Genomic DNA, 113,208 nt, shown 5'->3' with positions numbered 1-113,208 from the left:
CGCGCGCCTCTGGCGAGCCGGGGCGCACGCGTGAGCTGAACTTCTTCGACTTGGCCGGACGCATCCGCATTGTCGATCTGCCGGGCTATGGCTTTGCCAAGGCACCGAAAGACGTGGCCGCGCGCTGGATGGCGCTGACGCGCGACTATTTGCGCGGGCGGGTCAATCTGAAACGCGTCATCCTGCTGATCGATGGCCGCCACGGCATCAAGCCGGCTGACGAAGCCATTATGAAAGTGCTCACCGAGGCAGCCGTCAGCTACCAGATCACGCTGACCAAGCTGGACAAGCTCAAACCCGCCGAGCGCGAGGCGATGATTGCCGCCACGCAAGGCCAGATTGCCAAGAAGGTCGCGGCCTATCCGGTCATCGCTGCAACATCCTCATCCAAACGCCTTGGCCTTGACGCATTGCGCGCCGATATTGCGGACCTCGCAATACCGGAGCAGGAGACATGATGCGGGCTGAGATGGTGCTGGCGATGCTGTTCCTGGCGGGGATGTTTGCCCCGCAGGCGCGCGCTGGCGAGGTGTGTAACGAGACCAGTTATTACGTGGATGCGGCCAAAGCCTGGGGTGGAGAGAACGGTCTCTCGGCACAAGGCTGGCAGCGCATTGCGCCGGGCTCTTGCGTGCGTTTTTCCGGCATACCCGCAGGCGTGCCGCAATTTCTCTATGCGCGCACCAGCGAGGCATATCTCGGCGGCGCGCGTGAATGGCTGGGCCGCACACCGGTCTGCGTGGACCGTGAGGATTTCCAGATCGAGGGTGCGCAGGATTGCGAGGCGATGGGGCTGGAGCAGCGCGAGTTCCGCCAGCTTGCCCCGTCCGAGCGGGCCCGCGCCGTACTGGTGGAGCCCGATAATTTTGGCAGCCGGGCGCTGGAAGCGGGCGTGCAACGCCTGTTGCAGACGCTGGGCTATGAGGTGCGTGTCGTTGACGGCTTTGCCGGCCGGCGCTCGCGCGCCCAGATCGCCGCGTTCGAGCGCGATATCGGCGCGTCGTTTGGCGGCAATTACGAGCGTCTGGCCGAGCGCCTGCATGAAACCGCGCTGGAGCGTAACGGCGAGGTCGGCCTGAATGTATGCAATCAGACATCCGGCCCGACAGGCATAGCCATTGCCCGCCAGCGCAATGAGCGCTGGCAGAGCCGGGGCTGGTGGCGCATCGAGGCAGGTTCCTGCATGCGCGTCGTCGCAGACCGGCTGCAGCCCGGCGAGCTGTTTGTTTACGCCCAGACCGCCGATGGTGAACGCTCCGAGCCCTTGCGGCGCGGGGTGGAAGCATTCTGCGTGGCGCCGGGCCGGTTTACCTCCGAAGGCCGGTCAAACTGCGCCGAGCGCGGCTATACCCAGGTCCTGTTCCGCGCCAGCCCGGTGCCGGTGGACGGCGTCGCCCGCCTGACGCTGGAAAACGCTGACTTCGAGGATCTCGTCCAGTGAAACGCCTCCTCCAGCGCGATGTCTGGGTATTTGATCTCGACAATACGCTCTACCCCGCCCACACCGCTGTGATGAGCCAGGTGGAGACGCGCATGACCGAGTTCGTCATGCAGCTTCTGGATCTGGAGCGCGAAGAGGCGTTCAAGGTCCAGCATGGCTACTGGCATGACTATGGCACGACGCTGAACGGGCTGATGGTCAATCACAAGATTGCCGCCAGCGACTTTCTCGATTTCGTCCACGATATCGACCATTCCGTGCTGACGCCCAATCCGGTGCTGGCCGAACACATCGCGGCGCTGGACGGTGCGCGCATCATCTACACCAATGGCTCGGTACGCCATGCGGAGAACGTGCTGGCGCGCCTCGGACTGGATCATCTGTTCGAGGGCATATTCGATATTGCCGCAGCCGATTTCACGCCCAAGCCCCAGCGCGAGAGCTTTGACCGCTTCCTCAAGCGCCACGCCGTAAACCCGGCGCGCGCGGTGATGTTTGAAGACAGTGCGCGTAACCTCGAAACCGCTGCCGGGATCGGCTTTGCGACCGTGCTGGTGCGCGCGAGAGAGAATGTTGGCAACGGCCACACCGCCGGGCCGGGCGAGCACCCCGAATTTGTGGACTATGCTGTAGACTGCCTCGATACCTTCCTTGGCGAAGTGGTCGAGACCCTCAAGGAGAGACCTGCATGAGCGACACCGCTGCCCTGAAATCCGTGATCGAGGCCGGCTGGGAGGCACGCGATGGCGTCTCCACCGCGACACAAGGTGCGCTGCGCGATGCAGTGAATACCGCGCTGGCTGAGCTGGATGCGGGCCGTCTGCGTGTCGCCTCGAAGGACGGTAATGGCGACTGGCAGGTCCATGAATGGCTGAAAAAAGCCGTGCTGCTCTCTTTCCGCCTTGAACCCAATCGCCGTCTGGGCCTGCCCGGCGCGCCGGTGCCGGGGCCGTGGTGGGACAAGGTGGCGGTCAAATGGGAGGGTTGGTCAGCCGGCCAGTTCGAGGCTGCGGGCTTTCGCGCCGTGCCGGGGTCGGTCGTGCGCCGGGGCAGCTTTGTCGCCAAAGGCGCGGTGCTGATGCCGTCCTTTGTGAATATCGGCGCTTATGTGGGCGAAGGCACGATGATCGATACATGGGCCACGGTGGGCTCCTGCGCGCAGATCGGCGCGAATGTGCACATCTCCGGCGGGGTGGGCATTGGCGGCGTTCTGGAGCCGCTGCAGGCCGCACCCGTCATCATCGAGGACAATGTGTTTATCGGCGCGCGCTCTGAAGTCGCGGAAGGCGTGATCGTGCGCGAGGGCGCGGTCATCTCCATGGGCGTGTTCCTGGGCGCATCGACCAAGATCGTGGACCGGGCGACCGGCGAGGTGACGCGCGGGGAAATTCCCTCCTATGCGGTCGTTGTGCCGGGTACGCTGCCCGATCCCAAGGGCGGGCCGTCGCTTGCCTGCGCCGTGATCGTCAAGCGTGTGGACGCGCAGACCCGCTCCAAGACAGGCATCAACGCGCTTTTGCGGGATTAGGCGCGCGCTTTTCCCCTCATGCTGAGGGTGAGCGAAGCGAACGTCTCGAAGGACGAGGGAAAAGCCCTAGCGCGCCAGAATCGCCTGTATCTCCGCTACCGAGCTGGAGACCAGGTTTTCACCAAAGCTTTCGGACGCGCGTTCAATGTCGCCGATGAAGCGCGGCTGGACGGACAGCCAGTTACGGGCCGCCTGGCTACTGCCGAAACGCGCTACCTCGGCCTGCGCTTCGGGCGGGAGCGCCAAGATCAGCGCGGCCATGTCCGCGTCGGTCATTTCGCTGCCGCGGGCAATGGCGCGGGCCTGAACCTGTCCGGCCTCAGAGCGGTAATAGGCGGCCAGCTCGCGCAGGTCGGCGGTGGAAAGGTGGTTGGCAAGCACGCCTGACACCGTATCAAGAAAGGCCGGTTGCTCTGTCTCATAGCGGGCATTGAGCAGCGAGGCGATATCGCGGGCCTGATCGTCGCGAAGTTCTGGCCGCATCTCGCGTATGCTCTCCACCACAGCCGCGCCAACATCTGGCATATTGTAGAGGATCGACTGCCACATGCCGCTGGCATGGGCGAAGTCGCGCGCCGCATCAATCCGTTCGGAGCGGTCGTCGGCGAGGCCTGCAAACGGCAGGGCGATAACGATGATAAGCGAGGTAAGCAGCGCGCGCATGGGCAGGGCCTTTCCGGCAATCATTGAACCGGACATAGCCTAGTAGAGCGTTCGCGCGGGCGATAGACCCGCGAGGCTTACAATCGGTGTCAGCAGGTGGGCCCTAAAGCTCCATCACCTTCACATCGTCATCCTCGCCGACGATTACGACGCGGGCCTGATCGATGAAGAGGCCGTGATCGACCACGCCGGGAATGGCCAGCAGCTCGGCGTCCACGCTGTAGGCGTCTTCAATGGCCCCGCAGGCGCAATCGAGAATGTAGTTGCCGCCGTCGGTGATGAAGGGCTCGCTGCGGTCGCCCTGACGGCGGATATCGACCAGAGGGCGCTCCACGCCCGCGCGGCGCAGCGCGTCGAACACTTTCTTGGCGGTGATCGTCCAGCCGAACGGATCGATCTCGACCGGCAGGGGGAAGGCGCCCAGCGTCTCCACCAGCTTGGTCTCATCAATCAGCACGATCATGTAATCGGCCGCATCGGCGATGATCTTCTCGCGCAGGAGGCAGCCGCCCCCGCCCTTGATGAGGCGGAAGCCGCCATCAACCTCGTCTGCGCCGTCAACCGCCACATCGATGCGGTCGGCCTGCTCGATCGGGATGAGGGGGACACCCGCCTCACGCGCGATCTGTTCGGTCTCGCGCGAGGTGGGGATGCCCTTGATGGTGAGATCGCCCGCCACGCAGCGCCGTCCCAGCGCCTTGACGAAAAGGGCGGCGGTGGAGCCCGAACCAAGGCCGACAATCATGCCGTCCTCGATATACTCCAGCGCCGCTTCAGCGGCTCTGGCCTTCTGGCTCTGCGCGCTCACTGATCGACCCCGCCCAGGAGGACGAATTTCAGCTCGGTGAACTCTTCAGCCGCCCATTTGCCGCCCTCACGGCCAATGCCGGACTGCTTCATGCCGCCAAAGGGTGTGGCGGGCGAGCCGACCATGGGCGCGTTGACGCCGACCATGCCAAAATCAATGCCCTCGGTGATGCGGTGAATGCGCCCGGCATCGCGCGTATAGAGATAGGCGGCGAGGCCATAGGGCGTGTCATTGGCCAGCCTGATCACCTCTGCCTCGTCCTTGAACGGGTAGAGCGCGGCGACGGGGCCAAAAATCTCGTTACAGGCAAGGCTGGTGGAGTGGTCCGCGCCGGTGATGAGGGTCGGCTCGAAATACGCCCCGCCCATATCATCCACGCGCGATTTGCCGCCCGCGAGCACTTTGGCGCCCTTGGAAACGGCATTGTCGACCAGCTCGGCCACGCGGCTGACGGCCTCCTCATGGATGAGCGGGCCGACATCGGTGCCGTCAGCGAACGGATCGCCCAGTTTCAGCTTGGATACGCGCGTCTTTAGAAGCTCGGTCAGCTTATCCATTACGCCTTCCTGCACGAAAACGCGGTTGGGCGATACACAGGTCTGGCCAGCCGCGCGGAACTTGCCCTGAACGAGCCCGTCAGCGGCTTTTTCAAGATCGGCATCATCCATGATGATGAAGGGCGCATTGCCGCCCAGCTCCAGCGCGACGCGCTTGATGGTTTTCGCTGCCTGCTCCATCAGCAGCGCGCCCACCGGTGTGGAGCCGGTAAAGGCGATCATTGCCACGTCTTCCGATCCGGTCAGGACCGGGCCGATTTCGCGCGCTTCGCCGGTGACGATGTTGAACACGCCCTTGGGGAAGCCTGCACGGTCTGCCAGCTCGGCCAGCGCCAGCGCGGAAAGCGGCGTTTCAGACGCAGGCTTGATGACGATGGGGCAGCCCACCGCCAGCGCGGGACCGCACTTGCGGGTAATCATGGCAGAGGGGAAGTTCCACGGCGTGATGCAGGAGACCACGCCCACCGGTTGGCGGATGGTCCAGCCGCGCGCGCCGGGCGTCGGCACGGGCAGGGTCTCGCCATGCACGCGCCGCGCTTCCTCTGCGGCCCACTGGACGAAGCCTGCGCCATAGGCAACCTCGCCCTTGGCCTCTTTGAGCGGCTTGCCCATCTCGGCGGCCAGAATGATCCCCAGATCATCCTGATGCTCCATGATGAGCTCATACCAGCGATTGACGATGCGCGAGCGCTCGAACGCCGAGGTGCGCCGCCAGGCGAGGTTTGCCGCCGCAGCGGCCTTCACCGCGCGCTTGGCACCCTCTGCCCCGACGCTTGCCACATCAGCGACTTTTTCCCGGTTGGCCGGATTGTTGACGTCAAACCGGCTATCGCCCTTCACCCACTCGCCATTGATGAAGGAATCGGTGCGCCACAGGCCGGAATCTTTCAGGCGGGACTTGTAATCACTCATGGGGGAGGTCCTTTCGCGTGTGGGGGCCGGTTTCCCGGTCTAATGGGCTTTTTTCTTGTCTTTGCGGGCCTGCATCATCTGGCGGAAGCGCGCCGCCCAGCCGGGCTTGTTCTCCTGCCTGGCACGCGACACGGCCAGCGCATCATCGGGTACGTCTGATGTGATGACGCTGCCTGAGCCTGTAAAGGCCCCCTTGCCGATGGTGACAGGTGCAACCAGCGAGGAGTTGGAGCCGATGAACGCGCCATCGCCCACAATCGTGCGGTGCTTGAAGAAGCCGTCATAATTGCAGGTGATGGTGCCAGCGCCGATATTGGCCTTCGCGCCTATATCCGCATCTCCAATATAGGACAAATGATTGGCCTTCGCCCCGGTGTGCAGGACCGCGTTTTTCACCTCGACGAAATTGCCGATTTTCGCGCCCGTTTCCAGCACCGCGCCGGGGCGCAGGCGGGCATAGGGGCCAACCGACGTGTTTTCGCCAACGCTCGCGCCTTCCAGATGGCTGAACGCATGGATCACCGCGCCGGTTTCGATACGCACGCCGGGGCCGAAGACCACGTTCGGCTCCACGATCACATCATTCGCGATGTGCGTGTCATGGCTGAAAAAGACGGTCTCTGGCGCGATCAGCGTGACACCCGCTTCCATCGCGGCAGCACGCGCGCGCGCCTGAAAAGCCGCTTCGGCTTCGGCCAGGCCTGCGCGCGAATTGACGCCCAGCACCTCGTCTGCCTCCGCCCGCACGGCGCGGGCGGTGTGCCCGGCAGCGACGCCCAGCGCCACTATGTCGGTCAGATAGTATTCGCCCTTGGCATTCTCGTTGGTGACGTTCGAGAGCAGATCAAACAGGAGCGGGGCGGGCGCAGCCATCACGCCGGAATTGCACAGGCGCACACGCTTTTGCTCGGCGCTGGCTTCCTTCTCCTCGACAATGGCGGTGAGCGCGCCGGACGCGTTTTCGATCAGGCGGCCATAGCCGGTGGGATTTTCCGGCTCAAAGCCCAGAACGGCGATTTGTGCGCCGGAATCAAGCGCAGCAAAGACCGCCTGAAGTGTTTCTGCGCGGATGAGGGGCGTGTCAGCGAACAGCACGGCTACATCACCGTCAAAACCGGCCAGCGCATCTCTGCCGCACAGCACGGCATGGCCGGTACCCATGGGCGGGTCCTGTAGGGCGGTGAGGGCGCCAGCGGCCTCTGCGCGCGCCTTCACCTGCGGCCCGTGCGCGCCCCAGATCACCACCTGCTGCTCCGCGCCGCACTCGTTTGCCAGCGCCAGGCTCCAGTCCAGCATGGAGCGCCCGCCGACGGCATGGAGCGGCTTGGGCAGGTCTGATTTCATGCGCGTGCCATGGCCAGCTGCCAGAATGATGACTGCGCGCGCCTTCGCCATGGAACGGTCCTTTATCCTGCCTGCCGCCGGGCGCTGTTATCACAGGCCCGCCCGCGCTATAGAGCGTATTTCGTTCAAATGGAATCGTTTGAGCGCCGGTATTTCATGGTCCGGCAAGGCGCGTGAAGCGATGCGGTGTGAATACCGAGAGCCTTGCGCAACGCCGTCCGGGGCAAGAAATACCCAGCTGAAACGGTTGCGGTTTGCTTTTCTCAAACAAGGGACAGCCTTTCTCCGGCTTGGTGGTCTTTTTTGTTCCGGCTTTGTCGAAATCCTCGCATGATGGTCACATCATGCTGCGGTCTTCTCCTCGCCAGCACAAAAAATACTCACCATCAAACCGCTCCCAGTTGAACAAAATACGCTCTATCCCATCCGGCGCATACTTGCGAAGGGGAAGACTGGCCATGACGCATTTCGAGGCTCTGCGTGGCGCGTCCATTGCGTTCGATCTCGATGGCACGCTGGTGGATACCGCGCCTGATCTGGTGCGGGCGCTGAATGAATCGATTGCGCCCTTCGGTCTTGATCCGGTGCCTGTCAGTGATGTGCGCGCCATGGTCGGGCGCGGCGCGCGCGCGCTGATCGTCCGGGCGTTCGAGCGGGCCGGGGCCGTGCTGGAGCCGGACATGGCCGAATCGGCCCTGTCGCACTTCCTGATGACCTACGGGGCAGACATCGCCGCGCACAGCCGCCCCTTCGAAGGCGTGGAGACGGCACTCGACGTGCTCAGCGCATCCGGCGCGCGGCTTAGCGTATGCACCAACAAGCCGTCCGCGCTGGCGCGCCAGCTGATGGACGCGTTGAACCTGACTGAGCGGTTTGAGCGCATTACCGGGCCGGAGGACGCGCCGGCAAAGAAGCCGGACCCGTCCCACCTTCTGGCCGCCGCCGGTGAGGGTGATGTCCGGCGCTTCATCGCGCTGGTGGGCGATTCCGAGCCTGATGCGCTGGCGGCGCGCGGTGCTGGCACGGCCTGTGTGCTGTTTTCAGGGGGATATAGCGAAAAGCCGGTCAGCACGCTGGGTGCTGACCGGCTTTTCGATTCCTACGGCGATCTGCCGGCTATCCTCGCAGAACTGGCTGCGGGCCGGTAGCGCGCGAGAGGGCTTAGGCGCTGCGGCGATTCTCGCTGCGGTCATTGGCCGGGCGCGGCATGCCGTTCACGAGGTTGGAGCGCACATCGGTGCGGGCAGACCGCATGGCGGGCATGAAGCCGGCATCCACGAGGTCAACGGTCACGTCGTAACCGCGCTCTTTCCAGTAGGCTTCGATACGTTCTTTCAGGCGGCGTGCGCCTTCAGGCGTGCAAAGGTCATTGCTGGCCATGTCTCTATTCTCCTTCGGACGCGCTCAGGGCCTTGAAGCGCACCGGCTTAGGTGACTGTCGGGTGTCATACCGGGGCCGCGTCGTGCGCCCGGCGGTATGAGCCATATAGATGCTTTGCCTTCTTGACGGAAGTATGACGAGAGGGGTTCTCGCGAATTTGTTATCCAACCAGTGAATGCGTGCAGCGAATTCCGGTTCATTGAGCGATCCAGTGCTTGACCACATGCGTGTTTTACCTCTATACGCCGCTCCCTCCGGGCGATTAGCTCAGCGGTAGAGCACTTCGTTCACACCGAAGGGGTCACTAGTTCGATCCTAGTATCGCCCACCAGATTTCCTCATTAAATCTGTGTAATACCGGATTTTCGACTGCCCGCAGGCCAGTGCCTGCAAGGGCAGTCGATGCCGGTTTGCGCGTGCGCCAAGGCCAAGGCTGCGCCATCAAATACGGATCACTTTAAAGTGACCATTGGCGCGCCGATTTTCGATATCGCCGTCATGGAAATGTTGTCTTTCCCCTTGGGAAACGCTCACGCTTCGCTGGCGGCTGCATCGGGTACCAGTTAATTCAGACTTGCTCTTGCGAAGCGTTCGCAAAACTGGCATGACGCATCGATACCGCTGGCCCGGCATCGTGTGATGTCCGGGTCCGGCGGCCCCAGATGGAAGAGGAATGTCATGTCAGAACGCCTCCGCTACGGCCTTGTCGGTGCCGTCATTGCAACGCTTGGCCTTGCCGCCTGCGGCCAGCCCGAACAGGACAGCGTCGTCAACGTGTTCTCCGCGCGCCATTACGCGTCCGATCAGGAGGTGTTCCGTGCCTTCACCGAGGAGACCGGCATCCGCATCAATCTGGTCGAGGCAAGCGGTGATCTGCTGATCGAGCGTGTGCGCGCTGATGGCGAGCGTTCGCAGGCCGATGTCATCATCACGGTGGATGCCGGGCGTCTGCACCGGGCCGAGCAGGCGGGTCTGTTCCAGCCCGCAGACGATCTGGGCGGCATGCTGGACCGGGTACCCGATGCTCTGGTGCATCCCGGTAATCTCTGGTTCGGCTTCGCAACCCGCGCCCGCGTCATCGTCTATGCACAGGACCGCGTGGACCCGTCCGAGGTGCAAAATTATGCAGACCTCGCAAGCCCGGAGTTTGAAGGCCGGGTGTGCGTGCGCTCTTCCTCCAATGTCTATAACCAGTCACTGGTCGCAGGCATGATCGCCGAAGATGGCGCAGAGGCCGCCGAAGCCTTCGCGCGCGGCATCGCGCAGAATCTCGCCCGCGCCCCGCAAGGCGGTGACACCGACCAGATCCGCGCCGTGGCTGCTGGCGAATGCGATGTTGCCATCGTCAATCATTACTATCTTGGCCGTTTGCTGAACGCCTCTGACAGTGCAGACCGCGCGGTGGGCGAGGCTGTCGGCATCGTCTTCCCCGATCAGGGCCGTGGCGGCACCTACGTAAATATCTCCGGCGCGGGCCTTGCCGCCAATGCGCCCAATCCGCAAGCGGCGCGCGCGCTTCTGGCCTTCCTTCTGTCAGAGCGGGCCCAGCGCGCCTTTGCCGAGCTTACCAACGAGTTTCCCGCCGACCCGTCTGTCAGCTATGACAACACCGTTCTTGAGGGGTTTGCCGGTTTCGAGGCGCGTGATCTGAACGTCAACGCGCTGGGCGAAAACGGCGCGGAAGCCCAGCGCATTTTTGACCGGGTGGGATGGCCATAACCGATACTGCCACACTCCGCCGCACGCTGACGGGCCGGACAGGATTGCATCCTGTCTGGCTCGCTGCTTTTGCGGGCCTTTTGTGCGCTGCGCCTTTGCTGGCCGTGGTGTGGCTGGGCGTGTCCGGTCCGTGGAGCGATTATCTGATCCACATCGCCAATACGCGTCTGGCAGAATTTCTCATCAATACCGCGATTGTCGGTCTGACGGCGGCCACGCTCGCCGGTGTTATCGGCACAGGCACGGCCTGGCTGGTCACGCGCTATGTGTTTCCGGGCCGCAATCTCTTCCAGTGGATGCTGGCCCTGCCGCTGGCCATGCCGGCCTATGCGGCGGCCTATGGCTGGTATGATCTGACGCAAGGCGCAGGCCCGCTGGGCGGGCTGGTGCCGGCCGTGCACGGGCCGCTGGGCGCGGGCGCGATCTTTGGCCTCGTCTTCTACCCTTATGTCTATCTGCTGGCGCGCGAGAGCTTCTCGGCCCAGTCCGCCGATGCCTATGACGCGGCCCGCACGCTCGGCTGTTCGCCCTTTGCCGCCTTTGCCCGCACCGCCCTGCCCATGGTGCGCCCGGCCATCGCCGCGGGTCTGGCGCTGGTCGTGATGGAGGCGCTGGCAGACTATGGCACGGTCAGTCATTTGGGCGCGCCGACCCTCACCGTGGCGCTGATGCGCGCCTGGGCGGGCGAAGGCTCCATCCCCGATGCGGCGCGTCTTGCCATGCTGCTGGTCTCGATCACCTTCCTCATCTTCATGGCCGAGCGGGCCTTGCGCCGCCGCGCCCGGCAGACAGCCGCGTCGGGCCATGTGCGCGCGTTTCGCCGTCAGAGCCTCTCCCCGCTCGCCGGAATGCTGGCGGCCTTTGCCTGCCTGCTGCCCGTGCTGATGGGTCTCGTCATCCCGGCGGCAAGGCTGGGCTGGCGGGCGGCCTATACGCCGGCCGCCGCCGGGCTGATGGATGCGGCGGTAAACTCGCTGGTGCTGGCGGGCGTATCGGGGCTTCTGGCGGCCGGTATCGGGCTGGGCCTTGCCTATGCCATCCGTACCCGAAAGCTTGCCGGAAGGGCCTCTGCGCGCATCGCCGCAATGGGATACGGCGTACCCGGCGCGGTGGCGGCGCTGGGCGTGCTCATCATCTTCGGCACGCTGCAGGGCTGGCTGGATACCAGCTGGCGTATCCTCACCGGCTCGCCCTTCCCGCTGGTGCTGACGGGCAGCGCGCTGGCGCTGATCTTTGCCTATCAGGCGCGTTTCATCGCGGCTGCCATCGGCCCCAGCGAAAGCGCGCTGTCACGCGTCACGCCGTCGCTGGATGCAGCGGCGCGCTCGCTGGGGGCAAGACCGCTGGAGCTCGCCCGGCGCGTCCATTGGCCGCTGGTCTCATCGGGTGTCGCGCTGGCGGGCCTGCTTGTATTTGTGGAGGTTCTCAAAGAGCTTCCCGCGACGATGATCTTAAGGCCCTTCAACATGAACACGCTGGCCGTGACCGCGCACAATTATGCAGCCGATGAAAGGCTGGGCGAAGCGGCCCTGCCAGCCGTGCTGCTGGTCGTGGCGGCGTTGCCGGCGATGATCTGGATTGCCCGGCGCATCACGGCAACCGAGCGCGCGCGCGATGCCGTGCCACCCTCCGAAGCGATACCGGGGCTGGCCGAATGAACATGATGGCGGACCATACACCGCGCGTGACCATCACCCGCGCCGAGGTGCGCCTTGGCGGCGCGGACGGTGTTGCCGTGCGCGGGGCCGATCTGTCTCTGCGTGCCGGTCAGGTAACAGCGCTGCTGGGACCGTCGGGCGCGGGCAAGTCCACGCTTCTCAGGGCGATTGCCGGGCTGGAGCGCCTGCATGCGGGCGAGATACGCTCTGACGGCAATGTGTGGAGCGGGCCGGGCGTGCATCTGGCACCGGAGCGGCGGCGCTGCGGCGTGGTGTTTCAGGATTACGCCCTGTTTCCGCATCTCACCGCCATTCAGAATGTGGCTTTCGGCCTGCGCCATCTGACCGGCGATGAACGCCGCCAGCGCGTTATCGACAGCCTGGCCGCAGTGGAGCTGACCCACCGCGCGCGCGCCTATCCGCACGAGCTTTCAGGCGGTGAGCAGCAACGCGTCGCGCTGGCACGCGCGCTCGCGCCCGAACCGTCTGTCATGTTGCTGGACGAGCCGTTCAGCGGGCTGGACCGGCGGCTGCGCGCGGACCTTTCAGCGATGACGCTGGACGTGCTGCGCCGCTCCGGCACGGCCTCGCTCATCATCACGCACGACGCCGAAGATGCGCTGGCCAGTGCCGACGAGATCGCGCTGATGGAGCGGGGCATCATTATCCAGTCCGGCACGCCCGATGCGCTCTATCTGGCTCCGGCCAGCGAAAGCGCGGCGCGCATGCTGGGCGATGCGGAAGCCTTTGCCAGCAGGGTTGAGGGCGGCAAGGCGGCAACCCCGCTGGGCGCGGCCGCCGCGCCTCAACCTGAGGGCAGTGCGGTCACCGTGCTGGTGCGCCCGGAAGGCATTCTGGTCGGTGCGGGCAGTGGGCGCGGGCCTCAGGGCCATATCCTCGCGCGCCGCCCCGCCGGCCCTGTGGTCGTGCTCCTGATCGCGCTGGCAACTGGCGAACGCGTGACCGCCCGCGCGCCGGTCAGCCACCCGGCACATGCCGGTGATGCGGTGTCTCTCTCCCTGGATCCGGCTTTTGTAAGCGTGGTGGCGGGGTAGGGAGCTTCTTCTTGGTTCCGCAACGCATCCCCCGGTCGTAGCCGGGGGCAGGCCGCGTTGCGATGTTCCGCGGAAAGTCGCGGCCTGCAAGGCCGACCGGCCGCCGGGCACTGCCTGTCCCCGGCTTGATCGGGGATTGCCCGCAGCGACGCGCGGATGCGCGGAGCATCAAAAAGAGACTGGACCCCGACGTGCGTCGGGGAAACGCGGGTAGGTTGCTGGCCGGGAGTTCAAGATGGGGCTTCCCCCTAAGGCCGTCCGGCCACGCCGTCCCGGCGCGGATCTGCCCCGCCTTCCAGCGTGCCGTCGTCGCCCCTGCGGATGATGTGGATGCCGGAGTTTTCGCCCTGCTCGCCGCGTATCTGGTGGCCGAGCGCGCGCAAGCCCTCCAGCAGCTGCGCATCAAAGCCGCTCTCAATGCTGACCACATCGCCGCGCGCCACAACATTGGGAAGGGCTGCCGCCTCCTGCGGTGTCATCCCCCAGTCCAGCATCGCAACCAGCGTCTTGGCCGTGTAGGCGACGATGGAATTGCCGCCCGGTGAGCCGGTGGCGATCAGGAAATCGCCCTCCGCATCCAGCACGATTGTAGGCGACATGGACGAGCGTGGACGCTTGCCGCCCGTGGGCGCGTTCGGGTGGGTGCGCCCGTCTGCATCGCGCGGCACGAAGGCAAAATCGGTCAGCTGATTGTTGAGCAGGAATCCGCCTTGCGTCATCCGGTTATTGCCGAAAATGGACTCCACCGTGGTGGTCATCGAGACGACATTGCCGAACGTGTCGCGGATGGAATAGTGCGTGGTGCCGGGGCTGTCCGGCGTCGTATCGGCTATGACCTCCGGCGCGCCGGGCGGCGTACCGTGACTAATTGCCGGGATCGCTGCATCGATGGAGATCAGGCGGCGGCGCTCGGTGAGGTATGTATGGTCCAGCAGGCCCTCTACCGGCACATCGGCAAAGGCCGGATCGCCGACATACTGGTCCCGATCGGCATAGGCCAGGCGGCTGGCCTCGATGAAGAGATGCCAGCCCTCGACCGTGTCCGGGCCGAACGCGCTCATCTCGAACCCTTCCAGCAGGGTCAGGATGGCACCGACCGCCACCGCGCCCGATGAGGGCGGCGGGGCCGAGCACACTTGGTAGATGCGGTAGGGCACACACAGGGCCTCGCGCCGGATCGGCTCATATCCTTCAAGGTCCTCCAGCGTCAGCAGCCCGCCGCGCGGATCACGCGATGCGGTGGCGATGATGTCTTGCGCGATCTCGCCGGTGTAGAAATTGCGCCAGTCAGCCGCGACGGCCCGCAGGGTTTCCGCATAGGCCGGATTGGTACGGATGAAGCCCTCAGGGTGGGCGTTTCCATCCTCATCGTAGAAATAGGAGCGGGCCGGTTCCTGCCGCGACAACTGGGAAATCTGCGCCACGCGCGCCGCCATGGAAGAGGTGCGCCCTGACAGCGGAAAACCTTCTTCGGCGAGTTCAATGCCAGCTTCGAAACCGGCTGACCAGTCCAGACGGCCATGCTCCTCATGGGCCATGGCCAGCATGGCCACCGCGCCGGGCGCGCCGGTGGACTGGCCGCTCTGCCAGGCATCAAGATAGGCCAGAGGCTCGCCGTTTTCGTCCAGCCAGTAGTCTTCGCTCACCGCTGCCGGAGCGGTCTCGCGCCCGTCATAGACCGTCACAGCGCCTGTCTGCGCGTCATAGCGCACCATGAAGGCCCCGCCCGCAATGCCGGAGCTTTGCGGCTCGACCAGACCCAGCACCATCTGCACGGCAATGGCGGCATCGACCGCATCGCCGCCCTGGCGCAGGACGTCCAGACCGGCTTCCACCGCCAGCGGATGGGCGGCGGACACCATCGCTTCCTCGCTGCCTGCCACCGGGCCGGAGGCACCTCGCGGCGCGCTGTCCTCGCCTGTGCAGGCAATCAGGGCAACGGGCAGGGCGGCGGTAAGGAGGAGGCGGGTCAGATGCATGGAGGGTCTCTCTTGTCGAAGGGTATGGATATCAAATTGTGGTGCCGGAGGCGGTCTGGCTAGACCCCCGCTGTTTCAAAGGGCCTTGCCTCTTCGGTCAGGAAGCTGGCGAGCGAGCGCGCCCCACGGCTTAAGGGGCGTCCCTCCGGAGACAATAGATGATAGCGCCAGGAGAGCGGCGTCACCCCGTCGGCAATGAGGGTGATGAGGCGTCCCTCTGCCACGGCGTTTTCGGCCAGCGAGGCGCGCACCAGTGCCACGCCGCGCCCCGATACCGCTGCCCGCACCGCGTGGTCGGGCGCGCTGACATGATCGCCTTGTGCGATGTCCGCCCGGTTCAGCCCGCGGCGCGCCAGCCAGACCTGCCAGTCAGGCTGGGCGGGGTCACGCGCCGGGGTGGTATCGTGGATAAGGGGCAGGGACAGCACGGCCTTGCGCCAGTCGCCATCGCATTGCTCCAGCAGGTCGGGCGCGACGGCCGGCATCAGGCTGTCGGACAGCAGAGGCCGCACCGCATAGCCCGGCCATTGCCCGTCCCCGAAGCGAATCTCGATATCCAGCCGGAAACGGTCCAGATCGTCCGTGCCGGGATCGCTGATCAGGCTGACATCATTGCGTCCAGCCTGAGCAAGGCGCGGGGCCAGCCAGGCGGCGGCAAAGGCACCGGGAACCCCAAGGCGCACCCGCGCAGGCGCAGCACCCGCAGAGCGAAGCCGCGCGCTGGCCTCGGCGAGGCTGGCAAACGCCTCGTGCAGATACGGCGCGGCGTCGGCGGCCTCCACGGTCAGCAGCACACCCTGGCCGGTGCGCTCCAGCAGGCGGGTCTTCAGCACGTCTTCCAGAAGCCGGATCTGCTGGGATACCGCGCCCGGCGTTACGCCCAGCTCTCTCGCAGCCGCAGCAAGACTGCCGCGCCGCGCCGCCGCCTCGAACGCGCGCAAGGCATTGAGCGGCAACAGCCCCGGACCGGGCAGAATCGCGGTTTCGCGCTCGGTGAGATTTTCTAAAGGCATCATTAGGCCTGCTCGATTGCCCGAAGCATTGATATTCCGCTTCGTCTCTACAACTTCAAGCGCTGCTTGTCGATTGAAAGCCGCCCTTTGCCTGGGGCGGGCGAAAGGCCCGAAACCATGACGATAGATATTCTTTCGGCGTCGCTCCCGATCAGTTCGGTGCGCCGCCGGTGTTGCGCAAAGGGCACTATCGTCACCGGACTGTCATAAATCTCTGCCGCCAACACTGGAAATCGACGGCTCGCGACACAATGTCCGGACAAACCAGACGGATTTACTACCCGAATGCTGCATCGCAGCGCCGCCTTCACACCGCAATTTTGCACCTTCACCACTCAGGGGATTGGATACATGAGAACGCTCCTTACCAGCACCGCCATCGCACTGGTTGCCACCAGTGCCGGCATCGCCCAGCAACCCGCCGCCACGACCGATGACATCATCGTCGTTACCGGCACGCGCTCAGAAGGGCGCACCGCCCTGCAGACCCTTGCGCCCGTCGACGTCATTTCCAACGCACAGCTGGAAGCCAATGGCTCGACCGAGCTCAATGTCGCGCTGAATTATGCCGTGCCGTCCTTCTCCTTCCCCCAGCCCTCGCTGACCGACGGTACCGACAGTGTCCGTCCGGCGACCCTGCGCGGGCTTGGTCCGGACCAGACGCTGACCCTCGTCAATGGCAAGCGCCGCCATGTCAGCGCGCTGATCAATCTGAACGGGTCGGTGGGCCGGGGTTCGGCTGCGGTTGACCTCAACACCATCCCGACCAGCGCCATTGGCGCGGTGGAAGTGCTGCGCGACGGCGCGGCCGCCCAGTACGGGTCCGATGCCATTGCCGGCGTCATCAATGTGCGCCTGCGCGAGGCGCGTGAAGGCGGAGGTGCCACCTTCACCTATGGCCAGAACGTGACGACCGTGCCCCTGCTCAGCGGCGACCGTGACGAGCGTGACGGCGAAACCTTCACCGCCGCCGCCTGGGCGGGTCTGCCGCTCGGCGCGGATGGCTTCCTGACGATTTCAGGTGAGTTCCGTGACCGCAGCTCCACCAATCGCTCCGGCCCGGATCCGCGTCAGCAATACGAGCCGGCGGGCGATCCGCGCGAAGCGGGCTTTGACCGCCTCAATCACCGCTTTGGCAACCCGAATGCGCGTGACATCACCCTTCTGGCCAATGCCGGTATTCCCTTTGCCAATGGCAACGAGCTTTACGGCTTTGCCAGCTATCAGAACCGCGAGGCGGACTCGGCCGGCTTCTACCGCCGTGCGCTGGATCCCCGCAACGTACTGGCCATCTATCCGGACGGCTTCCTGCCGCTGATCGCGCCGGAAGTGGAGGACTACTCGGTCGGCGGCGGCCTACGCGCCGAGCTGGGCGAATGGTCGGCTGATGCCAGCCTGGTCTATGGCCGCAACCAGATCGACTACACGATCAGAAACACGCTGAACACGACGCTGGGCGCTGCCAGCCCGACCGAATTCTATGCCGGTCAGCTGGCCTACAGCCAGGCCGTCGCCAATTTCGACCTTGTGCGCCAGTATGCGGTGGATGCCTTCGCCAGCCCGCTCAATGTCGGTCTCGGCCTCGAAGCACGCTTTGAGAACTTCGAGATTGGCGCAGGCGAGCCGGGCTCCTACATCCAGGGCGCTTTCCCCGGGGCGCCGGGCAGCCAGGTCTTCCCCGGCTTCCAGCCCAGCAATGAGGTGGATGCCAGCCGCCAGTCCTTCAGTGCCTATATCGATCTGGAAGCGGATCTCACCGACCGTCTGACCGTCTCGGTCGCGGGCCGTTACGAGAACTATTCCGATTTCGGTGACACGCTGAATGGCCGTCTCGCCGCCCGTTTCGAACTCACCGATGCGCTGGCGCTTCGCGGTTCGGTCAGCACCGGCTTCCGCGCACCGTCTCTGCACCAGTCCTTCTTCACCTCGACCGCGACGGTGTTCACCGGCGGCGTGCCGTTTGAAACCGGCACCTTCCCGGTCTCCAGCCCCGTTGCCATTGCTCTGGGCGCGACGCCGCTGGAGGCGGAGACCAGTGTGAACTACTCGCTGGGCGCTGTGTTCGCCACCGGCGGGTTTGCGCTCACCATCGATGCCTACCGTATCGAAATTGATGACCGCATCCTCCTGTCGGAGAACCTGAACTCGCCAGAGGTGCAGGCCATTCTGCCGGCCGGCGTCACCTCTGCCCGCTTCTTCCTGAACGCGGCGGACAGCACGACCGAGGGTGTCGACATCGTGGCCAGCTATGGCTGGTCGGTCGATAATATCGGCGAGTTCAATGCGACGTTCGGCTATAACTACAACACGGTCGAGCTGAGCAATATCCAGTCTACCGGCGTCCTGTCCTCGCTGACCCCGCCGCCGACAATCTTTGGCCGTCAGGCAACCTTGCGTCTGGAAGAAGGCACGCCGCGCGACAAGTTCATCCTCGGCCTCGACTGGTCGCGTGACCGTCTGGGCGGCTTTGTCCGCGCCACGCGCTTTGGTGAAACGCTGTCGCCCGGTACGGCACCGGCCAGCGATGTGAAACTGTCCGAACAATGGGTCATCGACCTGGAGGGCAATATCGACATCACCGAGCGGGTAAACTTCGCGCTTGGTGCCAACAATGTCTTTGACAGCTATCCGGACAATGTTCCGGCGGGCCTGGACTTCAACGGCATCCTGCCCTTCTCCAGCTTCTCGCCGGCGGGCTTTAACGGCCGCTATGTCTATGGCCGCCTCCGCGTGAACTGGTAAGCCTTCCTCCCCTCTGTTGAGGGTTCTGCCCCCGCAAGGTCCGCCTTGCGGGGGTTTTTCTTTGCCAGGATTGTAAATTGTGGAATTCTCGTATAATTTGAAAAATACGTAATTTCGGGATTTAAGACATGGCTGACCCGCTGACAATGAGTGCTACCGAGTTCTCCCGCCAGTTTGGCCGGGTGAAAGAGGATGTGCGCGAGCACGGCGTAGTGCGTGTCATCAGCCATAACCGGCTGGTGGGCGGCTTCCTGTCGCCGCGTGAGCTTCAGCTTTACGAAAGGCTCAAGCGCGAGCAGCGTGAAGTCATCCGGGCAGGCGAGGTGCCTGATGATCTGGTGGACGCACTGCACGAGCAACTGGCCAGAACAGACAGGTAATCGGGCGTGCTCATTCCCGAACCTGAAGCGGGTCTTGTCATCCGCTACAGCTTTCTCTGGAGTCACGAGGCACAGCAGGGCGCTATTGAAGGCAGCAAGGACAGGCCGTGTGCCATCATTCTGGTGGTTCAGACACCCGGCGCGGAGACAAGACGGGTATCGGCTCTGCCGATTACGCACACCCCACCTTTGGCGGCCGATGCCATCACCCATCTCAAGCTAACGCCTGCCGAGTGCAAACTCGCGGGCCTGGATGACGCAGAACACTGGGTAGTTCTGGCTGAACTGAACCGCTTCAGCTGGCCCGGCCATGATCTCAGACCGGTGCCGGGTAGCCAGAGCTGTGTGCATGGATGCTTGCCACACGCTAGCTATCGCCGGATCGTTTCAGCATTCCTTGCGTTCGATGATGCGGTGAAGCAAGGGCGAAGCGAGGACCGGCACACCACACAGCGAGACGAGTAATGCACAACGACCTTACCGATATTGCCGGCCTCAGCGTCGGACAGGCCGAGGACAAGGCCGTGCGCACCGGCGTCACGCTGGTCCTGTTCGACGCGCCTGCCATAGCGGCGGTGGATGTGCGCGGCGGCGGGCCGGGTACGCGTGAGAGCGATGTGCTGCGCCCCGGCGGGCTGGTCGAGGGCGTGGACGCCATCGTGCTGTCGGGCGGCTCGGTATACGGGCTGGGCGCGGCGGACGCGGTGTGCGCGAGCCTTGGCGCGCAGGGGCGCGGCTATGCGCTGATGCCCCAGCCGGGCGTACCTGCCTCGCCCATCGTTCCGGCCGCGATTCTCTATGATCTGGCCAATGGCGGCGCCAAGGACTGGGGCGACAGCCCGCCCTATGCCCGCCTTGGCCGCGCCGCGCTGGACAATGCCGCGCTTCGCGCCCCGGTCCGGCTTGGCCGGGCAGGGGCCGGGTTTGGCGCACGGGCGGGGGCACTTCCTGGCGGCACCGGGTCTGCCAGCGCAAGATCGCGCGACGGTCACACCGTGGCGGCGCTTGTCTGCGTGAACAGTTTCGGCTCGGTGCGCGTACCCGGCACACAGCAATACTGGGCCGCACCGTTCGAGCGTGATGGCGAGTTTGGCGGGCTTGGCTGCGCGTCCGGCCCGGTCGCTGATCTGGAAGACTGGGGCGAAGCGAAGTTCAATCCTGGCCTGCGCACCAACACCACGCTGGCGATCATTGCGACCGACGCGGCGCTGACACCCGATCAGGCGCGGCGCATGGCCATCATGGCGCAGGACGGCATGGCGCGCGCCATCCGCCCGGTCCACACGCCGTTTGACGGTGATGTGGTGTTCGTAGCCTCGACAGGGCGTATCGCGCTGTCCGGTCCGGAGCCCTTGTGCATCGCTGGCCTGGGCAGTCTGGCCGCCGATTGTCTGGCACGGGCCATCGCGCGCGCCGTCCACCATGCCTGCATGACAGGCGTGTAAGGTTTGTGAATGCTGTTTACGGCAAATGGGCTGCAACGAAATGGGGCAGCCGTGCGTTTATTGTCAGCGGTTCGAACGGCAATTTTGGTGCCTTGAGGTCTGTTATTGCTTGACGGGAAGCCAATTAGCTGTTGGCTTTCCTTCGCGGTTATTCCGTGGGGGCTGCTGATAACCGGGGCACGAAACGCGCCGCCGGCCTCTCTGATGGACAGGTCATTGATGGAGATTATGACGATGAAAAAGTTGGTTCTGGCTGCTTTCGCCGCAAGCGCGATTCTGGCCGCCTGTGAGGAGCAGGGTCCGGCAGAAGAAGCGGGTGAGGCGATTGACGAGGCATTGGGCACCGAGGAGCAAAACCCGGTAGAAGAGGCGTGGGACGATACGACCGACGCCGCTGGCGAAGCCTGGGACGATACGACCGATCAGGTCGAAGAATGGGCTGAGGACGCCGAAGAGGCCTGGGAAGAGGCCACTGAGGAAAGCCCGGAAGACGGCGCGCCTGAATAAGGCTGGTTATGCCGTCTTAAGTGACAGGCAGAACCCCGGATCATCCGATCCGGGGTTTTGTTTTGGCGATTATCCACGTTCTCAACGCGCTTGCGCCTTGTTAATCTCATGCCGGTGGGGAGGTGGCAGAATGAGCGCACGCGCGCTTTTCATAACAATGCCGGTCTTGATGCTGGCGCTGGTTGTAGCTGGTGCTGCACACGCGCGTCAGGCGTGGAGCGATGAGCATGCCGCCGATCTGGCCGACGCGCTGGCCGAGGTGTGGACGCACGGGCTGACCCCTGCCCACTATCCCGCACCCGGCGCGGTCGTGTCGCTTCCGGCAGGAGCGGAACGCGACGCCCTTGCCAGCGACGCCTTTCTGGCGCTGGCGCGTGATCTGGCGGCAGGGCGCATTGATCCGCGCCAGCTGGAGCCTGACTGGACGGCCCCCGCGCGCGTCCCCGATCTGGATCTGGTGCTGGCAACGGCCCTGCGTGAGAACACGGTGTTTGACACGCTGGAGGGGCTTGGCCCGTCACATCCCGACTATATGGCGCTGCGCCGCGAGCTGATCCGCCGTCATGCCCTGCTGCGCGCCCACACACCGATTGCGCACGGGCCGTGGCTGGCGCAGGGCGATAGCGGCGAGCGTGTGGATGCCTTGCGTGCGCGCCTCTTCCAGGAGGGTCTGCTGGCTGTCAGGGGCGAGGCCGGAGCGCCCTTTGACGAGACATTGCGCACGGCCCTGATCCGCTTTCAGGCACGCCATAACCTCGCCACGGACGGGGTGGCCGGACCGTCCACCATGCGCGAGCTGAACACGCCGCCGCGCCACCGGCTCGATCAGGTGCGCGCCAATCTGGAGCGCTGGCGCTGGGTGCCGCGCGATCTGGGCGAGCGCCATATCCGGGTCAATCTGGCCGACTACCGGCTGGAGGCGTGGTCGGGCGGGCAGGTGGAGCGCACCCACCGCTCCATGATCGGGCGGGGCTATAACCGCACGCCGGTCTTTTCCGAGGACATGACCTTCATCGAGATCAATCCGGTCTGGTACACGCCCACCAGCCTTGGTGCGCCGTGGCTGCGGCGGTTTCAGACCAATCCGGGCTATGCGCTGGCCTCCGGCTACCGGCTGGTGGACCAGTCAACGGGCGGCGTGATCAGCCCGTCGCAGGCCGACTGGGTCAATGGGCGCTACCGCGTCATTCAGGTGCCCGGGCGCGGCAATTCGATGGGGGAGGTGAAGTTCATGTTCCCCAACATCCACAATATCTACATTCACGATACGCCCCAGCGCGCCCTGTTCGATCAGGTGCAGCGCAATGAATCGGCCGGCTGTGTGCGCGTGGACGAGCCACGCGAGCTGGCCTGGTGGGTGCTGCAGGGCGAGGAGAGCTGGACCCGCGAGGCGATGGAGGAGGCGTTCGACAGCGGACGCACGCGCCGCGTCTGGCTGCGCAATCACATCCCTGTCCATATCCTCTATTTCACCGTCGTCTCCGACCGGTTCGGCAATGCCCGCTTCATCCACGATATCTATAATCGTGACCCAGCCCTGATCGCGGCGCTGGACGCCGATGCGCGCGGGGACAGCGCGGTGGAGGAAATGGCTGTCACACATCCCTCGTCCTTCGAGACGCTTTCTGCCGAAAGCTCCTCAGGATGAGGGATTCTGGTCTTTCCCGCCCCTCATCCTGAGGGTGAGCGATAGCGAACGTCTCGAAGGACGAGGGGCGGCGGCTCATTCCCGCTCACACACGCGTTTGCGCATTGCAGCAAGGAGCGCTAAACGCGTGAGCTTTCCAACGCCCAAGGGAGGCGCGTGAAACGATGCGGCATTTCCTGTCTACCGCTGACTGGTCGAGACAAGAACTTCAGGCCCTGATCGACCGTGCGCGCCGATACCGGGAAAGCCCGCAAGGTGATGCGCTCAAAGGCAAGTCCATCGCGCTCGTCTTCTTCAATCCGTCCCTGCGCACGCGCACCTCGTTTGATCTGGGCGCCCACCAGCTGGGCGGCCATGCCATCGTGCTTGATGCGCGCGGCGGCACCTGGCCGGTCGAGTTCGAGGACGGGGCCATCATGGACGGCACGGCCGAAGAGCACGTGAAGGAGGCGGCGCGCGTGCTCTCCTCCTACGTTGATCTCATCGCGATCCGCTGCTTCCCGAAGTTTGAGAACTGGACCGCCGAGCGCGAAGATCCGCTGATCACGGCCTATGCGAAATACGCCACGGTTCCCGTCATCAACATGGAAACCATTGTCCATCCCTGTCAGGAGCTGGCCCATATGATGGCCCTGCAGGACACGATCGGCGATGTGCGCGGCAAGGAGTTTCTCCTCACCTGGGTGCCGCATCCCAAACCGCTCAATACGGCGGTGGCCAATTCCGCCCTGCTGATCGCGTCCAAGTTCGGCATGAATGTGCGCCTTCTGATCCCGGACGAGGTCTACCGCCTCGACCAGCGCTATATGGATGCAGCAGAGAAATTCTGCGGCGATGCCGGCACCTCGCTGACCGTCACCACGGACGTGAAGGCCGCCTATAGCGGCGCACACGCGGTCTACGCCAAGAGCTGGGGCGCGCTGCCCTTCTTCGGCCAGTGGGACGGTGAAGCGCCTTATCGCGCCAAGGGCGCAGGCTTCATGATTGACGACGCCAAGATGGCGCTGACCGATAATGCGGTCGTCAGCCACTGCCTGCCCATGCGGCGCAATGTGAAGATTGCCGACTCGGTTGTGGATTCGCCCGCCTTTATTGGTCTGGCCGAAGCGGAAAACCGCCTGCACGTGCAAAAGGCGATCATGGAAACCCTCGCCAATGGAGCGGTGCCGTGATCGGAAAACCTGCAGACCATCACGCATCAGAACGCGGCGGCGCGGCTGTGCCGGTACGCTCGGCCATCGTCCAGCTTCTCTCCCAGATGCGCGACGGCAAGGAGATACGCGAGTATCTGACCCGCTTCTCGCGCCTCGATCAGGAGCGCTTTGCCGTCATCAAGGTCGGCGGCGCGGTGATGGAAGAGGAGATGGAGGCGCTGTCAGCCTCGCTCGCCTTCCTGCAGACGGTGGGGCTTGCGCCCATCGTGGTGCATGGCGGCGGGCCTCAGCTGGACAAGGCGCTTGGCGATGCGGGCATCGAGACGGTGAGGAAGCAGGGGCTTCGTGTCACCCCGCCAGACGCCATCCCCGTCATTCGCGATACGCTGACGCGCGTGAACCTGGAACTGGTGCAGGCGATCCGCGATTGCGGCGGGCGCGCCGCCGCGATTCCTTCAGGCGTGTTTGAAGCCGAGCTGATGGACGAGGGTGAGCTGGGCCGGGTGGGCGATCCCACCGGCGTGCGCCTTGAACTGGTCGCGGCTGCCGCACGCGCCGGGCAGGCCCCGATACTGGCCTGTCTTGGCGATACGGCGGACGGGCGGCTGGTCAATATCAATGCCGATGCGGCGGTGCGCGCGCTGGTCCACGCGCTGCAGCCCTACAAGATCGTCTTCCTGACCGGCACCGGCGCGCTGCTGGATGAAGCGGGCAAGCCCTTGTCCGCCATCAACCTCGCCACCGATTTTGACGAGCTGATGGGCGCGGACTGGGTATCGGGCGGGATGCGCCTGAAAATGGAAGAGATCAAGCGCCTGCTTGATGACCTGCCGCTATCGAGTTCCGTCTCCATCACCGCGCCCGGAGAGCTGGCCAAGGAGCTCTTCACCCATGCCGGGTCCGGCACGCTGGTGCGCAAGGGCGAACGCATGCTGGAAGTGACGCGTAAAGCCGATCTTGATACCGCGCGCGCCGCCACGCTGATCGAGACCGCTTTTGAACGCAGACTGGTGGACGGGTATTTTGACGCGCTGGCGTTCGACCGCGCATTCGTGACCGAGAGCTACCGCGCGGCGGCCATCACCTCCCGGCTCGATGATGTGATCTATCTCGACAAGTTTGCCGTGCTCGACGATGCGCGCGGGGAGGGCCTTGGCGGGGCGGTCTGGCGCAGGCTGATCGCCTATGCACCGCGCCTTTACTGGCGCTCGCGTACCGATAATCCGGTCAACGAGTTCTACTTCGCCACCTGCCATGGCGCAGTGAAGACCGGCCACTGGACGGTGTTCTGGCGCGGCGAGGATGATCTGTCGCGTATTCCCGCCATGGTGGAGCGCATCGCGGCCCTGCCGCCGACGCTGAGGAGCTAGGGCCATGCTGAAAGTTGGCCTTGTGGGCGCGCGCGGACATACCGGCAAGGAGCTGGTGGCCATCCTGTCGCGCCGCAGCGATATGGAGCTGGTCTTTGCCTCCTCGCGCGCCATGGCGGGTGAGCCGGTGTCAAACCTCGCCCCTGAAGCGCGCGCTGGCCTGATCTTTGAAGCCATGGGACCGCAGGACGTCGCGGCGCGCGGCGCGGACGCCGTCATACTGGCTCTGCCCAATGGCGAGACCGCGCCTTATGTTGCCGCGGTTGAAGCGGCTGCGCCAGGTACGATTCTGGTCGATCTCTCGGCGGATTACCGCTTTGACGACAGCTGGACTTACGGCCTGCCCGAGCTCTACGGGCGGGAGCATCTGAAAGGTGCCACGCGCATCTCCAATCCGGGCTGCTACGCGACCGCAGGCCAGCTTTGCGTGCATCCGGTGCGTGACCTACTGACCGGCCCTGCCCATCTGTTCGGCGTGTCGGGCTATTCCGGCGCGGGCACATCGCCCAGCCGCAAGAATGATCTGGAAGCACTCAAAGACAATCTCATGCCTTACAGCCTGACCGGGCATCTGCATGAGCGCGAGATGAGCCGTCATTTGGGCCATGAGGTGCGCTTTTCTCCCCATGTTGCCGCCTTCTTCCGGGGCATCACCCTGACCGCGCAGCTGAACTTTGCCGCGCCGGTGACGCTGGAAGCGCTCAAAAGCCGCTATGCGGACGCCTATGGCGGCGAAAAACTGATCCGCCTCTCCGACGCCATCCCGGAAATCCGCGACGGGCAGGATATTCCCGGCGCGGTCGTCGGCGGCTGGTCTGTGGGGGAGGGCGGACGCAATGCGACGCTGGTCTGCGCGCTCGATAACCTCCTGAAGGGCGCCGCCGTACAGGCTGTGCAGAACCTTGCGCTGGCGGCCGGGCTGGAGGAGCTGGGCGGGATCGCCTGAGGCTTGTCCGAGGCTGGCCGGTCACAATCTCGCGCTCGGGGGCTGTTCCTGCGCGCGTATTGCGCCATTTTCTGTGTCAGTAGTCCGGCAAAGGATGATCCCTCATGCGCCTTCTCGCCCTTCTTGCCGCCGCCTTACTGATGGCCTGCTCGGACAGTTCTGCTGGCACCGCGCAAGAGGCTGGCGAACCCGCCACCCTGCCGGAGGGTCAGGCCCGCGCGATCCTCGCCTCTGGCTGCTTCTGGTGCACCGAGGCCGATTTTGAACGCGTCGATGGGGTAATCGATGTGGTCTCCGGCTTTACGGGCGGCCATGTGGAGAACCCGGAATACCGCCAGGTGGTCAATGGCAATACCGGCCATGTCGAGGCGGTCGAGATCATCTACGACCCGCAAATCGTGAGCTATGAGGCGCTGCTTCATCATTACTGGCGCAATGTCGATCCGTTCGACGGGGGCGGGCAGTTCTGCGACCGGGGGCCGGCCTATGCGCCTGCCATCTTCACCCTCGATGAGGCGCAGCGCGCCGCTGCCGAGGCCAGCGCCGCCCAAATCGAGGCCCGCTTTGGCCAGCCTCTGGCGGTGCGTATCCGCGAGGCTGAAGCCTTCTGGCCAGCGGAGGATTATCACCAGAACTATGCGGCGAATAATCCGATCCGCTATCAGCGCTACCGCTTTGGCTGCCGGCGCGACCAGCGCCTGCGCGAAATCTGGGGCAATGAGGCGGGCGGTTACTGAAGGGCCTCGTCGCGCGCCTCGCGTGACAGGCGGACTGCATCTTCGAACTCATCGGTCCGGACCACGGGCCGGTAGCCTTCTGCGATGAAGAGCTGGTAGTGGCGCTCCCGCCCGCCGCCGAGATCAATGCGGATATCGCCGGCGCGTTCCATCTGGGCAAAATCGAACGCCATCACCGGCACTTCCATAGGCCGTTCTGACGCGATCAGGACAGGGCCGTCATAGCCGGCCGGCAGCGCCCAGCCCTGTTCGGCATGATTGGTAATGCCCGCATAGCGCATCCACATGAAGAAGCCGGCATTGATGGCCCCGCCATAGCGCTGCATCTGGTGGAAATCATTGCGGTTATCGAAGACGAGCGTTTCCATGCCCATGCGCTCCACGGCCTCTGCCAGGGCAGTTGCGGTTTCCGGCCAGCCGCGCACCCGCTTGAAGGCGTTGGCAAGGCCCACCTGCTCGGTCAGGGCCGGGCTCATGGCCAGCGTGGCAAAGCTGATCCCGACAAGTGTATGCAGCGCGATCGAGCCGATCAGCACCCAGCGCCGCCAGCGCGGACCCTGCAGCAATACGGCCACGACGATGATGGTGGCGGCGGCATAGGCGCTGGCTGCCCAGTTGGCATGGGCGCGGCTCAAGAATGCCTGGCCCGTGACAACCAGAATGGCAGGCACGCAGAAGCAGGCCAGCACGATGAGGCGCGCGTCGGCGCTGCCCTTGCGCCACTGGTGCACCAGCACGACGAGGATCGCCACCAGCGCGATGAAGAAGGCCGGGCCGAACACGCCCATCTGGTCAACCAGGAAGGAGAGGGACTCGCCGGGATTGAACATGTCCGCGCCCCAGTTGGCATTGGCCGCCGTGTGGGAGACGGTCGCAAAGTCATTGCGCCAGTTCCAGATAAGGTTCGGCGCCAGGATCAGCCCGGCCAGCGCCAGCGATACCAGAAGGCGCGGGCGAATGAGCGCGCGGCGCGATACCGGATCAAGGATCGCCGCCAGCGCGAGCCCGGCCGCGAAATAGCCCATGGCATACTTGGCCAGCATGCCAAAACCGAACCCGGCACCCAGCAGGACAATAGCGCTCCAGCCCGCCCCTTCACGCAGGCGGACAAATCCGTAAAGCGCCAGCGCCCAGCAGGTCAGCAATACCGCATCGGTGGAGATGACGGCTGCCGACAGCCAGACCGAGGGCAGGGTGATCCAGGCGATGAAGGTCCAGGCAGCGGCCACCCGGCCAAACAGCCTGTCTGCGCTGAGCGCCAGCAGCAGCGCAGTTGCGGTATGAAGCAGCGGCGCGGCGAGCCGGATCGCCCAGTCCGAATCGCCGAACACGGCCGTGGTGGCGGCGATGATCCAGGCGATGAGCGGCGGCTTGGAGAAATAGCCCCAGTCCAGATCACGCGACCACACCCAGTATTGTGTCTCGTCGGCATAGAGGCTGGACGGGTTGACGATCAGCCCGGTGATCCGCGCCGCTAGCAGCAGCAGGCCAAACAGGCCCGCCGCCAGGACAAGCCTTTGCGCGGTCAGGATAGCCTTGAAATCGGATAGCGAGGTCATGGGATGCGTCGGGCCGGGCAGCGTCGAAGAATAATGGTCTTCACCCTTCATATAACGTCCACGCGGACAGCGCATCCGGCTTGCGCCTCTCATTGCAGGCACGGCCCGCATAAGGCGTTGCCGAGAAGACACGGTATCACAGATGAAGCCGCAGCCCCGGTACAGGCCCGAAAGGATGAAAGGAGGGCTTAAACGCGCAAACGGACGCCGGAAATTGACGCATTGCTTTGAATTTGCATCGGTGCTGGCGCGACAGGTGCTCCGTGTGCGTCCTTACAGCCTGTTAATAAGTCGGTAGCGTTGAAATAAAACCTTCACACTTGTGTCACCGAACCGACTCCCAGCGCTCGTAAGCGGTCTCCCGAACGCCCGTATTCCGGCGGGCTTCGCTTCATTTTGGTCGATCCAGGGGGACCTTACCTATGAAACTCTTCAAGAAGTTTGCCTATGGCGCTTCTGTGGCCGCGCTCGCCGCGATGGCCCCGGTTGCTGCCGTACACGCCCAGCAGACCTCGTCGGAGCTGCGCGGCTCTGTCGTTGACGTCAACGGTGCGCCGGTTGCTGGTGCACGTATCACCATCATCCACACGCCGACCTCCACCGCCAGCGTCGCCACCACCGGTGGTTCGGGCGCTTTCCTGCAAACCGGCCTGCGCGTCGGTGGCCCCTACACGCTCGTAATCAGCGCAGAGGGCTTTGAAGGTGAAGCTCTTGAGGGCATTTCGCTGGCCCCTGGCAGCCAGGCTCCGCTGCGCATCACGCTGGCGCCGGCCACGGCCGAGGTCATCACCGTAACCGGTCAGGCGGTCAGCCGTCAGGATCTCAATTCCGGCGTCGGCTCAAACTTCACTGCACGCGATCTTGCCAATCAGCCCTCGATTTCGCGCGACGTGATCTCCACCCTGAACCGCGATCCGCTGGCCAGCTCACGCGGCCCGAACAACCTGTCGGTGGCCGGTGTCAACCCGCGCTTCAACGGCGTGACGATTGATGGCGCGCGTCAGCAGGACGCGTTTGGTCTCGGCTCCAACACCTTCGCCACCGACCGTTCGCCGATCAATATCGACATCGTCGAATCGGTTGCGCTCGTGGCCTCGGACTACTCTGTGACCTCGTCGGGTTTCACCGGCGGCCTGGTGAACGTGACGACCCGCGGCGGTACCAACGAGTTCGACGGGTCTGCCTTCTACTACTATCGCGACCAGGACTGGGTCGGCAGCTCCGCTTTCGGCGGCGAGGAAAACTTCAACCCGGGCGAGTTTGACGAAAAGGAATACGGCATCTCGGTCCGTGGTCCGATCATCCGCGACCGCCTGTTCTTCTCCTTCTCCTATGACCGTTTCGAGACCGCCCGCCTGCAGGACTTCACGGCGGACAACGCGGCACGCGGCATCAATCCGCAGCTCTTCCCGGTGCTGAACCAGATGGTCCTGGACACCTACGGCATCGACATGCTGGGCCGGCCCGAACAGACCGCCATCCCGGAAGAGACCGAGCGCTGGTTCCTGCGTGTTGACTGGAACATTGATGACAATCACCGCCTTCAGCTGAACTATCAGCAGACGGAAGACGGTGGCGTCAGCAATGTTCGCAGCAACTTTGACAGCAACTTCATCTCCGCCTGGTACGACACGCCCACACGGCTGGAAGCTTACACCGCCCAGCTCTTCTCTGACTGGACCCCGGAACTGTCGACCGAGCTGCGCGCCAGCTATATCGATTTCGCTCGCGGTCAGAACTGCCGCGCTGCGGACAATGTCGGCCAGCTCGAGTTCCGCCTGAGCCCGGCCAACGTTGTTGGTACGCCGCTGGAAGGTCTGCTGACCTCCAACAACACCATTATCGGTGGTTGTGACCGTTTCCGTCACGCCAATATCTATGAAGATCAGCGCCTGCAGCTCTTTGCCCGCGCCGACTACACGTGGAACGACTTCATCTTCACGGTTGGCGGCGAATACGAAAACCTTGATGTTTTCAATGCCTTCGTCGAGCGCTCACGCGGTTCGTTCATCTTCAGCGGCGCCAATGCCGGTCAGGACATTCTCGATCGCAACGCACTGGTCGAGTACCGCAACGTGCCGTCCAACAACGCGAACGATGCAGCGGCTGCTTGGGGTTACGCTCGCTGGACCGGTTTCAGCCAGGTGCGCTGGCAGGCTCTGCCCAACCTGGAGCTGAGCGGTGGTCTGCGCTATGAGCGCATTTCGACCGATGACCGTCCGACCTTCGATCCGACCTTCGAGCCGGCAGTTGGTATCACCAACACCAACACCACGGACGGCCTCGATCTGTGGATGCCGCGTTTCAGCTTCCGCTGGGACGCTCTTGACCGCACCACCGTGACTGGCGGTTTCGGTCTGTTCGCAGGTGGTGACCCGGCTGTGTGGACCTCGAACTCCTTCCAGGTCCCGGCCGTGTTCGCTTCTGGCAACTTCGCCGGTGTGACGGGCAACTCCGTCCCGCAGGCTCTGCTTGACGCGGTTTCTGGTGGTACGCCGCTGGCCATCGACGCCACGGACCCGAACTTCTCGATCCCGTCGGACTGGAAGTACTCGCTGCGCGTCGAGCACGCGTTCGACCTTGCCTTTGGCGATTTCGACCTCGGCCGCAACTATGTGCTGACCGCCCAGGTCATCCACACGCGTGGCAAGGACGGTTTCCTCTGGCGTGAGGCGGCCCAGACCAGCCAGCAGCCCTTCGCCCAGACGGGTATCGCTCCTGACGGCCGTCCGATCTACGCCAACCTGCAGGCGCTGGGCGTGTCCAACCGCACCATCCTGACCAATCAGGCTGGTGACGAGAGCACGACCTTCACCGTCTCGCTGGCCAATGAGTTCGATAACGGCTTCGGCTTCTTCGTCTCCTACGCCAACCAGGACATCCAGATGATTACCGAGGGTTCATCCTCGCGCGGCATCTCGTCCTTCCGTGGCCAGGTGTCGCCGGACATGAACTTCCTGAGCCCGCGCACCTCGATCTATCAGGTGGAGCACGCTTTCAAGCTTGGCTTCTCCTATGAGCGCGAGTTCGTCCGGGACTTGGCCACTCGGTTTGACCTGTTCGGTTCAATCAACTCCGGTTCGCCGTTCACCTACACTTACACGAACGACGACCGTAGCTTCCAGGGCTTTGCCATGTTCGGCAGCCCGGGCAATGGCGAACGTCCGTTCAACAACAGCCCGCTTTACGTCCCGACAGTGAACGATGCCCGGGTGGTTTACGGGGCCGGGTTTGATCTGGCAGGCTTCAACAACCTCGTCGAAGCACAGGGCCTTGCCCGCGGCCAGATCAACGAGGTGAACTCCAACACCGGTCCGTGGCAGCAGCGCTGGGATCTGCGCATCCAGCAGGAACTGCCGGGCATTCCGGGTGCGAGCCGGTTTGTCGGTGACAACCGGTTCCGGGTTGTGTTCGACGTTGAGAACGTCCTGAACCTGCTGAACTCCAGCTGGGGTACGCGCGTGAACTCGCCGGGCAACGGTCAGCAGCCCATCGTGCGGTCGGATCTGGTCAGTGCCGCTGACGTGGCCGTGAACGGTGTTGACGGTGCTACGGCCCTGACCGGTGATGCGCCGCGCACCACCTGCCAGGCGGCGTCGGACTGTCTCTACCGTTACACGCGGTTCGCTGAGCCTAGCCTGACCGGCGACCGGAGCCTTTCGGGTTCGGTCTGGCGTGCCCGCATCGGCCTGCGCTACGAGTTCTAGTAGCCAGCCTTTACGGCTTTGAGACCAAGGGGAAGGGCGGCTCATCCGAGCCGCCCTTTTCTGTTGGCGGGTTGCGGGATTTCCTATCCGCTTAACCTCATCGCTACGCCTTGGCGGGCATGGTATGGCAAAGCCATCTGTCCTTGCTGCTGAAAGCTGCGTCCAACACGATGACCGCCCATCTTCACATCCCCCACGAGACCGCGCCGCAGAGCGTGATCCATACCTGCTGGCCCGCGGACGGCGATCTGTGGGAGGAAAACCTCGCTCCCGCCCGCGCCGAATTTGCCAGCTTTGTCAGCCATTTGGTGCGCGGCGGCCAGGCCGTCACCGTGCATGCGGCCAATGAGGAAACGGCCCGCGATGTCCGCGCGCGCCTGGGCGATACGGTCGAGGTGGTGCGCAATCCTTATGGCGATGTCTGGGTGCGTGATACCGGCCCGGTCTTTGGCGTCTCGAACGGCCAGCTCAAGGCGGTGCGTTTCCGCTTCAATGGCTGGGGCGGCAAATATGCGCTGGATGGTGACCAGCAGATCGGCCTGGCCGTCGCTGCCCGCGCCGGCGCCGCGCTCAAGGAGGCCGATCTGGTCTGCGAGGGCGGCGCGCTGGAATTTGATGGCGAGGGCACGCTTCTCACCACGCGTCAGTGCCTTCTCAACGCCAATCGCAATCCGGGTCTTACCGAAGCGCAGGTGGAAGGCCGGCTGAAAGAGGCGCTGGGGATCGACGCCGTGATCTGGCTGGATGAGGGCCTGATCGGCGATCATACCGACGGCCATGTCGACAATATCGCCCGCTTTATCGCGCCCGGCATCGTGGCTTGCCAGAGCGCCAGCGGCAGCGATGACCCCAATGCGAAAATCTTCGATGCCATCGCCCGGCAGCTGGAAAATGCGCGTGATGCAAAGGGCCGCAAGCTGGAAATCGTACGCATTCCCTCGCCGGGACGGGTTGTGGATGAGGATGGCGAGCCGAAGGCCGCCTCTCACATGAACTGGGTGGTTTCGCCAAAAACGGTGGTAATTCCGTCGTTTAACGCGCACGCCGATGCGGCGTTAGCAATCCTGAAACCTTACTTTGCGTCGCACACTCTTGCAGCCAGCCCGTCTTCGCATATCCTGTCTGGCGGAGGGTCCTTTCACTGTGTGACTTGTAACCAGCCGCGGGTCTGATCCCATGCGCTATACAGCCTATGCCTTTGCTGCGCTTGCCATGGCGGCCGCATCCAGTGCGGCCCCGCCAGTGCCGTATTTGCGTGCGCTGACGGCCAGCGCGCTGGCTTCGGCTGAGGATGCGCCATCCCCGGTAGCCAGCCTGACCATGGAGCAGGCCGATGCGCTGATTGCCGCTGCCGAGGCGCGCCGGGATGCTGACGGGGTGTCTGAAATGCGCGATGGCGGCGAGGCGGTTTACGCCATCGCTGACGCGGGTGCAGCCATGGCGGGTACGAATGCAGACGCCGCGCCTGTCCTGCCCGAGCGCCATCTGCCAGAGCGCCGCCCCGGCGCGGCGGAGACTGGCGATGCAGAGACCGGCACGTCAGAGACCGACAGCGAGACCATCTATCGTATTGCGCCAGTAGCTGGCGTGGAGGCGGAGGCGCCGTTCATTGCCAGCGCGCCGGAAATGGACCCGGAGGCGGCGCTGGCTGAAGCCGCGGCCATCGCGGAATCGCTCGACATGGCCTATGTCAGCGAGGGCAGCGTGGTGCCGGTGGCGGTGCCTGCCGATGGCGGCGAGTTTGTCTGGGAGATTGCGCCGGAGCGCTTGCTGCCAACCCTGATCGACCAGGCCGAGACGCTGGCCCAGATAAGCGATCCGCGCGCGCCGCGTGTCTCGCTCTATTCCAATCTTGCCTATCTCGACGATGTGATCGTGCGTCTGAACCAGGCGGCAAATTCGCGGCGCGTGGTCGGGCTGGCCGTTGCCATAATCGAGCAGGGCCGCCCGGCCCTGATCTACACCTCTGGCGAGACCGCAGCCGGGTCTGGTGAGGCGATTACGCCGCGCACCGTGTTCCGCGCCGCCTCGCTGACCAAGACGATGACGGGCGTGCTGCTGGCGCATCTGGAGCATGAGGGGCGCATCCGCCTTGATGATCCGGCACCGGAGATCATCCGCGTCAATAATTCGCGCCAGCCGACCGTGCTTGATCTGGTCTCCCACCGCACCGGCCTGCCGCGCAATGCCTATGACAACCGGCTGGAGGAGGGGCGTACGATCGACTCCATCCTCACCGACACCGCCCTGCTGGACCCGGTCTGCGCGGTAGGCGAGTGCTATACCTATCAGAACATTGTGTTTTCCGGCGCGGCTGAAGTCGTGCGCCGCTCCACTGGTTCCAGCTATGAGCGCAATGTGCGCCGCCGGCTGTTTGAACGCTACGGCATGACGACGGCCGGATTTACCGAGCGCGACCTGACGCGCGCGGCGAGCTGGGCGCGGCCCCATAGGGGCTGGCAGCGCCGCGCCGATACACCCGGCAGCCCGGCCAGCAATTACGATGCGGTGGCGCCTGCGGCAGCGGCCGTGGTGTCGCTGGAAGATCTGATGGCATGGGCGCAGGCCCATATATCTGAAACCGGCGGCATTCCGGCAGAGATCCGCGAGCGCATCTTCACCCCTTACGTGGCTACCCCGCGTGAAACGCAAGGGCTGAACCGGCGTTTTCCGGGGCGCGTGCAGGAAACCCATTACGGGCTGGGCTGGCGCATTTACCGCTGGGGCGAGCGTACCCTTGTTGCCCATTCGGGTTATCTGTCTGGCTATGGCGCACAGATAGTCATGGAACCGGCGACGGGATTTGCCTACATAGCGCTGTGGAATGCCGATGCCAGCGCCCCGTGGCGGCTCTGGCCGACGGTAATGGATCTGCGCACGGGCGACGGGCCGGGTGACTGGCTCGACGAGCTGAACGAGGACTGATCTTGACAGAAGCGACGATTACGCTGGGCGTGCTGCAAGGCGCGTTCGGCGCGGACATGCACGCCAATATCGAAACGGTGAAGGGCCTCGTGCGCGAAGCGGCGGGCAAGGGCGCGCAGGTAATCCTGCCGCCCGAACTCTTTCAGGGGCCGTATTTCTGCACCAGCCAGGAAGAGCACTGGTTTGCCACCGCCTACCCGGCGCTGGAGCATCCGTGCGTGACCGCGCTGCAGCCGCTGGCGGCGGAACTCGGCGTCGTAATCCCTGTCTCCATCTTCGAGCGCGATGGCCCGCGCTACTATAATTCGCTTGTCATGCTGGATGCGGATGGCAAGGCGCTTGGCATCTATCGCAAGAGCCATATCCCGGACGGCCCCGGCTATCAGGAGAAGTATTATTTCCGCCCCGGCGATACCGGCTTCAAGGTGTGGAACACCAAACATGGCCGCATCGGCGTTGGCATTTGCTGGGACCAGTGGTTCCCCGAGACCGCGCGCGCCATGGCGCTGCTCGGCGCGGAGGTTCTGCTCTACCCCACGGCCATTGGCTCTGAACCTCATGATGACAGCCTGGATACGGCGGCGCGCTGGCGCCGGGCCATGCAGGGCCATGCCGTCTCCAACGTGATGCCCATTGCTGCGGCCAATCGCGTCGGCAACGAAAACGGCCAGCTCTTCTACGGGACCAGCTTCATCTGCGATCATACTGGCGAAGTGGTGTCCGAACTGGACCGGACGGAACAAGGCGTGGCGGTTGCGCGTTTCGACCGTTCCTTCCTTGACCGCCACCGCGCCGCCTGGGGCTTTTTCCGGGATCGGCGTACCGATCTATACGGACCCCATTTTTCATGACCGAACAGCGCCAGAAAGCGACCCTTACCGTACGCAATGCCACGCTGGCCGATGTGCCGGAGATTCTGGCGCTGCAGGACCGGGCCTATCCCAACCTGCCGCCAGACCTGCCCGGCATGATACGCGGCCAGATACAGGCCTTCCCTGAAGGCCAGTTTCTCGTGGAATATGAAGGTGATGTGGTCGGCTGGTGTGCGACCTTCCTGACCACAGAAGCTTTGGCGATGAGCCCGCACACATGGGCGGAAATCACCGGCAATGGCTATGCGGCGCGCCATGACGAGGACGGCGAATGGCTCTACGGCATGGAGGTGGCGGTCGACCCGTCCCGCCGCCGCCTGCGCATCGGCCAGCGGCTCTACAATGCCAGAAAGCAGCTCTGCCAGGCCTGGGGGCTGAAGGGCGTTGTCTTTGGCGGCCGGCTGCCCGGCTATAAGCGCCGCCGCAAGGCCTACCCGACGCCGGAAGAGTATCTGGCCGCCATCGAGGCGCGCGAGGTGAAGGATTCGGTCTCCAACTTCCAGATGCGCATGGGCTTTGAGCCGGTGGGCGTTCTGAAGAACTACTACCCCGAAGATACTGATTCTCTTGGCCATGCCTCGCTGATGGTGTGGCGTAACCCCAAATTCGTTGAAGCGCCGTCCGGCGGCAAACGCCCAGACCCGCAGACCGTGCGCGTCGCCGCGATCCAGTTCATGGCCCGCGCGGTGGAAAGCACGCGCGAGTTCGAGCGCAATGTGGAATATTTCGTCGATGTCTGTTCGGACTACCGGGCCGATTTCTGCGTCTTCCCCGAAATGTTCACCGTGGCGCTGCTATCGCTCGAAAAGCGGCGCCTCTCGCCGCAGGAATCCATCGCCGCTCTGTCGCGCCACACGCCGCGCTTCCTGGAGTTCATGAGCCAGCTGGCCGTACGCTACAACATTAATATCGTTGGCGGTTCTCACCCGACCGAGACCGATGACGGCGAGATCCAGAACGTGGCTTACGTCTTCCTGCGCGATGGCTCGGTCCACGCCCAGGAGAAAATCCACCCGACGCCGAACGAGCGCTTCTGGTGGAATATCAAGGGCGGCGATTTCGTCCACGCCATACCCACAGACTGCGGCCCGATTGGCGTACTCATCTGTTATGACAGCGAATTTCCAGAGCTGGCACGCCGCCTCGCCGATGAAGGCGCGCGCATATTGTTCGTCCCCTACGCCACCGATGACCGTACCGGCCATTTGCGGGTGCGTTATTGCTCGCAGGCGCGCGCCATCGAGAACCAGTTTTACGTAGTCACAGCAGGCAATGTCGGCAATCTGCCCGACGTTGAAAACATGGACGTCAACTACGCTCAGAGCGCCATTCTGACGCCATGCGACTTCCCGTTTGCGCGCGATGGCATCGCAGCGGAAACATCTGAAAATGTTGAGACAATCGCGGTTGCCGATCTGCGCCTCGATGATCTGGCCGAAGCGCGCCGCTCCGGCACGGTGCGCAATTTGCGCGACCGGCGCTTTGATCTATACCGCATTGTCTGGAATGACGGGCCGGGTGCAGGGCGCAACTAAGCCGCTGCAAATAAAGGCCGTTTTCTACTCGTGCCGCGCTGCCGGGATCAAAAGGGCGATGGCCAGTGCCGCGCCCGCGCTCGGCCAGGTAAAGGCGATGGCCTGATCCACCATACCGCTGGCGAGGCTGAAACCTCCGGCCGTCAGGCCCAGAGCCAGCACGCCGGCAAAGGCAATCCACAAGCTGATGCGAAACCGTGTCATGGCGCTATTTCTCCTGCACCCTGAAGGCAGGATAATGGCAGAAACTGGCTAAATTTCAGTGTGCGCAGCGTTTACGGACGCTTGACCATAAACGCTAGCCCAGCAAGGCACCTGCGATCCCGTCAAAGATGAACTGGGCGGCCAGTGCGGCCAGGATCACCCCGAGGATACGCGTGATCATCGCGGCGACTGTATCCCCCATCACGCGCATCAGCGGACCGGCCGCCAGAAACAGCACCAGACACACGATCAGATTGGCCGCCATCGCCGCCAGTACGACGCCTTGCGTCGCCAGATCCCCGCCCGAGCCGGACATGTAGAGCATGATGGAGGCAATCGCGCCCGGCCCCGCCAGCATGGGGATAGCCATGGGGAAAACGGAGATATCCTCCGGCGCGCTCTCGCCCTCGCCGTGCAGTTTTCCGGCCCGGTCCTCGCGCCGTTCGGTGCGCTTTTCAAAGATCATGTCGAGCGCCACCAGGAAGAGCAGCACGCCGCCCGCCGCGCGGAACGCATCAAGGCTCACCCCCAGCGCCGAGAGCAGCCATTCCCCGCCATAGGCAAAGCCCAGCAGGACGATGGTGGCGACAAGAACCGACTTGATGGCCATGTTGCGCCGGTGCGCCGCGCTGGTGCCTTGGGTCAGCCCCGCAAAGATCGGCATCACGCCGATCGGATCGATCACCACGAAAAACGTGACGAAGGCGGCAGAGAGAAGGGCAAGATCGAAAGCGGGCATGACACACCTGTCCATGGGGGATAGGGGGGCGGATAACACCCCTTTTGGCGCTTGGCGAGGGCGGGCAGGGCCTCTATCCCCGTTTTAAGGGGTTTTCAGGCCCGAAATGAGGGGTGCGCACACCCCGATTCCACGGTTCGAAGGCCCGGATTCCACCGTGTTGCCTGAATGCCACAAGGAGGACAGATGCCCGCCGGCGGCATCTATCCCCCTATTCGTGGCGATTGGGGGGATAGGGGGGCGCCAAGTGGCAAGTTATTCGAGAAGGCAGCAATACCGGGGTCTCCCGCCTCGACGGGAGACCCAGAAAAAGGTTGAACGGCGCGCGAAGGCCAATCAGCATCGGTGCATGTCGGCCCACATCTACATCCTCGCCTCAAAGCGCAACGGCACGCTTTACGTTGGCTCCTGTGCAAACCCGGCAGAGCGCATCGCGCAGCACCGTATGGGCAAGGGGTCGGAATTTGTCTGGAAGTACAAGGTGTTCGACCTTGTCTATCTGTAGCATTGCGGCACCACGCATGATGCCATTGCCCGCGAGCGGCAGGTCAAGCACTGGAACCGGGCGTGGAAGATCGCGCTGATCGAACAGCACAATGCTGAATGGCGCGACCTCTACCCGGAACTGAACAATCTGATGGTGTTCTGAAATCCGGGTCCCCGGCTTGATCGGGCACCCAAATGAACCTTGACCGGCCTGAAAACATGGGTCTCCCGTCGGGGCGGGAGACCCCGGTCGGGAAGCTCATCGGCTAACCTGGCAGATTATTCGAGAAGGCAGCAATACCGGGGTCTCCCGCCCCGACGGGAGATCCAGAAAAAAAAGGTTGCCACCCACGCCGGTTTCCGGCGTTTGACCGACCCGCTTCGGAGAAACAAAAGATGGGTCCCCCGTCGGGGCGGGGGACCCCGGTTTTCCAATGTTCGCCGGTATCTCTGTCTCCGCAAGCGAGGCGAAAACCTTCCCACCGGGGTCTCCCGCCCCGACGGGAGACCTATATGAATATTCACTGGCTCGAAAAGATGGATCCCCCGTTCCCCGTTTTCACGGGGACAGGCAAGCCGGGGACCTAAGGTGGCGAGGACCCCGGAAATAACCCCCTACCCCTCCCGTTCTGCGATCCAGGCTTCCATCTTGGTTTCAAGATAGGAGAGGGGCAGCGGGCCTTCTTCCAGGATGGTGTCGTGGAAATCGGCGAGGTCAAAATCCTCGCCCAGCCTCGCCTCGCCATCGGCGCGCAGGCGGCGGATGAGAATCTCGCCGGTCTTGTAGGCCAGCGCCTGACCCGGCCATGAGATATAGCGCGACACCTCATTGGTGACGTTCAGCGGCGCGAGCGCGGAATTGTCGAGGAAGCAGCTTTCGGCCTCTTCGCGCGTCCAGCCGAAATAATGCATGCCGGTATCGACCACCAGGCGGCAGGCGCGCCACATCTCGTAGGAGAGGCGGCCAAAATCCTCATACGCGTCTTCGTAAAAGCCCATATCGAGGCCGAGGAATTCCGAATACAGCCCCCAGCCTTCAGTGAAGGCGGTGATGGAGGCGCGCCGGCGGAAGTCCGGCATGTCCTCGATCTCCTGGGCGAGCGCGATCTGGTGGTGGTGGCCGGGCACCGCCTCGTGCAAAGTGAGGGCAGGCAGCTCGTAGAGCGGGCGCTGGTCGAGCGCATAGGTGTTGACCATATAGCCGCCGGCCCGGCCGGTTTCGGCGTCGCCCGGCCAGTAGCGGCCGGTGGTGTAGTTAGGCGCGAGCGCGGGCGGCACAGGGCGCACGCCATAGGGCAGGCGCGGCAGGCGGTTGAACACGGCCGGCATCGCATCGTCGGCCAGCTTGGAGAGGTAGGAGGCGCGCATCATCAGCTCCATCTCGCTCTGGGCGTAGAAGCGCGGATCGGTGCGCAGATAGTGGGTAAATGCGTCAAAACTGCCCTCAAACCCGGTGCGCGCGATGACATCATCCATCTCCGCGCGGATGCGGGCAACTTCGGCAAGGCCGGTCTGGTGAACCTCCTCCGGGGTCAGATCCAGCGAGGTGTGATAGCGCACCAGAGCGCGGTAATAGGCGCGCCCGCCAGGTACTTCGGACACGCCAATGCTCTCGCGCGCGGCCGGCATATAGGTGTTCTCGAAATAGTCTCTCAGGCCTGCAATGGCGGGCATGACCGTATCAGCGATAACCGCCGCGCCGCGCGCCTGCAGCGCCTCGCGCGCCTCTGCCGGAATGCTGGCGGGCAGATTGGCCAGTGGCATGTAGAGCGCGCTTTCGCGTGGATCATCGACAATCTGCGCGGCGATCTGGTCGATCACGCCGGGGACGATCTCGCGCGGCTGGGTCCAGCCCGCCTCAATCGCCTCGTCCAGCCAGCCCATCCACGCGTCCAGATGTGCCGGATAGGCCGCCAGCCGGTCAATCCAGGCTTGCGCCTCGTCCTCATTGCGGATGCGCACGCTCATCGCGGCAAAGTCCGCCCAGGTGTGGAAACCGGAATCGTTGGTGAAGGGGAAATACATGCCTTGCACACGCGGCAGGGCGACGCCGTGGCGCAATATGTGTTCCAGCACCGCGTAGGAGGCGGTATCGCTGCCCTCCAGCGTGGCCGGGTCAATCGCCCGCATCCGGTCATAAAACCCGGCAATTTCCGCGTCTTGCTGCTGCAGCGTTTCAGCCGAGATATCGCGCCATTCGCGCATCGCATCGAGATCACCGGCCCGGACGCGCGCCTGCACATTCTGCGCCTCGCTCCAGGCTTCATAGTCGGCGACCAGGCTGGCGAACTCGTCTGCCTGAGCGGCATGGGCGGCGGCCGCGATCAGTACGCTGGCGGCTATACCGCAGATCAGATGGCGCATGGTGTTCTCCCCGTTCGTATATTGTCCAAGGGCTTTACTGCCCGCGTGTGTTGAGCGCTTGCGGCGTCAGGCCGAGACGCCTGGTGATGATCCTGTCTGCCATCCGGCGCGGCAGAATGCCCAGTAACCACTGCGTGAACGGTTCGGGCGTGACGACGGTATTCAGCTTCGGCTTGGGCGATGTCACCGCCGCCCAGACCGCATCGGCCACCGCCGAGGGCGGCAGGCCGTCCCGCCCGCGCTCCAGCATGTAATTGACCAGCCGCCTTATGGGCTTGATGTAATCGGTATGGGCGTATTGCTCCGGATCGACGCTTTCGGCCTTGTCCCAGATCGGCGTGGCGATGGGCCCCGGATTGATGGCAACGACATCAATGCCATAAGGCGTCAGTTCGCGGCGCAGGCCTTGAGTAAACGCCTCCAGCGCGAATTTCGAGCATGCATAGGGCACAACAAAGGGCGCGGCGGAGAAGCCCGCCACAGACGAGATATTCACGATCCGCCCCGGCGCGCCGGAGAGGCTGCGGTCCGTGCCGAGCAGCGGGCCAAAGGCCTGCACCACGCGCAGCTGGCCGGTCACGTTCACATCCAACTGCTTTTCCATCTCCTCGATAGGCAGATGAAGCAGCGGCCCGGCCACGGCGATACCGGCATTGTTGATGAGAGCGCCCAGCGTCGCGCCCATCAGCGCTTCGCGCATCTGGTCCGCGGCGCGGGCAATGGCCGGGCCGTCTGTAACATCAAAGAGGAGCGGGATGACCGCTTCGCCGATTTCGCTTTTGAGGCGCTCGCCGTCTTCGGCCTTGCGTACGCTGGCAAAGACCTGCCAGCCCTTGGCCACGAATTTCTCCACGCACGCCCGGCCAATGCCGGTTGATGCCCCCGTTACCAGCGCGCTGCGCACCAGATCATTCATCTACTTGGCCTCCCGCCCATATCAGCACTTACGGTGGCAAGCGGGGCGGGCGCGGTCAATCGCCCACCCCCGTAGCACACACCTCGCATTGACCTTGCGCCTTGCCGGATTATTGTCTGGCCGCGAACAGGCAAGGGGCGGCCTGAGCTGGCATGACTGATACCGGGATACCCGGTTAAGGCGCTGTCAAGGAAAGCACCGTCCTTTCCCGTTTTACGGATTTTTTCGAAACGGTATTCGAAGGCGGAAAGCAACGCCCATGGCGACCAGACCTGACCAGCCCCTCTCCCCTCACGTCCAGATTTGGCGCTGGCACGCCACCATGGCCTCCTCCATCCTGCACCGCGCGACCGGCGTCGCGAACTATATCGGCGCGGTGCTGGTATCGCTCTGGCTGGTGCTTCTGGCCGCCGGGCCGGACGCCTACGCGATCTGGGAAGATCTGAATGCCGGACCCTTTGGCATTCTCATCACGCTCGCCTTTATCGGCTTCACCTTCTCGGTGGTTTTCCACCTCCTCAATGGCTTGCGACACCTCGCCTGGGATGCGGGGCTGGGCTTTGACGCCAAGGGCTCGAACCTGCGCTCCATCCTCATCATTGCCGGCGCGGTCATCATCACCGCCGCCATCTGGATTGTGGGAGGGCTGGTGTAATGGGTGATTTTCGTACCCCTCTGGCGCGTGTGCGCGGCCTCGGTTCGGCCAAGTCCGGCACCGGCCATTTCATTGCCCAGCGTGTCAGCGCCATCGCGCTCGTCGTGCTGGTGCCGCTGTTTCTGGTGAAGCTCGCCAAGAATGCGGGCGCGGGCTATGTGGAGGCTGCCGCCTGGGTCGGCTCGCCGCTCGGCGCCATCCTCACTTTGCTGGCGATGACTGCGGCGCTCTACCACATGCGCCTGGGTCTTCAGGTCGTCATCGAGGACTATATCTACCGTCCGGCGACCAAGGCGATCCTGCTGATCCTCAACACCTTCGTGGCGGCGGGCCTGTGGATCGCAGTTCTCTATTCCGTACTCGCGCTCGCGCGCTAGGAGCAGGTTTCGATGTCTGACTATAAATGGATCGACCACTCATTTGATGTTGTCGTGGTGGGCGCGGGCGGTTCGGGCCTGCGCGCAGCGCTCGGCGCGGCGCAAGCCGGGCTGAAAACGGCCTGCATCACCAAGGTCTTCCCCACGCGCTCCCACACGGTGGCAGCCCAGGGCGGCATCTCGGCCAGCCTCGGCAATATGGGCGAGGATGACTGGCGCTGGCACATGTATGACACCGTCAAGGGGTCCGACTGGCTGGGCGATCAGGACGCGATTGAATATCTCTGCCGCGAAGCACCGGCCGCCGTGTACGAGCTTGAACACTGGGGCGTGCCGTTTTCCCGCACCGAAGAGGGCAAGATCTACCAGCGCGCCTTCGGTGGCATGACCCGCAATTACGGCGAAGGCCCGGTCCAGCGCACCTGCGCGGCGGCTGACCGTACCGGCCACGCCATATTGCACACGCTCTACGGCCAGTCGCTGCGTCACTCGACGGAGTTCTTCATCGAGTATTTCGCGCTCGACCTCATCATGGATGCGGACGGCGCCTGCCGGGGCGTCACCGCCTGGAAGCTCGATGACGGCACGCTGCACCGCTTCCGCGCGCAGAAAGTCATTCTGGCGACCGGCGGCTATGGCCGCGCCTATTTCTCCGCCACCTCCGCCCACACCTGCACTGGCGATGGCAATGCCATGGTCCTGCGCGCTGGCCTGCCGCTGCAGGACATGGAGTTTGTCCAGTTTCACCCGACCGGGATTTATGGCGCGGGCTGCCTCATCACCGAGGGCGCGCGCGGCGAGGGCGGGTATCTGACCAATTCCGAAGGCGAGCGCTTCATGGAGCGCTATGCGCCCTCGGCCAAAGACCTTGCCAGCCGCGATGTTGTTTCACGCTCGATGACGATCGAGATCCGTGAGGGGCGCGGCGTCGGTCCGAACAAGGACCATATCTTCCTGCACCTCGATCACCTTGATCCCAAAGTGCTGCACGAGCGCCTGCCGGGCATTTCGGAAAGCGCGAAAATCTTTGCCGGTGTGGACGTGACGCGCGAGCCGATCCCGGTCCTGCCGACCGTCCACTATAATATGGGCGGCATCCCGACCAATTATCACGGTGAAGTGCTCACCAAGGTCGGCGGCGATCCGGACCATGTGGTGCCCGGCCTGATGGCCGTCGGCGAAGCGGCGTGCGTATCGGTCCACGGCGCGAACCGTCTCGGCTCGAACTCTCTCATTGACCTTGTCGTGTTTGGCCGCGCGGCCGGATTGCGCTGCGCGGAGACGACGCAAAGCGGCGCGACGCAGGCCGAACTGCCCAAGGACGCAGGCGATGCGACGCTCGCGCGCCTTGACCGCTTCCGCCACGCCAATGGCGGCACGCCGACGGCAAAACTGCGTCTCGACATGCAGCGGGCCATGCAGGAAAACTGCGCCGTCTTCCGTACCCAGGACGTGCTGGACGAGGGCGTGGAGCGCATCGCGAAAGTGGTCTCAGGCGCGAGCGACATTGCGATCAAGGACCGCTCCATGGTCTGGAATACCGATCTGGTTGAGGCGCTGGAGTTTGACAATCTCATCGCCCAGGCCGCCGTCACCGTGAACTCGGCCGCGGCGCGCACCGAGAGCCGCGGCGCGCATGCGCGCGAGGACTTCCCGGACCGCGATGACAAGCAGTGGATGAAGCACACGCTGAGCTGGTATGACGAAAAGACCGGCAAGGTCACGCTGGGCGAGCGCCCGGTGCATGAATACACGCTCTCCAACGACATCGCCTATATCGAGCCCAAGGCGAGGGTGTATTAGGATAAAATGTGGTAGACTGAACGCATGAGCAGCGAACCGGAAAATCTTGTCCTTGAATACCTGCGCCGGATTGACCAGCGCATGGCCAAGGTGGAAGAGCGCCTCGGCAATGTTGTCGAGCGCCTCTCTTCGCTTGAGGATCAGACTGCCGGTTTGCGTCGTGACTTCATGCGTCTGGAACACCGTATTGATGGATTCGAGGGCCGTCTGGACCGGATCGACCGCCGTCTCGATCTGGCCAACGCCTGACTTTTGAACGTTCCGACTGCAAACAGGACACGAAACGCATGGTCCAGCTGACGCTGCCGAAAAACTCGCAAGTCAAAAAAGGCAAGGCCTGGCCGAAGCCGGAGGGCGCGAAGAATACCCGCACCTTCAAGGTCTACCGCTATGACCCCGATACGGGCGAGAACCCGCGCTGGGACACCTATCAGGTGGACATGGACAAGTGTGGCCCGATGGTGCTGGACGCGCTCTTCTTCATCAAGAACGAGATCGATTCCACGCTCGCCTTCCGCCGCTCCTGCCGCGAGGGGATTTGCGGCTCCTGCTCGATGAATATTGGCGGGCGCAACACCATCGCCTGCACCGCCGCCATCGACGACTATAAGGGCAGCGTCACCATCTCGCCTCTGCCCCACCAGCCGGTCATCAAGGACCTGGTGCCGGATCTCACCAATTTCTACGCCCAGCTGACCAGCATCAAACCCTATCTGCAGACCGTGACGCCGACCCCGCAGGGCGAATGGCGCCAGTCCATCGAGGACCGCGAAAAGCTGGACGGGCTCTATGAGTGCATCCTTTGCGCTTCGTGCTCGACGGCCTGCCCGTCCTACTGGTGGAATTCCGACAAGTATCTGGGCCCGGCCGCGCTCCTGCAGGCGTATCGCTGGATCGCCGACAGCCGCGATGAAGCCACCGGCGAGCGCCTCGATGACCTTGAAGACCCGTTCAAGCTCTATCGCTGCCACACCATTATGAACTGCACCAATGTGTGCCCGAAGGGGCTGAACCCCGCCAAAGCCATCGGCCATATCAAGGAATTGCTGGTCGAACGGCAGGGTTAGTTTTTGCCCCTGCGGTTCCACCGTCCCACCTTGCGTTTTCCCGACGAAAGTCGGGATCCAGCTCTTTTCGGTTCCATCGGACTATTCCTCCCCGCGTTTCACCGGCGAAAGCCGGTGCCTAGGTAGAAGCTTCCGCTGGACCCCGACTTGCGTCGGGGAAACGCAGTAAAGACGAACTCGCAACCCCTTCCCCGAATCCTCCCCTGCCGCTACACACCCTCCATGAAATCGGTTTGTGTATATTGCGGGGCGAGCCCCGGCGGTGATCCCGCCTATGCCGCGACGGCGAGGCAGGTGGGCCTCCATCTGGCCAGCGAGGGCCTGCGTCTGGTCTATGGCGGCGGGCAGGTGGGCCTGATGGGCGTGCTGGCCGATGCAGCCGTGGAGGCGGGCGGCGCGGTCACCGGCGTGATCCCGGACTTTCTCCATCACCGCGAGATCGCCCATCCGCGCGTGTCTGATATGCGCGTCGTCACCTCCATGCATGAGCGCAAGCACGTGATGGCCGAAGAGTCAGATGCCTTCATCGCGCTGCCCGGCGGCATTGGCACGATGGAAGAGCTGTTCGAGATCTGGACCTGGAGCGCGCTCGGCCGTCACACAAAGCCGGTCGGGCTTATCAATGTGAACGGCTATTACGATGGCCTGCTGGCGTTTCTGGACCGGATGCAGGCGGACGGTTTTGTACAAGCCCGCCATCGCGACATGCTGTTTTCAGGCGCGGATGTGGCCGATCTGCTCACCCGCATGGGCGATTATCACCATCCCGGCATGATTCCCTCGCTTGAACGCGCGCGCATGTAGGGTGTATCGCCAGTCCCATGCGCTTGCCCGACCAGAAACTTGAACAGATTCTCGACCGCTTCGACCAGATCGAGGCGCGCCTTGGCGCGGCCAGTGATGGCGAGGAGATCGTCAAGCTCTCGCGCGAGCACTCCGAGCTTAAAGAGGTCACTGAAAAGGCGCGTGAGCTCAAAGCCGCGCGCGCCGGGCTTGCCGAGGCCGAGGCCATCATCGCCGAGGGCGGCGACAAGGACATGGCCGAGCTGGCCCAGGAAGAGCGCGCGGAACTGAAAGAGCGCATCCCGCAAATCGAGCGCGAGCTGCAGCTTCTCCTCCTGCCGAAAGACAAGGACGACGAGGCCAATGTGATCCTCGAAATCCGCGCCGGCACGGGCGGGGATGAGGCGGCGCTGTTTGCCGGTGATCTCTTCAACATGTACCAGCGCCACGCCTCCAAGCAGGGCTGGAAGGTGGAGGTGCTGTCGGCCAGCGAGAGCGAGGTCGGCGGCTACAAGGAAATCATCGCCTCGCTCAACGGCAAGGGCGTGTTCGGCCAGCTGAAATTTGAATCCGGTGTGCACCGCGTGCAGCGCGTGCCGGCGACTGAAGCCGGCGGGCGCATCCACACCTCGGCTGCCACCGTCGCCGTGCTGCCAGAGCCGGAGGACGTGGACATCGTCATCCGTGATGAGGATATCCGTATCGACACGATGCGGGCCTCCGGCGCGGGCGGCCAGCACGTCAACAAGACGGACTCCGCCGTGCGCATGACCCACCTGCCCACCGGCATTGTCGTCATCAGCCAGGAAAAATCCCAGCACCAGAACCGCGCCATCGCCATGCAGGTGATGAAGACGCGGCTCTATGAAAAAGAGCGTAGCGAGAAAGACGCGGCGCGCGCGGCCGAGCGCAAGGGCCAGGTCGGCTCGGGCGACCGGTCAGAGCGCATCCGCACCTATAACTATCCGCAAGGGCGCCTCACCGATCACCGCATCAATCTGACGCTCTACAAGCTGCCCGAGATCGTGTCTGGCGAGGCGCTGGGCGAGGTGATCGACGCCCTCCTGGCCGAGGATCAGGCCGCCCGCCTCGCCGCCATGGATGAGGGGTAGGGGGGCTCCAACCATTGTCATGGCCCGGTTTATCCGGGCCACCCATGCCTGAGAGTTTGGAGTTAGCGGGGGCCGATACAGGCCGCAAAGCGGCCCGCAGGCGCGAACGCGCGCCCGCGACTGCCTGTGCCCGCGCAGGCGGGTATTCGCGGAACATCGCAACGCGGATGCGTTGCGGAACTAAAAGAGGCATGGATCCCCCGCATGAAGCGGGGGATGACAGGTTCTAGAGGCTATTGAAAACCGGCCATGACCCCCACCCCCCTCAAAACCGCCACACAGCGCCTCGCCGCCGCCGGCATTGAGGATGCGCGCGAGGAGGCGCGCGCTTTGCTGCGTCATGCGCTGGGGCTGGATGCGGCCGGTATGATCGCGCGGGGGACCGCGCCTTTAAGCGATGAGGAAACCGCCCGCTTCGAGGCGCTGGTGGCGCGGCGGGAGGCCCGCGAGCCGCTCTCCCACATCATCGGCTCGGTGGGCTTCTGGACGCTGGACCTGCTCGTTACCCGCGATGTCCTCACCCCGCGCAGCGATACCGAGACGCTGGTGCGCGCCGCGTTGGAGCAAATCCCCGACCGCGCCGCGCCCTTGCGCATCCTTGATATCGCCACCGGCTCTGGCGCCATTGCGCTGGCGCTCCTGTCCGAGCTGCCGAACGCCACCGCCATCGCGACGGACATCTCGCCCGCCGCGCTGGAGATCGCAAAGGCCAATGCCGCGCGCAATCAGCTCTCCGGCCGCATCGTCTTTCTTGAGACCAGCTGGACCGACGGCGTGGACGGCCCGTTTGATCTTCTCGTCTCCAACCCGCCCTATATCGCGCCGGAAATCATCGAGACCTTGGACCCTGAAGTGCGTGATTTTGAACCGCGCCTGGCGCTTGATGGCGGGCAGGGCGGGCTGGAGCCCTACCCGCACCTGCTGGCCGAAACGCGCCGCCTGCTCAGCCCCGGTGGTCATGCCTTCTTCGAGATCGGCCACGATCAGGGCGCAGCGGCGCGGGCGCTGGCCAGCGCGGCGGACTTTGCCGAGCTTGCGATCCTTCCCGATCTGGCCGGGCGCGACCGGGTGCTGGCCCTGCGCAACTGAAAAAAACTTGGAAATGGCTGGCAGATGAGTCTAGACTCATTGCGATACAGCGGTTGTTGCGCGCCGGAACGGGGCAGTTACAACTGAAAAGTGGCAAGCGCACCCTGCTGTAATACCGGCTCTCATCTTGCAGAGACTCGCAGCACCACCGGCACGGTGCTTCGTGACTTGGCGCAACGCGATTTGGCGCATCCGCCCGCAGGGTCAGACCGAAACAGACAGACATTTCGCCGGCAAGGTCACAGCATGAGGACCAGAATACGATATGAAGCGTCAACGCGGCCGCGGGCGTAAGCCCAGTCATAATCAGGGCAATCGCAATTTCGAGAGCAATGGGCCGGATGTGAAAATCCGGGGCAATGCTGCCCACATCTATGAAAAATACCTCCAGCTGGCGCGCGATGCCTCCTCCTCCGGTGACCGCGTGATGGCGGAGAATTACTATCAGCACGCCGAGCACTATTTCCGCATCGTGCAACTGACCCAGCCGCGCCGCGAAGAGCGCGACAATAATAGCGATGACGACAGCGATGACGGTGATGATGGCGATAGCCGCAACACCCATCAGCAATCGCGCCATGGCGGCGATGGCGATAATGCTGAGCGCAGCGACAATCAGGGCAATGGCGAGCGCCAGCCGCGTGCCCGCCGTGAACGCCGCCCCAGCCGCCGCGCCGAGGGTGAAAACCGCCAGGATGCAGGCTCTGATAACGCCCAGCCCGATCCGCTGCGCATGGTCGATCCCGGTGCCGCTGGCGGTGACAGCCCGCCCGCATCGCAAGGCAGTGAGCAGCCGGGTGACGATGCGCCCCGCCCGGCCCGCACACGCCGTCCGCGCCGCACCCGCGCCGATGCCGAGGCCGAAGCGGCCCTCAAATCCGCCTCCGGCGGAGATGCCGACGCAGCGGCTTAGGGTTTTATGCTGGCCCGTCCGGGTTTCATGCCTTCGCGTTTCACCGGCTTGAAGCCGGTGCCCAGCGTAGCTCCATGATCTCTGGGTCCCCCGTCGGGGCGGGGGACCCCGGTGGAGGGGTCATCGGTAAAACCGGCAGAACTATGGAAAAGTCCACACACCCGGGGTCCCCGCCCCCGAGCGGGGACCCATGGCAACACCCCGCGCAATCCCCCCCACCAAATTTATTTCCCTCCTGCTTGTGTGGTCTCGTTGCCACACCTACATGCATGTCATCAGGGTTGGCGGACCGTGCCTCCAAGAGGGCGGTCTAACTCCAACTCCTTGTCTCGCTGCCCTTTTTCAGGAGACCTGAAGGCATGAATTTCGACACCTATACCGACCGTGCGCGCACTGTGATCCAGACCGCACAGGGCCTCGCCATGAAGGCGAAGAACCAGCAATTCTCCCCCGAGCACGTGTTCCGCGCGCTGATGGAGGAGGAAGAGGGCTTGGCCCTCAACCTCATCAACGCCGCGGGCGGGCGGGCCGACCTCGCCGCCGATCTCGCCAGGCGCGCGGTGGATGCCCTGCCGAAAGTGGAGGGCGGGTCCGGCCAGCTTTATCTCGCGCCCAAGACGGCCGAAATCCTGTCGGCTGCCGAGGAAGCCGCGAAGAAGGCCGGTGACCAGTATGTGACGGCCGAGCGCCTGCTGCTGGCCTTTGCGATCACGCCCGGCACCGCGCCCTACGACATCCTGAAGCAGGCGGGCGTCACCCCGCAGACGCTGAACACCGCGATCAACGCGCTGCGTCAGGGCCGCACCGCCGACAGCGCCTCGTCTGAAGACAGCTATGAGGCGCTGAAGAAATACGCGCGTGATCTCACCGAAGTCGCCCGCAAGGGCAAGCTCGATCCGGTGATTGGCCGCGATGAGGAAATCCGGCGCACCATTCAGGTGCTCTCCCGGCGCACCAAGAATAACCCAGTCCTTATCGGCGAACCGGGCGTCGGCAAGACCGCGATTGCCGAGGGCCTCGCCCTGCGCATCGTCAATGGCGATGTGCCGGAGAGCCTGAAAGACAAGCGCCTGCTCGCGCTCGATATGGGCGCGCTGATCGCGGGCGCGAAGTATCGCGGCGAGTTTGAAGAGCGCCTCAAAGCCGTGCTCTCCGAAGTGACCAGCGCGGATGGGAAAATTATCCTCTTCATCGACGAGATGCACACGCTTGTCGGTGCCGGCAAGACCGATGGCGCGATGGATGCGTCCAACCTCCTCAAACCCGCTCTTGCGCGCGGGGAGCTGCATTGCGTCGGCGCAACCACGCTCGATGAATACCGCAAGCATGTGGAGAAGGACGCCGCGCTCGCCCGCCGCTTCCAGCCCGTCTTCATCGACGAGCCGAGCGTGGAGGACACCATCTCCATCCTGCGCGGCCTGAAAGAGAAGTATGAGGTCCATCACGGCGTGCGTATTGCCGATGGGGCCATCGTGGCCGCGGCCACCCTCTCCAACCGCTATATCACCGACCGCTTCCTGCCCGACAAGGCCATCGATCTGATGGACGAGGCGTCGGCGCGCCTGCGCATGCAGGTGGATTCCAAACCCGAAGAGCTCGACGAGCTCGACCGGCGCATCATCCAGCTGAAGATCGAGGCGGAAGCGCTGAAAAAAGAGTCCGATGCGGCGTCCAAGGCGCGCCTTGAAGCGCTGACCAAGGAGCTATCCGATCTCGAGCAGCGCTCTGCGGAAATGACGGCCGCCTGGCGCGCCGAGAAGGACAAGCTCGCCTCCTCCACGCATCTGAAAGAACAGCTCGACCAGCTACGCGCAGAGCTCGCCAATGCGGAGCGGCGGGGCGATCTCGGGCGTGCCTCCGAGATCAAATATGGCCGCATCCCCGACCTTGAGCGCCAGCTTGGCGAGGCTGAAAAGGCCGGTGAAGCCAATGGCAAGGGCGCTCTGGTGCAGGAAGTGGTCGATGAGGAGCAGATTGCCGGCATCGTCTCGCGCTGGACCGGCGTGCCGGTCGACAAAATGCTCGAGGGCGAGCGGGCCAAACTCCTGAAAATGGAGGAGGGGCTGCATGCCCGTGTGGTCGGTCAGGATGAGGCGGTCGCCGCCGTCTCCGACGCCGTGCGCCGCGCGCGCGCGGGCCTGAAAGACCCCAGCCGCCCCATTGGCTCCTTCCTCTTCCTCGGCCCCACCGGGGTGGGCAAAACCGAGCTGACCAAAGCCTTGGCCGAATTCCTCTTCGATGACGAGACGGCGATCACCCGGCTCGACATGAGCGAATACATGGAGAAGCACTCGGTCGCGCGCATGATCGGCGCGCCGCCGGGCTATGTCGGCTATGACGAGGGCGGGGCGCTGACCGAAGCCGTCCGGCGCCGCCCCTATCAGGTCATCCTCTTTGACGAGGTGGAAAAAGCCCATCCGGACGTGTTCAACGTGCTCCTGCAGGTGCTCGATGATGGCCGCCTGACCGATGGTCAGGGCCGCACGGTCGATTTCCGCAATACGCTGATCATCATGACGTCGAACCTTGGTTCAGAGTATCTCCTCTCCGGTTCGGTGGAGGCGGCGAGGCCGCAGGTGATGGAGGCGGTGCGGGCGAGCTTCCGGCCTGAATTCATCAACCGGATCGACGAGACGATATTGTTCCAGCGTCTTGAGCCGCAGCACATGGGCGCCATCGTGGAGATCCAGCTGAAACGCCTTGAAGCGCTCCTCAAAGACCGCCGCATGACGGTCTCTCTCGATGACGTGGCAAAGCAATGGCTGGCCGACAAGGGCTATGATCCCGCCTATGGCGCGCGCCCCTTGAAACGCGTGATCCAGAAGGAGCTGCAGGATCCGCTCGCCCGCCTGATCCTGGAAGGTGCCATCAATGATGGCGACGAGGTGAAGGTCTCTGCCGAGGCCGGATCGCTGACCATCAATGGACAGGCCGTCTCCCGCTCTGCCCTGCCACCGGCAGAGGCCGTGATCCAGTAGGGGGGTCTTTTAGCGCCGCAGCCCATCCGGGCTGCGGTGTTCCGCGAAAAGTCGCGGGCGGCCGGTCGGCCTTGCGGCCCCTGACGGGGCCGGGCTGGCACCCCGGCGCGCAGCGCCGCAAGCGCGAACGCGCGCCCGAGCTCGTGCGAGGCGCGACGCGCGGATGCGCGGAGCACCACTAAAAAGACGCCCCTTCCCGTCCGGGCAGAGTCGCGCTTATCTCTCCTGACCATGGGGTGGAAACCGCCCCGGACGGGAGGAGATCAAGCCATGTATGAATCCATGATGGTGCCGCTGCTGGTGCTGGTATGCTGGACGCTGGTCATGTGGGTGTGGATGTATGCCACGCGCATTCCGGCCATGCAGAAAGCCAAAATCAACCCGGCACGCATGAAGGAAAAGTCCGAGATGGACGTGCTGCCGCGCAGCGTGCGTCAGATTGCGGACAATTATAACCATCTGCACGAACAGCCGGTCATTTTCTACGCGCTCGTCACCTACAGCCATCTCGTTGGCGTCGGCGATGCCATCAATATCGGCTTTGCCTGGACCTATGTGATCCTTCGCATCGTCCACTCGCTGGTGCAGTCCACGACCAACTTCATTCCCTTGCGCTTTGGCCTGTTCACGCTGGCCACGCTCTGCCTGTTTGTCATCGCCATCCGCAATGTGATAGCCCTTCTCGCATGAGCATTACCGTATACGGACTGAAAAATTGCGAGACCTGCCGCAAGGCAATGACCGCGTTGAACGAAGGCGGGAGAAATCCCGCCTTCGTTGACATTCGCGCCGAACCCTCCGTAGGCGGACTGATCCCTGGCTGGATCAAGGCTGTGGGCGAGGCGAAGATCATCAATCGCGCCTCCATGACCTGGCGCAAGCTCTCTGACGCCGACAAGGCGAGGGCTGATGATGCGGGCAAACTCGCCAGCCTGCTCGATGAACACCGCACACTGATAAAGCGCCCGGTGATCGTTACCGGCGGCGGCGTGCATGTCGGCTGGACGAAGGCTGTGCAGGCCGAATTGGGGATTTAGGGGCCTTCGCTTCCAAACGTCAGAATACCCTCAAACGTCGAAGAACCGGCGTCCCCCGCACCGCCTGTCCCCGTGAAAACGGGGAACGGGGATCCATTTTCTGAGTTTAAGCTCAGAACTCGCGTTTTCCCGGCAAAAGCCGGGATCCAGAAAGGACTGGGCACCGGCTTACGCCGGTGAAACGCCGGGTTGGCAATTTTCTAGATAGTTGTTCTGGGTCTCCGGTCGGGGCCGGAGACCCCGGTGAGATGGGCCAGCCTGGAAGAAACCCTACTCCGCCGCGACCGCTTCGCGCATCGCGCGCATTTTCGCCGCCTTGTCTTCGACCGCCGCGACGATGCGCTCGATCATCGTTTCGTTGGAGACTTTCTCGGTCTGCTTACCCGCAAAATAGAGCATCCCTGCGCCCTTGCCGCCGCCGGTGAAGCCGAGATCAGTATAGGCCGCCTCGCCGGGGCCGTTGACCACGCAGCCAATGATGGAGAGCGAGATCGGCTCGGAGATGTGGGCAAGGCGCGCTTCGAGCGCCTCCACCGTGCGGATCACGTCAAAGCCCTGGCGCGCGCAGGACGGGCAGGCGATGATGTTCACCCCGCGCGTGCGCAGGCCCAAGGCTTTGAGCATGTCAAAGCCAGCGCGGATTTCCTCCACCGGCTCGGCCGAGAGCGACACCCGGATCGTATCGCCAATCCCCGCCCAGAGCAGCGAGCCCATGCCGATGGCCGACTTGATCGTGCCGGAGCGCAAGCCCCCAGCCTCGGTCACGCCCAGATGCAGGGGCGCGTCGGTCGCTTCGGCCAGCATCTGATAGGCGGCGACGGTGAGGAAGAGATCAGACGCCTTCACCGAAATCTTGTATTCGTGGAAGCCCAGATCATCGAGAATGCGGGCGTGATTGAGCGCGCTTTCCACCATCGCGTCGGGGCAGGGCTCGCCATATTTCTCCAGCAGCTCGCGCTCCAGCGACCCGGCATTCACCCCGATGCGGATGGAACAGCCATTATTGCGCGCAGCGGAAACAACCTCCTTCACGCGCGCCATGGAGCCGATATTGCCCGGATTGATGCGCAGGCACGCCGCGCCCGCCTCTGCCGCCTCGATGCCGCGCTTGTAGTGGAAATGGATATCAGCGACGAGCGGCACTTTCGCCTCGCGCGCAATAGTTTTGAACGCTGCCGTTGAGTCTTCATCCGGGCAGGAGACGCGCACGATATCTGCGCCCGCCTCTTCAAGCCCGCGTATCTGGTCAATCGTCGCGCGCGCGTCGCTGGTGGGCGTGTTGGTCATGGACTGGACGGAGATGGGCGCATCGCCGCCCACCTCTACCGAGCCGACACGGATCTTGCGCGAGACGCGCCGGTCAATCGCCCGCCAGGGCCTGACCTTGGTGTGATCCTCGACCGCCATGAAACCTGCTCCTTCGCGCCTGCCTCTACATATAGGAGCGATGTGACGAGGTGAAGGCGGCTAAACGTCTCTGCTTTGCGCAACGCTCTTCCGATGTCCTTTCCGCCGGGGTCCCCCGCCCAGACGGGGGACCCATGTTTCTCATTCCGCCGGCCTTACGTGATGAAGCGCTGAGTAAGGGGGGCGCGTTTCAGCTTTTTCTGGGTCTCCCGTCGGGGCGGGAGACCCCGATGAGTTGAACTCATGCCTCGCCCTCGTCATTCCAGAAAGCGCGCCAGCGCTTATCTGGAACCCAGTTCTTCATAAAAAGCTGGGTTCCGGGTGTCGCTGCGCTCCCCCGGAATGACGAAGTGGAGGGGCGAGGGAAAAGACAAGCCCCGCTTCCTCCCGGCACCAATCCTGCTAGAGAGGAGCCATGACACGGCTGGTCCTGAAATTTGGCGGCACCTCCATGGGCAGTCCTCAGCGGATTGCCCATTCGGCCTCCATCGTCGCGGCAGAGGCGGCCAAGGGTAATCAGCTCGCCGTGGTGGTCTCGGCCATGTCCGGCGAGACCGACCGCTATCTGGGCCACGCCGCCAGCCTCGGCGGGGGCCTGGGCGAGATCGAGACCGACACGGTGCTGGCCGCGGGCGAACAGGCCGCCGCCGCCCTGATGGCGCTGGCGCTGAAACAACTGGGCCTCAAGGCGCGCTCAATCCTCGCCTGGCAATTACCGATAGAGGTGGACGGCGTACCGGGTTCGGCGCGCATTACCGGCCTAGATGGCGAGGTGCTGGAAAGCCTTCTGGCAGAGGGGGTGATCCCGGTCGTGGCGGGCTATCAGGGCGTGGATGCGCAGGGACGCCTCGTCACGCTGGGCCGGGGCGGGACGGATCTGTCAGCGGCGGCGATTGCGGCGGCCATAGGGGGCGAGTGCGATATCTACACCGATGTGGATGGCGTCTTCACCACCGATCCGCGCATCGAGCCCAAAGCGACGCGCCTGGCGCGCATTTCCCATGACGAGATGCTGGAGCTGGCCGCGATGGGCGCGAAAGTGCTGCAGACCCGCTCTGTCGAATATGCCAAGGCCAAGGGCGTGGCGATGCGGGTAAAATCCAGCTTTGCCGCGCCGGGGGCGAGCGCCGGTACGCAGGTGTTGAGCGAGAGCGCGCTGGCCGAACGCCGCGTGGTGTCCGGCATTGCCTATGCCAGAGCGCAGGCGCGCATCGCCGTGCCGGGCATTGAGGACAGCGCCAGCGGGCCGGGCGGCGTGTTTGCCGCGCTGGCGGGGGCGGGCGTGCATGTCGACATGATCGTGCAGGGCAGGGCGCGCTCCGGCGGGTCCAATCTGGAATTTTCCGTGGAGGGGCGTGATCTGCGCGCCGCCCTGCAGGCGCTGGCCGGGCATGAGGGTCTTAGCTCTGAGGTCGGCCTTGCCAAGGTGTCGGTTGTGGGGACCGGCCTTCGCGGACGCGCGGACGTGGCGCGCACGCTCTATGGTGTGCTGGAAGCTGAAGCCATCGAGGTGCGCATGCTGGCCACTTCCGAGATCAAGATTTCAGCACTCGTGAACGAAGATGCGCTGGAACGCGCCGTTCGCGCCCTTCATGCAGCCTACCGGCTGGACACGGCCGTGTACTCATGAAGGTTTCGTGCGTGGCGCGAGCCGGATTTGGCATCTGAACAGGAGAGGCGGCAGCCGTGGAGCAGATCTCCACAAGGACGGCTCGACGCCTTCAGGGGCCAAATCCGCCGCGTCTTCAAAGGATATGGGCAAAACCGTCCATTTCCACGTCGCGAAACCTCGATGGAGGACGGCTCCACCTTCGGCTTCGCTCCTCGAACTGGATAATTTTGCCTCATACCACGCATGCAAACCCTTTATGAGTACACGGCCAAGCTTGACGTCAGGGGCGAAAGGGGCCACTGCCCCGCGCAATACCTGACATTGCCCGCCCGCAGCCACGGGATGGATTGCTAGTAAAATGACGCCGGAGAAGCCCATGCTGGACAGGACGGGCCTGCGCGGACCGCGCCGGCTCTTGCAGCGTATCCGCGATCTGATGGCCCAGCAGGATCAGGCGCAGGCGCGTCTTGACCGGCTGACCCGCATCATCGCCGAGGAAACCGGCTCGGATGTGTGCTCGATCTATCTGGTCCTGCCCAGCGGCGCGCTGGAGCTGTCGGCGACGCACGGCCTGAAGGCCGAGGCGGTTCACGCCTTGCGTCTGGCGCGCGATGAGGGGCTGGTGGGCCTCGTTGCCCAGCGCGCGCGGCCCATATCGGTGGAGGATGCGCCGGCCCACCCGCGCTTTGCCTATAAGCCCGAAACCGGCGAGGAACCGTTCAAGAGCTTTGTCGGCGTGCCGGTCCTGCGCGGGGGCCGTCTGGTAGGGGTGCTGACCGCCCAGTCCAAATCGGCGCGCCCCAGCACCGAAGAGGAAATCGAGACGCTGCAGACGGTCGCCATGCTGCTGGCCGAGATCGTGGCGTCTGGCGAGCTTGTCCGCGCCGAAGCCTTCTCCGATCTCGAACTGCGCGCATCCGGGCCGGAACGCTATGCCGGTGTTGCCCTGTCGCCGGGCATCACCATGGGCGTGGCCGTGGTCCACGAGCCGCACGTCAATTCCGCGCGCATGATCGCAGAAGATGCTGAAGCCGAGGAGGCACGTCTCGACGCGGCGGTGGCCGATCTGCGCCGGGGGCTCGATGAATTGCTGGAATCGGGGCGCGCGCCCATCGGCACGCCCTCGCGCGATGTGCTGGAAGCCTACCGCATGTTCGCCCATGACCGGGGCTGGACCGGCCAGCTGCGCGAGGCCGTACGCTCCGGCCTGACTGCCGAGGCCGCCGTGGAGCGGGTGCGCAACGCCCACCGCGCCCGGCTGATGAAGGCGCGAGAGGCCCATTTCCGCGAGCGCCTGCATGATCTGGAAGACCTCGCCAACCGGCTCCTGCGCCATCTGGCCGGACCCGAAGCGGTGCGCGCCATGGCCGATCTGCCGGCCAATGCGGTGCTTGTGGCCCGCTCGATAGGACCGGCCGAGCTGATGGAGCTGGACCGCTCGCGTCTGGCGGGTCTCGCCATTGAGGAAGGCTCTGCCACCGGCCACGCTGCCATCGTCGCCAAGGCGCTGGGCATCCCCATGGTGGGCCAGGTGGAAGGCGCGCTCGACCGGGTGGAAGACGGTGACACGCTGATCGTTGATGGCGAGTTCGGCGTCCTGCATGTGCGCCCCGGCGAGGAGGTGCTGACCGCCTATGCCGAGCGGATGGAGGGCCTCTCTCGGGCGAACCAGGCGTATGCGGCGCGGCGCGATGAACCGGCCGTGACCGCCGATGGCGCGGGCCTGGAATTGTCGATGAATGCCGGCCTGCTGATCGAGATGCCGCGGCTTGGCGAGACCGGCGCGGCCGGTGTCGGGCTGTTCCGTACCGAGTTCCAGTTCATGATCTCGCACACCCTGCCGCGCGTCTCGGCCCAGATCGAGATGTACAGGGCGGTGCTCAAGGCGGCGGAGGGCAAGCCGGTCGTGTTCCGCACGCTGGACCTTGGCGGGGACAAGGTGACGCGCTTTATCCCTGAACTGCGCGAGCCGAACCCGGCGCTGGGCTGGCGGGCGCTGCGCATGGGGCTCGACCGGCCTGCGCTCACCCGATACCAGCTGCGCGCGCTGGTGCGTGCCAGTGCGGGGCAGACACTCAAAGTCCTCTTCCCCATGGTGGCCGATATTGGCGAGCTGGCCCGCGCGCGCGACCTTCTCCATACCGAGCTGGAACTGGCGCGCCGCCATGGCCATGAAACGCCGCAAAGCGTCGAGACCGGACTGATGATCGAGACACCGGCGGTAGCGTTCGCGCCCGAACCCTATCTGGCCTTGTGCGATTTTGCCGCCGTCGGCGCGAACGATCTCATGCAGTATTTCTTCGCGGCTGATCGCCAGAACCCGCAGGTTGCCAATCGCTATGACGTGCTGAGCCCCGCCCCGCTGGCTCTGCTCAAATCTGTCCGCGAAGCGTGTGATGCGGCAGGCAAGCCGGTGTCTGTGTGCGGAGAGATGGCCGGAAAGCCGCTTGAGGCTTGTGTTCTGGCCGGCCTTGGTTACCGGCGGCTCTCCATGTCGGCGGGCAGTATTGGCCCGGTCAAGGCTGCTCTGGCCGAATGCGATGCGGGCCGTCTTGGCACCTGGCTGGCACACCAGATGGCTCCCGGTGCTCCGGACGCGGATAAATCCTTGAGAGAAAAGCTGATCGCGTCTGCGAAAGAAGCCGGAATTTCTTCACGACTTGTTGATAACCGTGCTGCATTTTGATTTAATCCACTTGCGCTGCGATCAAAAAGTCACACAGAAGTGGTTGAGTCGGCGCGGGTGGTGAGGGGAAACCGCGGTTAAGCGGTTCATAACGCGATGCAAAAGCTGGCCGGTCAGGTAGCGGGAAGTCAATACGTGCCCATGGATGCAGTCTTCGCCAACGCGCCAGTGGCCCCATGTGGCCCGGCCAGTATCGGCGATGTTTTACGTCAGGCGCGCCTCAAACATGGCTGGACGCTTGATTCCGCCGCCGCACGCACCCGCATCAAACGTGATTATCTTGAAGCGCTCGAAGCGATGGATCCGCGCGGGCTTCCCTCACGCGCCTACACGATCGGTTATCTGCGCGCCTATGCCGGATTTCTCGAGCTGAACGTCACCGATGTGGTGGAACAGTTCAAGCTGGAGGTCGAATGCGATACCGGCCGCGCCCAGCCGACCGCCCCGAAGAAGAAACGCGAATTCAAACTGCCCAAGGGCGTTATCGGTGCCGTGGTCATTCTGGGCAGCGTGCTCGCCGCCACCAGCTGGTATGGCGTGCACATCACCCGCACAGGCGCGTTTGCCGATGCGCCAGACCCGGCCAGCCTGCTGGCCACGCCGCGCCCTGTGGTGGAATCCAGCCGCGCGCCTGATCCGGCCCAGATCTGGTCCGGTCTGCCGACTGCCACGGCCCCTGAGGCGCTGGTCTTCACCGCCATATCGCCGGTGACGCTGGAAGTGCGCGACGGGTCTGGACGTGTCCTGTTTGCCCGCGAGATGGAGGCTGGTGCCTCCTGGCGGGCACCGGACGAGGCCGGGCTTGAAGTCTCCGCCACCGATGCGGGCGCGCTGCGTGTGCGCTCCGGCGCGCAGGATATCGGCGTGCTGGGCAATTCCGGGCAGATACTGGAATCCCTGCCCATGGACAATTTCGTGCGCAACTGGCGCGCGGCGCGTGCGGATGGCGCACCAGCAAACGGCGCCAGCGCGGGCCGGTAGGCTTTTCCCTGATCCTTCGAGCACCACGTGGCCGAGGGATGAGGGAAAGCAGACCCAAAGCCCCCATCCTGAGGAGCCACGCAGTGGCGTCTCGAAGGGCGAGGGCTATACACGGCCCGGTCCACCCCCCATTTCAGGCGGCGGCATTTTACCTCACTCACGGCCCTTAACGCGCGCGCGAGCCGCCGTATATTGACGGTGTGATTGTCCCCGCCCGCAGGAACCCCTCCCATGGCCCACACAAGCTCACCTGAAACGCTTTCCAGCCCGTCCATCGACCCGGCGGAGGTGGAAAAGTTCTCGGCGATGGCTGCCGAGTGGTGGGATCCCAAGTCGAAATTTGCGCCCCTGCACAAGTTCAACCCGGCGCGCCTCACCTGGATACGCGAGCGCCTGTGCGCGCATTTTGGCCGAGAGGGGCGCGAGCCACTGGCGGGTCTTGAACTGCTCGATATTGGCTGCGGGGGCGGGCTGGTCGCCGAGCCCATGGCGCGCCTTGGCGCGCGCGTGACAGGCGTTGATGCCGCCGAGCCCAATATCAAGACCGCGCTCGTCCATGCGCGCGAAGCGGGGCTGGAGATTGATTACCGTCACGGCACGGCCGAGCAATTGCTGGAGGCGGAAGGCGCGGGCCGGTTTGATGTCGTGCTCAATCTGGAAGTGGTCGAGCATGTCGCCGACCCGGAGCAGTTCCTTGCCGATTGCGCGAGCCTGGTAAAACCGGGCGGGATAATGATTGTCGGCTCGATCAACCGCACCAGCCGCGCCTTCGTGACGGCGATTTTCGGCGCGGAATACGTGCTGGGATGGCTGCCGCGCGGCACGCACCGCTTTGCCAAGCTGGTAAAGCCGGAGGAGGTGGAGGCGGCGCTGAAGGCTGCCGGTCTCGCCCCTGAAACGCCCGTCGGCGTCAGCTATAATCCGCTTAAAGACAGCTTTTTCGTCAGCGCCGATGCGGGCGTGAACTATCTGATGGCGGCCACCCGATAGTTCACACCAGATAGCTTAAGGGCGCGCGCTCGCCCCTGAACCGGCACTGGCGCGGCGCTCCTCGCCACGCTCGGCCACCAGAACGGGCTGGGGCTCTTCCTCACGGGCGGGACGGGACTGATCGCGCAGGGCGATGATCCGGTCACGCTCGGCGCGGAACAGGTTCAGCTCATTGCTCTCCAGACGGCGGCCCGTTGGCAGGTCCAGGCTCATCGGATTGAGCGGACGGCCATTGAGATGCACCTCATAGTGCAGGTGCGGGCCGGTCGATGCGCCCGTCGTGCCGACATAGCCGATGGTCTGGCCTTGCGTGACGCGGGTGCCGGCGCGGATGCCGCGGGCAAACCCGTTCAGATGGGCGTAGACGGTCTGATAGCCATTGGCGTGGCGGATGCGGATATAATTGCCGAACGAGCCAAACCAGTCTGCGCGCTCGATCGTGCCATTGCCGGCCGCATAGATGGGCGTGCCGGTCGGCGCGGCGAAATCTGTGCCGTTATGGGGCCGGTTGGTGCGGCGGATCGGATGGAAGCGCATGCCGAAACCGCTGGAGATACGCGCGCCATTGATCGGCATTTTCATCAGCAGGCGCGCCGCGCTTTCGCCTTCGCCGGTGTAATAGCCGATATCGCCATCGGGGGCTTCATAGCGGAAATACTCCAACGGACGGCCACGGCCATTGAACGTCATGTAGAGGATGCGCCCGGTACGGATCACATCGCCTGCGCGGTTGGTATAGCGCTCGAACACGATGTCGAACGTGTCGCCATAGCGGATGGTGCGAAAGTCCACCGAGTGGCCCAGCACCAGCGCCATATCGTTGACGATCCGGTCGGTCGCGCCCGCATTGAGGGCAGCGGAGTAGAAATTGGAGCTGATCTCGCCGCGTGCGCGCACGATTTCGCGCTCCACCGTCATCACCGCCTCGCGGGTGCGGTACTGGCCTTCTGCGGTGCGCGCCACGGTCAGTGTACGCTCGCTATCGGGACGGAAGGAAATGCCGGTCAGCGTGAGGCCGTCATCCTCGTCAGCGGAAATATTCTGTAGCGGGTTGCGCTCGAAGAAGAGATTGAGCGTCTGGCCGGCGCGCAGCGAGCGGGCCGGATAAACCGGGTCCAGCGCGGCAATCGCGCGCGCGGCATCAATACGGCTGGCACCGGCCTCGGCCAGCACGCTGGCAAAGGTCTGGCCCGAACGCACGGTCACTTCCGCCGCTGTCAGGACCGGGCAGTCACTGCATTGGGTAAAGACGGCGTGCTCGGCCATTACCATATCGCCGAGCGTGGGCGCAGTTTCCGCAGCTTCGGCCATGAGGGCCGCACCTGCCGGATCAAGCTGGTCCAGATCAGGGGCAGCCGCCGAGGCGGACGTGCCTGTCATGGTCCGGCTGATCAGTATGGCCGCCACCAGCAGCAGGGCCATGGTCAGCGTGGCAAAGAAAACCAGCGCACGAGAGCGGTGGGCGTCAGCGAGGCGGACGTCAAAACCGGACATGCGTAATATTTCCCTCTTCCCGCGCGGTTGTTTTCAGCCGCCAGTCCAGCAAGGCAAGATGCAGGCCAACATCACCCCCCGTGACACCCTGTCATCTTTCCCGGACCGTGCCGGAGCGGCACATACACTGACAAGGACGAATCGTCTTGCCAAGGGGGGATGTGTGCCCCAGGCAGGGTTAATGTCTCCCTTAACCACAATGCATGTTATGCATCCCGGTGGGGCGCACAGGAAGGATATTTATGAAAACCTGGCTTCTGATCGGCGTTCTGGGCGCGATGCTCATCGGCGCAATAGCGCTGTCTGCCCGCCTGTGGATGAGCATGGACAATACGGTCGGCGGGCATGGCTGGGCCGCGCTGGTGATCGGCGCGGTGCTGACCTTCGTGGTCGGGGCAGGGCTGATGGCGCTGGTCTTTTTCTCGTCCCGGCGCGGCTATGACGAGGACGACCGCGAGCCTTAGGGTGTCAGCACCTGTCCCGCATCCGCGTTAACCCTTTCGCGATCGAGAATCGGATAATGCTGCGTCCATGAGCACGCAAAACACACCCTCCGCCACCGAGCTTGCCGCGCTTTTGTGCGCCCGGCTCTGCCATGATCTTGTCAGCCCTGTGTCCGCGCTTGGTGCGGCCCTGTCGGTGCTGGATGATGAAAATGCCGCCGACATGCGCGATGACGCCATCGAGCTGATCCGCACCGGTGCCAATCAGGCGCATGCCAAGCTGGAATATGTGCGCCTGGCCTTCGGGGCAGGAGGCTCACGCCCCGGCAGTATCGATACCGGTGAGCTCAAACGCCTGGCCGAGGCGATGTTTGCCAGCGCCAAGCCGGAGCTGGTGTGGAAGGTGCAGGCGGCGGGCCTGGACAAGCCGGCCGCGCGCGTGCTGCTCAATCTGGTCTGGCTGGCGGTGGATAATGTCCCGCGCGGCGGCACGGTGACGGTCGAGGCATCGGCCAGCGAGGGCGGTGATAGCCGCCTGCGCATCGTCGCCGCCGGGCCGCGCGCACGCATTGACCCCAGCTATATCGAGGCGCTGGCAGGCCGGGCCGGCGAGGAGGGTTATGATGGCCGCTCCATCCAGCCCTATTATGCCGGGCTGGTCGCGCGCGAAAATGGCGGCCGGGTGGAGGCCCGCGTGGAAGAAGAGCGCATTGAATATGTCGCTCTGCTCGCCCCGCAGGCCAAGGCCGAAGCGGCGTAAGCTACCAGCCCCAGCTGACCCCGGCCCGGCCAGCGACCGCGCCTGTGCGCGTGCCCGCGCCGACACCGATATTGACGAACATGTTCTCGCGCGCGCGTCCGATGGCACCAAAGCCGACCGCGTTGGAGCCGTCGAAATGGCCCAGATTGGCCGAGACCGCAAAGGTCTGACCCGGCTGGATCACTTGCGCCCCGCCCAGCGCCAGCGCCACGGCGATGCCATCAGCCTGGGTACGGAAGCGGTCATCGGTGCGTGCCTCCAGACCCTCGACCCGTGCAAACCAGGGCTCGATATCCATCGTGGCCAGATTACCCGCCGCGTCAGAGGTGACCATGTAGGTGGCTCCGCTCTGGGCCGCGCGGCTGGCGGCGGAATTGATGCCCGCCAGCGTGTAGGTGTTGGACGCCGAGCCGATGGCCACTTGCCCGTCCCGCGTCGTGGCCACGCCCTGACCGATGGCGATGGAATTGTCGAACGCCGCCGAAGCGCCCTGACCCAGCGCCATGCTGTTAGCGCCCGATGCCACCGATGCCTGACCGAGCGCCACGGAGAGATTGCCGGTCGCCTCCGCATTACCGCCAATGGCAGTGGAGTGCTGGCCGGACGCCTGTGCCTGAAATCCTACGGCAGTTGAGGGATCACCGGTCGCTGATGCGCCCACACCATACGCCGTATCCCCGTGGCCGGTCGCTTCCGAGCCGGGGCCAGTGGCGAGATTGGTGTTGTCAGTGGTGGTGCCACCGGTGACATTGCCCTGGCTGAGGGCGGCCAGCTCGCCCACCGCGTCCTGCAGCGCGCCCTGCAGGGCGGCCAGCTGTGCTTCCAGCGCGGCAATGCGCGCCTCCTGCGCCGGGTCGCCCGTACCACCACCCGGACCGCCTCCGCCTGAAGATTTCAGATCGGCGATATCGGTCGTGTTCTCCTCGACCTGTGTATTCAGCGCGCCAATGGCCCCACCGACATTGTTGAAGCTGTTGCCCAGCACGATGTATTCCGGCGCGCCGAACACCCCGCCTACAAAGCTCGCCCCGCCGCCCAGAGCAGCCGCTACGGGAGCCAGATCCGTGCCGCCGCCCGCTCCGGCCAGGGCCGCATTGAGCTGGCGCAGATTGACCGCATCGGTATCGTCCGTGCCATCAGCGACATGGACCAGCAGGCGTTCATTACCAGACGAGCCGAAGGAGACACTGTCCTCCCGGCTGGCGACTGAACCCGCACCGATGGCTACCGCATTGTCCGCCGTCGCCTCGGACAGATAGCCGAGCGCTGTCGATTCCGGCCCCGTCGCCATCGCATAGGTGCCTATCGACAGGGCGCTGAACCCCGGCGACCATGCATAGCTCCCCAGGGCCATGGCACCGTCTCCAGAGGCGTCTGATCCGTTGCCAAGCGCAATTGTGTTCCAGTCGGTGGCGCTGGAGAAGAATCCGATGGCAATGGAGCCATAATTCTCCGTGCGGGCCAGCGTGCCTAGCGCCACACTTGCCGGACCGTCAGCATCAGCGCCCCAGCCAACGGCCAGCGCATCGACCGCGCCGGCGTTCGGTGCCGCGCGCGGGAAATCCGGATCGTTGAAATGCGCCAGCGGGACCGACCCGCCTGCCGAGCTCAGGGCCAGATTGAGCTGGCGCAGATTGACCGCGTCAGTGTCTTCGGTGCCGTCCGCGACATGGATGAGATTGCGCTCATTGCCCGATGAGCCGATCGCCACCGTATAGGCGCGGTCTGCCACCGCTTCAAAGCCGATGGCCGTCGCCCCTTCGGCGCTCGCGACCGAGCCGTAACCAAACGCGCTGCTATAGTCGCCGCTGGCCTGTGTGAACGCGCCAAAGGCGCTGCCCTGAAGGCCGGATGCAATGTTGAAATACCCCACCGCGCTGCTCTGGAAGCCCTGCGCCTCATTGAAGCCGCCAAGGGCATGGCTTTCTTCGCCGCTCGCCGTGTTCGTATAGCCAATGGCGCTGCTGAAATTCGCGCTTGTCGTGTTCTCGTAACCAAGAGCAACGCTGTTATCGCCGCCCGCCAGATTGAGGAATCCAAAGGCACTGGCGAAATCGCCTCCTGCGGTCGTGCCTACCCCGAAGGCGGACGAAGCCTCGCCTTCCGCGCGCACGCCAGATCCGACGGCGGCTGAATAGCGGCCGAAAGCGCGGGTGGTCTCAGTGGCCGCATCCACGTTGCCATCCCCGTTGCGGTCATACCAGCCGCCAACCGCCAGCGCGCCATCTGCGCCCGGCCCAGTAAGGCTGCGGAATCCGAAAGCGCTGCTGTTCAAACTGTTTGTTCTGGTGCTGTAGCCAAATGCGCTGCTGAAAGCGCCGACGGCTGTGTTGCTCACACCGAAAGCGCTGCTTGATGCACCGTCGGCATCATTACCCCGTCCAATAGAGAGACTAGACTCACCAGCGGCGGTGTTACTGCGGCCTACCGCGACACTGAGAGTACCGCTCGCGGTGTTGAATGCTCCGAACGCATTTGCGAAATCGCCGTTCGCAGTGTTGTTGCTGCCAAAGGCCTGCGCGTTGGTGCCGCTGGCCAGGTTGAAACGCCCGAAGGCGACAGCACCGCTATCGCAGGCGGCATTGCCGCTGCCAGCCTTTACGCCCGGCCCGGTTGTGCCGTCAGGACACTCTCGCGCTGACTGCGCAGCGGCTTCGGCTGCCAGCGCCAGCGGCAGAAGGGCTGTTGTGGTCAGGATGGCCCATTTGCTGCGTGGCGCGCCAGCAGCGCGCGGCTTGATGATATCCGGCATGGTTTCTTGCTCCCGCTTGAGGCGCGGCGGACTGGCCCGGTGACCCCCCACCTGGGACACGCGCAAAGCGCGTCTGTCCGCAAAAGGTGACGCCCCACCTTTGCGCTCTATAATCAGTCCCTTGAGGCTAGCGGTTCACGAGCCTCGCTGCTGTGCTGGAAGCGACAAACCTGCTTGACGCAAACGACAATCTGCCCGGCGGCTGGTTCTGGTCGACAAAGGGTCTGGACGGGCCTGCAGCGCTGGAGGCCTGGCGCCGCCATGTCGCAGACATGGCCCTGCCCATGCGGGTGGAGGCCGAGGCAAAACCCTTCCATGCCAGCATGCGTGTGCGCCCGTTCGGCCCGGTCATGCTGATCGAGGTATCGGGATCACCCCAGCGCCTCATCCGCGATGCAGACCTCATCAGCGCCGAGGCGCGAGGCGTGTGTTTCGTATCCACCATGACAAGCGCCCATGGCTGGCTGGTGGCCAATGGCACGCGGATGGGCGTGGATCGCGGGCGGGTCACCTATGTGTCTGGTGATACGCCCTACACGCTTGATTTCGATGAGACCTTCACCTTTGTCAGCGCCATGGTCCCGGCTGAGGATTTCGAGGCACTCACGCCGCGTCATGTACTGGCCCATGGCGGTGAGATCGCGCCGCCCGCAGGCCCGGCGATTGCCGCGCTCTTGACCGCCCTGCTGGCCGAAACCGGCCCCGCCCCGCACGAAAACCGGCTCTACACCCACTTCCTTGGCATGACAGCGGCCAGCATCGATGCCGGGCTGGAACCTCTGGCCGCCAGCCGCGTGGAGCGCGACCGGCTCTTGCTGGGCCGGATAAAGGCCGATCTTGCCACCCGGCTTGCTGATCCGGTACGCGCTGATGGCGAGGCGCTGGCCGCAAGGTTCAACATCACGCCGCGCAAGCTGCAACGCCTGTTCCAGAGCGATGGTACCACCCTCACGGGATGGATCAGGAACCAGAGACTGATGCGCTGCGCGCGCGATTTGCGTGACCCGCGCTACGCCAGCCAGTCTGTCACCGATATCGCCAGCGCATGGGGCTTTACCGAGCTGGGCTATTTCTCGCGGGCCTTCAAGGCAAGCTTTGGCGCTGCGCCTAGCGACTGGCGCGCCGGCGGTGATGGTTGAACGTATTTTCTTCCAGCCAGGGCGGCCCTTAACGAACGGTCTGCCAGCCAAACGATACGTTAACCCTGCCCATGTGATTTTTGTCCCTGATGACACTTGCGTGCGTTGCGCACGGCGCCTGCGTCCAGCGGGCAATCAGGGGACGGGTTCACCATGGATGAGCTGATTGGCGAGTTTCTGGCCGAAACGGCGGAAAGCCTGGATACGATTGACGTCGAACTGGTGAAGTTCGAATCCGATCCGACAGACCGGGCCACGCTCGACAATATTTTCCGCCTTCTTCACACCATCAAGGGCACGTGCGGGTTCCTCGGCCTGTCGCGCCTTGAGGCGATTGCCCATGCCGGCGAGACGCTGCTGGGCAAGTTCCGCGACGGTACGCTGGTGGCCGACAGCGCGGCCGTAACGCTGGTCCTGCAATCGCTCGACCGGATCAAGCTGGTACTCAATGGTCTGGAAGAGACGGGCAGCGAGCCGCAAGGCGACGATTCAGAGCTGATAGCCAAGCTGGAAGCGCTGGCGACCGGCGAGGCCGTAGCCGCAGCGCCCGTCCCGGCGACCGAAGCTGAGCCCGAACCTGAGCCTGAGCCCGAGCCGGAACCCGTAATCGAGGCCGCTGCCGAGGGCGGCGAGGCGTATGACGCTGATCTGGGCCGGCCCTTGCGTCCGGGCGAGGTGTCGCTGGCTGATCTTGAGGCCGCTTTCATGTCCGCTGAAGGGCCAGAGCTGGCCAATGCTACGGCTGACGACGAGGAGGCTGATATCGAGGACGAGGCCGAGCCTGTTGCCGCCGCGCCTCTTGCCTCTGCGCCTGCAGCATCGGCCAAGGTGCCGGCTGCGGCGGACGCTGATGCGCCGAAATCTGAAGGCGTGCGCGCGCAGTCGACCATCCGGGTCAATGTGGACGTGCTCGAAACCCTGATGACGACGGTGTCCGAGCTGGTGCTGGCGCGTAACCAGCTGCACCAGATCGTCCGCGAGAACGAAGACTCGGCCCTGAAAGGCCCGCTGCAACGCCTGTCATCGGTAACCGGCGAGTTGCAGGACGGGGTGATGAAGACGCGCATGCAGCCCGTCGGCGATGCCTGGCGCAAGCTGCCGCGCATCGTGCGCGACACCCAGCAGGATCTGGGCAAGAAAATCCGCCTCATCATGGAGGGCGAGGAGACCGAGCTCGACCGCCAGGTGCTTGAGCTGATCAAGGATCCGCTCACCCATATGGTGCGCAACTCCGCCGATCACGGCGTTGAAATGCCTGATGTCCGCGCCGCAGCGGGCAAGCCTGAGCAGGGTACGATCCGCCTGTCCGCCTACCATGAAGGCGGCGCGATCATCATCAAGATCACCGATGACGGTGCCGGTCTCGACCCGGAGAAAATCCGCGCCAAGGCGCTCGAAAAGGGTCTGGCCACGCCTGAAGAGCTCAGCTCCATGAGCGAGCAGCAGATCCAGCGCTTCATCTTCGCAGCTGGCTTCTCTACCGCTGCCAAGGTGACGAACCTGTCTGGCCGCGGCGTCGGCATGGACGTGGTGCGCACCAATATCGAACAGATTGGCGGCTCCATCGATCTCACCTCTGAGGTCGGCAAGGGCACCAGCTTTGCCATCAAGATTCCGCTCACCCTCGCCATCGTTTCGGCGTTGATCGTCAAGGCGGGCGATGCGCGCTTCGCCCTGCCGCAACTGGCCGTGCGCGAGCTGGTGCGGGCAGGCGAGGGCTCGGCCCACTCCATAGAGTCGATGAATGGCGCGCGCATGATCCGGCTGAGGAACCGGCTCCTGCCGGTGGTCAGCCTCAATAGCGTTCTGGGGCTGCCCGAAATGTCCAGCGATGCCAGCCACGGCTATGTCGTGGTCATCGAGGCGGCAGGGCGCAAGCTCGGCGTGGTGGTCGATGATGTGCTCGACACCGAGGAGATCGTGGTCAAGCCGCTTTCAGCCCAGCTGCGCGGCATCCAGGTCTATTCCGGCGCGACATTGCTCGGCGATGGCTCGGTCATCATCATTCTCGATCCCAATGGTCTCTCCCAGCAACTGGCGCACTCCACCGAGGAGACGCAGCTTGCCGAGGATGCCGCCGCCAGCAGCATCGATCCCTCGCGCCAGCGCCTGCTTCTGGTGCGCGCAGGCGAGGACGATGTGAAGGCCGTTCCGGTCAGTCTTATTACCCGCCTTGAAGAGTTTGACGGCTCCACCATCGAGATCGTCGATGCGCGCCATGTGGTGCAGTACCGGGGCCGCCTGCTGCCGCTGGCCCACGCATCGGGCGTGGACGAGTTCAAGCGCGAAGGCCGCCAGGCCGTGCTGGTCTTCTCCGAGGAAGACCGCTCTGCCGGTGTGGCTGTCGATGAAATTCTCGACGTGGTGGAAGAAACGCTCGACCTGCAGATGGGCTCTGAGCGTCCTGGCGTTATCGGTTCGGCCATCATCAAGGGTCGCGCGACCGAAGTGCTCGACATTGCCTGGCACATGGAGCGGGCCTGGTCCGGCTCGCCGCAGCGCCCCGCGCGTTCGGGCCGCCATCCGATCCTGCTGGTCGAACCTGATGCCTTTGCCCGGCGCATGATGGCGCCCCTGCTGGCCGCTGCTGGTTATGACGTGACGGTCGTGGGCGGTCTGCACGAGGCGCGCGACGCCGCCCAGATGGGCGCGCAATACGCTGCTCTGGTGGGTGATCCGGCGGCGCTCGACACGCTGGCTAGCGAAGGCCACTGGGCCGATGTGCCGCGCCTTGGGGTCAGCGACCGCGCGAGCGGCGGACATGGCGAAGGCATGGTGGCGGTGATGCGCCCCGCCGACAGGGGCGGGCTGATTGCCGCGCTCGACCGGGCGGCACGCTCTGGCGAAACACGCGCGGCTTAGGAGGCAATAATGGCACTCGATTATCAGACCAGCCGTGAATTTGTGACGGTGCGCATCGCAGGCCAGCTGTGCGGCGCGCCGGTCAGCGAAATCCGCGAAGTGTTCGCGCCGCAGGCCATCACCTCGGTACCGCTGGCACGCCCGGAAATTGCCGGCCTGCTCAATCTGCGCGGCCGCATCGTGACGGTGATTGATGCGCGCATGCGCCTTGGCCTGCCTGCGCGTGAGGCCGATGCGCCGTGCATGTCGCTGGGGCTGGAGCGGGGCGCTGAGCTGTTCGGCGTGCTCGTCGACGAGGTCGGCGAGGTGCTGCGTCTTGGCCAGGATACGTTCGAGCCGGTACCTGCTCATCTCGACCCGCGCTGGCGGGCCTTGCTGTCGGGCGTTCACCGTCTGGAAACCGAACTGCTGGCCATACTGGATATGGACAGGCTGATCGCCGCCGATATGGCGATGGCAGCCTGACGCGCGAAAGGCAAATAGGGCAATGAAAACCTGTCTGGTAGTCGATGATAGCCGGGTGATCCGCAAGGTGGCCCGCAAAATCGTGGAAGATCTCGGCTTTGCCTGCGAAGAGGCCCAGGACGGGAAGATGGCGCTGGACCAGTGCCGCAAATCCATGCCTGACGCGATCCTGCTGGACTGGAACATGCCGGTGATGAACGGCATTGATTTCCTCGTCACGCTGCGCGCCGAGCAGAACGGCAAGCGCCCCGTCGTGGTGTTCTGCACCACCGAAAATGACATGTCCCATATCACCCAGGCTTTGCGCGCCGGGGCCGACGAATATGTGATGAAGCCGTTCGACGGCGACATTATCGGCTCCAAATTCGCCGAAGCCGGGCTGGTGTGAGCTTGGCTCTCGCAATGAACGCCGCCGCCAATCTTCCTCCCGGAGCCACCCCAGGGGCTCTTCCACGCGTGCTGGTCGTGGACGATTCCGCCGTGGTGCGCGGGCTGGTGGCGCGCTGGATCGAGGCTGATCCGCGTCTGGCGCTGGCGGCCACCTGTTCTGATGGCGAGCAGGGCGTAAAGCGCGCCGGCGAGCTGCAGCCTGATCTGGTTGTCCTCGACATTGAAATGCCGCGCATGGACGGGCTGACCGCCCTGCCGCAAATCCTCAAGGCGGCCCCCAAGGCGCGCGTCATCATGGCCTCCACCCTGACCCAGAAGGGTGCGCAGGTGACGCTGCAGGCGCTTTCGCTTGGCGCAGCCGACTTTGCGCCCAAGCCTGATACCAGCCGCATGGGCGGCGCTGAAAGCTACCGCGTCGAACTGCTCGACAAGCTGGCCGTACTGGCCCCGCGCTATGCCCCCCATCGCCCTGTTGGCACTGCCCAGTCCCCGGCTGCAGCAAGGCCGGTGGAAAATGGTGCCGTTCCGGTGGCTTCGGGGCGCGAGCTGCCATCGCGCATCGATCTTCTGGCCATCGGCGCGTCCACCGGCGGGCCGCAGGCCCTGCGTCAGGTGATAAACAACATTCCCGCCTCGATCCGCATGCCGGTCGTGATCGCCCAGCACATGCCCAAAGTGTTCACCGCCATTCTGGCCGAGCATCTTTCGCGTGAGGGATTGCCGGCGCGTGAAGCCAGTGATGGTGAAACCCTCAAGGCCGGCCATGTCTATGTGGCGCCGGGCGATTTCCACATGACGGTGGAAGGCACGCCGGGTCAGTTCCGCGCAAGGCTGGACCAGAACCCGCCCATCAATTTCTGCCGTCCGTCTGTTGATCCGCTGTTTGAAAGCTGCGCGCGCGCCGCGGGCAAGCACCTGCTGGCCCTCGTCCTTACCGGCATGGGCTCTGATGGCCGTAACGGCGCAGGCCATATCCGCAAGGCCGGTGGCGGCGTGATCGTGCAGGACCAGGCATCCAGCGTGGTCTGGGGCATGCCCGGCGCCGTAGCCGAAGCGGGCCTTGCAGACCTTGTACTGCCACTCAACCAGATCGGACCGGAACTCGCCCGCCGCCTGACAGGAGCGCGATAATGCTGAGCGAACCCAAGTACAAATTCCTCGCGGCCGAGGTGAAGAAGCGCTCCGGTCTCGTGCTGGGCCCGGAGAAGGGCTATCTGATCGAGAGCCGTCTCGCCCCGCTGGCGCGCGCCGAGGGCCTGTCCGGCCCTGAAGCGGTTGTTGATGCGATGATGCGCGGCGATCAGCGCCTGTGCGCTGCCGCGTCCGAAGCGCTGGCCACGCACGAAACCTTCTTCTTCCGCGACAAGACGCCGTTTGAGTTGTTCAGCGAGATAATGGCGCCGGCCCTGCGTCAGGCGCGTGGCGGACGCGCCTTCAAGATCTGGTGCGCAGCCGCTTCCACGGGTCAGGAACCCTATTCGCTGGCCATGCTGATCCGCGAAACGAGCGGGCTTAGCGCCTCAATCCTCGCCACAGACATGTGCGCCCACGTCCTGGAAAAGGCCAAAGCCGGACTTTACAGCCAGTTCGAGGTGCAGCGCGGCCTGCCTATCCAGCGTCTCGTCGAGCATTTTGAACAGAGCGGGGATAGCTGGCGGGTAAAACCGGAACTGCGCCAGATGATCCGGTTTGAACCGGGCAATCTGCTGGACGACTTTTCCCGCTATGGCCCGCAGGACATCATCTTCTGCCGCAATGTGCTGATCTATTTCGATGTCGAGGCGAAGGCGAAAATTCTCGATCGCCTCGCCGCCCTGCTGGCACCCGATGGCTATCTCGTGCTGGGCGCAGCCGAAACGGTTGTCGGGCTGACCGACAGCCTTAAGCCCGTCGCCGGTCAGCGCGGGCTCTATGTGCGCAACCAGCCCTCCACGCAGACCACTCCGGCGGCTGCGCGGGCAGTGGCTTAGCGCGCTCTATCCGTTCACCGGCGCTCTGACCACCTCATAGCGTTCCAGTTCGCGCAAAGGCAGGTTCCATCCCGGTTCCAGCTCCAGCGCCTGCTGGAAGTCGGCATAGGCTTCCGGGTAGAGCTCGCGGGCGTCCAGCGCCAGAGCCCGGTGATAATACGCCTTGTGCGCCTCACGCACATTCAGCTCCAGCGAACGGGTGAAGTCCGCCTCTGCAGCCGCATAATCGCGCTCCTGCATGCGCGCAATGCCGCGATTGAGCCAAGCCTCTCCCAGCCCCGGAAACAGGTTGATCGCGCGGTCATAGGCGGCCAGCGCCTCGTGCGTGCGTCCGTCGCGCATGAGCAGAATACCCATGTTGACTTCCGTGGCTGTACGGTCACGCCGCGATAGCGCGTCCTGGGCCAGAGCGGCCTCGCATAGGGCCAGGCCCGTGCTGGCGCGGCTGGTCCCGCTCATGGCTGCCTCGTAGCAGCCGCGTGCCTGGCTGGTACCGATAGTGACGACCGATTGTGCGGCTGCGCTGGCCGGAGCGATGATGGCGAGAGCGGCAAGGCTGATCAGAAAACGCATGTCTCTACCTCCTGTTACAAGGGGTGAGCGCTTTGTTCTGTGAGCCGTCCGGGGGCAGGTGAGGGGATGCAAAGCCCCCGTCCGGGGCTGCCCTGTAACCTATCCAATATAGCACGGGCGCCGGGTCTGGTTAATCGCAAATCGGCCCTTGCGGGCGGTATGCCGCCCAAAGAAAAACCCCGGCGCGAGGGCCGGGGCTTTTACGTGTCAGTTCAGGCAGCTGGCCTTTTACGCCGCGCCTTTTTCCTCGACCGGGTCGCGCAGCACATAGCCACGGCCCCACACGGTCTCGATCGGGGCTTTGGATCCGGTGGCCGCTTCCAGCTTCTTGCGAAGCTTGCAGATGAAGACGTCGATGATCTTCAGCTCCGGCTCGTCCATGCCGCCATAGAGATGGTTGAGGAACATTTCCTTGGTGAGCGTCGTCCCCTTGCGCAGGGAGAGCAGCTCGAGCATCTGGTATTCCTTGCCGGTCAGGTGAACGCGCTGCTGGTTCACTTCGACCGTTTTGGCGTCGAGATTGACCGCAATGTCGCCGGTGCGGATGATCGACTGGCTGTGACCCTTGGAGCGGCGCACAATGGCGTGGATGCGCGCGATCAGCTCTTCCTTGTGGAAGGGCTTGGTCATGTAGTCGTCCGCGCCCGAGCCAAGCCCGCGCACCTTGTTATCAATGTCGGCATTGCCCGACAGGATGAGGATGGGCGTATCAACCTTGGCAAGGCGCAAGGTCTTGAGGACGTCAAAACCCGGCATGTCCGGCAGGTTCAGGTCCAGAAGGATGATATCGTAGTCGTAGAGCTTGCCGAGATCGACACCCTCTTCGCCCAGATCGGCCGTGTACATGTTGAAGCCGTCGGACTTCAGCATCAGTTCGATGCCCTGCGCTGTCGCGCGATCATCCTCGATGAGCAGTACCCGCATCGGTCCCTCTCCGCAGCCGCTCGCGCGAATCACCTGATCCAGCGCGTCGTCCCCATGGTTAACGTGCTTCGCAGAATGGCGCGACAATTCCTTCGAGAAAGTTAACAGCGATTTGACTCGACCGGTGGAATCGAGTCCCTCCAGCACTGCGCCTGGTTAACGTATTGATAAAACACGCTGCGGCGTGTGCCGCTACCGCAGAGTTTTTGCTGCAATGGCCTGTGGAGAAAGTATGAGCGAGGCGTTGCACAGTCGTTTACGCCGTTGAAACCGCACGCGCGTTAAAAGCTTGCAAGACCGGTATCAGAACGATGCCGGACAACAGCGAAGCGGGAACTGCCGTGCAAGGTCTGATCGAGCGTATCGAGGAGATCGAGACGCGCACCTTCAAGGGGCGCGTGAAGGCGGTTAACGGCCTTCTGATCGAGGCCGAAGGCCCGCGGGCCGGGCTCACCCTCGGTGCCAGCGCCTATGTCGGCGCAGGCGAAAACCCCCAGCGCTGCGAGGTTGTGGGCTTCCGGGGCGATACCGCCCTGATGATGGCCCATGGCGATCTGTCCGGCATTCGCGCCGGTGCGCCCGCCCGCATCGATCCTGAAGGCATGGTGATCCGTCCTCATGCTGCGTGGCTCGGCCGGGTCATCAATGCGTTTGGTGAACCGCGTGACGGCAAGGGCAAGCTGGCCGAAGGGACACGCCCCTATCCGGTCAAGGGCGCGCCGCCCTGCGCCCACCAGCGCGATGCGCTGGGTGAGCGTCTGGATCTGGGTGTACGTGCACTGAACACTTTTGCGCCGATGCGCACTGGCCAGCGCCTTGGCGTGTTTGCCGGGTCGGGCGTCGGCAAGTCTGTCCTGATGAGCATGATCACGCGCGGCACCAGCGCGGACGTGATCGTGATCGGCCTGATTGGCGAGCGGGGCCGTGAGGCACGCGAGTTTGTCGACGAGGTGCTGGGCGAGGAGGGCCGCGCCCGCGCCGTTGTCATCACCGAAACCTCCGATGCGCCTGCCCTGTCGCGCCGCCAGGCCGCCTATATGACGCTGACCATCGCAGAGTATTTCCGCGACCAGGGTCTGAACGTGCTGTGCCTGATGGATTCGGTAACACGCTTTGCGCTCGCCCAGCGCGAGATCGGCCTGGCTGCGGGCGAACCGCCGACCACGCGCGGCTATACCCCGTCCGTCTTTGCCGAGCTGCCGCGCCTTCTGGAGCGGGCAGGGCCGGGCGAGAACGGGGGCGGGTCGATCACCGCGCTGTTTACGGTGCTGGTCGATGGCGACGATCATAACGAACCGATTGCCGACGCGGTGCGCGGTATTCTCGATGGCCACGTCGTGATGACGCGCGCGATTGCCGAGCGCGGCCGCTTCCCGGCCATCGACGTCCTCAAATCCATCTCGCGTACCGCGCCGGAGGTCTACGGGCCCGGCGAGGCTGAGATCATTGTCGAGGCACGGCGCATTCTTAGCGCCTATGCCGACATGGAAGAACTGATCCGGCTGGGGGCCTATGCCGCCGGGTCCAATACAGAGGTCGACCGCGCGATTGCGCTTAACGGCCCGCTAGAAGCGTTCCTCCGCCAGGGAAAAGACGAAACCTCCTCAATCGAAGAGAGTTTCGCAGCCCTGTCGGAGATTGTGGTGGATGGAAAGGAGTAAACCATGAGCACACGTTCTCATGCCCCGCTGATCCGGCTGGCCCGGTTCAAGGTGGAAGAACTGCAAAAGCAGATGGCCGACATTGATCGCGCCCGCGCGGCCATTGCCGACCAGATCGAGCGTCTCGAAGCCAGCGTTCCGGGCGAACAGGCCGCCGCATCGGAGAGCAAGGAAGGCTATCTGGCCTATGGCTCCTATGCGCGCTCTGTCATTCAGCGCAAGGAAAACCTGCGTGCCTCCGAACGTGAGGTCGAGACGCAGGCCGGCGAGCTGCGCGAGCGGCTGGAAACGGCGTTCGGCGAGCTGAAAAAGTACGAACTTCTCGAAGAGCGCCGCGTGGCGCGCATCGAGGATGCGGTACGCGCGGCTGAACAGGCCGAGATGGACGAGATCGCCGGACGCATGCGCCGGGCGGCGCACTAGACACCTTATCCTCGCCCGCATCCGCGGGCTCGGTTCCGCGAAAAGTCGCGGGCGCGCGTTTGCGCTTTTCAGGCCGCTTTGCGGCCTGCAAGGCCAAGGGCCGTCCGAGCCTATGCGAGGAGCGACGCGCGGATGCGCGGAGCACCACTAAAAACCACGCCCGTTCGCGCTTGCGGCGGCCATAGGCCGCCGAAAAGGGCGACTGCCCGCCCGGCCTCATGGCCGGAACCGACCCCACGGATGTGGGGGAGGACAGAAAAAAGCTGGGTCTCCCGTCGGTGCGGGAGACCCATGGACAAGCTCGGTGGCCGGAAAGATGGACCCCGGCTCGGTGGCCGGGGACCCGGTTGAGAGGCATTCGCCAGAAACATCTTAGGTCCCCCGCCGCGCCTGTCCCCGTGAAAACGGGGAACCGGGGACCCAGATTGCTTTTCCGCTATTTTCCCTCGTCATTCCGGGCGAGCTTTGCGAGACCCGGAACCCAGAGAAAAAACTGCAGGTTCCAGATAGCCCTCCGGGCTTCTGGAATGACGAAGAGAGAGCGGTAAGGCGCGCTGAAGAAAAAACCCCCGCACCCTCTGGACAGGTGCGGGGGTCTCATGCGGCCAGTCCCTCAACTGGCCGTGTTGGGTGTGCTTTCAAGTCCTGCCGGACAGACGCGCGACCTTCAACGCCTGAGTGCAAGCACTTCCGATAAACCTATCTGCGTTTCCCCGACGAAAGTCGGGGTCCAGAAGGGCTGGGCACCGGCTTGCGCCGGTGAAACGCAAACTGAAGCGTTCAGTCACGTCCCGGACCAAGACCGGGATAGTGGAGGGAATCGCGCCTACCACCCACCGGTCCAGGACAGATCGATGCGGAAGGTGCGGCCGGCTTCCGAGACGCCCGCAAACACGCGCTCATAATCGGTGTCGAACACGTTCTCGACGCCCGCATTGATGCGCACCCGGCGATCCTCAAAGGGCTGCCAGCTGCCGAACACATCGAGCACCGCAAAGCCATCGCGCTCATTGCCAGCGCTCGTATTGTCAAAATCACCGGCAAAGCTCAGACGCGCGCCGATGTCTGCGCGATCAAAGCTCCACACGCCGCGCACATAGCCCTGCACGGGTTGCAGTGAGCCGAGTGGCGCGCCGGTAGTGCGATCCTCGCCATCAACCTCATAGACAGAGCCGGACAGGGTGAGCGGCCCGTTCTGGTAGAGCGCGGCGATCTCGAACCCGGTCAGCTCGGCATTGGCCACATTGCTGGAAAAAGAGGTGCCGGCCGAGCAGGGCGCGAAGAAGGGCGGGGCAAAGCAGGTGGGCGAGAGCGCGAAATCCACCGCCAGATTGATGAGGTCATCGGCGCGCGTGCGGAACCAGGCTCCTTTCACCTCCAGCCGGTCAGCAGATGTGAACAGGCCGGTATGGGTGTAGCCCGCCCCGATCTCGAAAGTTTCGCTGGATTCCGGGCGCAGGTTGGGGTTGGGGATGAAGTCATTGGTGATGAAGTTCGGCGCGCCAAGGATGGGGTGGGGCAGGGAGAAGTGCGTGCCATCGAGGTAAAGCTCGTTGAGCGAGGGCGCGCGGAAGGCTTCTGACCAGCTGGCGAACACGCGCACGCTCTCCACCGGTGCCCAGGTCGCCCCGAAGCGCGCCGAGATGGCCTCGTCCTCATTGGCCCCGCCAATATCACTATCGCTTTCAAACCGGTCCCAGCGTACGCCCGGCAGCAGGATGACACGGCCGAGGGCGCCAACGGAAAACTCTGTCTCGCCCTGCACATAGGCGCCGTAGAAAGTGGTGGTGCCGTTCGGCACACCGCCGCGCACGCCTGAAGGCACATCGCTATCGGTGCCGGTCTGCTCGTCCTCATACCATTCACCGCCAAAGGTCAGCGCGACGGGGAGCGTACCCAGCAGAAACTCGGAACGGTTTTCGGCGCGGAAGCCATTGGTGGTGAGATCACGCGTGATGAAACGGCCGGTCAGCGGATCACGCTCATCCACCCCGCCCTCGGTGCGGTAGAGCGTCATCTCCAGCCCGATCAGGGACTGGCCTTCGGGCGCAAAGCGCAAGCCCGCACGATACGTGTCTGCGCTGACATCCTTTTCCATCAGCGGATTGCCGCCGGCGACGACTTGCGCGCCCTGACCATTATTGGGCTCGCGCGCCTCGTTGCGGAAGGAGAGGATGCCGCCGGACAGCGTCAGGCCGGGGCTGACGCGCCATTCGCCATTGGCCAGAAGCGAAATCACCTCGTCATCGGCGGGCAGATCATTGCCGGAGCCCAGCGCGATATGGCCAGAGGAACGTGCCGACAGGGCGACGAGGCCGGAGACCACATCATTGCGTCCAAACACCGCCGCAGAACCGCGCGTTTCCTCATTGCCGGAGCGGTAGCCGATGGAGGCGCGTGCGCCGCGTGTCTCATTGCCTCGCAGGAAACTGTCGGCATTGGCGGTTTCAAACGCGATCACCCCGCCCGAAGCGCCCGAACCATAAAGCGAGGACGCCGCGCCGCGCACCGTCTCCACACGCCCCAGAAGGCCCGGATCGATGAACATCACCCCGTCATGGGCGGAGGAGAAATTCTGCCGCGCGCCATCGACGAGCAGGGCGATATTCTCCCGGCCAAATCCACGCAGAGACAGAGTTTGCCCGGTGCGGCGCGGCCCGCCCGCAACCTCAAGGCCGGGCGTGTCGCGAAGCAGGTCTGTGAGGTCGGACGGGCGCTCGGATTCCAGCCATTCCAGATCAATCACCGATGCCATGCCCGGATAATCGAAATTGGCCAGGCGGGTGCGCGTGGCGGTGACGATGATCGTCTCGCTCGCCTCGTTCACCTGCGCGATGTCGGAATCATTGGCGAACGCAGCAGCGGGCAGCAGGGCGAGAGCGGCGGCGCTGGCCAGCAGGCTCGCGCGGGCGGAAAGGGAAAGGCTGTGGAATGGGGAGGACATGATGCAGCTTCCTTATTGCGAATAAGTCTCAATTGCGGCATCTATGTCGAGGTGCTTTTAGGAATGCAAGTCAGAATCGTTTGCAAAACTGCAATTGAGGGAGTAGGCCATGCGCAAGGGACTGAACTACGCGTCCCTGAGGCAGGCAGAGATCGCCGCAGCCCTTGCAGGACTGGCGGACACAACAGATGGAGATGTGACGGTGAAACGCGTGGTAACAGGGCTGACGGGCAGTTTTCTGGCGCTGGCCATGCTGGCAGGGCCGGCCGCCGCGTTTGGCGGTGCGGTATCTGAAGGCGTGCAGACGCAAGACCAGGCAGGTGTGCCCGCCGAAGCCGACCGTCAGGCGATCCTCGCCATGCAGGGCGAATACGCCGTCACCTTCGCCTTCAATGAATATCTGCCGATTGCCGATGGCTATGAGCTGCGCCCGTCCACCGAGACGCCTGCGCGCGAGCTGGTGATCGTGATTGCCGACGAGCCGGGCTTCATCTCGCTGCAGCACCTGTTGCTGGTGGGTGATCGCGAAGACCCGATGGTCATCAAGCACTGGCGTCAGGACTGGCAGTATCAGCCCTCCCGCCTGATGGCCTATCGCGGCTTTAATAGCTGGGAGATGGAAGCGGTCAGCGCGGAGGATGCGCGGGGCGCATGGTCACAGACCGTCTATCAGGTGGACGATTCCCCGCGCTATGCCGGCCTTGCCCGCTGGGAGCATGGGGTTGGCGCGTCCACCTGGACGCCGGGCGTCTCATGGCGTCCGCTGCCGCGCCGCGATGCCACCACGCGCGATGATTATGACACGATCGCTGCCGTCAACCGCCACACCATCACCGCCTGGGGCTGGACCCATGAGCAGGACAATTCAAAGCTGGTCCTGCGTGACGGCGAACCCCGCGAACTGGTGCGCGAGCACGGCATCAACACCTATCGCCGTACCGAGCTCACCGGCGTGGAGAACGCCCACCGCTACTGGGCGGCGACCGCCGACTATTGGGCCGAAGTGCGCGCGGCGTGGGACGAGATCATGCTGGCCGATGTCTTCACCGCAGAGGACGATGCCGAAGGCACGCTGCTCTATGGCCCGGTCCTGTCTGAAGGGCAGGCCGTGTTCATGGGCGCGCGCGAGACCGAAGAAGCTTTTGCCAACGCCGCCGCGATCATCGAGACGCGGGTGACGGCGAACGGACAGCCGGCCGATATCCTCCCCTGAAGGGTTCCTCCCTTTACATCGGCCGGTTAAATGCTGCGGCGCGCGTTTGCCCTGACGCGCGCCGCAGTTTTTTTTGGGGGGTGGAAGTGGTCAGGGTGCCGGTGTCTCCCCCCGTTTGCGGGCGGGGTGAGAAGCAAAGCTTCGAACGCCCGAAGGGCCGAGGGGGACGGTCAGACCCTGCACGAAATTGAATGTGGACCCCGGCTCGGGGGCCGGGGCCCCGGATTGTGGTGCCGGTATCCATTGCCTTGGCAGTTTAACACTGACCTCTCAACCGGGGTCCCGGGCTTGACCCGGGATCCATGACCCGGAGAGGGGCAACCGCTCCCCACCTTCCCAAATACGGCCCCTTAAAACTTGTCCACCCCGGCCTCTGGCGGGTGTAGTATGTGTCTGGTCGGGCGGAGTGATGATGCCCGGAGGGAGGCAGGTCATGACCATGCGTATTGCCGTCGGCGTTATTGCTTCGTGCCTGTTCCTTGCGTCCTGTTGGATAGCGGAAAGGCCAACTGATCCAGAATATCGTGCAAGAGCTTATATTCCAGAATCCGAATGGGACAATTTTATAGAGGCGCTGAGGCACATTGATAATCTGGATAGGATTGTTGTTTCAGATCAAATAGGTATTCTTGGGGCGGCTTTCGAGGGACAAAGAGATATCGCAGCAACATTGCAGTTTTCAGGAAATATCATCATATATGCAACGAAGTCGTTTTCATTCGACACTTTCCTGATATCAACTAATTATAATTCACTGCGCAACCAACCTACAGAAGAATATCTGTGTTCTATTGTTTATAATATAGAGTCAATAGTCATTTCGCTCGACGGTAATTTCCGCTACATTGAAGGGCCATGCAGTGCGCCCATGTTGCCGCTTAACCCAGAATAGCGCCGCAACGACACCGGGATGGATGATGGAAGACCTTAGGAGGCCAATCCCCCCCCTACCTCCCCCCATACCGTTTCTTCACCCAGAACAGGGCGGCGATGACGGCGAGATAGAGGAAGGGGCGGGCCATGGCGCTGATCGCGCCTGCATCGAGGCGCGTCATGGCGAGTTCCATGGCGAAATTGACCGGTACGCCATCGGCCGCGCCCAGCTCCAAGAGGTAACGCGCCACGCAGTCAGCGGCGAAGGCGAACAGGGTCGCGGCGTAAAGCTGGCTCCAGCGGCGCATGACGAGCGCGGCCACGATCGCGACCAGCGTTAACAGGATCAGTGTTGCAGGTGTGAACCCGGCGATCAGCCGGGTGGCAAATTCTTCGATCATGGCTCCCCCCGGTTTTCAAACCGGCCCCCACCGGAAAGCTCAAGCGTAAGCGCTCTCGGCCCCCGCAGCAAGAAGCCCGGCAATGGCCTCAATATCCTGAATGGCCGGCGTGCCGGGGGCGAGGGTTTTCAGCGCCGTCTGTGCGCGGATGGCTTTGGGCACATTGGCGTCGCGCCGGATAGTGCCGGCGAGCGGCGGGCAAAAACCCAGAAAGCTCTCGCAGGTGCGCGCAAACGAGGCATAGGCCATCTCCGCGCTCGCCTTGTCGGGCGCGTTATTGACGATGATGTAGGGCGCTGCGCCCTCATCCCTCAGCCGCAGGAGTTTTACAAACGCATAGGCATCGGTGAGCGAGGTCGGCTCATCGGACATGACCAGCACCACATCATCGGCCGCCGCGGCAAGGCGGATCGTCGCCCGGTCGGCCCCGGCGGCGAGATCGATCAGCGTGCGGTCATAGGTCATCGAGGCAGCGGCGATCCCGGCGGCGAGGCGCGCCGCGCCTGCGGTATCAAGCCCTGCCAGCGCCGCCGAGCCGGATCGTCCGGCGATCACATCAAACCCGCCCGTCATGTCCGCCCCGCCCGATACGCACGAGACGGCTTCGGCCAGTGATATCTGGCCGGACATGACGCCGGAGAGATCGCCGCGTGGGTCCAGCCCTAGCTGCACATCGATATTGGCCATGCCCAGATCACCGTCGACCAGCAGCGTGCGTTCCTGCTGCGCGGCAAAGGCGCTGGCGAGCGCGCCAGCGACGACCGTCTTGCCGACGCCGCCCTTGCCGGAGGCTATGGCCAGAAGCGAGCCGGCTTTTCGCGGCTGGGCGTCTGTGGCGGTGCTGAAATACTGCTTCATGGTGCGGCCTCCTCAGGCCCGTCTTCGCCGGAATCGTCGTGTGGGTCTTCAAGCAAAGCGCGCGCCAGCCGCAAGGGCGTCGCGGGGGCCAGCCCTGACCCGATAAAGGGCGAGGCGGCGATATGGGCATAGGAAAGCCCCGCCTCTCCGGCGGCCAGCAGCGCGCCCATGCGCCGTGCAATATCGAGCCTTGTGAAGATCACGCGCGCCGCCCCGATGGAGGTGAAGAGCGCGGCGGCGTCTTCGGCGTCGGCGGGTATCTGGCCTGCTTCCATCACGGCGATGATCTCGGCATCGGCGGTGGCGGCGAGATAGGTGAGGCTTTCCAGCGCGTCCAGCTCGAACGGGTTCACCCCGCCCGTATCGATGAAGACCGGGCGGCCATTGGCCTGATCGAGGACCAGATCCAGCTCGCGCGCGCCGGGCGCGGCCTCGAAATCAAGCTGCAGCGCCTTGGCATAGGTCTGCATCTGGGCGGTTGCGCCTGCGCGCTGATCGCAGGAGACCAGTAGCGGGGTCACGCCTTGCGAGACGGCGCGCGCGGCAAGGCGCGCCATGACGGAGGATTTGCCTGCCCCCGGCGCACCGGCAAAGAGGATCGGCCTTGCCGGCATGATCTCCACCGGATGCACTGCGTAACGCGCGTCCAGCGCATGGGCGAGGGTGGCGGTCGGCTCGGCATCTTCCAGGCTGATCGCCGCGTCCATGATGGCTTCGGCGGCGCTATCAGGCACATCATGCCAGGCGAGCGCGCGGGCAATGCGGGTAATGCCGTCGGCGCTGTCGCCGCGCCCGCGCGTGCGTTCGGCCTCGCGGCGCTTGGCGGCGAGCTTGGGCGAGTCCTTGGAGGGCTGTACCGCGCCCTCCTCGGCGGCCGCGCGCACGCTCACCCCGCCATCGGCGCGTTCCTGCGTAGCGACGATGATGGCGTCCGGCCCCAGCTCCCGGCGCACCTGCGCCATGGCCTCGCTGATCGATGCGGCGGTGAAGGTGCGAAGGCGCATGGCTTAAACCTTCCCTAGACCGCGCCGACGGTTTTCAGCCGCGCGCTGGGGTGGATCTCGTTCTGGCTCATTACCACTGTAGACGGGCGGAAGCGCTCGGTCAGCGAGCGCACATAGGGGCGGATGGCGGGGCTGGTCAGCAGGACCGGCACATCGCCCGATGCGCCCGCCCGGTCGAACGCATCGCGCACGGCGGCTACGAAGTCGCGCAGGCGCGTCGGGGCAAGGGCGAGCTGGCGGCGCTCGCCATCGCCAATCATCGCTTCGGCAAATGCCTGTTCCCATTGCGGAGAGAGGCTGAGCACGGGTAGCGCGCCATCGGGGCCGCGATTGGCAAAGCAGAGCTGGCGGGCCAGGCGCGTGCGCACATGCTCGGTGATCGCATCAAGGTTCTGCGTCGCGCCGGAGGCTTCGGCAATGCCCTCGATAATCCCCGCAAGATCGCGGATCGAGACACGCTCGCGCAGCAGGTTCTGCAGCACGCGCTGAATGCCTGCGCGGGTGATCTGGGACGGCGTGATGTCGTCGACCAGCTTCTTGTGCTCCTTCGACAGGCCATCCAGCAGCTTTTCCACCTCGGAGTAGGACAGAAGATCGGCCAGATGCTCGCGCAGCAATTCGGTCAGGTGCGTGACGAGCACCGCCGCCGGATCGACAATTGTATAGCCCCGGAAGGTCGCTTCCTCGCGGCCCTCTTCGTCGATCCAGGTGGCGGGCAGGCCGAAGGCCGGTTCCTTCACATGAGTGCCGGGCATGGAGACTTGCTGGCCTGCCGGGTCCATGACCAGCAGATGGCGCATTTTCAGCTGGCCGGCACCGGCCTCCATCTCCTTGATGCGGATCACATAGTCTTCTGCCGTCAGCTGCATATTGTCGATGATGCGCACGCTGGGCAGGATGAAGCCGGTATCCTGCGCCAGATTGCGGCGCAGCGCCTTGATCTGGTCGGTCAGGCGGCGCCCCTCCACATCATTGATGAGCGGCAGGAGCGCATAGCCGAGCTCGATTTTCAGTTCGTCGATATGCAGCGAGTCCTCGATAGGCGCTTCGGTCTGCTGCTGCGCCTCAGCGGCTTCAGTCTGGATGGCCGTGGCCTCGCGTTCGGCGGTCTGTATCTTTCGCCGGTTCATGATGAAGGCTGTGGTCCCCGCCGCTGCTGCCAGCACCGCAAACGGGAAGAGCGGCATGCCGGGCAGAAGGCCGATGGAGATCGCCGCTGCCGCCACCATCGCCATGCTGGTCGGGTTGGCGGCGAGCTGGCCGAACACCGCCTTGTCGGCCTCGCCCTCAACGCCCGCCTTGGAGACCAGAAGACCGGCCGCCAGCGACACGATAAGGGCGGGTATCTGCGAGACCAGACCGTCGCCGATGGTCAGCGTGGAATAGGTCGAGGCGGCATCGCCGAACGCCATGTTGGACTGTGCCACGCCGATAATCATGCCGCCAATCAGATTGATCGAGGTGATGAGGATGCCCGCAACCGCATCCCCGCGCACGAACTTCGACGCACCGTCCATCGCCCCGAAGAAGTTGGACTTGTCCTCCAGCTCCTTGCGGCGGGTACGTGCCTCGTCCTCGGTGATGAGGCCCGCCGAGAGGTCCGCATCAATCGCCATCTGCTTGCCGGGCATGGCGTCGAGCGTGAAGCGGGCGGCCACCTCCGCGATCCGGCCCGAACCCTTGGTGATGACCACGAAGTTCACGATCACCAGGATCACGAACACGATGATGCCGATGACGAAATTGCCCTGCATCACGAACGCCCCGAACGCCTGGATGATGTCCCCGGCAGCATCAGTACCCTGATGGCCTTCAGAGAGGATCAGGCGCGTGGACGCGACGTTCAGGCCCAGCCTGAGCATGGTCGCGATCAGCAGAATGGCCGGGAAGGCGGTAAATTCCAGCGGCGTGCGGATGAACAGCGCCGTCATCAGGATCAGCACCGAAAAGCAGATCGAGATGGCCAGCGAAATGTCCAGCAGCGCGCGCGGCATGGGCAGGATGAGCATGACGAGGATCGCCAGCACGCCCACCGCCATGGCGACGTCACCACGCGCAAAACGCTGGCCGATTTTCTGCCAGTCGAGGCCGGATGAGGAACCGGATGCGGGTGTGTCAGCCAAGGGACTTTGTCCTTGCGTATTGCATGCTTCGAGACGCGCTCATTCGAGCGCTCCTCAGCATGAGGGAGGGCAACGGAGGAGTGTCCCTCATCCTGCGGAGGGCGTAGCCCGTCTCGAAGGACGAGGGACAAGCCATCTAAGCCGCCCCGGCGCGGCTCTCACCGGGGCCGGGCACGTGAATGCCCTGATCGGTGTAGAGTTTCAGCTTGTTGCGCAGCGTACGGATCGAGATGCCCAGAATGTTCGCGGCATGGGTGCGGTTGCCAAAGCAATGGTCCAGCGTGTCGAGGATCAGGTCCTGCTCCACTTCCGCCACCGTGCGCCCGACCATGTGGTGGGCCGCATCGGCGGCTTCAGCTGCCTGCCGGGCCACCCCGCCGCTGGAATGGAAGGCAGAGCCGTCCGGCGCGCGGATGGCATCCGGTCCGATCTCGGTGCCCGAAGCCAGCAGCACGGCGCGGTGCATGGCGTTTTCCAGCTCCCGCACATTGCCCGTCCAGCTGCGCGTGGTGATTTGCAGCTTGGCTGCTTCGTTAAGCGCGCGGTGCGGCAGGCCATTGGCGGCGGCGTATTTCTTCAGGAAATGCTCGGCCAGTGCCAGTGCATCCTCCGGGCGTTCGCGCAAGGGCGGAATGGCAAGGTTCACCACGTTCAGGCGGAACAGCAGGTCTTCGCGGAATGTGCCGTCGCGCACGGCCTTTTGCAGGTCGCGGTTGGATGTGGCGATAACGCGGATATTCACCTTTACCGGGCCGGAGCCGCCCACCCGGTCAATCTCGCGCTCCTGCAGGGCGCGCAGGAGCTTGGCCTGCAGGCGGGCATCCATCTCGGAGATTTCATCCAGCAACAGCGTGCCGCCATCAGCCTCCTCAAACTTGCCGACCCGGCGCGCCACTGCGCCGGTAAACGCGCCCTTCTCGTGACCGAAAAGCTCCGATTCCAGCAGGTTTTCAGGGATCGCGGCGCAATTGACCGAGACGAAGGGCTTGGCCGCGCGCTTTGACTTGCGGTGAAGGAAGCGCGCCATCACCTCCTTGCCGACGCCGCTCTCCCCGGTGATGAGCACCGAGGCATCGGACGCCGCAATCCGGTTGGCCAGCTCCACTACCGCCAGCATGGATTTGTCGCGCGCCACCATGGGGCGCTCATCATCGCTGACCGCTTCGAGAACGGCCGCCATCAGCTCGGCATCGGCGGGCAGCGGAATGAATTCCTTGGCCCCGGCGCGGATGGCGGCAGCAGCGGCATCGGGGCGCACATTCACCCCGCACGCGACGACCGGCACGGTGATGCGCTCCAGCTCGTTGGCGGCGATGAAAGCGCCTATGTCCAGGCCGACATCGACCATCACCAGATCGGCCCCGCGCCCGGCGCGAAGATAGGCCGTTGCCTGGGCTGGCGTATCGACCTGGGAGACTTTCGCGCCCCGGTCCATGGCCATCTTGGTGGCGGTTCCTGATTGCCCTGCGAGCGAGCCAACTATGAGTACACGCATGGCTCAGTTTCTCCTTGCAGCGGGGATGGGGGTGGCGGAGGTCATGCGGAGTCCCCGTCCTTGATGATTTCGGTCATGGTCACGCCCAGCCGGTCATCGACGACGACGACCTCACCGCGCGCCACGAGGCGGTTATTGACGTAGATATCGATGGCCTCGCCGACCTTGCGGTCCAGCTCCAGCACCGAGCCGGAAGTGAGCTTCAATAGCGAGTTCACATCGATATGCGTCTTGCCGAGCACGGCAGAGATATTGACCGGCACGTCATAGACAGGCGCGAGATCAACGGCGGTGCGGATGGCCTCATCGACCAGTGACTGGGATGGCAGATCGGCCGGGCCGGAATCCTCCGGCGCGGCCTCGCCGCCGCCATTATTCAGATCGGGCAGGTCCAGATCGGTTGTATCAGCCATGGTTGAGCTCCTTGAGCGGCTCGGCTTCGTCTGAGGTTTGGGGGGCGGCCGTATCGCGCGGCGTGGCCAGCCAGCGTTCAACCAGCTCGGCTATGCGCGCTTCAATGTCCGATGCGGTGCGTTCAATGGAGCCTGAGCGCCATTCCAGCACACAGTCGCCGGTGGCCACTTCCTCGTCGGCGCGCACGATGACCGCGCCTTCAAGACCGAGGCGGTCTGCCTCTGCATGCAGGCGTTCGGCGATGGTGTCGGCCAGGTCCGGCGTAACCCGCACCGCAATGCGCGGTTCGGCCCTGAGATCGTCCATGATCGAGCGGGCGCACTCCAGAACCGTGTCCTCGCCATGGGCGGCCAGCGCCGCGCCGGCGATCTGGCGGGCAGCGGCCACGGCCAGACGGGCCGCATCGGCTCTCATGGCTTCGGATTCGGCTTCCATGCGCGCCAATATGGCTTGTATCCGCCCTGCCAGGACTTTCAGCGCTTCGGCGGCGGCGCGTGCGGCCTCGGCATTGTCTGCTTTGAGCGCTTCGGCAGCTGCCGTCTCGGCCTGGGCTTGCGCTTCGGACAGGGTGAGCATGCGTTTGACGCGCTCACCATCGCGCAGCACCGTGCCATCCGATGCGAAGACACGGTCAAAGCCGAAAGGTGTGTGGCGCGTGTTCAAAACATGCCTTCCTAGTAAATCAGCTCATCATCACCGCCACCTTCGGCGATGAGTATTTCGCCCTTGGCGGCGAGGTCCTTGGCGGTGTTGACCATGGCCTGCTGGGCCTGATCGACGTCTTTGAGGCGTACCGGGCCCATGGTCTGCATGTCCTCGCGCAGGATTTTCGCGGCGCGCTCTGACATGTTGGAGAAGAACAGATCGCGCAGCGTGTCCGATGCGCCTTTGAGTGCCAGCGCCAGCTGGTCCTTGTTGACGACGCGCAGCAGCGTCTGGATGCCTTGCGGGTCCAGCTTGCCGAGATCCTCGAAGACAAACATGAGCGAGCGGATTTTCTCCGCGCTGTCGCGATTGCGCTCTTCAAGTGCGGCCAGGAAGCGGTTCTCGGTCTGGCGATCAAAATTATTGAAGATGTCAGCCATCATTTCGTGGCTGTCCTGCTTGGAGGTGCGCGCCAGATTGCTCATGAATTCGGTGCGCAGGGTCTGCTCGATCTTGTCGAGAATTTCGCGCTGCACCGGCTCCATGCGCAGCATGCGCTGCACCACTTCCAGCGCGAAATCCTCCGGCAGGGCGGACAGCACGCGCGCGCCATGCTCGGCGCGCACCTTGGACAGTACGACCGCGACGGTCTGCGGGTATTCGTTCTTGAGATAGTTGGCCAGAACCATCTCGTTCACATTGCCCAGCTTGTCCCACATGGTGCGCCCGGCGGGGCCGCGCAGCTCTTCCATGATCGCTTCGACGCGCTCTTCGGGCAGGAAGCTGGAAAGCAGGCGCTGGGTGCGCTCCACCGAGCCGGTGATCGAACCGGTCGTCGACATCGAGCCGACAAAATCGACGATCAGCTTCTCCACGGCCTGCGAAGAGACATTGCCGAGCGTCGCCATCGCCTGGGAGACGATGCGGATCTCCTCCTCGTCCATCATCTCCCACAGGGCGGCCTGCTCCTCGCCGAGCGCCATCAGGATGACGGCCGCCTTTTCAGGCCCTTCCAGGGAGGAAGGGTCGTCGATCAGCTTTCGTTTTGCGGCGGCTGCGATCATTGTCTAACTCTCGTGCATCCAGGTGCGCAGGATCGCCATCGACTCGTCAGGGTGCTTCTCGACAAGCGTCGACACCTTTTTCACCGACGATTTTTTCACCTGACCGGCGATGTGGGCGATATCGATGGTTTCCTCCGGATCCCCGGAATCGGGCAGAGCCAGCTGGCCGTCGCCCGAATGCGCGATGGCGGCCTGGTGCGGCTGGGAGGGCAGGGCCTGAGCGCTCCCTGCAGCGGCCAGTGCCGGTGCCGGGCCGCTGATTGCGCCCTTGATGAGCGGGCGTGCGACCATGAACACGATCAGCAGGGCGGTGATGAACAGCACCGCGATCTCGGCAATGCGCAATATGTCGCCGCGATTGAGCGAGAAGCCGGAGCTGGCGGGCGTACCCAGATCCAGATCAGGGCGCGAAAAGCGCAGCTGCGCCACTTCGATCACATCGCCGCGCTCGGCATTCAGCCCGGCTGCGACGCCGGCCAGCTGGCGGATGCGGGCAATCTCGTCCTCGCTGCGCGCCGTGAATACGGGCGAGCCGTCCTCGCCGCGCGTCATCACCTCGTCGACAACGACGGAGACGGACAGGCGTTCAATTGCCCCGGCTTCCACGATGCGCGTGCGGGTGGTGGAGGAGTTGAGGAAGTTCTCCACCCGCGAATTGCGGCCCGTTTCGGCCATCGGACCGGCCGCAGGCTCCGCGCCGGCACCCGCCTCAGGCAGGTTCTCCGCCACCGATACAGCGCCGCTATTGCGCCCTGCGGGCTCGCGGGTGAATTCCTCGCTGGTTTCGCGCCCCGAACGCACCTGACCTTCAGGGTCATAGGTCTGGCTGCTTTCGGTAAGGCTCTCGCGGCTGAGGTCTGCGGTGACCACCACGCGGGCCGCGCCCGGACCGACTATGCCCTCAACCACATCGCGCACCCGGTCGCGCAGCTCGGACTCAAGACTGGAACGGCGTCCCTCCAGAGCGGCGCTGGTAACAGAGCCATCCTCTGACGGGCTTGCCAGCAGGCGGCCCCGGTCATCGGCAATGGTGATGCGCCCGGCGCTGAGGCCGGGGACAGCCGTTGCCACGAGATCGCGCACGGTGGCGATCTGCTCAGGCGTGATCTGACCGCGCAGGGTCAGGATGACGGAGGCTGACGGCTCCTGGACCTGCTGGGAAAACAGGCGCCGCTCTGGCAGCACCAGATGCACGCGCGCGCCGCTGACCACGCCGATCGTGTTGATCGTGCGCGCCAGCTCGCCTTCCAGCGCCCGCTTGGCATTGATGTTCTGCACAAAGCTGGTGGTTCCCAGCGCGTCGGTCTCGTCGAAGATTTCATAGCCAACCGAGCCAAAGCCCAGCGCGCCGCCCTGCGCCACGCGCAGGCGCGCCTCGTCCACCCGCTGGCGGTCGACAAAGACGGCCGTGCCGCCCTCACGCAGCGAATAGGAGATATTGGCCTGGCCGAGGCGTTCACTGACGGCGGCCGCGTCCTGCGGCTGCAGGCCCGAATAGAGCAGCGCCTCGCGTGAGCCATTCATGCTCATCGTGAAGATGACCAGTGCGGCAGCGGCCCCGATGGTCAGGCCGAGAATGGCCGTCAGGCGGCCAATGCCAAACTTTGCGAATTGTTCAAATAGCGCGTTCACGGGTGAAAAAGCCTTGCCCCTCTGGCCAGCGCGGCGATTTGCCGGACTGGTAGGCAAGTTTTTCCCACTGCCCGCGTAAACGAGTGTTTAACGAGAGTTACCAAATCCCAGCCCATGCCTGTGGAAAAGCACCGGGACCATTTTTCAGCTCTCGAAACATTCCATGGGTCCCCCGTCAGGGCGGGGGACCCCGGTGGAGGGGTCAGCGCTGATACTGGATATATAGCGGTGTCAGCAAAACAGCCGGGGTCTCCCGCACCGACGGGAGACCCAGCTTTTTTTCTGATGCTCAGCCCATCCGGGCTTCGCTCCTCGCATTAGCTCGGACGCCCATTCGGGCTTGCGGCGGCCATAGGCCGCCCGAAAAGCGCAACCGCGCGCCCGAGCTAATGCGAGGAGCGACGGGGCGGATGCCCCGGAGCATCACTAAAACTAGTGCCTGTAATCCTGGATGCGGGTCGTGCGCAGGCCGGCCAGGCCATGACGCTCGATAGCGCGCTGCCAGCCGAGAAACTCCTCGACGGTCAGGCGATAGCGCTCGCACGCCTCGTCCAGGCTGATCAGCCCGCCGCGTACCGCAGCGACCACTTCCGCCTTGCGGCGGATCACCCAGCGCTTGGTGTTGGCCGCCGGCAGGTCAGCCACCGTGAGCGGGCTGCCATCGGGCCCGATCACATAGTTTTCTTTTTTGATACGACGTTCCATCCAACCCGGTCCTTCCACCACGAAGGCGCTCTTAATGGCGCTCTTGATGGGACCGTTATACGCGAGACCTTTTAACGACGGCCTAAACGCTTTGGTAAATCTTCTACAAATCAGCGGTTTAGAAATGATTCACCCCGGCGGGGGCTTTTTCCTGTCCTCCCTCACATCCGTTCGGTCGGTTCCGCGAAAAGTCGCGGGCGGGCGGTTGCCCTTTTCGGCGGCCTATGGCCGCCGCAAGCCCGAACGGGCGTCCGAGCTCGTGCGAGGGGCGACGCGCGGATGCGCGGAGCACTAATGAAACAAGCGCCCCCGCGGAGCCGGTGTGCCGTTAGGCACACTCGGCGTGAGCGAGAAAGATTACCGCTTCATCTGGATCGCTTCAGCCATCATCTCATCGGCCGTGGTGATGATGCGTGACGATGCCGAATAGGCGCGCTGGGTGATGATGAGATTGGAGAACTCTGTCGCGATATCGACATTGGAGTTTTCCAGCGCCTTGGGGGCGATCTGGCCGGACGCACCGGCACCGGGAATGTTCAGCGTGAACGCGCCCGATTCCGGCGTTACGTAGAAGGCCGAGCCGCCAGCCGTTGCCAGCCCGTTCGGGTTGGCCACCGTGGCCACCGGGATCTGGTAGATCTGGCGCACCACGCCATTGGTGAAGCGCGCCGAGACAAAGCCCTGCGTGTCCACATCCACGCTGGCAAAGGCGCCGAATATCGCACCATTGACCCGTGTGGAGTTGAGCGTGGACGGGCTATCATACTGGGTGATGCCGCCGGGCGTGCCGGCCGCGCCCAGATCCAGCTGGATCGACTGCGCTCCAATGCCCGTACCGGCTGACCACTGGAAGTCATTGGCCCCCAGCGGTGCGGCATTGTCCGACCCCAGGAAGTTGAGGCTCGACGGCAGGGTGGTGTTGGCTACATCGATCTGGCCATCGGTGTTGAAGGCGAGAACGCCGGTGGCGATCTGGCCGGAGTTCAGGCCAGCGCCCGTGGTGATGTCGGTCGCCGGGTCGATATGCAGCTCGGCGTGCCAGGTATTGGCATTGGCCGCTTTCAGCAGCGACAGTGTTACCGAGCGCACACCGCCCTGGCTGTCATAGATCTGGATGGTGCGCTGGAAGTCGGCCGTCACCGCGCCGGACGCCATATTCTGCGCCGGGTCGGTGGCATCATAGGTGGCAGCAGCCGGAGACACTTCCTGGCTGGCCTGCAGATTGGCGTTGATGCGCACCGATGAGGTCGCTTCCGCCGCGCCGCCGATATTGGACAGGTTGATGGCTTCAAGCTGGTCCAGATTGGACGGATTGGCATTGACCGTGCCGTCGGCCTGTACCGGCCAGCCATAGAGATACATGCCCGCCGCATTGCGCAGGAAGCCGGCAGAGTCTGTCTCGAAATTGCCCGAACGCGTGAACAGGACCGGATCAAACCCGGTCGCGTTCTGGGAGTTTGGGCGCACCACGAAGAAGCCATTGCCGTCAATGGCAAGCGAGGTGGAGGAGCTGGCCGGGTTCAAGAGCCCGCTGGTCGACACATCCAGCTTGGAGAGCGTCGAGGTGCCGCCGGCCGCGTAGCGCACATCGCCTGCGCCGGAGGTCAGCGAGTAATTGGGGAAGAAATTCGTGTTCACGCGCTTGTAGCCGACCGTGTTCACGTTCGCGATATTGTCCGAAATCCCCGCCAGGGCGGAGGAGTTGGAGATCAGGCCGGAGGCACCGGCCGCCAGGGCTGAATTGAGGCTCATTGTCTTGCTCCTGCTTATTTTTTGGTTTTCTGGAACGTTCTGTGTTGCGGGGTCACTGGCCGGAGCCTTTCTGGGGCGGCCTGTCGGGTATCGGGTTAGGAGACGGCTTCAGGCTCGTCCTCGTCATCATCGACCGGGTCGGTCACGGGTGGTTGTTCAACCGGGTCGGGGGGTAGTTCACGCAGGCGGATAATGCGCGAGGCTGGCACCTGCATGCCGCCCACCTCGACGATGGCCTGGCCATTGCTCAGCTCCACGCCGGTCACGCGGCCACCAACCAGGACACCGACATCCTCGATGCGCTTGCCGTCCGCGTCGTAGGCGACAACTTCGAGATGATAGACGCCGTCAGGCAGTGTATTGCCCTCTGTGTCCTTGCCATCCCAGACCAGGCGGTGGTCACCGGCGCCGGTCTGGCCATTGATCGTGCCAACCGTCGCGCCTTGCTCATTGGTGATGACAAGCTGGGTGGAGGTGGCGTCCTGCGGCAGCTGGTAGGTCCACTCGGCGCGGCCTTCATTGAGCAGCGAGCCAGTGGTTTCCACCAGCGCGTACTTGCCGATGTAATCAACACTGGAGAGCTGGGCGAGCGCGGCCTGGACGTTCAGAAGCGCCTGAATGGCCTGTGTGGACTGGATCTGCTGCTCCACGGAGGAGAATTGCACCAGCTGGGAGACGAACTCTTGCGAATCCATCGGGCTTAACGGGTCCTGGTTCTGCAGCTGGGATGTCAGCAGGGTCAGGAAGGTATCGAAATTGTCCGTCAGGCTCTTTGCCGAAGATGCCGTGGTCGTCTGGTTGACGCCGCTTGCAGCCTGCTGGGCCTGGGCAATGGGGTTTAGGTCAGTCATCGGATCAAATCCTCATATCCACGCCTGCCCGCCCGGCCATGAGAAAGCCGTAGCGGCTTACCGGCGCGGGGGTGGAATTATCTGAAAGGGTCAGATTGCTGGCGGTCTCCGGCGCAGAGGTTTCCTTCTCGCGGTCCGCAGCCCCCTCTTCATCCTCGCCGCCTTCGCTCAGCGCAAAGCCGATCGCGTTTTCGCCGAGATCCAGCCCGGCATCGGCCAGCGCCTTTTCCAGCTCGCGCGCATTGCGCTGCAGCTCGGCCAGCGCTTCGGGCTTGTCAGCGGTCAGCATGGCCTGGACGGAGCGGTCAGCCCCGATCTCCAGGCGCACCTGCACCCGGCCAAGCTCTGGCGGATCGAGACGGATATCAAAACTGCGCGACCCGTCGGCAAAGCGCCGGGCGATCATCTGGCCCAGCTCGGCCACATGACCCGATGCCATGCGCAGATGCGGCAGAGCCGATGTCGTGCGGGTGCCAGCCACGCTGGCGCTGTCCTGACGCGCCAGAAGCGCAGAGCTGCTTTCAAGGCGGATCTCGCCGCCCTCGCTGCTCTGATGCAGGTCCGGCAATTCCTGGGCCGGAAGCCCGGCTTGCAGGGCGGTCAGCATGGCCGCCATGGACTGGGTGGCGGGGATGGCCGGTTGCGGCATGCTGGAGGCAGCCGGTGCGGGCGCCGGCGCGTTCATGGCGGTACGCTGGGGCGCGGGCGCATCCTTCGAACCGGATTCTGCCTTTTCAGTCATGGCGCGGGCATTTTCAGAGCTATCACTGCCGCGTGTGCCGCCGCGCTCCATCTCACGCCGGATGGCGGCGGCATTGGAAACTTCGCCATCGGCCTTTGCGGGCTGGGCGGCAAGGTCAGCTTTTGCCTGCTGCGGGCCTTGCGCGGTGCCCGCCTGCTGGGCGTCTGCCGTGCGCGCTCCGCCTGTCTGGTCGCTGGCCGGTGCAGACGGCGGAGCCGGGCGCTCAGCCGCGCCCTGCTGGGCGGCATCCGGTCTTGGCTGGGCTGCGCCCTGCTTTGCGGTGTCTGTTGCTGGCTGGGCCGTAGCTTGCGGAGCCGCATTCGATCTTGGCTCGGCCTGCGGGGTTCGCGGCTCGGTGGTCTGGCGCTGCTCGTGACTGGCGGGCTGGGGCGCGCCATCTTTAGCTGCAGGAGCTGCAGGGGCAGCCGGTTCGGCCCCGGCGCTCTTGGCGTCCTCGCCCTTGCCGGCCGCGTCGCTGGCATCGTCAGAGCTGTCGTTTTCAAGTGTGCCAGCTACAGGTGTGCCTGTCTGCACGTCTGTAGCGGTGCCTGTAGCCTTGGGCTGACCGTCAAACAGGCTGTCGGGGCGGATATCGGACGGTTCGGGCTCGTTTGCCGCAATGACTTCGCCGCTATCGGGGGCCGCGCTGTCTTCAGATTGTATGGCCGCGGCGTTGGGCTCAGTGCCGGGATCGCCGCCATCCTCGCTCTCTTCAACGTTCACCGCCACTTCCGGCATGTCCGGCTCTGCCGGTGCAGAGGGCGCGGGCGCTGGTGCGGGCTGCCCAGACAGGTCTGCGCTGGTCTCTGTGTCTGCGCCCACCGTCTTGGCCTGCCCGCCTGACTGGCTGGCAGATGATTTTGCCGGCGCGGCCTTGTCACCAGCCTCGCCGGCAAGCAGGGCCTCGAAATCGCCTGCGCCTTCTGCGTCGCCGCCAGAGGCGCGCGCAGCATCGCTGCGGCCCGCAGTTGCGGTGGCAAACAGCATGTCAGCAATGGCAAAGCCAGGCAGCATGGGCGCGGCAGTCCTTCGACAAGACGATCAGGATGTTGCGCGCATTTTGCGGCGGGCGGCGTTTCATGCCCTTGGGGCAGGAGCCGGTCAGGCCATGGCTTTCAAGCTTCATGCCAGTGAAAGGTTTTCAAATTTATCAATAAAAGCAATTAGATAGAATATGGCGCGCGCTGGCGCGAGCCTGCCGGGCGGCAAAAATTCCCCTGTCACCGTGCCGAGTCTTGCCGGGTTGCACGCGTGTCTGAGCGCGCACAGAGCTTTGCGGGGTTCTGGCCCGGCTTTTGCCCCTTACAGAGACGGCTTCTGATCCGCTCATGTTCGCGTATCAGGCGCAGAGGAAGTGTAAGGCACGTTATTTCAATGGCTTGTGCAATCAAAACCTGGACGGAGCGGTCGGTTGAACCCTCCCATGCCATCGGCAGGATTTGCCGCCCTGTGGAGGGTTTTGCCCATCTGCGTGCCTTTGAGCGTGCCGCAACTGCCAGGGGAGGCGCGTCATGGCGCTGAACGGAATTCTCGGCAATGCGATGTCCGGCATCCAGGCCAGCCAGCTGGGGATGCGTTCGGTCTCCAACAATATCGCCAACGTCAACACGCCTGGTTATGCGCGCACCAAGGTTGATCTCATCGCCCGCTCGGCGGCCGGGATGGGCATGGGCGTCCAGGTGGCGGGCATCACGCGCGTGGCCGATGTCTTCCTGCAAGCGGCCTCCCTGCGTGCCGGTTCCGACGCGTCAAAAGCGACGGCGAGCGCCGCCATTCTCGACCGGCTGCAAAGCCAGTTCGGCGGCACCAATGATGCCGGATCGCTTTATGGCCGGCTGGTAAAGGCTTTTGAATCCATCGGCGCGGCCGCGGTCGACCCGTCCGAGCGGGTGGCGCGCCTGTCTGCAGCCTCCGACCTGCAATCCTTCTTTGATGAGGCCAAGCGTCTGTCAGCAGAGGTGCGCGCGCTGCGCGATGAAACCGACCGGCGCATTGGCAGCGGCGTCGAGCGCGTCAACGAAATCCTCACCGAGCTGCAATCGCTCAACACCCAGGCCCAGACGCTCAACGCGTCGGGTTCGGATTCAACCGGCGTGACCAACCGGCAGGCCGAACTGCTGGATGAGCTGTCCGGCCTGATGGATATCCGCGCAGAGGTGCAGCCCGACGGGCGGCTTTTCGTGCGCACCGAGAACGGTACGGCCCTTCTGGACAATGCCCGGCTGCAGCTGAGCTATGTGCCGTCGGGAACGGGCGCTTATGGCGCTGATTACGGGCGCATCACGGCGGTGGTCTCGTCCTCTGGGGCCACGGTTGACCTGACCAGCTCGATCCGCTCAGGAGAGCTGCGCGCGCTGATGGATATGCGCGATATCGAGCTGCCGGCCATCGCCGCCCAGCTGGCCGAGTTCACCTCCGGCACCGCCGATGCGCTGAACGCCGCGCACAATAATTCCGCCTCCTATCCGCCGCCTTCTACCATGAACGGGCGCAATACCGGGCTGCTGGCTGCCGATCTGCTGGGCGGCAGCGGCAACGCTACGCTGGCGGTCGTGACGGACGGCGGCGAGCTGGTGAACCGGATCGATCTGGAGTTCACCGCCGGCGGCTTCACGGTCAACGGCAATGCCGGAACCACAGTTGATGATCTCGTCACCCAGCTCAATGCAGCGCTGGGCGGCGATGGCACGGCCAGCTTCTCCGGCGGGCGTCTGGTTATCAATGCGACCGGGCCGGGTACCGGGCTTGCAGCGGTGCAGGACGAGGACAGCCCGTCGGACCTCGGCGGCGGACGGGGCTTTGCGCACTTCTTCGGGCTGAACGATGTCATCACCTCCGCGCGGCCATCCTTCTTCGATACGGGGCTGGGTGCCGCCACGCCGCTGGGTACCAGCGCCGGGCAGGAGATGACCTTCCGTATCTCGACACCGGACGGACGGTCCTCCACCGAGATCACCATTCCGGCCGATCAGGCAAGCCTGGGTGACTTCGTCAACGCGCTCAACAATCCGGCCAGCGGCATGGGCGGGTTTGGCACCTGGTCGCTCAATGGCGATGGCGCGCTCAACTTCACCCCGTCGGGCCCCTACGCCAATTACGATTTCGATCTTGTCGGCGACACCACCTCGCGCGGCGATACAGGTCTTGCCCTGTCACAGCTGTTTGGCATTGGCGATGCGGCGCGCATGTCGCGCTCCGAAGCGTTCTCGGTGCGTAATGATCTGCGCAGCAATTCCTCGGCAATCGCGTTCTCCCAGCTGGATATCGGCGCAGGCACCGTGCCGGGCGATCTGGTGCTGACCGAGGGTGACGGGCGGGGCGGGCAGGCGCTCTACAACGCGTTTTCCAGCTCACGCCGCTTTGACGGGGCGGGCGGGTTTGCCGCGGGCACGGCCACCTTGCAGGAATATGGCGCGCGGCTGGCCGGCGATGTCGGCACGCGTGCTGCGCGCGCCGAACGCGCTGCGGATTCTGCCCTGTCGGTCAAACAGGCCGCTGACCGCAAGCGTATGGATGTCGAGGGCGTCAACATGGATGAGGAACTGGCCAACATGATCCTCTACCAGCAGGCGTATAACGCCGCCGCGCGGATGATCCAGGCGTCCAAGGAAATGACTGACGTATTGCTGAATATGGGCCGCTAGTAGCCAGGAGGTTTGATCGCGATGCGCATTTCAACACAGGCCGCCTCCCAGTCCGCGCTTCTTGATCTGATGCGCGCACAGCGCGAGCTTTATGAATCCAGCCAGCAGATTTCGACCGGCATGAAGGCACCGGACCTGAAAGGCTATGGCAATCAGGCCGAGACGATCCTCTTCGCGCGCGGCGCGCTGGCCCGTTCGGACAATTTTGTCGATGCCAGCAAGCGCCTCGCCAGCCGGCTGGACGTGCAGGATCTGGCGCTCAACGAGATGTCCGATGCCGTGCAGGAATTGCGCCTGGCGCTGACGACCAATGACGGCACCTTCCTGATGGATGATGTGCAGTCGGCGTTCAGCCGTTTCACGGCCGCGATAAACACGCAGTTCAACGGCTCTTTCATCTTTGGCGGCACGCGCACCGATGCGCTTCCCTTTACCGCCAACACGATTGGTCAGGTTCAGGGCGCAGCCGACATCGCCGATCTGTTCCAGAACTCCGCCAAATCCCAGACCGGCCGGATTGAAGAGAACACCACGGTCGAGACCGGGTTTCTGGCCAGCGATCTGGCGACAGAGCTGATGGAGATTTTCGCCCGCATCGCCGACTTCAATGACGGCCCGGACGGACCGTTTGACGGCACCGTCACCGGGGCGCAGCAGAACTTCCTCTCCACCGAGATCGGCAATGTCATCGCGGCGTTTGAGAATATTTCCGTCGCCCTTGGCAAGAACGGCTCGATGCAGGCACGACTGGAAAGCGCCCAGCGCAGCAATGTCCAGCGCTCGGACTATCTCACCGGCATGATTGCCGGGCTGGAGGAGGCAGACATGGCGGAGGCCGCGACGCGCCTGGCACAGGCACAGGCCGCCGTTCAGGTGTCAGCTCTGGTCTTCTCTGACATGAGCCAGGTCTCGCTCCTGCCCTTCCTGCGCTAGGGCCTGCGCTAGCCGTAGACCACCAGGCTCAGCCATTCGGCGGCGAGGGCAGGGGTCTCCGAGCCTTCAATCTCCACCGCGCAGCTTTGCACCAGCTGGATCTGGCCGGGCTTGCGCTCTTCCGCTTTTGCCAGTGTGAACTTGCCCCGGATACGCGAACCCACCCGGACCGGGGAGAGGAAGCGCACCTTGTCGAAGCCGTAATTGATGCCGATCACCTTGTCAGGGAAGGCCGGCAGGCTGGATTCAGCAAAATGGGAGAGCAGAGAGAGCGTCAGGAAGCCGTGGGCGATGGGTCCGCCGAACGGCGTTTCCTTTGCCGCCCGCTCCGGGTCCACATGGATGAACTGATGATCCAGTGTTACGTCGGCAAAGGCGTTTACCCGTGCCTGATCCACCTCAAACCAGTCCGAGGTGACGGTTTCCCCGATGCGGCTTGCGTACTGCTCCAGAAGGCTCATGCCTTTTCTCCCCTTATTGTTTTGTTGTCAGGCTTGATGCCTATACCAGCTCTTTAAGTGCTTCAGCCGAAAAATCAGCCAGCGCGTCAAACCGGCCATCGCGGACCTTGGCCGCCCATTCCGGGTCGGACAGCAGCGCGCGGCCAATGGCAACGAGATCAAACTCGCCATCCTCAAAGCGTTTCAGCAGACCGTCCAGAGACGCCGCCGGAGAACCCTCGCCCATGAAGGCACCGAGGAAATCGGAATTGAGGCCCACCGACCCCACGGTGATGACCGGCTTGCCGGTCAGCTTTTTCGTCCAGCCCGCCAGATTGAGGTCAGAGCCTTCAAATTCGGGAATCCAGAAGCGCCGCGTCGAGGCATGGAAAATGTCCACGCCAGCGTCGGAGAGCGGGCTGAGGAAGGCTTCCAGCTCTTGCGGGGTTCCGGCCAGGCGCGCGCCATAATCCTGCTGCTTCCACTGCGAATAGCGCAGGATAAGCGGCATGGAGGCGGGCATTTCGGCGCGTACCGCGCGGATGATTTCCTCGGCGAAGGTGAGACGCCCCTTCATATCACCGCCAAACCGGTCGGAGCGCCGGTTGAGACCTTCCCAGAAGAACTGGTCGATCAGATAGCCATGCGCGCCGTGTAGCTCGATCGCGTCAAACCCGATGCTGGCAGCGGCTTTTGCGGCCTTGGCAAAGGCGTGGATCGTGTCGGCAATGTCCTCCTCGCTCATCGGCTCGCCAATGGTCTTGCCATTGGGAAGAATGCCCGACGGGCTGTCGGAGGGGGCATCCGGATGGGGGCCGGTGCCGGGACGGCGGGCAAGGCCGACATGCCAGAGCTGGGGCGCAATCTTGCCGCCCGCCGCATGCACGGCGTCGACGACTTTCTTCCAGCCAGCCAGCGATTCCGGAGCGTGAAAATTCGGTATGGCAGGATCGAAGCTCGCGCCCGGACGGTCAATCGTCGTGCCTTCGGTGATGATGAGGCCGACCGCATTCTCTGCCCGGCGGCGATAATAGGCCGCTACGTCATCGCCTGGCACCCCGCCCGGCGAGAAGGAGCGCGTCATCGGGGCCATCACGATACGGTTGGCAAGGGAGAGCGAGCCCAGCTGGAAGGGCTGGAACAGGGCGGCAGCATTGGTCATGGAGAAATCCCGGACGGATGAAGGGATGAAAGGATGTGTCCTGATCAGATGGAGCATGTTGCACTGCGGTCAAGGCGCTGTCTCCCACTTTGATGCAGCGCAGCGCCCGTGATAGACAGGACCATCAGGACAATGCGGGAGATAGCATGAACCGGTTTGACCGCGACTTCACCGGCGAAGCCAAGCTGGAATATGGCGATGCCGACTTCATGATACTGGAGCCGGGCGCCTATGTGCTGTGCGCGGTCACGGGCGAGAAAATCCCCTTGAACCAGCTGCGCTACTGGAGCTCCGAGCTGCAGGAAGCCTTCAAGGATGCACAGGCCGCGACCAAGCGCTGGCTGGAAATTCACTCAGAGCCGGGAATGCAGACATGATCGGACTTCTGGCCTCCCTGCTGGCAATTACCAGCCCCGAGCCCGCGATTGCGTGCAGCGGTGAACACCGCCAGGGCGGCGTGCTGGTCTGCCGTACCGCGCCGGGCGCTCTGGTCCGGCTGGATGATGTATCCACCCGCGCCAATGACGAGGGCTGGGTCATTCTCGGCCATGACCGCGATGCGCCCACCGAGACGCGCCTGCGCGTCAGGGTCAATGGCGAATGGGTGTTCGATGCGCGCTATGATGTGGCACCGGCCGAGTACGCCATCCAGCGCATTGACGGTCTGCCGCCCGCCATGGTCAGCCCGCCGCCCGAAGTGCTGGAACGCATTCGCGCCGAAGGCGTGCGCAAAGGCCAGGCCCATGCCTCGCGCTGGGAAGGTGACGGGTTCCTGTCAGGCTTCATCCAGCCGGTAGAGGGGCGTATCTCCAGCCGGTTTGGCGGCCAGCGCATCTATAATGGCGAGCCGCGCACGCCCCATTATGGCGTTGATATCGCCGCGCCGACCGGCACGCCTGTGCTGGCACCGGCAGGCGGCATTGTCCGGCTGGCCGATACGGACATGTATTTCGAGGGCGGGCTGATCTTCATCGATCACGGGCAGGGCTTCAACTCGGCCTATCTGCACCTGTCCGAAGTGCTCGTGGAAGAAGGTGATGTCGTCGAGCAGGGCCAGCTCATCGCGCGCGTCGGCTCGACCGGGCGCTCCACCGGTCCGCACCTGTGCTGGCGTATCCGCTGGCACGGGCGCAATGTCGACCCGTTCGCCACGCTGGACGTTCAGCCCTCCGCCTTGCGGTAAACATCCTTGGCAAAGCGCCGGTGCACCCAGAACCACTGGGCCGGCGTGGCCAGAATCCGTTCCTCGATAAAGCGGTTCATCGCCGTCATCGTTTCGGTCACGGCGGCATTGCGCTCGGTGGCCACCGGACGGGCCAGAGGCTCGTGTATGCGCACGATGAAATTTGGTCCCTGCGAACGGGCAATCGACATCGGGATCATGGCGGCGTCATAGCGCAGCGCCATGCGCGCGCCGCCGGATGCACACATGGCGGGCATGCCGAAGAAGGGCGCCTCGATCCCGTCATTCATCTTCTGGTCGACCATCATCGCCACCGGGCGCGCCTCCTGCATGGATTTGAGGATGATGCGCGCGCCGGCATCTCCCTTGGGCGCAAAGACATGCCCGCCCATGGAGGCGCGCCGGCCACGCAGCCGGGCGTCGATATAAGGGTTGTTCAGATGCCTGTAGACCAGGCAGCAATCGGGCGCTTGCGTAGCCACCGTACCCACCAGCACTTCCCAGTTCGCGAAATGCCCGCCGAAAAGCAGGATGGGGCGCTGCTGGCGCTGCAGCTCGTGCAGTATGTCCAGCCCCTCAATGCGGACCTGCTCGCCCTGTCCGCTGACATCCATGCGGCCCAGCAGCGGCAACTCCCCTGCCACGCGGCCTAAATTGTCCCACATCGCGCCCAGCAGGGCGTCGATCTCGCCGGAGTTCGCGTGCGGAAACACCAGCTCCATATTGCGCCGGGCGATCTGGTGCTGGCGCATCAGTGGTCCCAGCCGCGAGACAATGGCCGAGCCGGTATCGCTGGCCCGCTCCATGCCCAGAGCGCGCATCGACGCTTCATATCCGTCGAACAGGGCCGTTTCCGCGCGCCAGCCTGCACGTTTGAGAACCGAACTCATGGCTTCATCCCGCCCAAAGCGTCGGCCAGACAATCCCTGATCCGCGCCTCGTCGGCAAATACCGCCTGCACCGGATAGTCCAGCACCGTGTCGCGGAACCCGGCGGGCAGGCGCACATGATCCTTGCCGGTGGTAATCAGGCGCGCATTCCAGCTGTCCGCCAGATCGGCAAGGCGTTTGAGATCGCTGGCGCTGAAGCGGTGATGATCGGGAAACTGGATGGCATCGGCAATGTCACCGCCCGCCGCTTTGAGCCCGTCGAAGAATTTCTGCGGGCGGCCAATACCGGCAAAGGCCAGCAGCTTGCCCTCCGGCACTGGTCCGGTAGGGGCAAGCCAGGCGCGGAAAACCGGCCTGTCCAGAGTGTCGAGCTTCAGCTTTGCAAGGTCCGGCAGGGTGTCGCCATCAGGCATCATCACGATCACGGCGTCGGCGCGGGCAAGCCCGGCGCTGACAGGCTCGCGCAAAGGGCCTGCCGGGAAGATCGTCCCCGGCCCCCAGCCCGTCTCGCCATCGACCACAACGAAAGAGAAATCCTTGTGGAGGGTGGGGTTCTGGTGGCCGTCATCCATGACGATGATGCTGGCACCCTGTTTCACTGCCAGCTGCGCACCGGCGGGCCTGTCCGGCGAAATGACCGCAGGCGCCACGCGCGCCAGCAATAGCGGCTCATCGCCCACATCATCGGCGCTATGGCTGGCCGGATCGACCCTTACAGGCCCTTTCAGCCGCCCGCCCCAGCCGCGAGACAGGGCAAACGGTGTGGCCCGCATCTCGGCCAGCATGGCCAGGAGAGCCGCGCTTACCGGCGTCTTGCCGGTGCCGCCAAGGGTCAGATTACCCACACAGATCACCGGCACATCCGCCTTGAAGGGCGTCGTGCGGGCGATGCGCGCCGCACCCGCGGCGGCATAGGCCCAGCCCAGCGGAGACAGGAGCGCACGCGTGACCGCGCCGGATGAGCGGCCAGCCTTGTCATTCCAGAAGGCGGGCGGGCGCATCAGCGTGCCTCCGAAGGCGTGTCGAGAAGGGATAGCAGCCTGCGCGTGGTGGTCTCCAGCACATTGCCGGTCAGGGCCTCCAGGGCGGTCTGACCTGCCGCCACGCCTTCTCCCTCACCGGCCCAGTTGCGCCGGACGGCTTCGGCAAGCCCGCCTGCATCCTGCACCGTTGTTACGGCGCCATGCGCCTCATAGGCGTCGTAAATGTCGGAGAAGCTGTCACGCCATGGACCGGAAATCGCCGCGCAGCCCAGTCTTGTCGCTTCGATCGGGTTGTGTCCGCCAATGCCCGGCTTGAGACTGCCTGCAATCAGCGCGGCAGGAGCCAGCTCAAACCAGAGCGCCATTTCGCCCAGCGTATCGGCCAGCCATACCGGCACGTCCTGGCGCGGCGCTTCGCGAAGGGAGCGTCGGGCGAATTCGAGCTGACGCTGGTCAAGAAGCGCGGCAATGGCATCGGCCCGGTCAGGATGGCGCGGCACCAGTATCAGCAGGGCGTCACGATGGCGGGCGAGCAGGTGCTGATGGGCATCCAGCACGATCTCTTCCTCGCCTGCATGCGTACTCGCCGCCACCCAGATGGACCGCCCGTTCACTATGGTCCGTGCAGCATCCAGCTTGTCGTTTGACGGCATGGGCGGCAGGATTTCCAGCTTCAGATTGCCCGCCACCGGCAGCGCCCGGCCCAGCAAATGGCCCAACCCGCGCGCGGTGCGCCCATCCGCCGGGCTGATCCAGTCAAACAGGCTGACCAGTGCCTTGCCCGAGCGCTGCCAGCGCTGCCAGCGGCGCAAGGAGGCGGCGTTCATCCGCGCATTGACCAGCGCCAGACGCGCGCCGGAGCGCGCCGTTTCAACGATGAGATTGGGCCAGAGCTCGCTCTCCACAAAGGCGGCAACATCCGGCTTCCAGTGCGCGGCAAAGCGCCGTGCCGCCTTCGGTGTATCGGCCGGCACGTATTGATGGATCACGCCGGGCGGTGCTTCGCGGCCCACAAGCGCGGCTGAGGTGATGGTGCCGGAGGTCAGCAGCACGTTGAGACCGGGCCGCGCCTCGATCAGCGCAGCGGCAAGGGTAAGCGCGACACGGCTTTCGCCAACGCTGGCGCCATGGATCCAGACAAGGCTGCCATCGGGCCGGGGCAGGGAGGCGTGACCGAGGCGTTCGCCAATCCGGCTCTCATCTTCCTTGCCTTTGGCCGCGCGCGACGACAACAGGGCAGGGGCCAGCGGCGCGGCCAGCCCGGATGCGAGGCGATAGAGGGAGAGGGCAGGGGGCAGGCCGGTCATGCTTTGCGCGCGCCTCCTGGCGGTGCCGGTTCAACCGGCTCCACGCCGCAGGCCAGGTCCGCTTCGCGCGTCAGCGCAATCAGCGTCTCCTCCAGCCAGACACGCGCCGCTTCGCGGTCTTCGGCGGTGGGATTGTCCGGCAGCTGGTAGGGCTCGCTCCAGATGATGACGCCGCGCGAAAACGGGAAGGGCAGGACAAAGCGGTCCCAGGAGTTGAACACCTTGCGCCAGCGGATCGACCATCCGACGGCCAGCAGGGGCGCGCCGGTGGCCTCTGCCAGCCGCAAGGCACCCGGTGTGACGCGCATGCGCGGGCCTTTGGGGCCGTCCGGCGTAATGGCCATCACGCCGCCATCTTCCACATGGCGCACCATGGCGCGATAGGCGCTCATCGCGCCCTTGTCGTCGAAACTGCCATCGCGGCGGCGCTTGCGCGTCGAGCCGCGAATGCCGGCCACTTTGTGGTGGGCGGCAGCGCGCGCGATGATGTCGCCATCGGCAGAGCGCGAAACCAGAATGGCGGGCGGCTGGGTACGCGGCGGCCAGAGCGCAATGCTCATCAGCAGGCGGCCATGCCAGAACGCGCCAATGACGCCGCCGCCGCGCGCGGCAATCTCGCGCATGGCCCCGGCGCGGCGCACATCCCAGCGCGTGGTGTGCTGGACCAGCGACATATACCCCCCCATCAGCGCGCCGAGGGCGATCTGGAGCGGAGGAAAGCTGAGGACGGACCGGGCCATGTAGTGTTGCTGGCCAGAGCGCCGCCCTACGTCAAGCATGAAGTGTTGTTGCGCGTGCCGCCATCACCGCTTAAGTCCCGCTCCATGACAGCGAATTTTGACGATCCGGCGATTCTCGCCCGCGCCCGCCGCAGCCTGATGTGGGACGATCATGGCGTGCTGCGCCGGGCCTGGCACAATCACCGCCATGTGGGCGGGCAGATGTGGCGGGGCAATCAGCCCGACCCGGAGCGCATTGCCTGGCTGGCAGACGAGGGTTTCAAAACCATCCTCAACCTGCGCGGCGTGCAGCCCGGCAGGGCCTATTATGATCTTGAGCACTGGGCGGCGAAGAAGCACGGGCTGACGGTGATCGATCTGGGCTGGGGATCACGTGAAGCGCCCTATGTGGAGCGCATCGAACGCCTGATCGAGGTGTTCAACACAATCGAGTATCCCGCCTTCATGCACTGCAAGTCAGGCTCTGACAGGGCTGGCATTGTCGCCGTGATGTACCTCATCCTGCATGAGGGAAAGCCGGTGGAAGAGGCGGTCTCGCATCTCTCGCTCAGATATGGTCACGTCAAGCAGGGCAAGACCGGCATGCTGGACCATTTCTTCCAGCTCTATCTTGACCGCAATGCGCAGGAACCCATCGATTTCCTGACGTGGGTCAGGACCGAATATGACCGGCAGGCCTGCCATGACGGCTTCATGGCCAGCTGGTGGGGTTCCGTCCTCACGGAACGTCTATTGCGCCGGGAATGATGCCGGCATTAACTGCCACCAGGCGTTAACCTGTTATATGATAATGTCCTTCTCCATTGGGAGGGCAAATGGGCCGTCACCACATATCACTGAGCCCGGATCGCTCAATCGTGATTGTCGCCGTTTCCGGCGCCCGTGACACCTCAACCTATTCACAGAGCACGCCCGACTTCCTCGAATTTTTCCTGTCCCAGCCCGCCCGCAAGGTGCTGTTTGACACCAGGCTCGCCTACGCCGCGGTCGACAGCGGTAAGGCCATGGGCCTGGCGGAAGCCTGTGGCCGGCAAATGCCCGCCAGCCGGGTTGCCATCGTGGCGCGCGAACTTGATTGCGCCTATGCTCGTGTCTGGCGGCGCGGCCTGAGCGCTACTGGCCATGAAGCTTTCGTCTTTGAGTCGGTTGCCGAAGCCGATGCCTGGCTGCGCTCGGAAGCCGACGAGGACACGCTCTACGTCGCCTGAGCGCCGCCATCCTCACGGAACTGGATACGGCATAGCTGGGCATAAAGCCCGCCTGCCGCCACCAGATCGTCATGGCGGCCTTCCTCGACCACCCGGCCCTGATCCATCACATAGATCCAGTCCGCATTGCGTACGGTGAACAGGCGGTGCGCGATGACGAGCGTAGTGCGCCCTTCGCTCAAATGCTCCAGAGCCGACTGCACACGCTCCTCTGACTGTGCATCCAGCGCCGATGTGGCCTCGTCCAGCAGCAATATGGGCGCGTCTTTCAGGAGCGCGCGGGCAATCGCGATGCGCTGGCGCTGCCCGCCGGAGAGCAGATTGCCGCGCGGCCCGGCGCGGAATTCATACCCGCCGGACAGGCTGGCAATGAAGTCATGCGCGTCGGCGGCCTTTGCGGCGGCCTCGATGGCGTCCTGATCGGCCTCCAGTGCGCCAAAGCCGATATTGGCGGCGATGGTATCGTCAAACAGGGTGGTGTCCTGACTGACCAGCGCCAGCGAGCCGCGCACGCTGGCAAGCGTGGCCCTGGCGATGTCCTGCCCGTCAATCTCTACCGTGCCGGACTGGGGATCAAACAGGCGCGCGATGAGGTTCAGAACGCTGGTCTTGCCCGAACCGGACGGCCCGACAAGCGCGACCGTCTTGCCAGCAGGCACTTCCAGAGAGACCCCGTTGAGGGCCGGAGCGTCCGGGCCATAGGCGAAGTGCACGTCTTTGAGCGCTATCGCCCCGCCTTTGAGTTTCAGCGGCTTTGCCCCTGAGCGCTCCACCAGGCGCGGGTCTTCATCAAGCAGGTTGAAGACGCGCTCCAGCACGCCCATGCCTTCCTGTATCGCACCGGCCAGTGAGCCAAGCGCGCGCAAGGCAGGACTGACGATCAGAAGCGCTGCGATCACGCCGAGGAAGCGGCCTACATCGCTATCGCCCGTCGCCATGCGCCAGCCCGCAACGGCAAATATCCCGGCCAGTGCTACGCCGCCCGCCACTTCCATGAGCGGTTCGATCTTGGAGCGGTCGCGCACCATCGCCTGCAAGAGCTGGAAGCGTTCCTGAAAGGCCGTGCGCGAGCGCCCGCGGGCATAGTTTTCGAGCGAGAAGGTCTTGATGAGGCGCGTGCCGCTCAGGGTCTCTTCCAGAAAGCTCGTCACATTGCCCATCTGGTTCATCACGCTAAGCGAGCGCTTGCGGATGATCGCGCCAAGGCGCAGCACCGGCGCACCGGCCAGCGGCAGGATCAGCAGCAGCAAAAGCGCCAGCACCCAGTCCAGCCAGATCATCACCGCCACCCCGCCAATCACCTGCAGCGTGTCGCGGGTGAGGTTGTTGGCGGCGCGCACCAGGCTTTCGCGCAAGGTGGTGATGTCATTGGTAAAGCGCGAGACCAGCGAGCCTGCGCCCTCGCCCTGCAGGCGGGCAAAGTCGGCGTCCATCAGGCGGGCATACATGGCCGTCTGCAGATCGCGCATCACGCCCAGCGCCAGCCGGTTGGTGGCCAGCGTCTGCCAGTAGAGGCTGAGGCTGCGGATCAGCACCAGCGGCAGCACGATGGCCGGCGCCAGCCAGATGACGCGCGCATCGCGCAGCTCCATCAGCGCGGTCATCTCGCGCACCACCAGCGCATAGCCGCTTACAGAGGCGGCTGTAACGGCAGACAGGAAGAGGCCCAGCAGGAGCAAAGGCCATCTGGGCGCGATCCAGCCGGAAAACAGCCGCGCGGCGAGCGCGAGCGTTCCGGCCGATTGCGGGCCGGAGCGTACCGGAAGGGCGGGATCGCTCAGCGTCCTTGCCTCTTAGCCCTGCGGTCCGCCATTGGCGGGGTCCAGCAGCTTGTGGGCGTGGATAATGAAGAAACGCATGTGGGCGTTGTCCACGGTGCGCTGGGCGGCGGCCTTCCAGGCCATGCGCGCGCTCTCATAGTCGGGAAACGCGCCGACGAATTCCACGGCGTTGAAGTCCTTGAACTCGTGAACATCGGGGCGAACCTCGGTCAGTTCGCCGCCAATCACGAGATGGAGAAGCTGCTGGCTCATGGTGATTCCTTTATCCGTCCGGCAAGCTGCTCCAATAGCAAAGCATGGAGCGCCGGACCAGCCGCGATGGGCGCTGGCTGGCGGTGGCTTTCGTCATCATAGCTGAGCGTCGCGCCGTCCGGCGAGGAGAGACGCCCGCCCGCCTCACTCACGATGAGGTGGCCCGCTGCCAGATCCCAGTCATTTTTCGGGCGCACCGCGACCAGCCCGTCGGCCTGTCCGCTGGCGGTGAGGGCGAGCCTTAGCGCAACAGAATTGATGTGGATGGTCTCCGCGCCGATGGCGCGCAGATCACCCAGCCTTCCCGCATCGCCCAGCAGCTTTGCGCCCGCAATGGCGGTTTGCTGCGAGACCTGCAGGCGGTCGCCATTACACAGCGCGCCTTCGCCGCTGACGCTGGTGTAAAGCTCCCCGCGCGCGGGCGCACAGATCACGGCAATGACCGGCTGGCCGTTTTCCACGACGGCCAGCGAGATGCAGAAATCGGTACGCCCCTTGATGAAGGCGCGGGTGCCGTCAATCGGATCGACGACAAAGATGCGGCCCGATGAGCCGGGTTCGGCCCGGCTTTCCTCTGACAGCCAGCCATAATCGGGGCGGGCGTTAAGCAGCGTGTCTTTCAGGAAGGCGTCGGCGGCCATGTCGGCTGCGCTGACCGGATCACCGGGGCGTTTCTCCCAGTGTTTCAGGCGTGCGCCTTTGCCGAAATACTCCATGACGAGGTGGCCGGCATCGCGCGCCGCCCCGGCCAGAAGATCGAGATCGGCGCTAGCGCCCGCCAACGGAGAGCGCGTCCACCAGCACGCTGGGGGCGTTGATCCGGCCGGAAAATTCCAGATCACTGCCGGGTTGCAGCCGCGCGAAAATGTCCAGCATGTTCCCGGCCACCGTGCTCTCGCTGACCGCGCCGGCGATCTTGCCGTTCTCGATACGGTGGCCAGCCACACCGACCGACCAGTCGCCGGTATTGGAATTGAGCGAGGCGCCGAACATCTCGGTGACCAGCAGGCCATTACCCGCATCCGCGATGAGTTCGGCGCGCGAGCGCTTGCCGGGGGCCAGATGCAGATTGGATACGCTGACCCCCGGCGGGCCGCCCGGATCGGCGCTGGCATGGCCTGTCAATGGCAGGCCGAGCTGGCGGGCGCTGGCGGCGTTGAGAAGCCAGCCGGTCAGCACGCCATCCTCGATTATCGCGCGCGGGCGTGTGGCGACGCCTTCGCCGTCAAAGGCGCGGCTGCCATGGCCCCAGGGCTTTAGCGGGTCTTCAACAATGTCGATGCCTTCAGCGAAAATCTGCGCGCCATTCTTGTCGCGCAGGAAGGACGTGCCGCGCGCAATTGAGGGCCCGGAGATCGCGCCCAGCAGCGCGCCAAGAAAGCTGGTGGCCACGCGCTCATCAAAGACGACCGGCATCTTGCCCGATTTCATCTTTTCTGCGCCCAGTCGGGCTACTGCGCGCTCGCCGGCAGAGCGGCCCAGCTCTGCAGCGCTGCGCAGGGCGGCGCGCTGGCGCATGGAATGCTGGTCGTAATCGCGCTCCATCGCCTCGCCGGATTTCGCGATAGCCGCGATCCCGCGCGACGCCATGGAGCCGCGCTTGGCACCGGTGAAGCCGGTGGAGGTGACCATCACGGCGGCGTTGGCCGAGAGGCTGGCGCCGGAGCTGGCGACCATCGCCACCCCGTCAACGGCGCGCGCTGCCGCTTCCATCTCGAGGGCCTCTGCCTCCAGCTTTGCCGCGTCCCAGTCCATATCCTCGTAGAGATCGATATGGGGGATGGTACGGGCGAGCTGGTCAGGCTCGACGAGCCCGCAATACGGGTCTTCAGGCGCCACGCGCGCCATGGCAATGGCGCGTTCCACCGCAAGGCCAGCGCCTTCGTCGGTGAGGTCGGAAAAGCTGGTGCCTGCCATGCGCTTGCCCATGAAGACGCGCAGGCCCGCGCTGCGCCCTTCGGAGCGTTCCACGTCCTCCAGCGCGCCTTCGCGCACCGACACTTCCAGAGAGCGAGCCTCGCCAAGGATCACCTCAGCGGCGTCCGCGCCGGCGGCCATGGCGCGTTTGAGCAGGCTTTCCGCCAACGGCAGAAGGGTATGGGTGTCCGGTCCGCTGCCGGGCGAGGCGGGGGTGGTTGCGTTTTTATCGGTCATGGCCACCGGCTATAGCGGCGGGACTGGCGGCCCGCAACGGCCCGCAGCCCGTTCAGCTCAGCGCGTACCACAAAATGGCAATACCGCCTGCCAGATAGACGATGAGGGTGATGAGCGCGCCGCCAAACCGGCCAAAGCTGGTGCCCGAACTGCCCGTCAGGCCAAAGGCGTGCAG

Annotated in this window: 99 protein-coding genes and 1 tRNA gene (1 of these 100 only partly in view); 59 read left to right on the top strand and 41 right to left on the bottom strand. The window is 64.4% G+C overall.

Features of this window, described 5'->3' with window-relative positions; translation table 11 throughout:
• The 4 genes in view from yihA to dapD are tightly spaced (each overlapping or abutting the next) and all read left to right on the top strand, a layout consistent with a single transcriptional unit that may run on beyond the window.
• A protein-coding gene (gene yihA / locus ACQ5ID_RS00500) for a ribosome biogenesis GTP-binding protein YihA/YsxC (RefSeq protein WP_371395087.1) crosses the window boundary here: on the top strand, nt 1–458 show its 3' portion. The gene continues 148 nt to the left of window position 1, outside the view; only the last 458 of its 606 coding nucleotides appear in the window; its start codon lies off the left edge, out of view; its stop codon occupies nt 456–458.
• Nucleotides 455–1,441, top strand: coding sequence for a DUF1036 domain-containing protein (locus tag ACQ5ID_RS00495; RefSeq protein WP_429910522.1), 987 nt, complete (start codon nt 455–457; stop codon nt 1,439–1,441). The genes yihA and ACQ5ID_RS00495 overlap by 4 nt, the downstream gene beginning before the upstream one ends.
• Entirely contained in the window at nt 1,438–2,133 is a 696-nt protein-coding gene (locus ACQ5ID_RS00490; RefSeq protein WP_429910521.1) for a pyrimidine 5'-nucleotidase, read from the top strand. The genes ACQ5ID_RS00495 and ACQ5ID_RS00490 overlap by 4 nt, the downstream gene beginning before the upstream one ends.
• Nucleotides 2,130–2,969 (top strand): 2,3,4,5-tetrahydropyridine-2,6-dicarboxylate N-succinyltransferase, encoded by an 840-nt coding sequence (dapD, locus tag ACQ5ID_RS00485; protein ID WP_429910520.1) that lies wholly within the window; start codon nt 2,130–2,132, stop codon nt 2,967–2,969. The genes ACQ5ID_RS00490 and dapD overlap by 4 nt, the downstream gene beginning before the upstream one ends.
• A gap of 66 nt (nt 2,970–3,035) precedes the next feature.
• Here dapD and ACQ5ID_RS00480 read toward each other — a convergent pair whose 3' ends face one another.
• From ACQ5ID_RS00480 to glmU, 4 genes are all read right to left on the bottom strand, one after another.
• Nucleotides 3,036–3,632 carry a DUF2059 domain-containing protein gene (locus ACQ5ID_RS00480; RefSeq protein ID WP_429910519.1) on the bottom strand — a complete coding sequence of 199 codons (597 nt, stop codon included), beginning with the start codon at nt 3,630–3,632 and terminating at the stop codon, nt 3,036–3,038.
• 103 nt (nt 3,633–3,735) lie between these two features.
• Nucleotides 3,736–4,440, bottom strand: coding sequence for a ribose-5-phosphate isomerase RpiA (gene rpiA, locus ACQ5ID_RS00475; protein ID WP_429910518.1), 705 nt, complete (start codon nt 4,438–4,440; stop codon nt 3,736–3,738).
• Nucleotides 4,437–5,909, bottom strand: a complete 1,473-nt coding sequence (locus ACQ5ID_RS00470; protein ID WP_429910517.1) for an NAD-dependent succinate-semialdehyde dehydrogenase — start codon at nt 5,907–5,909, stop codon at nt 4,437–4,439. Before ACQ5ID_RS00470 ends, rpiA begins: the two co-directional genes overlap by 4 nt.
• 39 nt (nt 5,910–5,948) lie before the next feature.
• A complete protein-coding gene (glmU, locus tag ACQ5ID_RS00465; RefSeq protein ID WP_429910516.1) occupies nt 5,949–7,304 on the bottom strand; it encodes a bifunctional UDP-N-acetylglucosamine diphosphorylase/glucosamine-1-phosphate N-acetyltransferase GlmU in 1,356 nt (451 codons plus the stop codon).
• 407 nt (nt 7,305–7,711) lie between these two features.
• Between glmU and ACQ5ID_RS00460 the strand changes: the two genes are divergently transcribed.
• A complete protein-coding gene (locus ACQ5ID_RS00460; RefSeq protein WP_429910515.1) occupies nt 7,712–8,401 on the top strand; it encodes an HAD-IA family hydrolase in 690 nt (229 codons plus the stop codon).
• Nucleotides 8,402–8,414: 13 nt separating this feature from the next.
• Here the strand turns inward: ACQ5ID_RS00460 and ACQ5ID_RS00455 are convergent, their stop codons facing one another.
• Nucleotides 8,415–8,633, bottom strand: coding sequence for a phosphoglycolate phosphatase (locus ACQ5ID_RS00455; protein WP_429910514.1), 219 nt, complete (start codon nt 8,631–8,633; stop codon nt 8,415–8,417).
• Between the two features lie 257 nt (nt 8,634–8,890).
• Between ACQ5ID_RS00455 and ACQ5ID_RS00450 the strand changes: the two genes are divergently transcribed.
• The 4 genes from ACQ5ID_RS00450 (at nt 8,891) to ACQ5ID_RS00435 (ending at nt 13,066) form a co-directional block, all read left to right on the top strand.
• A tRNA-Val gene (locus tag ACQ5ID_RS00450) sits at nt 8,891–8,965 on the top strand.
• 347 nt (nt 8,966–9,312) lie between these two features.
• Nucleotides 9,313–10,353, top strand: coding sequence for an extracellular solute-binding protein (locus ACQ5ID_RS00445; protein ID WP_429910513.1), 1,041 nt, complete (start codon nt 9,313–9,315; stop codon nt 10,351–10,353).
• Nucleotides 10,344–12,011 (top strand): ABC transporter permease, encoded by a 1,668-nt coding sequence (locus ACQ5ID_RS00440; protein WP_429910512.1) that lies wholly within the window; start codon nt 10,344–10,346, stop codon nt 12,009–12,011. Before ACQ5ID_RS00445 ends, ACQ5ID_RS00440 begins: the two co-directional genes overlap by 10 nt.
• Nucleotides 12,008–13,066, top strand: coding sequence for an ABC transporter ATP-binding protein (locus tag ACQ5ID_RS00435; RefSeq protein ID WP_429910511.1), 1,059 nt, complete (start codon nt 12,008–12,010; stop codon nt 13,064–13,066). Before ACQ5ID_RS00440 ends, ACQ5ID_RS00435 begins: the two co-directional genes overlap by 4 nt.
• Nucleotides 13,067–13,314: 248 nt before the next feature.
• Here ACQ5ID_RS00435 and ggt read toward each other — a convergent pair whose 3' ends face one another.
• Together ggt and ACQ5ID_RS00425 are read right to left on the bottom strand one after the other, a co-directional pair.
• On the bottom strand, nt 13,315–15,045 hold the full coding sequence (gene ggt, locus ACQ5ID_RS00430) for a gamma-glutamyltransferase (protein WP_429910510.1): 1,731 nt from the start codon (nt 15,043–15,045) through the stop codon (nt 13,315–13,317).
• Between the two features lie 59 nt (nt 15,046–15,104).
• Nucleotides 15,105–16,061, bottom strand: coding sequence for a LysR substrate-binding domain-containing protein (locus ACQ5ID_RS00425; protein ID WP_429910509.1), 957 nt, complete (start codon nt 16,059–16,061; stop codon nt 15,105–15,107).
• A 348-nt stretch (nt 16,062–16,409) separates the two neighbouring features.
• Here ACQ5ID_RS00425 and ACQ5ID_RS00420 point away from each other — a divergent pair, with 348 nt between their 5' ends.
• The 10 genes from ACQ5ID_RS00420 to msrA all read left to right on the top strand — a co-directional run bounded on the left by ACQ5ID_RS00420 (nt 16,410) and on the right by msrA (nt 26,987).
• A complete protein-coding gene (locus ACQ5ID_RS00420; RefSeq protein ID WP_429910508.1) occupies nt 16,410–18,800 on the top strand; it encodes a TonB-dependent receptor plug domain-containing protein in 2,391 nt (796 codons plus the stop codon).
• 128 nt (nt 18,801–18,928) lie between these two features.
• On the top strand, nt 18,929–19,180 hold the full coding sequence (locus tag ACQ5ID_RS00415; RefSeq protein WP_371392505.1) for a hypothetical protein: 252 nt from the start codon (nt 18,929–18,931) through the stop codon (nt 19,178–19,180).
• A 6-nt stretch (nt 19,181–19,186) separates the two neighbouring features.
• The gene (locus tag ACQ5ID_RS00410) at nt 19,187–19,645 is read left to right on the top strand and encodes a hypothetical protein (RefSeq protein WP_429910507.1); all 459 of its coding nucleotides are present in this window, start codon (nt 19,187–19,189) and stop codon (nt 19,643–19,645) included.
• Nucleotides 19,645–20,625: a P1 family peptidase gene (locus tag ACQ5ID_RS00405; RefSeq protein ID WP_429910506.1), complete on the top strand. Its 981-nt coding sequence runs from the start codon at nt 19,645–19,647 to the stop codon at nt 20,623–20,625. Before ACQ5ID_RS00410 ends, ACQ5ID_RS00405 begins: the two co-directional genes overlap by 1 nt.
• A 234-nt stretch (nt 20,626–20,859) precedes the next feature.
• Nucleotides 20,860–21,132: a hypothetical protein gene (locus ACQ5ID_RS00400; RefSeq protein WP_429910505.1), complete on the top strand. Its 273-nt coding sequence runs from the start codon at nt 20,860–20,862 to the stop codon at nt 21,130–21,132.
• A gap of 130 nt (nt 21,133–21,262) precedes the next feature.
• Entirely contained in the window at nt 21,263–22,780 is a 1,518-nt protein-coding gene (locus ACQ5ID_RS00395; RefSeq protein WP_429910504.1) for a L,D-transpeptidase family protein, read from the top strand.
• 164 nt (nt 22,781–22,944) lie between these two features.
• Nucleotides 22,945–23,952 carry an N-acetylornithine carbamoyltransferase gene (locus tag ACQ5ID_RS00390; RefSeq protein ID WP_429910503.1) on the top strand — a complete coding sequence of 336 codons (1,008 nt, stop codon included), beginning with the start codon at nt 22,945–22,947 and terminating at the stop codon, nt 23,950–23,952.
• Nucleotides 23,949–25,304 carry an acetylglutamate kinase gene (locus ACQ5ID_RS00385; protein WP_429910502.1) on the top strand — a complete coding sequence of 452 codons (1,356 nt, stop codon included), beginning with the start codon at nt 23,949–23,951 and terminating at the stop codon, nt 25,302–25,304. Before ACQ5ID_RS00390 ends, ACQ5ID_RS00385 begins: the two co-directional genes overlap by 4 nt.
• A 4-nt stretch (nt 25,305–25,308) precedes the next feature.
• Nucleotides 25,309–26,250 carry an N-acetyl-gamma-glutamyl-phosphate reductase gene (gene argC / locus ACQ5ID_RS00380; RefSeq protein WP_429910501.1) on the top strand — a complete coding sequence of 314 codons (942 nt, stop codon included), beginning with the start codon at nt 25,309–25,311 and terminating at the stop codon, nt 26,248–26,250.
• A gap of 104 nt (nt 26,251–26,354) precedes the next feature.
• Nucleotides 26,355–26,987, top strand: coding sequence for a peptide-methionine (S)-S-oxide reductase MsrA (gene msrA, locus ACQ5ID_RS00375; protein ID WP_429910500.1), 633 nt, complete (start codon nt 26,355–26,357; stop codon nt 26,985–26,987).
• Here msrA and ACQ5ID_RS00370 read toward each other — a convergent pair.
• A complete protein-coding gene (locus ACQ5ID_RS00370) occupies nt 26,981–28,597 on the bottom strand; it encodes an ArnT family glycosyltransferase (protein ID WP_429910499.1) in 1,617 nt (538 codons plus the stop codon). The genes msrA and ACQ5ID_RS00370 overlap by 7 nt on opposite strands.
• A gap of 371 nt (nt 28,598–28,968) precedes the next feature.
• Between ACQ5ID_RS00370 and ACQ5ID_RS00365 the strand changes: the two genes are divergently transcribed.
• The 5 genes from ACQ5ID_RS00365 to ACQ5ID_RS00345 all read left to right on the top strand — a co-directional run bounded on the left by ACQ5ID_RS00365 (nt 28,969) and on the right by ACQ5ID_RS00345 (nt 37,585).
• Nucleotides 28,969–32,253, top strand: coding sequence for a TonB-dependent receptor (locus ACQ5ID_RS00365; protein ID WP_429910498.1), 3,285 nt, complete (start codon nt 28,969–28,971; stop codon nt 32,251–32,253).
• 119 nt (nt 32,254–32,372) lie between these two features.
• Nucleotides 32,373–33,425 (top strand): agmatine deiminase family protein, encoded by a 1,053-nt coding sequence (locus tag ACQ5ID_RS00360; RefSeq protein ID WP_429910497.1) that lies wholly within the window; start codon nt 32,373–32,375, stop codon nt 33,423–33,425.
• 4 nt (nt 33,426–33,429) lie between these two features.
• Nucleotides 33,430–35,178 carry a serine hydrolase domain-containing protein gene (locus tag ACQ5ID_RS00355; protein ID WP_429910496.1) on the top strand — a complete coding sequence of 583 codons (1,749 nt, stop codon included), beginning with the start codon at nt 33,430–33,432 and terminating at the stop codon, nt 35,176–35,178.
• A 2-nt stretch (nt 35,179–35,180) separates the two neighbouring features.
• On the top strand, nt 35,181–36,029 hold the full coding sequence (gene aguB / locus ACQ5ID_RS00350) for an N-carbamoylputrescine amidase (RefSeq protein ID WP_429910495.1): 849 nt from the start codon (nt 35,181–35,183) through the stop codon (nt 36,027–36,029).
• Nucleotides 36,026–37,585: a GNAT family N-acetyltransferase gene (locus ACQ5ID_RS00345; RefSeq protein WP_429910494.1), complete on the top strand. Its 1,560-nt coding sequence runs from the start codon at nt 36,026–36,028 to the stop codon at nt 37,583–37,585. The genes aguB and ACQ5ID_RS00345 overlap by 4 nt, the downstream gene beginning before the upstream one ends.
• A 24-nt stretch (nt 37,586–37,609) precedes the next feature.
• On the opposite strand, the gene ACQ5ID_RS00340 is transcribed toward ACQ5ID_RS00345, so the two are convergent.
• Complete coding sequence (locus tag ACQ5ID_RS00340; protein ID WP_429910493.1) at nt 37,610–37,789, bottom strand: hypothetical protein; 180 nt, start codon at nt 37,787–37,789, stop codon at nt 37,610–37,612.
• 94 nt (nt 37,790–37,883) lie between these two features.
• A complete protein-coding gene (locus tag ACQ5ID_RS00335; RefSeq protein WP_429910492.1) occupies nt 37,884–38,528 on the bottom strand; it encodes a MarC family protein in 645 nt (214 codons plus the stop codon).
• A gap of 349 nt (nt 38,529–38,877) precedes the next feature.
• Between ACQ5ID_RS00335 and ACQ5ID_RS00330 the strand changes: the two genes are divergently transcribed.
• Entirely contained in the window at nt 38,878–39,033 is a 156-nt protein-coding gene (locus ACQ5ID_RS00330) for a GIY-YIG nuclease family protein (protein ID WP_429910491.1), read from the top strand.
• A gap of 596 nt (nt 39,034–39,629) precedes the next feature.
• On the opposite strand, the gene ACQ5ID_RS00325 is transcribed toward ACQ5ID_RS00330, so the two are convergent.
• Both ACQ5ID_RS00325 and ACQ5ID_RS00320 read right to left on the bottom strand, forming a co-directional pair.
• On the bottom strand, nt 39,630–41,378 hold the full coding sequence (locus tag ACQ5ID_RS00325; protein WP_429910490.1) for a DUF885 domain-containing protein: 1,749 nt from the start codon (nt 41,376–41,378) through the stop codon (nt 39,630–39,632).
• 34 nt (nt 41,379–41,412) lie between these two features.
• Nucleotides 41,413–42,294 (bottom strand): SDR family NAD(P)-dependent oxidoreductase, encoded by an 882-nt coding sequence (locus ACQ5ID_RS00320; protein ID WP_429910489.1) that lies wholly within the window; start codon nt 42,292–42,294, stop codon nt 41,413–41,415.
• Nucleotides 42,295–42,553: 259 nt separating this feature from the next.
• Between ACQ5ID_RS00320 and sdhC the strand changes: the two genes are divergently transcribed.
• The 12 genes from sdhC to ACQ5ID_RS00260 all read left to right on the top strand — a co-directional run bounded on the left by sdhC (nt 42,554) and on the right by ACQ5ID_RS00260 (nt 54,108).
• A complete protein-coding gene (sdhC, locus tag ACQ5ID_RS00315) occupies nt 42,554–42,949 on the top strand; it encodes a succinate dehydrogenase, cytochrome b556 subunit (protein WP_127568334.1) in 396 nt (131 codons plus the stop codon).
• Nucleotides 42,949–43,326 carry a succinate dehydrogenase, hydrophobic membrane anchor protein gene (sdhD, locus tag ACQ5ID_RS00310; protein ID WP_429910488.1) on the top strand — a complete coding sequence of 126 codons (378 nt, stop codon included), beginning with the start codon at nt 42,949–42,951 and terminating at the stop codon, nt 43,324–43,326. Before sdhC ends, sdhD begins: the two co-directional genes overlap by 1 nt.
• Nucleotides 43,327–43,338: 12 nt before the next feature.
• A complete protein-coding gene (sdhA, locus tag ACQ5ID_RS00305) occupies nt 43,339–45,129 on the top strand; it encodes a succinate dehydrogenase flavoprotein subunit (protein WP_429910487.1) in 1,791 nt (596 codons plus the stop codon).
• A gap of 24 nt (nt 45,130–45,153) precedes the next feature.
• Entirely contained in the window at nt 45,154–45,378 is a 225-nt protein-coding gene (locus tag ACQ5ID_RS00300; protein WP_371392480.1) for a hypothetical protein, read from the top strand.
• A 38-nt stretch (nt 45,379–45,416) separates the two neighbouring features.
• Nucleotides 45,417–46,196, top strand: coding sequence for a succinate dehydrogenase iron-sulfur subunit (locus ACQ5ID_RS00295; protein WP_429910486.1), 780 nt, complete (start codon nt 45,417–45,419; stop codon nt 46,194–46,196).
• Nucleotides 46,197–46,418: 222 nt separating this feature from the next.
• Complete coding sequence (locus ACQ5ID_RS00290; RefSeq protein ID WP_429910485.1) at nt 46,419–47,000, top strand: TIGR00730 family Rossman fold protein; 582 nt, start codon at nt 46,419–46,421, stop codon at nt 46,998–47,000.
• Nucleotides 47,001–47,017: 17 nt separating this feature from the next.
• On the top strand, nt 47,018–48,091 hold the full coding sequence (gene prfA, locus ACQ5ID_RS00285) for a peptide chain release factor 1 (RefSeq protein ID WP_429910484.1): 1,074 nt from the start codon (nt 47,018–47,020) through the stop codon (nt 48,089–48,091).
• Nucleotides 48,092–48,340: 249 nt separating this feature from the next.
• A complete protein-coding gene (gene prmC, locus ACQ5ID_RS00280) occupies nt 48,341–49,180 on the top strand; it encodes a peptide chain release factor N(5)-glutamine methyltransferase (protein WP_429910483.1) in 840 nt (279 codons plus the stop codon).
• 265 nt (nt 49,181–49,445) lie between these two features.
• Entirely contained in the window at nt 49,446–50,093 is a 648-nt protein-coding gene (locus ACQ5ID_RS00275) for a DUF4167 domain-containing protein (RefSeq protein WP_429910482.1), read from the top strand.
• 359 nt (nt 50,094–50,452) lie between these two features.
• On the top strand, nt 50,453–53,071 hold the full coding sequence (gene clpB / locus ACQ5ID_RS00270; protein ID WP_429910481.1) for an ATP-dependent chaperone ClpB: 2,619 nt from the start codon (nt 50,453–50,455) through the stop codon (nt 53,069–53,071).
• A gap of 270 nt (nt 53,072–53,341) precedes the next feature.
• Complete coding sequence (locus ACQ5ID_RS00265) at nt 53,342–53,761, top strand: MAPEG family protein (RefSeq protein ID WP_429910480.1); 420 nt, start codon at nt 53,342–53,344, stop codon at nt 53,759–53,761.
• Nucleotides 53,758–54,108, top strand: a complete 351-nt coding sequence (locus ACQ5ID_RS00260; protein ID WP_429910479.1) for an ArsC/Spx/MgsR family protein — start codon at nt 53,758–53,760, stop codon at nt 54,106–54,108. Before ACQ5ID_RS00265 ends, ACQ5ID_RS00260 begins: the two co-directional genes overlap by 4 nt.
• A gap of 270 nt (nt 54,109–54,378) precedes the next feature.
• Here the strand turns inward: ACQ5ID_RS00260 and ispG are convergent, their stop codons facing one another.
• Nucleotides 54,379–55,515 carry a flavodoxin-dependent (E)-4-hydroxy-3-methylbut-2-enyl-diphosphate synthase gene (ispG, locus tag ACQ5ID_RS00255; protein ID WP_429910478.1) on the bottom strand — a complete coding sequence of 379 codons (1,137 nt, stop codon included), beginning with the start codon at nt 55,513–55,515 and terminating at the stop codon, nt 54,379–54,381.
• Between the two features lie 415 nt (nt 55,516–55,930).
• Between ispG and ACQ5ID_RS00250 the strand changes: the two genes are divergently transcribed.
• The 4 genes from ACQ5ID_RS00250 to ubiG all read left to right on the top strand — a co-directional run bounded on the left by ACQ5ID_RS00250 (nt 55,931) and on the right by ubiG (nt 61,784).
• Complete coding sequence (locus tag ACQ5ID_RS00250) at nt 55,931–57,145, top strand: aspartate kinase (RefSeq protein WP_429910477.1); 1,215 nt, start codon at nt 55,931–55,933, stop codon at nt 57,143–57,145.
• Between the two features lie 358 nt (nt 57,146–57,503).
• The gene (ptsP, locus tag ACQ5ID_RS00245) at nt 57,504–59,813 is read left to right on the top strand and encodes a phosphoenolpyruvate--protein phosphotransferase (RefSeq protein WP_429910476.1); all 2,310 of its coding nucleotides are present in this window, start codon (nt 57,504–57,506) and stop codon (nt 59,811–59,813) included.
• Nucleotides 59,814–59,954: 141 nt separating this feature from the next.
• Entirely contained in the window at nt 59,955–60,794 is an 840-nt protein-coding gene (locus ACQ5ID_RS00240; protein WP_429910475.1) for a helix-turn-helix domain-containing protein, read from the top strand.
• Nucleotides 60,795–61,025: 231 nt separating this feature from the next.
• Nucleotides 61,026–61,784, top strand: coding sequence for a bifunctional 2-polyprenyl-6-hydroxyphenol methylase/3-demethylubiquinol 3-O-methyltransferase UbiG (gene ubiG / locus ACQ5ID_RS00235; protein WP_429910474.1), 759 nt, complete (start codon nt 61,026–61,028; stop codon nt 61,782–61,784).
• 15 nt (nt 61,785–61,799) lie between these two features.
• Here ubiG and ACQ5ID_RS00230 read toward each other — a convergent pair whose 3' ends face one another.
• The gene (locus ACQ5ID_RS00230; protein WP_429910473.1) at nt 61,800–63,278 is read right to left on the bottom strand and encodes a peptidoglycan DD-metalloendopeptidase family protein; all 1,479 of its coding nucleotides are present in this window, start codon (nt 63,276–63,278) and stop codon (nt 61,800–61,802) included.
• A 242-nt stretch (nt 63,279–63,520) separates the two neighbouring features.
• Here ACQ5ID_RS00230 and ACQ5ID_RS00225 point away from each other — a divergent pair, with 242 nt between their 5' ends.
• Together ACQ5ID_RS00225 and chpT are read left to right on the top strand one after the other, a co-directional pair.
• Complete coding sequence (locus ACQ5ID_RS00225; RefSeq protein ID WP_217980306.1) at nt 63,521–63,742, top strand: hypothetical protein; 222 nt, start codon at nt 63,521–63,523, stop codon at nt 63,740–63,742.
• 67 nt (nt 63,743–63,809) lie between these two features.
• Nucleotides 63,810–64,481, top strand: coding sequence for a histidine phosphotransferase ChpT (chpT, locus tag ACQ5ID_RS00220; protein ID WP_429910472.1), 672 nt, complete (start codon nt 63,810–63,812; stop codon nt 64,479–64,481).
• Between the two features lies 1 nt (nt 64,482).
• On the opposite strand, the gene ACQ5ID_RS00215 is transcribed toward chpT, so the two are convergent.
• Nucleotides 64,483–67,233, bottom strand: coding sequence for a YadA-like family protein (locus tag ACQ5ID_RS00215; protein ID WP_429910471.1), 2,751 nt, complete (start codon nt 67,231–67,233; stop codon nt 64,483–64,485).
• A gap of 152 nt (nt 67,234–67,385) precedes the next feature.
• On the opposite strand from ACQ5ID_RS00215, the gene ACQ5ID_RS00210 reads away from it, so the two are divergent.
• The 6 genes from ACQ5ID_RS00210 (at nt 67,386) to ACQ5ID_RS00185 (ending at nt 74,059) form a co-directional block, all read left to right on the top strand.
• Complete coding sequence (locus ACQ5ID_RS00210; protein ID WP_429910470.1) at nt 67,386–68,372, top strand: helix-turn-helix domain-containing protein; 987 nt, start codon at nt 67,386–67,388, stop codon at nt 68,370–68,372.
• Nucleotides 68,373–68,525: 153 nt separating this feature from the next.
• On the top strand, nt 68,526–71,234 hold the full coding sequence (locus ACQ5ID_RS00205; protein WP_429910469.1) for a chemotaxis protein CheW: 2,709 nt from the start codon (nt 68,526–68,528) through the stop codon (nt 71,232–71,234).
• Between the two features lie 9 nt (nt 71,235–71,243).
• The gene (locus tag ACQ5ID_RS00200) at nt 71,244–71,699 is read left to right on the top strand and encodes a chemotaxis protein CheW (protein WP_429910468.1); all 456 of its coding nucleotides are present in this window, start codon (nt 71,244–71,246) and stop codon (nt 71,697–71,699) included.
• A gap of 22 nt (nt 71,700–71,721) precedes the next feature.
• Nucleotides 71,722–72,087: a response regulator gene (locus ACQ5ID_RS00195; RefSeq protein WP_188452733.1), complete on the top strand. Its 366-nt coding sequence runs from the start codon at nt 71,722–71,724 to the stop codon at nt 72,085–72,087.
• A 77-nt stretch (nt 72,088–72,164) separates the two neighbouring features.
• On the top strand, nt 72,165–73,220 hold the full coding sequence (locus ACQ5ID_RS00190; RefSeq protein WP_429910467.1) for a protein-glutamate methylesterase/protein-glutamine glutaminase: 1,056 nt from the start codon (nt 72,165–72,167) through the stop codon (nt 73,218–73,220).
• The gene (locus ACQ5ID_RS00185; RefSeq protein ID WP_429910466.1) at nt 73,220–74,059 is read left to right on the top strand and encodes a CheR family methyltransferase; all 840 of its coding nucleotides are present in this window, start codon (nt 73,220–73,222) and stop codon (nt 74,057–74,059) included. Before ACQ5ID_RS00190 ends, ACQ5ID_RS00185 begins: the two co-directional genes overlap by 1 nt.
• Before the next feature lie 6 nt (nt 74,060–74,065).
• On the opposite strand, the gene ACQ5ID_RS00180 is transcribed toward ACQ5ID_RS00185, so the two are convergent.
• Both ACQ5ID_RS00180 and ctrA read right to left on the bottom strand, forming a co-directional pair.
• The gene (locus ACQ5ID_RS00180) at nt 74,066–74,632 is read right to left on the bottom strand and encodes a tetratricopeptide repeat protein (protein WP_429910465.1); all 567 of its coding nucleotides are present in this window, start codon (nt 74,630–74,632) and stop codon (nt 74,066–74,068) included.
• A 228-nt stretch (nt 74,633–74,860) separates the two neighbouring features.
• Complete coding sequence (gene ctrA, locus ACQ5ID_RS00175) at nt 74,861–75,556, bottom strand: response regulator transcription factor CtrA (RefSeq protein WP_371392456.1); 696 nt, start codon at nt 75,554–75,556, stop codon at nt 74,861–74,863.
• A 341-nt stretch (nt 75,557–75,897) separates the two neighbouring features.
• Here ctrA and fliI point away from each other — a divergent pair, with 341 nt between their 5' ends.
• The gene (fliI, locus tag ACQ5ID_RS00170; protein ID WP_429910820.1) at nt 75,898–77,217 is read left to right on the top strand and encodes a flagellar protein export ATPase FliI; all 1,320 of its coding nucleotides are present in this window, start codon (nt 75,898–75,900) and stop codon (nt 77,215–77,217) included.
• A 3-nt stretch (nt 77,218–77,220) separates the two neighbouring features.
• On the top strand, nt 77,221–77,640 hold the full coding sequence (locus ACQ5ID_RS00165) for a flagellar FliJ family protein (RefSeq protein WP_429910464.1): 420 nt from the start codon (nt 77,221–77,223) through the stop codon (nt 77,638–77,640).
• 826 nt (nt 77,641–78,466) lie between these two features.
• Here ACQ5ID_RS00165 and ACQ5ID_RS00160 read toward each other — a convergent pair.
• Entirely contained in the window at nt 78,467–80,584 is a 2,118-nt protein-coding gene (locus ACQ5ID_RS00160) for a TonB-dependent receptor domain-containing protein (RefSeq protein ID WP_429910463.1), read from the bottom strand.
• Nucleotides 80,585–80,693: 109 nt separating this feature from the next.
• Between ACQ5ID_RS00160 and ACQ5ID_RS00155 the strand changes: the two genes are divergently transcribed.
• Nucleotides 80,694–81,797 (top strand): DUF6607 family protein, encoded by a 1,104-nt coding sequence (locus tag ACQ5ID_RS00155; RefSeq protein ID WP_429910462.1) that lies wholly within the window; start codon nt 80,694–80,696, stop codon nt 81,795–81,797.
• Nucleotides 81,798–82,230: 433 nt separating this feature from the next.
• Nucleotides 82,231–82,689: a hypothetical protein gene (locus ACQ5ID_RS00150; protein WP_429910461.1), complete on the top strand. Its 459-nt coding sequence runs from the start codon at nt 82,231–82,233 to the stop codon at nt 82,687–82,689.
• Between the two features lie 55 nt (nt 82,690–82,744).
• Here the strand turns inward: ACQ5ID_RS00150 and ACQ5ID_RS00145 are convergent, their stop codons facing one another.
• The 13 genes from ACQ5ID_RS00145 to ACQ5ID_RS00085 all read right to left on the bottom strand — a co-directional run bounded on the left by ACQ5ID_RS00145 (nt 82,745) and on the right by ACQ5ID_RS00085 (nt 97,370).
• On the bottom strand, nt 82,745–83,071 hold the full coding sequence (locus tag ACQ5ID_RS00145; RefSeq protein WP_429910460.1) for a hypothetical protein: 327 nt from the start codon (nt 83,069–83,071) through the stop codon (nt 82,745–82,747).
• A 39-nt stretch (nt 83,072–83,110) separates the two neighbouring features.
• Nucleotides 83,111–83,929 carry an AAA family ATPase gene (locus ACQ5ID_RS00140; RefSeq protein ID WP_429910459.1) on the bottom strand — a complete coding sequence of 273 codons (819 nt, stop codon included), beginning with the start codon at nt 83,927–83,929 and terminating at the stop codon, nt 83,111–83,113.
• Nucleotides 83,926–84,933 (bottom strand): flagellar biosynthesis-like protein (FlhF), encoded by a 1,008-nt coding sequence (locus tag ACQ5ID_RS00135; RefSeq protein ID WP_429910458.1) that lies wholly within the window; start codon nt 84,931–84,933, stop codon nt 83,926–83,928. Before ACQ5ID_RS00135 ends, ACQ5ID_RS00140 begins: the two co-directional genes overlap by 4 nt.
• A gap of 14 nt (nt 84,934–84,947) precedes the next feature.
• Nucleotides 84,948–87,056, bottom strand: a complete 2,109-nt coding sequence (gene flhA / locus ACQ5ID_RS00130; RefSeq protein WP_429910457.1) for a flagellar biosynthesis protein FlhA — start codon at nt 87,054–87,056, stop codon at nt 84,948–84,950.
• A gap of 136 nt (nt 87,057–87,192) precedes the next feature.
• Complete coding sequence (locus tag ACQ5ID_RS00125) at nt 87,193–88,551, bottom strand: sigma-54 interaction domain-containing protein (RefSeq protein WP_429910456.1); 1,359 nt, start codon at nt 88,549–88,551, stop codon at nt 87,193–87,195.
• A gap of 41 nt (nt 88,552–88,592) precedes the next feature.
• Nucleotides 88,593–88,964 carry a flagellar motor switch protein FliN gene (fliN, locus tag ACQ5ID_RS00120; protein ID WP_429910455.1) on the bottom strand — a complete coding sequence of 124 codons (372 nt, stop codon included), beginning with the start codon at nt 88,962–88,964 and terminating at the stop codon, nt 88,593–88,595.
• The gene (locus tag ACQ5ID_RS00115; RefSeq protein ID WP_429910454.1) at nt 88,957–89,628 is read right to left on the bottom strand and encodes a FliH/SctL family protein; all 672 of its coding nucleotides are present in this window, start codon (nt 89,626–89,628) and stop codon (nt 88,957–88,959) included. Before ACQ5ID_RS00115 ends, fliN begins: the two co-directional genes overlap by 8 nt.
• 11 nt (nt 89,629–89,639) lie before the next feature.
• Nucleotides 89,640–90,674 (bottom strand): flagellar motor switch protein FliG, encoded by a 1,035-nt coding sequence (gene fliG / locus ACQ5ID_RS00110; protein WP_429910453.1) that lies wholly within the window; start codon nt 90,672–90,674, stop codon nt 89,640–89,642.
• A gap of 3 nt (nt 90,675–90,677) precedes the next feature.
• Nucleotides 90,678–92,306, bottom strand: a complete 1,629-nt coding sequence (fliF, locus tag ACQ5ID_RS00105) for a flagellar basal-body MS-ring/collar protein FliF (RefSeq protein WP_429910452.1) — start codon at nt 92,304–92,306, stop codon at nt 90,678–90,680.
• 432 nt (nt 92,307–92,738) lie between these two features.
• Entirely contained in the window at nt 92,739–93,011 is a 273-nt protein-coding gene (locus tag ACQ5ID_RS00100; RefSeq protein WP_371392442.1) for a DUF1153 domain-containing protein, read from the bottom strand.
• Nucleotides 93,012–93,368: 357 nt separating this feature from the next.
• Nucleotides 93,369–94,763 carry a flagellar hook protein FlgE gene (locus ACQ5ID_RS00095; RefSeq protein WP_429910451.1) on the bottom strand — a complete coding sequence of 465 codons (1,395 nt, stop codon included), beginning with the start codon at nt 94,761–94,763 and terminating at the stop codon, nt 93,369–93,371.
• Nucleotides 94,764–94,858: 95 nt separating this feature from the next.
• Nucleotides 94,859–95,614: a flagellar hook assembly protein FlgD gene (locus ACQ5ID_RS00090; RefSeq protein ID WP_429910450.1), complete on the bottom strand. Its 756-nt coding sequence runs from the start codon at nt 95,612–95,614 to the stop codon at nt 94,859–94,861.
• A 4-nt stretch (nt 95,615–95,618) separates the two neighbouring features.
• A complete protein-coding gene (locus ACQ5ID_RS00085; protein WP_429910449.1) occupies nt 95,619–97,370 on the bottom strand; it encodes a flagellar hook-length control protein FliK in 1,752 nt (583 codons plus the stop codon).
• A 497-nt stretch (nt 97,371–97,867) separates the two neighbouring features.
• On the opposite strand from ACQ5ID_RS00085, the gene flgK reads away from it, so the two are divergent.
• Complete coding sequence (gene flgK / locus ACQ5ID_RS00080; RefSeq protein ID WP_429910448.1) at nt 97,868–100,000, top strand: flagellar hook-associated protein FlgK; 2,133 nt, start codon at nt 97,868–97,870, stop codon at nt 99,998–100,000.
• 21 nt (nt 100,001–100,021) lie between these two features.
• Nucleotides 100,022–100,933, top strand: coding sequence for a flagellin (locus tag ACQ5ID_RS00075; RefSeq protein ID WP_429910447.1), 912 nt, complete (start codon nt 100,022–100,024; stop codon nt 100,931–100,933).
• Nucleotides 100,934–100,941: 8 nt separating this feature from the next.
• On the opposite strand, the gene ACQ5ID_RS00070 is transcribed toward ACQ5ID_RS00075, so the two are convergent.
• Nucleotides 100,942–101,394, bottom strand: coding sequence for a MaoC family dehydratase (locus ACQ5ID_RS00070; protein WP_429910446.1), 453 nt, complete (start codon nt 101,392–101,394; stop codon nt 100,942–100,944).
• A gap of 40 nt (nt 101,395–101,434) precedes the next feature.
• Nucleotides 101,435–102,535, bottom strand: coding sequence for an NADH:flavin oxidoreductase (locus ACQ5ID_RS00065; protein ID WP_429910445.1), 1,101 nt, complete (start codon nt 102,533–102,535; stop codon nt 101,435–101,437).
• 146 nt (nt 102,536–102,681) lie between these two features.
• Here ACQ5ID_RS00065 and ACQ5ID_RS00060 point away from each other — a divergent pair, with 146 nt between their 5' ends.
• Nucleotides 102,682–102,912: a DUF2093 domain-containing protein gene (locus ACQ5ID_RS00060; protein WP_371392434.1), complete on the top strand. Its 231-nt coding sequence runs from the start codon at nt 102,682–102,684 to the stop codon at nt 102,910–102,912.
• The gene (locus ACQ5ID_RS00055) at nt 102,909–103,718 is read left to right on the top strand and encodes a M23 family metallopeptidase (protein WP_429910444.1); all 810 of its coding nucleotides are present in this window, start codon (nt 102,909–102,911) and stop codon (nt 103,716–103,718) included. The genes ACQ5ID_RS00060 and ACQ5ID_RS00055 overlap by 4 nt, the downstream gene beginning before the upstream one ends.
• On the opposite strand, the gene ACQ5ID_RS00050 is transcribed toward ACQ5ID_RS00055, so the two are convergent.
• The 4 genes from ACQ5ID_RS00050 to ACQ5ID_RS00035 are packed head-to-tail and all read right to left on the bottom strand — an operon-like array spanning nt 103,697 to nt 107,638.
• Nucleotides 103,697–104,608: a lysophospholipid acyltransferase family protein gene (locus ACQ5ID_RS00050; protein WP_429910443.1), complete on the bottom strand. Its 912-nt coding sequence runs from the start codon at nt 104,606–104,608 to the stop codon at nt 103,697–103,699. The two genes, ACQ5ID_RS00055 and ACQ5ID_RS00050, sit on opposite strands and share 22 nt — an antisense overlap.
• Nucleotides 104,605–105,609 (bottom strand): tetraacyldisaccharide 4'-kinase, encoded by a 1,005-nt coding sequence (lpxK, locus tag ACQ5ID_RS00045; RefSeq protein WP_429910442.1) that lies wholly within the window; start codon nt 105,607–105,609, stop codon nt 104,605–104,607. Before lpxK ends, ACQ5ID_RS00050 begins: the two co-directional genes overlap by 4 nt.
• Nucleotides 105,609–106,898, bottom strand: a complete 1,290-nt coding sequence (locus ACQ5ID_RS00040; protein WP_429910441.1) for a 3-deoxy-D-manno-octulosonic acid transferase — start codon at nt 106,896–106,898, stop codon at nt 105,609–105,611. Before ACQ5ID_RS00040 ends, lpxK begins: the two co-directional genes overlap by 1 nt.
• A complete protein-coding gene (locus ACQ5ID_RS00035) occupies nt 106,895–107,638 on the bottom strand; it encodes a lysophospholipid acyltransferase family protein (protein WP_429910440.1) in 744 nt (247 codons plus the stop codon). Before ACQ5ID_RS00035 ends, ACQ5ID_RS00040 begins: the two co-directional genes overlap by 4 nt.
• An 84-nt stretch (nt 107,639–107,722) precedes the next feature.
• On the opposite strand from ACQ5ID_RS00035, the gene ACQ5ID_RS00030 reads away from it, so the two are divergent.
• Nucleotides 107,723–108,385, top strand: coding sequence for a fused DSP-PTPase phosphatase/NAD kinase-like protein (locus tag ACQ5ID_RS00030; protein ID WP_429910439.1), 663 nt, complete (start codon nt 107,723–107,725; stop codon nt 108,383–108,385).
• Nucleotides 108,386–108,453: 68 nt separating this feature from the next.
• On the top strand, nt 108,454–108,846 hold the full coding sequence (locus ACQ5ID_RS00025) for a hypothetical protein (RefSeq protein WP_429910438.1): 393 nt from the start codon (nt 108,454–108,456) through the stop codon (nt 108,844–108,846).
• On the opposite strand, the gene ACQ5ID_RS00020 is transcribed toward ACQ5ID_RS00025, so the two are convergent.
• The 4 genes from ACQ5ID_RS00020 to ACQ5ID_RS00005 are packed head-to-tail and all read right to left on the bottom strand — an operon-like array spanning nt 108,834 to nt 113,033.
• Nucleotides 108,834–110,627 (bottom strand): ABC transporter ATP-binding protein, encoded by a 1,794-nt coding sequence (locus ACQ5ID_RS00020; RefSeq protein WP_429910819.1) that lies wholly within the window; start codon nt 110,625–110,627, stop codon nt 108,834–108,836. The genes ACQ5ID_RS00025 and ACQ5ID_RS00020 overlap by 13 nt on opposite strands.
• A gap of 12 nt (nt 110,628–110,639) precedes the next feature.
• Nucleotides 110,640–110,879, bottom strand: a complete 240-nt coding sequence (locus ACQ5ID_RS00015) for a DUF4170 domain-containing protein (protein WP_429910437.1) — start codon at nt 110,877–110,879, stop codon at nt 110,640–110,642.
• Nucleotides 110,876–111,661, bottom strand: a complete 786-nt coding sequence (locus tag ACQ5ID_RS00010; protein WP_429910436.1) for a 3'(2'),5'-bisphosphate nucleotidase CysQ — start codon at nt 111,659–111,661, stop codon at nt 110,876–110,878. The genes ACQ5ID_RS00015 and ACQ5ID_RS00010 overlap by 4 nt, the downstream gene beginning before the upstream one ends.
• Complete coding sequence (locus ACQ5ID_RS00005) at nt 111,648–113,033, bottom strand: TldD/PmbA family protein (RefSeq protein ID WP_429910435.1); 1,386 nt, start codon at nt 113,031–113,033, stop codon at nt 111,648–111,650. Before ACQ5ID_RS00005 ends, ACQ5ID_RS00010 begins: the two co-directional genes overlap by 14 nt.
• Nucleotides 113,034–113,208 lie beyond the last annotated feature (175 nt).

It is taken from the genome of Glycocaulis sp., from assembly GCF_050485565.1.
In the GTDB taxonomy this organism is placed as follows: Bacteria; Pseudomonadota; Alphaproteobacteria; order Caulobacterales; family Maricaulaceae; genus Glycocaulis.
The sequence above is the reverse complement of the archived record's forward strand: the minus strand, read 5'-3'. Positions and strand labels throughout refer to the sequence as shown.

What these genes read in the sequence shown, in the direction of transcription:
- ACQ5ID_RS00005 (WP_429910435.1), bottom strand. Translation starts at nt 113,033, where the DNA reads ATGACCGATAAAAACGCAACCACCCCCGCCTCGCCCGGCAGCGGACCG.
- ACQ5ID_RS00150 (WP_429910461.1), top strand. Translation starts at nt 82,231, where the DNA reads ATGACCATGCGTATTGCCGTCGGCGTTATTGCTTCGTGCCTGTTCCTT.
- ctrA (WP_371392456.1), bottom strand. Translation starts at nt 75,556, where the DNA reads ATGCGGGTACTGCTCATCGAGGATGATCGCGCGACAGCGCAGGGCATC.
- ACQ5ID_RS00400 (WP_429910505.1), top strand. Translation starts at nt 20,860, where the DNA reads ATGAAAAAGTTGGTTCTGGCTGCTTTCGCCGCAAGCGCGATTCTGGCC.
- ACQ5ID_RS00275 (WP_429910482.1), top strand. Translation starts at nt 49,446, where the DNA reads ATGAAGCGTCAACGCGGCCGCGGGCGTAAGCCCAGTCATAATCAGGGC.
- ACQ5ID_RS00185 (WP_429910466.1), top strand. Translation starts at nt 73,220, where the DNA reads ATGCTGAGCGAACCCAAGTACAAATTCCTCGCGGCCGAGGTGAAGAAG.
- ACQ5ID_RS00015 (WP_429910437.1), bottom strand. Translation starts at nt 110,879, where the DNA reads ATGAGCCAGCAGCTTCTCCATCTCGTGATTGGCGGCGAACTGACCGAG.
- ACQ5ID_RS00165 (WP_429910464.1), top strand. Translation starts at nt 77,221, where the DNA reads ATGAGCACACGTTCTCATGCCCCGCTGATCCGGCTGGCCCGGTTCAAG.
- ACQ5ID_RS00125 (WP_429910456.1), bottom strand. Translation starts at nt 88,551, where the DNA reads ATGCGTGTACTCATAGTTGGCTCGCTCGCAGGGCAATCAGGAACCGCC.
- ACQ5ID_RS00365 (WP_429910498.1), top strand. Translation starts at nt 28,969, where the DNA reads ATGAAACTCTTCAAGAAGTTTGCCTATGGCGCTTCTGTGGCCGCGCTC.
- ACQ5ID_RS00415 (WP_371392505.1), top strand. Translation starts at nt 18,929, where the DNA reads ATGGCTGACCCGCTGACAATGAGTGCTACCGAGTTCTCCCGCCAGTTT.
- ACQ5ID_RS00140 (WP_429910459.1), bottom strand. Translation starts at nt 83,929, where the DNA reads ATGAAGCAGTATTTCAGCACCGCCACAGACGCCCAGCCGCGAAAAGCC.
- ACQ5ID_RS00225 (WP_217980306.1), top strand. Translation starts at nt 63,521, where the DNA reads ATGAAAACCTGGCTTCTGATCGGCGTTCTGGGCGCGATGCTCATCGGC.
- ACQ5ID_RS00085 (WP_429910449.1), bottom strand. Translation starts at nt 97,370, where the DNA reads ATGCTGCCTGGCTTTGCCATTGCTGACATGCTGTTTGCCACCGCAACT.
- ACQ5ID_RS00330 (WP_429910491.1), top strand. Translation starts at nt 38,878, where the DNA reads ATGTCGGCCCACATCTACATCCTCGCCTCAAAGCGCAACGGCACGCTT.
- ACQ5ID_RS00200 (WP_429910468.1), top strand. Translation starts at nt 71,244, where the DNA reads ATGGCACTCGATTATCAGACCAGCCGTGAATTTGTGACGGTGCGCATC.
- ggt (WP_429910510.1), bottom strand. Translation starts at nt 15,045, where the DNA reads ATGCATCTGACCCGCCTCCTCCTTACCGCCGCCCTGCCCGTTGCCCTG.
- ACQ5ID_RS00040 (WP_429910441.1), bottom strand. Translation starts at nt 106,898, where the DNA reads ATGACCGGCCTGCCCCCTGCCCTCTCCCTCTATCGCCTCGCATCCGGG.
- ACQ5ID_RS00095 (WP_429910451.1), bottom strand. Translation starts at nt 94,763, where the DNA reads ATGAGCCTCAATTCAGCCCTGGCGGCCGGTGCCTCCGGCCTGATCTCC.
- ACQ5ID_RS00435 (WP_429910511.1), top strand. Translation starts at nt 12,008, where the DNA reads ATGAACATGATGGCGGACCATACACCGCGCGTGACCATCACCCGCGCC.
- ACQ5ID_RS00065 (WP_429910445.1), bottom strand. Translation starts at nt 102,535, where the DNA reads ATGACCAATGCTGCCGCCCTGTTCCAGCCCTTCCAGCTGGGCTCGCTC.
- ACQ5ID_RS00425 (WP_429910509.1), bottom strand. Translation starts at nt 16,061, where the DNA reads ATGATGCCTTTAGAAAATCTCACCGAGCGCGAAACCGCGATTCTGCCC.
- ACQ5ID_RS00230 (WP_429910473.1), bottom strand. Translation starts at nt 63,278, where the DNA reads ATGTCCGGTTTTGACGTCCGCCTCGCTGACGCCCACCGCTCTCGTGCG.
- ACQ5ID_RS00240 (WP_429910475.1), top strand. Translation starts at nt 59,955, where the DNA reads ATGGATGCAGTCTTCGCCAACGCGCCAGTGGCCCCATGTGGCCCGGCC.
- chpT (WP_429910472.1), top strand. Translation starts at nt 63,810, where the DNA reads ATGAGCACGCAAAACACACCCTCCGCCACCGAGCTTGCCGCGCTTTTG.
- ACQ5ID_RS00250 (WP_429910477.1), top strand. Translation starts at nt 55,931, where the DNA reads ATGACACGGCTGGTCCTGAAATTTGGCGGCACCTCCATGGGCAGTCCT.
- sdhA (WP_429910487.1), top strand. Translation starts at nt 43,339, where the DNA reads ATGTCTGACTATAAATGGATCGACCACTCATTTGATGTTGTCGTGGTG.
- ACQ5ID_RS00495 (WP_429910522.1), top strand. Translation starts at nt 455, where the DNA reads ATGATGCGGGCTGAGATGGTGCTGGCGATGCTGTTCCTGGCGGGGATG.
- ACQ5ID_RS00370 (WP_429910499.1), bottom strand. Translation starts at nt 28,597, where the DNA reads ATGAAGGGTGAAGACCATTATTCTTCGACGCTGCCCGGCCCGACGCAT.
- ispG (WP_429910478.1), bottom strand. Translation starts at nt 55,515, where the DNA reads ATGGCGGTCGAGGATCACACCAAGGTCAGGCCCTGGCGGGCGATTGAC.
- ACQ5ID_RS00070 (WP_429910446.1), bottom strand. Translation starts at nt 101,394, where the DNA reads ATGAGCCTTCTGGAGCAGTACGCAAGCCGCATCGGGGAAACCGTCACC.
- msrA (WP_429910500.1), top strand. Translation starts at nt 26,355, where the DNA reads ATGCGCCTTCTCGCCCTTCTTGCCGCCGCCTTACTGATGGCCTGCTCG.
- sdhD (WP_429910488.1), top strand. Translation starts at nt 42,949, where the DNA reads ATGGGTGATTTTCGTACCCCTCTGGCGCGTGTGCGCGGCCTCGGTTCG.
- ACQ5ID_RS00055 (WP_429910444.1), top strand. Translation starts at nt 102,909, where the DNA reads ATGATCGGACTTCTGGCCTCCCTGCTGGCAATTACCAGCCCCGAGCCC.
- ACQ5ID_RS00145 (WP_429910460.1), bottom strand. Translation starts at nt 83,071, where the DNA reads ATGATCGAAGAATTTGCCACCCGGCTGATCGCCGGGTTCACACCTGCA.
- ACQ5ID_RS00420 (WP_429910508.1), top strand. Translation starts at nt 16,410, where the DNA reads ATGAGAACGCTCCTTACCAGCACCGCCATCGCACTGGTTGCCACCAGT.
- ACQ5ID_RS00100 (WP_371392442.1), bottom strand. Translation starts at nt 93,011, where the DNA reads ATGGAACGTCGTATCAAAAAAGAAAACTATGTGATCGGGCCCGATGGC.
- ACQ5ID_RS00320 (WP_429910489.1), bottom strand. Translation starts at nt 42,294, where the DNA reads ATGAATGATCTGGTGCGCAGCGCGCTGGTAACGGGGGCATCAACCGGC.
- ubiG (WP_429910474.1), top strand. Translation starts at nt 61,026, where the DNA reads ATGGCCCACACAAGCTCACCTGAAACGCTTTCCAGCCCGTCCATCGAC.
- lpxK (WP_429910442.1), bottom strand. Translation starts at nt 105,609, where the DNA reads ATGCGCCCGCCCGCCTTCTGGAATGACAAGGCTGGCCGCTCATCCGGC.
- ACQ5ID_RS00355 (WP_429910496.1), top strand. Translation starts at nt 33,430, where the DNA reads ATGCGCTATACAGCCTATGCCTTTGCTGCGCTTGCCATGGCGGCCGCA.
- ACQ5ID_RS00360 (WP_429910497.1), top strand. Translation starts at nt 32,373, where the DNA reads ATGGTATGGCAAAGCCATCTGTCCTTGCTGCTGAAAGCTGCGTCCAAC.
- ACQ5ID_RS00460 (WP_429910515.1), top strand. Translation starts at nt 7,712, where the DNA reads ATGACGCATTTCGAGGCTCTGCGTGGCGCGTCCATTGCGTTCGATCTC.
- ACQ5ID_RS00455 (WP_429910514.1), bottom strand. Translation starts at nt 8,633, where the DNA reads ATGGCCAGCAATGACCTTTGCACGCCTGAAGGCGCACGCCGCCTGAAA.
- ACQ5ID_RS00090 (WP_429910450.1), bottom strand. Translation starts at nt 95,614, where the DNA reads ATGACTGACCTAAACCCCATTGCCCAGGCCCAGCAGGCTGCAAGCGGC.
- fliN (WP_429910455.1), bottom strand. Translation starts at nt 88,964, where the DNA reads ATGGCTGATACAACCGATCTGGACCTGCCCGATCTGAATAATGGCGGC.
- ACQ5ID_RS00265 (WP_429910480.1), top strand. Translation starts at nt 53,342, where the DNA reads ATGTATGAATCCATGATGGTGCCGCTGCTGGTGCTGGTATGCTGGACG.
- ACQ5ID_RS00205 (WP_429910469.1), top strand. Translation starts at nt 68,526, where the DNA reads ATGGATGAGCTGATTGGCGAGTTTCTGGCCGAAACGGCGGAAAGCCTG.
- ACQ5ID_RS00050 (WP_429910443.1), bottom strand. Translation starts at nt 104,608, where the DNA reads ATGAGTTCGGTTCTCAAACGTGCAGGCTGGCGCGCGGAAACGGCCCTG.
- ACQ5ID_RS00060 (WP_371392434.1), top strand. Translation starts at nt 102,682, where the DNA reads ATGAACCGGTTTGACCGCGACTTCACCGGCGAAGCCAAGCTGGAATAT.
- ACQ5ID_RS00390 (WP_429910503.1), top strand. Translation starts at nt 22,945, where the DNA reads ATGCGGCATTTCCTGTCTACCGCTGACTGGTCGAGACAAGAACTTCAG.
- argC (WP_429910501.1), top strand. Translation starts at nt 25,309, where the DNA reads ATGCTGAAAGTTGGCCTTGTGGGCGCGCGCGGACATACCGGCAAGGAG.
- glmU (WP_429910516.1), bottom strand. Translation starts at nt 7,304, where the DNA reads ATGGCGAAGGCGCGCGCAGTCATCATTCTGGCAGCTGGCCATGGCACG.
- ACQ5ID_RS00395 (WP_429910504.1), top strand. Translation starts at nt 21,263, where the DNA reads ATGAGCGCACGCGCGCTTTTCATAACAATGCCGGTCTTGATGCTGGCG.
- ptsP (WP_429910476.1), top strand. Translation starts at nt 57,504, where the DNA reads ATGCTGGACAGGACGGGCCTGCGCGGACCGCGCCGGCTCTTGCAGCGT.
- ACQ5ID_RS00470 (WP_429910517.1), bottom strand. Translation starts at nt 5,909, where the DNA reads ATGAGTGATTACAAGTCCCGCCTGAAAGATTCCGGCCTGTGGCGCACC.
- ACQ5ID_RS00035 (WP_429910440.1), bottom strand. Translation starts at nt 107,638, where the DNA reads ATGGCCCGGTCCGTCCTCAGCTTTCCTCCGCTCCAGATCGCCCTCGGC.
- prfA (WP_429910484.1), top strand. Translation starts at nt 47,018, where the DNA reads ATGCGCTTGCCCGACCAGAAACTTGAACAGATTCTCGACCGCTTCGAC.
- ACQ5ID_RS00440 (WP_429910512.1), top strand. Translation starts at nt 10,344, where the DNA reads ATGGCCATAACCGATACTGCCACACTCCGCCGCACGCTGACGGGCCGG.
- ACQ5ID_RS00300 (WP_371392480.1), top strand. Translation starts at nt 45,154, where the DNA reads ATGAGCAGCGAACCGGAAAATCTTGTCCTTGAATACCTGCGCCGGATT.
- ACQ5ID_RS00480 (WP_429910519.1), bottom strand. Translation starts at nt 3,632, where the DNA reads ATGCGCGCGCTGCTTACCTCGCTTATCATCGTTATCGCCCTGCCGTTT.
- ACQ5ID_RS00290 (WP_429910485.1), top strand. Translation starts at nt 46,419, where the DNA reads ATGAAATCGGTTTGTGTATATTGCGGGGCGAGCCCCGGCGGTGATCCC.
- ACQ5ID_RS00075 (WP_429910447.1), top strand. Translation starts at nt 100,022, where the DNA reads ATGCGCATTTCAACACAGGCCGCCTCCCAGTCCGCGCTTCTTGATCTG.
- ACQ5ID_RS00135 (WP_429910458.1), bottom strand. Translation starts at nt 84,933, where the DNA reads ATGCGCCTTCGCACCTTCACCGCCGCATCGATCAGCGAGGCCATGGCG.
- ACQ5ID_RS00325 (WP_429910490.1), bottom strand. Translation starts at nt 41,378, where the DNA reads ATGCGCCATCTGATCTGCGGTATAGCCGCCAGCGTACTGATCGCGGCC.
- prmC (WP_429910483.1), top strand. Translation starts at nt 48,341, where the DNA reads ATGACCCCCACCCCCCTCAAAACCGCCACACAGCGCCTCGCCGCCGCC.
- ACQ5ID_RS00335 (WP_429910492.1), bottom strand. Translation starts at nt 38,528, where the DNA reads ATGCCCGCTTTCGATCTTGCCCTTCTCTCTGCCGCCTTCGTCACGTTT.
- ACQ5ID_RS00025 (WP_429910438.1), top strand. Translation starts at nt 108,454, where the DNA reads ATGGGCCGTCACCACATATCACTGAGCCCGGATCGCTCAATCGTGATT.
- flgK (WP_429910448.1), top strand. Translation starts at nt 97,868, where the DNA reads ATGGCGCTGAACGGAATTCTCGGCAATGCGATGTCCGGCATCCAGGCC.
- dapD (WP_429910520.1), top strand. Translation starts at nt 2,130, where the DNA reads ATGAGCGACACCGCTGCCCTGAAATCCGTGATCGAGGCCGGCTGGGAG.
- ACQ5ID_RS00155 (WP_429910462.1), top strand. Translation starts at nt 80,694, where the DNA reads ATGCGCAAGGGACTGAACTACGCGTCCCTGAGGCAGGCAGAGATCGCC.
- ACQ5ID_RS00030 (WP_429910439.1), top strand. Translation starts at nt 107,723, where the DNA reads ATGACAGCGAATTTTGACGATCCGGCGATTCTCGCCCGCGCCCGCCGC.
- sdhC (WP_127568334.1), top strand. Translation starts at nt 42,554, where the DNA reads ATGGCGACCAGACCTGACCAGCCCCTCTCCCCTCACGTCCAGATTTGG.
- ACQ5ID_RS00295 (WP_429910486.1), top strand. Translation starts at nt 45,417, where the DNA reads ATGGTCCAGCTGACGCTGCCGAAAAACTCGCAAGTCAAAAAAGGCAAG.
- ACQ5ID_RS00215 (WP_429910471.1), bottom strand. Translation starts at nt 67,233, where the DNA reads ATGCCGGATATCATCAAGCCGCGCGCTGCTGGCGCGCCACGCAGCAAA.
- ACQ5ID_RS00340 (WP_429910493.1), bottom strand. Translation starts at nt 37,789, where the DNA reads ATGACACGGTTTCGCATCAGCTTGTGGATTGCCTTTGCCGGCGTGCTG.
- fliG (WP_429910453.1), bottom strand. Translation starts at nt 90,674, where the DNA reads ATGATCGCAGCCGCCGCAAAACGAAAGCTGATCGACGACCCTTCCTCC.
- ACQ5ID_RS00345 (WP_429910494.1), top strand. Translation starts at nt 36,026, where the DNA reads ATGACCGAACAGCGCCAGAAAGCGACCCTTACCGTACGCAATGCCACG.
- ACQ5ID_RS00180 (WP_429910465.1), bottom strand. Translation starts at nt 74,632, where the DNA reads ATGCGTTTTCTGATCAGCCTTGCCGCTCTCGCCATCATCGCTCCGGCC.
- ACQ5ID_RS00405 (WP_429910506.1), top strand. Translation starts at nt 19,645, where the DNA reads ATGCACAACGACCTTACCGATATTGCCGGCCTCAGCGTCGGACAGGCC.
- clpB (WP_429910481.1), top strand. Translation starts at nt 50,453, where the DNA reads ATGAATTTCGACACCTATACCGACCGTGCGCGCACTGTGATCCAGACC.
- ACQ5ID_RS00195 (WP_188452733.1), top strand. Translation starts at nt 71,722, where the DNA reads ATGAAAACCTGTCTGGTAGTCGATGATAGCCGGGTGATCCGCAAGGTG.
- ACQ5ID_RS00445 (WP_429910513.1), top strand. Translation starts at nt 9,313, where the DNA reads ATGTCAGAACGCCTCCGCTACGGCCTTGTCGGTGCCGTCATTGCAACG.
- ACQ5ID_RS00260 (WP_429910479.1), top strand. Translation starts at nt 53,758, where the DNA reads ATGAGCATTACCGTATACGGACTGAAAAATTGCGAGACCTGCCGCAAG.
- ACQ5ID_RS00160 (WP_429910463.1), bottom strand. Translation starts at nt 80,584, where the DNA reads ATGTCCTCCCCATTCCACAGCCTTTCCCTTTCCGCCCGCGCGAGCCTG.